A 115,343-nucleotide genomic window follows, 5' to 3' on the forward strand; every position below is an offset into this window, starting at 1 on the left:
CAATGTACCGGAATGTCCGGAGCTGTTCAAGATGGGTGATCGGTATTACTTATTAGCAAGCTGGGGAACCAAGAGAGTCGGGCAGGTCCGCTATCGGTATTCGGACAGTCCCGCGGGACCGTGGAGGAGATTTCCCGTAGACACCCTAACCTCGACGGAAGAAATGGCCCCCAATTCGGCACAAGGCGATGGAAGAAGAATTATGATCGGCTGGATTCCGACCTACGTCAACAGTACGGATGGAAATCCCTATCAATGGGGCGGTCATATGGCCTTTCCCAAGGAACTATATCAAACGAAGGATGGACAGCTGAGAACACGGCTTGCAGTCACGGACAACCTGTTAAGGAAGGAGCTTCTTTATACTTTTCCGGCAACGAATTCCACAGCAGCGAATTCCATTGAGGGAGAAGCGGATTATGTCCGGGGAGATGGCTTTACAGCGGAAGGCCGGACATTACGGTACTCAAAAAATCACGATTATGGAGAGCTTTGGTTCCAGGGAGAGTATATCAATTTTGATCTGGAGATGGACATCTCTCTTGGGAAAGACAGTGCAGGCTTTGGAGTGGTGTTGAAAACCGGTAACGAGAAATTTAACGGATACGAGGTCTTCCTCGATCCGAATACAAATCAATTAATCCTCCGGGAACATTTTGAACGGATGGACAAAATCGCCAGCATACCCATTGAGATGAAGTACAACAATGCTATGAAGCTGAGAATCATCACCGACGGCAATATCATAGAGGTTTATCTGGATGATAAATTTGCTCTGTCCGGCAGGATACACAAGTTTACCTCCGTTAATAAGCTGGGGGTGTTTACGGAGTACGGAAGCTTTGAGGCTAAAAACATCAACATATATTCTTTAAACAGGGAGTAGGTGAAAATAATAAAAGGAGAGAGAAGCAGGCATATTACATTAATTATGGTGCTATTCCTCTTTCTTTCGCTTCTGAGCGGCTGTAAAAAAGGAGTGCCTCATGCGGAAGAGGGAGGGAAGGAGGAGACGGGAAAAGAGATGGAGGACATGATGAATCAAGAAGATCAGAGCAAAAAGGCGGAGGATACCATACTGCATTATATCCTGCCCGAAGAATTTGAAAATCGTTATATTGGGGATGTGCATCCCTTTTATGATGAAAAGACATCCACATGGTACATGTTCTATCTGGCAACCGGAGGCCAGTTCCATTCAAAATTACTGACATCCCAGGACGGAATCAGCTGGAAGCCCACGGAGCTGTCCATTAAAAGCTTTATGGAGAACTATGCGGTACTTGGAATTACGGAGAAGGACAATCGGTATTACTCTTACTATGGGGACTATCACACCAGCGTGAGTGAGGATCTGATCACCTGGGAATATGCAGGAAGCAGCTATCAGGCCTACCAGGACAAGGAACAGTTCCCCGGCGGCAGCCGTGATCCCTTTGTTGCCTATGATGAAGACACTGGCCGTTTCTATTCCATTGCCATCAATTATCCGAAACGGGTGCCCAGTGAGGGAATCTTCATCTCCAATCTGGCAATCGGCAGAACGAATTCCGGAAGCCTGGAGGATTGGAGCAAGGAGGCAAAGCCGGTATTTGCCGAAAACAGGGATAATCATGATCCGGAATGCCCGCAGCTGATTAAGATCGGGAAGAGATGGTATGTGTTCACCAGTTTTTACGGCTATTCTAACCATGGAGTCGGAAGAATGGCATATCTCATCGGGGATGAGAATGTGGATCCCTACACAATGGACTGGACCCGGAAAGAGATTAACTATCTGACCAGTGAGGATATCTGTGCCGCGCAAATCGCTCAGAAAGGAGATCAGTTTTATCTGTTCGGATGGCTGCCGAAGGCTTACGACGGCAATTTCTGGGGAGGGCATATTAATCTGCCGACAGAGATTTATCAGCTGGAGGACGGTAAGCTGGGAGCCAGGATGGCACAGGATACCACAGAGCTTATCCGGGGAGAGCGGTATTTTACTTTGGAGGAAGGGGTTGATCTTACCGCAGAAAACAGCTTTGAATTCACGGCAGAAAAAAGATCTGATTTACAGATTGATTTTCGCATGGAGGAGTCCTTTTCTATTGAATTTACAGATAAGAAGGTAGCAGTGAATATCACGCAAAAAGAGGGGAAGAAAATTGCAGCCGTTACCTTTAACCATTTAATCCTCAGCGAAATTGAAATCGATGCTCAGGATTTATTGGAGGAAAACACCATCAGAATTCTTACGGAAGCAGACATGCTGGAAATCTACATCAATGATAAATACTATTTACCGGCCAGAATCGGGGTAATGATGGGGAAGGAAAGGGTTATTGTAAGGAGTAACAAGGCAGGAGTTACTAAGGCAGATGCTTTTTATTTAAAAACAAGGTCGGAACTGCAAAAATAGGAGGATATTTATGAAGAAAAAGCTTGTAAGTGTATGTTTCATTATTTTTCTCATGGTAAATATGATTGGCTGCGCAAAAAAAGCGGATACCAAGGATGTAGACACAACCTTCCGCATCGCAAAGACCTGGGATAAGACGGGGATACGAAATCATTATCATGGCGGGTCCAACATAGGCGCATTAGAGTGGCTGGCAGTAGAGCCCCTGATCCAATATGTAAGATCCACCGACGAGCTGCATTATCTTTTGGCGGAGAGTGTGGAGCATAAGGAGGATTCCACCTCCGTCATCCATCTTCGTAAAAATGCGAAATGGCAGAACGGGGATGATTTTGTTGCCGAGGACGTAATGGCGTTTTATCACATCAACTTTGTGGAGCTGACAAACTATCTGGCTAAGCCCATAGAAAAAATCGACGATAAAACCGTTCGATTAACCTGGAAGAGCTGGATGGAGCCCAATGATAAGGTGAAAACCCTATTAATAGCGGTTCAAAAGGCCGGCTCCGTTAAATATTCGGAATTTAAGGAATATGTGGACAAATGCCAGGAAATCTTACTGAGCCAGCCGGATGCAGAGGAAGGCTACAAGGGCTGGGCGCCCTTTGGAAAAGCAATCCAGCCGGATGCGGATGAAGCCTTCATGGCGAATTACAATGGCTTTAAGGCTTATAATCCCACCTGGTTTGTAGCTACAGGCCCTTATAAGCTGGAAAAAGAAACACAGAACCAGATGATTTTAACAAAAAATGAAAATTACTATTTTGCGGACAATATTAAGTTCGATAATATCATCTGTTACAACGTGGCTGACATTAATTCTATTTATAACATGCTTTCCAACGGAGAGATCTATTATCAGGACGGCCTGGCTCCCGAGGCAACCTTGAATGCAATTCTTGACAGCAACAAGAATATGGCCCATTTAAAGATGTTTGATCCCGGTGCAATCGGCCTGGTATTTAACCTGGAAAAAGAAGTATGGACTCCTGAAGTGCGCCAGGCCTTCCAGTATATCTTCAATCGGGAGGAAATGAAAAATGCCGGTAATAAATATGCCATTACCAGTGAATTTCCCCTCATCGGAATGGCCCCCAGCGAAGCGAAGTCCTGGTTAAAGCCGGAGGATTATGACGCCTTGCCCCGATACACCCAGGATTTGAACAAGGCGGCGGAGCTTCTTGAGACAGCAGGCTGGGTAAAGCAGGGGGATAAATGGACGGTAAACGGACAGACGGTTAAATTGTCTCTGGGCTATGACGGAAGCCATCCCGGTATGAGCGGGGTTGCGGAAGCGGTGGAAAGCGCTCTCAGCCAGTTCGGTATTGAGATTTCCTTAAAGAGGGCCAATGATTTCGGTTCCTGGTTCGATACGGCAAAAGCTGGGGACAGCGTATATGATTTTGTTGTCAACTGGACGGATCTGAATATGAGCTTTTCCTATCCCACAGGCTCCTTCCTCTATGTATACCGTGATATCAACGGACCGATCTTAAAGTTCCCCACCTTTACCGAGGAAGACTTTAACGCAGGCAAAATCGAGAAGAAGGATATCGGGAATATCGCTCTTGAATTTGAAAAGAGGGATGGAAGCGGTACCTTCTATGTAAAGGATGTCATGGGCAATCTGTATTATTATTCGGATGAGGAATTAAAGGAAGTATTGGCCGACATGATATTTGGCGCAGCTGATGAGAATTACGGCATTCAGTTTTATCAGAACGTGACGGGCTCCTTTGTAGACTTTACTAAGATTGACGGACTCCCTCTGGAGGATAAGATAAAGGAAAGCAGAAATGTGGCCTATGTTCCGGAGGTAGGGACGAAGGAATTCTTTGAGGTAGCAAGGACAAACCTGTATTTCTCACAGGGCATAAACTTCTCACTTGAGTTTTACAAACCGAAGAAGTAGGGGAGGATTTAGTTGAAAGCGAAGAGGAAGGAAGAGAACAAAGTGATAACCTTATTCATGAAGCTTATGAATAAAACCAGATTCTTCTGGAGGCGTTTATTCATTGCCGTATTAACCCTGGTATTAGTCGCGGTCTTTGGTTTCTTATTAATAAAAATGATGCCCGGCAATCCGGTTGATACTTACGCCCAGAGCCTGATGATGGAACGGAAGATATCCTTTGAAGAAGCCAGGAGCTTAGCGAAATCCCTGCTGAACTACAATCCGGATGAGAGTGTATTTGTACAATTAGGCAGTTATGTCAAAGGCTTGCTGCATGGAAATCTTGGGATTTCCATGCGCAGGCCGGACATCACGGTGAATGGGCTGATCAAGGATTTTTTACCATGGACCTTATTTATATCAAGCATTTCCCTGCTCCTCAGCTTTGCCGTCGGAATCTTCATGGGCTCCCATATGGCGTGGAAAAGAAAAGGAATGAGAGAAGGGGCGGCACTGTCCTATATCGTTGTATCCGGTTCCATACCGGATTATCTGTGGGGTATGATATTAGTCTTTCTTTTGGGGGTTAAATTTAAGATTTTCCCGGTGCAGGGGAACTATGATATTATGCTGGAGCTGGAAGGCTGGCCATGGTTTTTGAACGTGCTGTACCATGCGGCGCTGCCCATATTGGCCTTCTCCATCGTTCAGATCGGTTCCTGGGCTTTGTCCATGAGAGCCAGCTCCATCGGCGTCCTTGGGGACGATTACATCTATGCAGCCAGAGCCAGGGGCATTCCGGAGAAAATCATCGTCAAAAGATATTTACGAAAGAATGCCATGCTTCCGCTGGTCACCTCCCTGGCGCTGTCCTTTGCGGCTTTGTTCGGCGGGTCGCCCTTGATGGAGACGATATTCAACTATCCCGGCCTGGGTCAGCAATTCGGCGGTTTTATGGGAGCAAGGGATTATTTCATTGTACAGGGGCTGATGCTGTTTATGTCCTTCATGATTGTGCTGGCAAATTTAATTGTTGATTCTTTATATACCCTAATAGATCCTCGGATAAGGAGGAGTACCTGATGGCAAAGAAATATATGAAATCCGCGGCACAGGGATTAAAGAAAATGGTTCGGATTGTGTTTTCCAATAAAAAATCCACGGCAGGTGTGATAATCATGCTATTCTTTGTCCTCATGGCTGCGGTCGGTCCGGTGCTGTTTAAGTATAATCCCGTCACCGATGAAGTAAATAAATATTTGGCGCCTTCGGCAAAGCATTGGCTCGGAACGGACAACCTGGGAAGGGATGTATTCCGGCAATTGGTTTATGGCTCCCGTGATGTTCTTGTGATAGCGCTCCTTACCTCCTTTATTACAGTCATTCTGGGAACGGTAATGGGAATGGTATCCGGACTTGCGGGAGGTGCCACCGATAAGATAATCGGCGTGATAACGAATCTGTTCCTATCCATTCCCAGCTTTCCGATCTTATTGATTTTTGCCTCATTTTTTACCATCGAGGACCCCTTCAGCTTCGCGCTGGTACTTTCCATGTGGGGCTGGGCCGGGTTAAGCAGGGCGATCCGGGCGCAGATCAATTCGCTGAGAGAGCGTGACTTTATCCAGATATGCAAGGTTATGGGGCTGAGCAAAGCACATATTATCTTCCAGGAACTAATGCCCAACATAGCTTCTTATATTTTGATCAACTTCATCTTAATTATGCGAAATGCAATTACGGGAAGCGTAGGCATCATGCTGCTGGGGCTGGCCTCCTTCCAGCCGTCCAACTGGGGAGCGATGCTGCTGCGGGCAAAGGATTCGGGAGCGTTATTAATTCCTGAAGCAGTTTATTTCTTGTTCGCGCCCATTGTAGCTATCATGCTGTTCCAGATGGGTTCCATTCTTTTGGCACACGGGCTTGATGAAGCGTTAAATCCCAGATTATCAGGGCAATAGGAGAACGTATGGATAAGGAAATACTATTAAAAAAAGGAAAAAGTAATTCAGTCACAATCGAAAAGCTTACGGTGGAATATAAGCTTAAGAAGTACTCCATCCGGGCAGCCAGCCATATTGACCTGGACATAAAGAGGGGGAAGATGACGGCCTTGGTAGGGGAGAGCGGAAGCGGTAAGACCACCGTTGCCTCGGCATTATTAAACTGTATCTCAAGACCGGGAGAAATCGTATCCGGGGAAATATATTTCCATGAGAAGGACGGAACCATTACAGAAGTCAGTAAGCTGAAGGAAAAAGAAATCAATGCCTTTCGCTGGAGCAAGATCTCTATGGTCTTCCAGGGGGCTCAGAGTTCCTTGAATCCGGTTATGACCATCCTGGAGCATATTTATGAAACCATGAAGGTGCATGATAACAAAACCACAAGGGCGGATGCGGTCAGGAGAGCACAGGAGGTATTGACGATTGTAAACCTGAGCGCGGAGAGGATCATGAAGATGTATCCCCATGAGCTGTCCGGCGGAATGAAGCAGCGTGTCATGATTGCCATGAGCTTATTGCTGAATCCGGATCTGATTATTCTGGATGAGCCGACAACGGCCCTGGATGTCATTACACAGGATTATATCTTTACGATTTTAAAGAAGATCAACAGGGAAATGGGCGTTTCCATGCTGTTATTAACCCATGATATTTCCATCGTTGCCAAATTTACAGATTACATGGCGGTTATGTATGCCGGAAGACTGGTTGAATACGGCTCCACAAGAGATGTGTTCAGCCGGAAGGCCCATCCCTACACAAGGGGGCTGATTATGGCGACCCCGTCCCTGTATGGAGATATAACCCGGATGGAACCCATCAAAGGCGTCCCGCCTAATCTGATGGAGCTGCCGGTGGGGTGTGTCTTCCATCCCAGATGTCCGTATGCAGAGGAAATGTGCAGACAGACGGTACCGGAATTAAAAACAATAGGAAATGAGCATTTGTCACGATGCCTGAAAGAGGTGTTCTAATGTCTGATCACGAAATACTGATGCAATTAAAGGATGTAAATATGGTGTTTGAAAAGGGCGGCGGTATATTTTCGTCAGACAGGTATTTTCACGTACTTAAAAATATCAATCTGGATATTAAAAAGGGCGAGATCCTTGCCCTGGTGGGAGAGAGCGGCTGCGGCAAGACCACCCTGGGAAGAATTATCACGGGACTGATCAAGCCCACCAAAGGGGAGATCCGCTTTGAAGGGGAGAACATCTACCGTCTGATGGGTATGAACTCCAACTATAAGCAGAAGGTCCAGTTTATTCAGCAGGATTCCTATGCGGCCCTCAATCCGGTTAAAACAATCAAGGATTCCATGATGGCACCCATACGGGTACATCATAAAGAATTAACCTATTCCCAGGGGGAAAAACTGGCGGAGGAATTGCTGGAACGGGTAGGCTTAATTCCCGCAGAGCAGTTCCTGTCAAAGTATCCTCACCAGATGAGCGGAGGACAAAGACAGCGTGTCCTTATGGCAAGGGCTTTGACCATGGAACCCCAGCTGATTGTCGCGGATGAGCCGGTTTCCATGATCGATGTATCCATGAGATTGTCCATCTTGAATCTGATGACAGAATTAAACCGGGAGCTGGGAATCGCATTTGTATACATCACTCATGATTTATCAACAGCGCGTTATATTGCTAATTCGGGCCGGATTTGTGTCATGTATCTGGGGGAGATTATGGAGCTTTCCTCCATGAAGCAATTAATTGAAAGTCCGAAGCATCCTTATACCCAGGCCCTTTTTTCCGCGGTTCCGATTCCTGATCCGGACAGCGCAAGGCATGATAAACCGCTGCCCTTAAAAAGTATGGATCTGATGAACCTGGAAGCACGGAAGGACGGCTGTCCGTTTTATGACCGGTGCATCTACGGTAAGGATAAATGTCTTCAAAAGACAATCGGCTATCAGGAGATAGAGGGCGCGTTGGTAAAGTGTATTTATGAAGGGATTCCAAAATGGGAAATATAAGTTTTTTTCTGAAGTTTGCATTTGTATTATTCCTTTTATCTGTTTTTACGTTATTTATCGTTGATAAAGGAACGCTGGAATTCAAGGTTACAATGGTTAGTGCAATCATATCCTTTTTCATCCTGGCAGTTGGTACCCGGCTGGTGATGAAAAAGGATAGGGATTGAAGCTAATAAACTAATTAATAATGGAGGATGAAGTATGAAAAGGAAAAGATCTATGTTAATGTTAGCCGCGGTTCTGGTTATCAGTCTCGGACTGGCCGCATGTGAGAAGAAAGAGAATCCCAAGGGGACACCGACCCCGACCGAGGCGCCGACAGCGGCACCCCAGGGGACAGAGGAGCCGGGGACCGATGCAAACGAGCCGGAGGGTGAGGAACCGGTACAGGAGGAAGAAACAGCAGGCAATAAGGTATATGTGGATTTTACCTTTGATGATGTGGAAGACGGGGCCGACGTACCCGATGTGGCATCCGAGGGAGCCGGTTTTATGGTAGTCAAGGATGAGAAGGGCAACGGCTGGGCAGTATCCAAAAATCCCGAGGACTGGGCGGCAATTTACTTCGGCACTCCTGATGAAACCGGAACGGAAGTATATCTAAAGGACTTCTGCATTGAAACAAAGGTATTCTTACCGACGGAGAACAAAGGCTTGAGTAATGACGGCGGTGTTCCTATGTTCGTATCTGCGGAGGGCAGGTATGATGCGGCCCTTGCCTGGGGAGCCGAGGTCTCTACCGTGAATCTGTGGAAGGCCGGCAATACGGACGGCGGTCCCATTGCTTCCAATAATAAGAATGAATTTCCGGATCGTGGGTGGGTCGCTGATTTTTCTCTTGAATCTGGAAAAGAATATGTATATACTATTATTGGACGTTATCGGGAGGATGAAGATGCGAATCAATATGTAACCTTATCCATGTTCATCGATGATAAGCTTGTACTGGAGCATGAGGTGCCTTATTGGGGCGGCGGTTTCGGGCTGAGAGGCTGGCAGTCTGATATTCGTTACGATTATATCAAGGTATCTGATGTACCTGCCGTTTCTCCGGATGGAATCGCCAGATAGAGTACAAATGTAAAAAGATTTTCCTTTGATTTAATGAATAGGAGATTGTAAATAATGGTAACTTTAAGGGATGTAGCGCGCGAAGTGGGCACCTCGGTGTCCACCGTGTCAAGAGTGGTAAGAAACAGCGGACATGTCAATGATGAATTGCAGGAGCGGATTCATCAGGCATGTGACAGACTGGGGTATATTCCGAACTCCAACGCCAAGAATCTGAGAAATGGAAAAAGTAATACCATCGGTATCATCGTTTCCGATATCAACAACTACTTTTACAATATTACCTTGGGTCATTTGGTCAATAGGCTGCGGGAGCATAAGTATCAGGTTCTGATCGGATATTCTTACGAGAACGTACAGATTGAAATGGAAGTACTGGAAATGCTTTTGGCAAACCGGGTGGATGCTATTATTATGACTCCGGTATCGGATCAGAATAAGCGGTTGATCGATACCATTAAAAAAAGGAATATACCTATCGTTCAATTATACCGAAAAGCATATAAGGGGATTGACTCCATCTGTGTGGATGACAGCTATGGCGCTTATTTGGCCGCAAATCATCTGATCGGCAAGGGATACAGGCGGATTGGCTTATTATCCATTAATATTAAGTTCACACCTCACCGGTCCGAGGGCTATAGACAGGCTTATAAAGAGCATGACCTGCCCTTGGAGGAGGATTTGATCTTAAAACTGCCTCCCAATGTTTCTACGGAGGAGGAGATCAAACGCTTTATTATAAAAAATAATCCGGATGCCATCATAGCCGGTACGAACCTTCTGGGCATTGATACCTTAAAAGCCATTAAATCCTTGAAGATTAAGGATTTTAAGGAATCCCACCTGGTGGTATTTGATGATATGCCCTGGATGGAATTACTGGATGTTGCCGCGGTCTCCCAGCCCATCGAGCTGCTGGCCCAGAAATGTGTGGACATCGTGTTAGATGCTTTGGCGGGCAAGGCTGCTTCTAAAGTCATTGAGGATAAAGTGACTCCGTGTCTGGTGGTTCGGAAGAAATGAGGATATTGCGTTTATAAATCGGTCCGTATAAAAGAACGGAAGTATCTCAATAATCGGCGGTATAGCATAATAAATGCTATACCGCTTTAAAATAGGGTTCTTATCATGCTTGGAACACCACCCATAGGCAATGGTGCCCCGAAAAATCATTAAGTTGTATGATTTTCATATTTCTGCGATAGTGTATTATATATTTCTCGAATATAGTTAATATAATCTTTATCTGGCTTATAATTATGCCTGTTAATGCGAACATCCTTTGATAAAACACATACTTCAATTATTTCCCCATTATATAACTTTATGTCAATAAGAAATGCAAATCCATCTTTATGAGTATTAATCTTTCTGCTAAGATGCATCGATTGTAAAAACTCAAAAATCAATTGAACATCTTTTTGCTCTTCAATGGTGTAGTAACCTACTGGATCATGAAAAGTAATTTCTTCTATATCTCCTAAAACGATATCTTTTAACTCGTTCATATTGATACTCCGAAACCATACATTTATTAAAATTGCAATCAATATTACTGTGATAAATATTAAAAACTTTTTTCTCATTTTTCACCATCCAATTATGATACTAAAAATAAATCGAAATTATTTTTTTGATATCGCCTAGGCGCATTAGCAGTGGTCCTCTGCATCACTCAACAGATGTATGCTTCCCGTCCATACAAAAACCGGCTGCAAAAATTGTAAGGAAGTCCATAAACACCAAAGATATAGTCCATACATGCTACGAAATCCATATCATCTTTTAAAAGAATGCACCAGTAGTCGTTTTGATGAAATTGAAGCCGGTTTTATAGAGCCCATCCAATGGCATTATTACCAACAGGAGTGTTAATTCGGACATCGATATAAGCTTAACAATTTATAATGATGGCCATAGAGACATCCGCTTGCACGGGCGGATTGTTCATGGATAAATATTTTCCTATATGTCTCATTAAGGTCGTTTAGGATTTGGAGTCTGTTCCATATCGTTTTTTAATTCATCATCCGGTAAAGATATATTTTTGGGTCTTGCCATAGTTATTCGTTATTGTTTATTTTAGTATATTACAAAAGGGTATAAATAGCGACAATTATTTGACTGAATATCATCAATATATAAAACTAGATAATCCTAAAAAATCATCTAGTTTCTAATTCTCTTTTATATGTGAGTAGAAGTAGTTATTTATTTTAACATCATATTATTGATTCAAGTGTCAAAAGATCCTGTGCACCCTTTCATATATAGCATATCATATTGATGTTAAATATGTTTGCAATAGCAATATATTGTATGCAGAAAGCACTAGGGGTACTTTTGACACTTGAATCATTATTATATAATTAATATGTAAAACATTTATACTAACCTAGATATATCCAACATAATGACTTTATCCACGTCCATGTCTTGTTGTTGTACGGAATTGTAGTGCCAGTTGAATAGTAATAAACTATCTGAACACCACCACTTCCACCGTTAAGCCCGGAGTTCCAAATAACAATAAATTGATTGATATTTATCTGTCTATATCCATAGACTGTTACGGCATGTCCATTATAATAATTATCCGCAAGACTAGCGTAAGATGGATATGCATTGTCTATGTTATACTTGATACTTGACCATGATAATGGAGCGAAAATTTCATTGTTTAAATATACACCATAATGAGAAAGTGCAGATTGAGAGTCATATGTGTCGCCGCCCTCGTCATATCCTATACCCATAAAATCACAAACTTGTGTTGGGGTTATATTAGTTCCATTTCTATAATTTGCAATTGTTGCTACAGCTGCAGCCCAACAATTTCCGTATGAACCTTGTCCTTTATTATTATATAATGCACATACTTTAGATGTACTTGTTGATTCACTATATGAAGGGGTATATTTATCCTTAATATTTTTATTTTTTTTGGCAGATGGGTCAGTTTTTACAAAATTTTTTACAGCCTTTGAAATAATTTTTTCTTTTTCATTAAAATCATAAGCTTGAAACGTACGACATTTCTCGCTTTCAATGCCTGACAGATTTATTACTTCGGTTGAGCTTTCAGCAAATATATTATCATTTGATTCATAAAAAATATAGTTTTCAGCGGTATAATCTATTTTATTTAGTTCTTTCACCATCTCTTCAGAGAGGGAAAGCCCCCACCCATTTGTTGTTCCTGCTATACTTAAATTTAGAATTACTTGACCTTTACTGTTGAATACAGGTTAATGATATATTTCATCTTGGCTTGTCTGATCTAAATCATAAATAACATATGGTTCCCCTATTGTAATATTATTTAAATCATCAGACTTAATATTAAAATAACTATTATAGCTTTTATCAACCTCAATTATATCCTTATGTTTTTCATTAATAAATTGAGTTGCACTTTTAGGTATTCCTGAAGAGATCTTTTCTTCTGATGCTAAAGCCTTATTTGGTACAAATTGAATTAATACAAATGCTAAAATTATAATTAAATATTTGTATCCTTTTCTTTGTGAATTACTTCTAATCATTATTTTTATCCTCCTTCATAAATTATTATTGGAATATGTCCAAATAAACATTACCATAAAAGGAATATAATTACAAGAAAGTTTTCCTAATTTTTAGAAAAATATGTTCCGCATGCAAATTTGCAAGTACTAATAAAATGATCAAGAGGAAAATGAGAAGGAATAGAAGAGAGAAAAAGTCAGCGGACTTTAAAATACTCTTCTATAAACTGGATAAATTTTAACAGCTGTCGGTTCTGAATATTGTATTTCCGGTAGATTAAATAGTAGCTGCGGTAAACGCCTCCTTCTGCCAGAGGAAAGGCTAAGACACGGTTATCCCGTTCCAGATCCTTAGTGACTTTTTTGGAAAGGATGGAGATACCGAAGCCATAAATAATGGACTGCTTGATGGATTCTAAATCATTCATCCGTGCGGCCACTTTTAAGGAAGCGCTGTCCAGTTTTAAGGATTCTAAAACAGAATCCGCTTCCTTTTTTGTCCCGGAGCCGTATTCTCTCATTAGAAAAGGTTCCTGTAACAGGCGGGTTAAAGATGCGCCTTCTTTTTTTAGTTTCTGATAGTAGGGCGTTGCAGGGGTGGCAAGCACCACCTCGTCCTGGTAAATAGCCTCGCAGCAGAAATTTTCATCCTTCAGGGTACTCCCTGTAATTCCCATATCTAAGGTGCCGGTCTGTATCCGGTCGATAATCTGGGCGCTGTCCCCCTGAATCACATCAAAGGTTAAAGAAGAGTCCTGCTTTTGGTAAGCGGATAAAATTTCAGGCAGAAGGTAAGCGGAGGGAATAGAGGAAACGCCGAATTGTATCACATTCTGATTTGTCTTATTAAATTCTTTTAGAGTCTTCTCTCTCAGCCAAAGAAGATTTTTGGCATGTTCGTAGAACTGTTTTCCGTCCTCGGTAAGAGCCATGGTCTTGGTGGTGCGGTCGATTAAACGAGTATTTAAGCTTTCTTCTAAAGTACGAAGATGGCTGCTGATGGTGGGTTGGGTGAGATAAAGCTGTCTTGCGGCTTCGGAAAAGCTTCCCCACTCCGCGATGGCACAAAAAGCTTCTAATTGTCTGAAATCCATAATATTATCCTTTCTTGTGAGATGGTACTGTGATGCTCGATTAAGGTATCAAAGAGCGATTGTAACGTATTCGATTATGATTTACAAAGCTGCTTTAATGCGGCAGCTGCGGTTAAAACATCCTCCCTGGTATTATAGTGTCCAAAAGAAAAACGTATGGTTCCCGCCGGATAGGTATTTAATGTTTTATGGGCATAGGGGGCGCAGTGAAGACCAACCCGGGTCATAATTCCGAATTCACGTTCCAGATGAAAGGCGGCCTGGGCATTGTCCAGACCTGTCATTTGAATAGAAACCACAGGGGCGCGTCCTGTGATGTCTTTTTTCCCAATGAGGCGGAGTTGGTTAAGAGACCGCAATTCATTTAAAAAGAGAGAGGTGAGCTTCAGCTCTTTTTTTCTGATGTTCTCAATGCCGGTGGTTTCCAGATAAGCAAGGGCAGCGTGAAGTCCTGCAATGCCGGGAAGGTTTAATGTCCCAGGCTCAAAGCGGTCAGGAAGAAAGTCGGGAACCTCCTCCAGGTGGGAAATGCTGCCGGTTCCTCCGCTGATCAGGGGTTCGATCTGTGCTGCCAGCTCGTCCCTCAGGATAAAACCGCCGATTCCCTGGGGGCCCAACAAGCCCTTGTGTCCGGTAAAACAAAGGGCATCAATTTTCATGGCTTCCATATCAATGGGAAAAACTCCGGCAGTCTGGGCAGCGTCTACAATAAAGATAAGATGGTGTTTTTCACAAAAGTCTCCCAATTCCTCCAAGGGCATTAAGGTTCCGCAGATATTGGAAGCATGGGTAATAACAAGGGCACGGGTATCCGGCTTTACCATATCCTCCATCGCGGAAAGCACCAATTCTCCCTGGAGGGTACAGGGAATTCGATCAAAGGAAATCTCCTGTGCTTTCAGCTGGACCAGAGGGCGCATCACGGCGTTGTGCTCCATGGAGGAGGTCAGAACATGATCCCCCGGCTTCAGCAGTCCTTTTAATATAATATTTAAGCTGTAGGTCACATTGGGGGTGAAGACAACATTTTTACAGTCGGGAAAATGAAACAGCCTGCAAAGCTGTTCCCTGGTGTCAAATGTGGTTTCCTCCGCATCATAGGCAACGGAGTAGGTTCCCCGGTTAATATTGACACCATAATTTTCTATAAAGCTGCAAACAGCCTTTGAAACACATTTCGGCTTCGGAAATGTGGTGCTGGCATTGTCAAGATAGATTCGCTTCATCAAAATACCTCCAGAGCCTGTGGGTTCTTATTATAATTAGTTCATAATCCCAGTATACTGTTTTTTTCATGAATAAGCAATTTTCTATGTAGAATTTTATTGTATTTATAGAAAAAATTTATAGGTATGATAAAAATTTCAAATAAAACAATTATACAAAATCAGGTAGTTGAGATAGAATTTTATATAGGAAATACCCTATCAATTTAAGGATATAAGGAGGAACTATTTTATGAAATTAGCGGGGGAAAAGCGAACGATTATCGTTGCAGGTCTTATCATTGGGGTCATTGCAGGGTTTCTGGTGTTTTTGGGAAATCCGGCTAATATGGGCTTTTGTGTAGCCTGCTTCATCCGTGACACCGTAGGAGGTCTGGGACTCCACCGGGCGGCACCGGTACAGTACATAAGACCTGAAATTATTGGTCTGATTCTGGGAGCCTGTATTCTGGCTCTTATAAAGAAGGAGTATGTGCCGAGAGGCGGCTCTGCTCCCATGACAAGATTTGTGTTGGGATTTTTCGTTATGATCGGCTGTTTGATGTTTTTAGGATGCCCCTTCCGTATGATTCTGCGTCTGGCAGGCGGGGACTGGAATGCCATCTTCGGACTGATCGGATTTACCCTTGGAATTCTTGCAGGCGTATTTTTCTTAAATAAGGGATACACCTTAAAAAGAACCTATACCTTGACAAAATTAGAAGGCGGAGTAATGCCCGTCGTTCAGATTATCTTATTGATCCTGCTGATCGTCGCTCCTGCATTTATTTTCTTCACAGAAGCAGGGGGCGGTCCGGGTGCGAAGCACGCTGCCATTGCGATCTCTTTGGGAGCGGGACTGATTGTAGGCGCCCTTGCCCAGAGAACCAGACTCTGTATGGTTGGCGGTATCCGCGATGTAGTGTTATTTAAAGAATGGAAGCTGATGGCAGGCTTTGTTGCAATTCTTGCGGCGGCGTTAATCGTAAATGTGGCTACAAAAGGCTTCCACCCGGGATTTACAGGACAGCCCATCGCTCATACCGACGGATTATGGAATCTGTTAGGCATGCTTTTAGTGGGATTTGCCTGTGTTTTATTAGGAGGCTGCCCGCTACGCCAGCTGGTGCTGACAGGAGAAGGAAATACGGATTCCGCTGTTACTGTACTTGGATTGGCAGCAGGAGCCGCATTTGCCCATAACTTTGCAATGGCCTCTTCCGCGGAAGGCCCGACCTTCAACGGTAAAATCGGTGTTATTGTGGGAATTGCAGTGGTTCTTATTATTGCAGTTTCCAATATAAAAAAAGCAAACAATTAAGAGCACCTTTGACACTTTAAATCATATTGAGGAAAGAGAGGAAAATTGGTATGATAGATGCAAGAGGACGTTCCTGCCCGGAACCGGTGATTATGATAAAAAAAGCGATGGCTTCCAACGAGAAGGAATATGAGATGTTAGTGGACAATAGGACTGCGCTGGAGAATGTCACCCGCTTTGCACAGCATCAGGGCTATGAAATACAAAGCAAGGATGAAAACGGGGAATATCGTCTTAGAATTTACAAATAACAGGAGACACTATGTATTATATTGCGACCTTTTATTCTCATTTTGGTGCCATTCGGTTTAAAAAGGAATGTCAGAAGGAGAGTATGGCTCCCCAGCTCATGCCGGTTCCCCGGAATCTCAGCTCCTCCTGCGGGACCTGTGTCCGGTTTGAGGGGCCGGAGGATTACCTCTTCCAGGAAGATCCCCATGGGGAGATAGAACAGGTAGTGAGGGAAGAGGGCCAGGGCTATGTGATTCTGTTTAAAGCCCAAGACAGTTAACACAAGATTGGAGGGACGCCTCTATGCCGACAGGCAAGGAAGGTGAAACAATACAACTGACAAAGCTTGCATCCTGTGCGGGATGCGGGGCAAAGGTGGGAGCCGGTATGCTGTCACAGCTGCTGGAAGGACTCCCTTCCCTATATGATGAAAGGCTCATCGTGGGTTATGACAAAAGTGATGATGCTTCCGTATACGTGATTAATGATGAGCTGGCCCTGGTGCAGACCATTGATTTTTTCCCGCCGATTGTGGACGATCCCTTTTTGTTTGGGCAGATTGCGGCTGCCAATGCCCTGAGCGATGTCTATGCCATGGGCGGAGAACCCAAGCTGGCCCTGAACGTGATGTGTGTCACAAATAAGATGGGCAGGGATGCCGTTCATGATATCTTAAGAGGCGGCTATGAAAAGGCATATGAGGCAGGAACTATTATTACCGGAGGACATACCATAGAGGATTCGGAGCCGAAATACGGCCTTTCCGTAACAGGATTTGTTCACCCTAAGAAGGTGTTGACCAACTCCACTGCAAAAAAGGGGGATGTGCTGATTTTAACCAAGCCCCTGGGGATTGGAATTCTGACCACGGCTGCAAAAGCGGAGATGGTGGAAGAGCCCTTGCTTGACAGAATATATGCTCAGATGGCGCAATTAAACAGGATAGCCAGGGATATTATGGTTCAGTATGAAGTACATGGATGCACGGATGTAACCGGATTTGCCCTTATGGGACACTCCTGTGAGATGGCAAGAGGAAGCGAGCTCACCATTCATCTGGATACCAGTAAGCTTCCTTATCATAAGGAAGCCTATGGTCTGGCAGAGATGGGATTTGTCCCGGCGGGAGCTTACAGAAACCGTGATTTTGCTCAGAAATATGTTTCCGTAAAGGGAAATGTCAGCCGGGCCATGGAAGATATTTTGTATGATCCCCAGACTTCGGGAGGGTTGATGATGGCGGTATCGGAAAAAGATGCATCACGTCTTCTGGCACAGTTAAAAGACAGTATTCCATGTGCCGAAATCATTGGTTATATAACAAAAAAAGAGGATTCTTATATTATAGTGAACTAATAATGAAATGCGTCGGCAGGCAGGTGCTTGCCGACGCATTTCATTATACTCCCTCGTTAATGACCTCCCATTCACCGTCCTTTGATTTGGTAAGAACAATCTGTCGTACGGCATGATCGGACATTGTGACATGGAAGGCGGTTACCTGGTCTTTTACCCTGTGGGGAATGATAGACGACTGATACTCTGCAGCATCTGAGAGCCATGCGATATCGGTCACCTGGCCCTTGAAAACAGTGGTTTCATAATAGGAGAGCACGGCATCCTTCGCAAAAGCAAGTTCCGTTTCTGTTATAAGGTAAGTCTGTTCCTCGCTGAGCTTGCGGTTTGAAATGGCATAATCACTGTATATGCTCAGGCGGGTTTCAAGGTTGTCGCTGTCGGAATAGAGCTTCGGAACACTATCCAGCCAGGAATACCGCTCAAGGAAGTCTTCGGAGGAAGACGGGCCGAAGGTATACTGACCGCCCTCCGTACTCATGAGCAAAGTACTGCTGTCCAGCAGCTCATTCACTTCCTCTGCAAAGGCGATCATCCGCGAAACGTCCAGTTCCTTTGTTCCGTTGATGTCAAACTCCAGCTGGTTGGATTGGATGATATTCTCCTGACCGCCCTCCAGTGTGAAGAGGGTATAGTAATAATAACAGGAGCCTTGATACATACTGGGGTTATAGCGCAGGAAATAATATTCGCCTTCCAGTTCGCAGAGGAAGAGTGACTGCCAGCCCGCATGGGGAAGATCGGCGTCTTCGCTCCAGATTTCATTATTGTTTTTATCAAAAACACGAAGTGTGATATAGCCTTCCCCCATCCCGGACCGGTCAAGGCAGAGGACTTCCCTTTGACCATCCCTGTCTAAATCGGTCACTTCAGCGATCAGCTCCAGAGCGGGTTCAGCCGGCATCTCCGAGGGAGCTTCGGCGGAGTGACCGGAGGTATCCTGCGGATTCCCGGGGCCAGAAGGAGAGGTATCTGCTGGCTTCCTATCGGGAGCAGAAGATGCGGCATCCTCCGGGTTCCTGTCGGAGGTAGAGGGCGAGGTATCGGTTTGCGGTTGAGTCAGTAAGATATAAGATACCAGGGCTTCGCTATCGTAGTAAATGGTAATCTGTGAGCCGTTTTCCAGAAGATAGATATCTCCGAAAAAGCCGAAAAGCATACCGACAGGTTCGCCCATGATTTCCTGTACATCCTCCCGCGGCATACCGATGCGGACATCCTGCCAGCCGGTATGATCGGGAAGGGCTATGGTGAATTCCGCCCAGACGGTCCGTTTTTCCCTGGTCACAGAGGTGTCCGGGATCAGTTCGGAAGGGGGATACCAGACATCAGTAGCGAGCCGGTAATTCCCGGCATCCAGCTTGACGGAAAGCAGATCAGGGGTTAGACGGTATGTCTGGCTGCTTCCGAGGGGAAGAGGGAGGGATTCTTCTGTAAAGGCCAGATCTTCTCTAAATGGTACAATCCTCCAGTCATCCCCCACCTGCTTCGTCAGGACAAAGCCAAGTCCGCAGTTGATACTGCTCTCCATTTGCTCATTGGTCAGTACGGCTTGGATGGCTTCAAAGGAAGGTGGATACACATTAGCTTCTGTACGGAGCGTGACCCGGTCATACAAATGAGCAGGGAACCGGTAGGGCTTCCAACCAGAGGAAGGGTCGGACTTAACCTGGTTAGCGGCCAATCCGATGCTCAGAGCTGCGACGAGCAGAATCGAAGCAATGCTGATCCACACAGCAGGTTTTTTAAAGCGCATGGCATTGCGGATTCTTTCCTTGATGTTCCCTTCCCCAAAGGCGAGAGGGCTGCCGTTAATCCAATGCCGTCCGGTTGCCAGGGAGAGCAGGGAGGCGGAATAAGCCTGCCTTATCTCTTCTCCCATTTTCCTTAGGACATATTCGTCACAGGATACCTCCATATCCTTTGCAAAGGCTGTAAAGGCTACCCATACAAGAGGATTGAACCAATGAACCGTCAGCGCCAGGAAGGCGGCTACCTTAAAGATATGGTCAAGCCGGCGGATGTGGGTCTGTTCATGCAGGAGGATATAGCTCTGTTCCCGCTCCTCCAGGGTTGACGGGAGGAATATTTTCGGTCGGAGCACACCCAGCACAAAGGGGGTAGGGATGTGGTCGGCAAGATAGATATTATCCCGCAAATGCACCGCACCGATCAGCTTCCGGCGTAGAAGCAGCAGGGAAATACCGCTGTACAGCAGCATCGCCGCCATGCCGGAGAGCCAGACTATGGTTGCGGCGGCCATCCGCCATTCCAGCGGGTCGGCTACAGTCTGCTCCTGCCCCCGGGGCAGCCTGCGGTTGATGGCCTCACTGATCCCCGGAAGGGGCAGCTCCACCTGGGGGGAAGAGCTATGAACGATGTCGGAGGGAATATAGGTGATGCTGTTGTTTGTCGGGGCAGGAGTGTGAAAGATCCCCAGAAGGGATAATTCCGAGGAAAAGGACACGGGGCATACAAGCCGGAACAATACCACGGCCCAAAGTGCATAGGAGAAGCTCCGCGGGGCTTTTCTCAGCGGGATGCGGGCAATCAGCACACTGAGGATAACAATTCCCGCAGTAAGGCTCATATTAAGGATTTTTGGAAGCAGGGTATACAGCCACATCAGGAATCACCCCGTTTCTCATCAATCAGCCTCTGCAGCTGGTCAATCTCCTTCTCGGACAGCTTTTTCCGCAGGGTAAAGGCTGCAAGGAACTGAGGGAGTGACCCGGCAAAGGTTTCATTTACAAAATTCTCACTTTGCAAAGCATGAAACTCCTGCTTGCTCATGAGAGCTGAGACAACCCCCTCGATATTCTGAAAAATACCGCGTTCGCAAAGCCGGCGCAGCATGGTGTAGGTAGTGGATTTCTTCCAGGTTAATTCCTTTTGGCACAGCTTCACCAGCTCACCGGAGGAAATAGGGGCATTATCCCATATCAGCTCCGCAAATTTTGTTTCCATTGCTCCCAGCTTATATTCTGCCATTATAATCATCTCCTTGTGGGTTTAACGATATTAGACCTATATGATATAGTTTAATGCCATTAAACCAAAATGTCAATCATAAAAAATTTTAATCAAATGAGATTAAATAAGTTTTTTGATCAGATGATGAAAAGTTTTGCCAGAGTGATAGAAATCAATTATTATTTGGTATATAATAGTTGATACAGCAATGGACACAAGGTGAAATTGCTGGTGATGCATATTGGGACAAGATACGGTGTATCCTGTGAGCCAGAGATAGTTTAACAGGATATGTCTGAATTAAAAGGTGATTCTTTTAAAGAAAGGAGTAAAACAATGAAAACAATGAAATTAGGACAATCAAATTTGCAGGTGCCGGTAATTGCGGTGGGCTGTATGCGTATTAACGGATTAGGCAAGCCGGAGGCGGAGCGCTTTGTTCAGACGGCGCTGGAGGGAGGCGCTAATTTCTTCGATCACGCGGACATCTATGGAGGAGGTACCTGTGAGGAAATCTTTGCGGAGGCGATCCGCATGAGTCCTTCCGTGCGGGAAAAGGTAATACTCCAGTCCAAATGCGGCATCCGAAAGGGGATGTTTGACTTCTCCAAGGAGCATATTCTGGAATCGGTGGACGGCAGCCTGAAGAGGCTGAAGACGGATTACCTGGACATTCTGCTGCTGCACCGCCCGGATGCGCTGGTGGAGCCGGAGGAGGTGGCCGAGGCCTTCGATCAGCTCCAGAGCAGCGGAAAGGTTCGCCATTTTGGCGTATCTAATCAGAATCCCATGCAGATACAGCTTCTTCAGAAATACGTGAAGCAGCCGATTGTAGCGAACCAGCTCCAGCTGAGCATTACCAATGCCACCATGATTTCAGCAGGCATCCATGTCAATATGCTGGACGAGTCGGCTGTCAGCCGTGACGGCAGTGTTCTGGATTTCTGCCGCCTGAGGGATATTACGATACAGCCCTGGTCGCCCTTCCAGTACGGCTTCTTCGAGGGTGTTTTCCTGGATAATGAGAAATTCCCCGAACTGAATGCCAAAATTAATGAGATAGCCTCTAAATACGGGGTTACCAATACCGCCATTGCCATTGCATGGCTTCTTCGCCATCCGGCGCATATGCAGCCGGTGACCGGGACGATGAATGTGGAGCGCTTGAAGGATTGCATCAAGGCAGCAGATATTTATCTGACCCGTGAGGAGTGGTATGGAATCTACCGTGCGGCTGGCAATACCCTGCCGTAACACCTATACCTGGAAAGCCATGAAAGGATCTGAATTGTGATCTTTTCATGGCTTTTCTTAATCCGGCAGCTGAGTTGGGGAAGGCTGCGGAGGAAAATGGAAAAAACAATAATAGATATTGCCTGGATAGGAGGAAGATGTTAAGATAAATACAAATATGCTTCATGATCTATGAGGATGTAAATTATGAAGCGGATACATCGGGGGAAGAACCATGAAAATAAAGAAAGGCTTTCAAGCCAGGCTGCTGATAGCCGCATTGGCTCTGGGAATGCTGGGTTGCTCCGGAGTAAAAAAGGAGACGGAAATCGATAAGAAAAACAAAGCACCGGATTCAAATACCGAAAAAGCCCTTGAAATAACACCGCTGACGGATCCGCTGATATCAGAAATTGTTAAAAAACCAAAGAGGATAGAAGAAGGACCCAGGAGCATTGCTTATTTTACTTCTTGGTCAGCCTATGACAGAGCCATCACGGTTAAGGATATTGACCCGGAGCTTCTTACCCATATCAATTTTGCCTTTGCTAATCTGAGTCAGGATGGCGAGGTGATGGTGGGAGATGAATATACCGATTTAACCATGGATTTTGGGACGGAGCTGGGCGGAAGCGCCGAGGACGCCTGCGGACATTTTGGGCAGCTCAGACAGCTGAAAGCGAAATATCCAAAGCTGAAGGTGTTGATCTCCATCGGCGGATGGGGCTGGTCGGCTAATTTTTCCGACGTGGCCGCCGATCCGGTGAAGCGTGACCGATTTGCCGTTTCAGCAGCGGATTTTGTTGCCCGGTATGGATTGGACGGCGTTGATATTGACTGGGAATATCCTGTGGAGGGCGGGGATAATATTCCTCACCGTGCCGGGGATGACGTGAATTATACCATGCTGATAAAGGCGACCAGAAAGGCATTGAATGAACGGAAAAAGCCGGACGGGGACACCTATCTGCTGACCATAGCTGCCCGTGCCGCGGAGCGCTTCATAGCGGATTCCAATTTATTGGAGACGATGCAGTATGTTGATTTTATTAACCTTATGACCTATGATTTCCACGGTGCCTGGGAAAATGTGACCGGTTTTAATTCCCCGCTGTATGATGCCAGCGGCCAGGCTTGTATTGATACGGCGGTAACGGCCTTTTTAGGAGCAGGAATTCCCGGAAGGGATATCAATCTGGGGCTCGCGTTTTATGGACGAGGCTGGACCAATGTCGCAAGTACAGAGAATCAAGGATTGAACCAGAGGGCTCAGGTGCCCGTCGGCATCGGATATGGACTGGGAACTTGGGAAGCAGGGGCATTCGACGCATGGGATCTAATGGAGAATTATGCGGATAAGAACGGCTTTGTACGCTATTATGATGAGACGGCACAATGTCCTTATGTATTCGACGGCACCACCTGGATCGGCTACGACGATGTGCAGTCAATCCAGGCCAAGACGGAATATGCAGTAGAAAAAGGGCTCGGAGGTGTGATGTTCTGGGAATTTTCCGGGGATCGGAAGCTGGTTTTACAAAAAACAATTACAAAGGTGCTTGAGATAGGAAAGGAAAAATAGAAGGAGTCAACGGGGGATTGAATACGAAAATGAGGAAGAGATTAGCAAGGGGAATAGGAATTATTCTACTGCCGGCAGTATGTTTTACGGCCGGCAGTAGTCCGGCCTATGCAGACACGGATGGGCAAAGTGCAGAGACTGGGGAGGTTCTGCTGTTTGCGGGGGCTGCGGAAAAAAGCGGTAAGGATCAGGAGCTGGCTTATTTTTTTACCGCCCATGTGGGTGGGAAGTTTGACGGAGCGGCTATCAATGAGGGAAGTTATTTCTGCGCAGAGGTTGAGATCGAGCCTGCCGGGGGAGAGGCCTCCGAGGAAGAGAATTTCGTCTATCTGGCCTTTTCCAGTGCTTCCGGCGGTCCTCAGTGGGTAGCGGTCTATCCCGATGAAGTGATTCGGGAGGAGGAAGCAGATAAAGCCGCTTCCCATGGGAGGCAGAAACTGATCTTCCGGTATGAGAATTTTGCCCGGGCCTTTGGCACGGGTTTTGCAAGACTGGATATCATCCGTGTATACACCGGCACCTCCCGGACGGTGAAGCTGAAGCAGCTTTCCTATATTCCCGGAACCGGGGAACCGACGGATACGGGGGACGGGGCCTGGGACAGACCTCTGACAGGGATTGCGTTTATCGGGGACAGCATTGTGCAGAACCCTCTTTTTCAATATGGGGACTGGAATGCGGTATTGGGCCGTGAGGACTGTGTGAACTATGGAATCGGGGCCCAGACCACCACGGAGGTGGCGGCGCGATGGGATGATCTCCTCAGAGGCAACTATGAGAAGATCGTAATATTATGCGGTATCAATGACCTGGGATGGGGCAGACAGCTATTTTCTACCATTAAGAATTACAGGGAGATGTTTGAGAGCACCCATGAGGCATATCCGGAAACCCGAATTTTTGTTATCAGTGTCCTGCCTACGACAGACGCTTTTTTTAAGGATCAGCAGAACGGCATTGTTTATATGAATGCGGCCTTGAAAAATATGATCAAGGAATATGATTACGTAAGCTTTGTCGATTGCTATTCCGCCTTTGTGGGCGAGGATGGGTATTGTAACCCCGATTATGTATCCGATGGTCTTCATCCGAATAAAAAAGGGTATGAAGTAATAGCCGGAGTGCTGACCCCGTACCTGGATGGGACGTTGGAGGACGGTAACGGCAAGCAAAACAGTAACGGTGATGAGGACACCGCAGGAATAGCTGCCGGCGGCGGAGGCAGCGACATGGATAGAGCATCCTCCGCTGGGAAGAGCGGCATTGATGCGAAGCAGGACAGCGATGCAGAAAGCGTCGTGAAAGAAACCGCTGCAGAAGGAAGGAATACAGGACAAGAGACGGGCATGGCCGTGATCATTGCGGCAGTCTTGATTATCTTATTGATTATATTAGGAGGGTATCTCCTGAGAAGGAGATCTCACCATTCCAGCTCCCGATAACGGGAAAGGTTATCATACTTCGGAGTGTTGCAGGATGAAATCATTGATTGAACTGGTTAAAAAATATTGGCTCGGAATAGTACTGTGCCTCCTTACCATGATGGTTCTGGACTATTTATTCGGATCGGTATGCTTCAGCGTTATACTGGTTGGCATCCCCTGCCCTGCCTGCGGCATGACCAGGGCGGCAAAGCTCATGCTGACGGGACATTTCCGGGAGTCCTTCCAGATGCATCCGCTATTGTTGTTTGTTGCTTTTAGCATGCTTGCCTGTCTAATTATAAAAAAAAGATTAAAAAACTATATCCTAATTATAAACACATATGTTATAATAAGTATAATTATTTTTATTGGTTTGTACATTTACCGTATGAAGATGTATTATCCCAGTATAGAACCCATGGTTTATAATGAGAATAATTACCTTCATAAAATAGCAATGTTCATGCATAAGATGAAACTGATAAAATAATTTACTAATTTATAATCAGGAGGAACTGAATATGGATAATTACGGAATGCAGAATGACCTTCAGCCGGAGATTCCCATGACTATGGGACAGTGGCTCATCACGATTATCGTACAAGCTATTCCGTGTGTCGGAATTATCATGCTGTTTGTATGGGCCTTTGGACAGGGGAATGTGAGCAGAAGGAATTATTGCCGTGCCATGCTGATTATATCGGCAGTCGGTCTTGTATTGGGAATTATCATATATGTTGCTTTTGCCGCTGTTTTGCTTAATGCAATAAATTCATATTCGTATTTATATTAATTCTATTCTTTTACATGATGAAAAAGCCATAAGGGGCGGATTGATGGATCTGCTTCTTATGGCTTTTATCAAGGGGATGGCTTTATTGATATCCCGGACGCTTGATCCTCCAGGAGGAGCGGAGGAAAGTCTATAATACAAACATAAGAAGCAAAACAAGATAGGTTTTTTTAATGTCACGGTTTACAAGCAGATAAGCGGTCCCCAGCATAAAGCCCAGGATAAGACCCTCCAGGCCGATCCATATGCTTCCCTTTGTTATAATATGAGCCAGCCCCCAGGTAAGTCCGCAGATAATACCTCCGAAGGGGAGCTTCTGATTCCTGGTCCAGGTTTCAAGGGCCTTCTGGCCGAACACAATGATCAGCATAAACAATACCGTTTCAAAGGCATAATAGATATATTGGAATAAAAAGAGCAGCGGCCCCTTTTTCTGGAACTCCATCCATACCTTGAAGCCATCCCAGCTCATATAACTCATAAGAAGAGATAATACAACCATGCCTGTCACGGATATCCATTGCCAGACCTTCATCGGCGGTGTCTGCCGGAAGAGGGGGAAGCCGTATTTCTTGCTTGAGGTCCGGATCAGATAGAAGGCTGCCAGCCCCCAGGTGAGGCAGGTGATAATCCAATGGGATATCATCTGGGAGCGGGTCCAGTCCTGCATTGGCCCTCCGTATAAAGCCGGCTCGATCAAATAGGCATAGAGCGCTTCAAGGCCCAGCCCTCCGAATGCATAAAGACTTAATGATAAGAAATCCAAACCGGTAACCTTCTTATTCATGTTCTTTATCCTCCTTTTTGATATTAGCCAGCAGCTGGTTTATCTTTTTGACTTCCTTCCATAATTGGACATAGTACAGGATGGCGCCTATGAGATAGGGAATGGTAAAGGATAGAAATATGTCCAGGTATCCGCCGGGACTGATTTCTGAGTAAAAGCTGATAATCCGGCTGATAAGCATCACACATCCCGCCAATAAGGCATACTGTCCGATAATCACCAGCGGAAGGGGGATATGGCTCAGGCGGTAATGCTGGGACAGCACCAGTGTTCCGAGAAAGGATAAAAATAATATCATGACCAGGTTCTGCTGATAGTTCCCGAACACCTTCTGAAAGATTGCTTCTAATATAATCTTCGTAGCGGATATGGCCGTATATACCACGCATACCGTCGGCCAAAAATTCTTCTTGTCAATCAGCTTCATGATTTCCTGCCTCCATATTCTTTAGAAATGAGATAAACCGCGCTTTGTAAGCTCTGTTTAAGACTAAAGTTTCTCCGTTTTCCATCTGAAGCTGCATCTTCATGTTAAAATCTGTTTTCATGTGAGTTACCTTATAAACATTTACCAGCAGGGATTTTCCGATCTGTATGAAGCCGTTATTATAAAAGCGCTCCTGAAAATCCCTGAGGCTGTAATCCACCTGGTAAACCTCCTGCTCCAGATAGGCATAGCAGCGCCGGTCCACCACTTCCAGATAAAATATATCACCCGGAAAAATCTTCTTCCGTAACGAATCCCTTTTCCCTATAATGGCCCTGTGGGCCTCAAGATAGTTCATAACACCGGCGATCTCGGAATCCAGCTCGCCGTAATATACCTCTATTCGGTTTTCTTTTAGGGTATCATCCTGATAATAGTTGATTTTCAAGCTCTTCTCCTCCTCATTCCAATTATAGCAGATCATAGAACAGCTGCAATATCTCATTGTCTATACTTCGATTTCTGTGTGCTATGCTGCATCCGTCATATCTCTTCCGTATAACTATAACATGTTTTTATTAGTTCCATTAAATTCTTAGCAAAAATACTTGAAAAATAATATAAAAAGTTTATAATAAAACATATAAAATATTTACTTAAACATATAAAATATTAAAAGGAGAAGTTCGGATGAAAAAGGTTAAGATTGGTTTTGCACCCACCAGAAGAAGTATTTTCAGTGCTCCGGATGCAGTGAAATACGCGAATTTAACAAGAGAGAAGCTGACGGAATTAGGAGTGGAATTTGTCGACATAACAGATATCAACGAAGAAGGGCTTTTTTATGATGAACTGGACCGTGAAAAAATAGCTGAAAAGTTTAGAAGAGAGAAGATTGACGGTTTATTCTTTCCCCACTGTAATTTCGGCACGGAGTATGTTGTGGCAAGGCTGGCGAAGGAACTGAATGTTCCGGTGCTTCTATGGGGACCCAGGGATGAGAGGCCGGATGAGAACGGAATCCGTCTGCGGGACAGCCAGTGCGGCCTGTTTGCAACGGGCAAGGTGCTTCGCAGATTCCAGGTACCCTTTACCTACATGACCAACTGCCGCTTAAGTGACCCCGAATTCACCAGAGGCATCTTTGATTTCCTTGCGGTGTGCAATGTGGTGAAGACCTTCCGAAGCATCAGAATACTTCAGATCGCACCCAGACCCTTTGATTTCTGGTCCACCATGTGCAATGAAGGAGAGCTTCTGGAGCGTTTTAATATCCAGCTCTCCCCGATTCCCATGCCGGAGCTTACCGCAGAGGTGAAGAAGGCGAAGGAAGACGAGAAGGACGTTCTTGCCGTAATGGATTATTGCAAAACGAATATGAACATAAAGATTAACGAGGAGCAGCTGGAGAATGTGGCAGCCTTAAAGGTAGCGATGAAGCGTCTGGCCGATCAATACGGCTGTAAGGCAATTGCCATCCAGTGCTGGAATGCCCTGCAGGGAGAGTTGGGCATCATGCCCTGCGCGGCCAATTCCTTATTAAATGAAGAAGGAATTCCGGTAGTCTGTGAGACGGACATCCATGGAGCAATCACCTCCCTGCTGGTAGAAGCCGCAGCTTTGGATGACACCAGGAGCTTTTTCGCGGACTGGACCGTGCGTCATCCCGATGATGAGAACGGGGAGCTGCTGCAGCATTGCGGTCCCTGGCCCATCTCCGTGGCAAAGGAGAAGCCTACCATCGGCTATCCTCTCGCCTTTCAGCATCCCGGTGCTGTGGAAGCGGAAGCAAAGCACGGCAGGATGACTCTGTGCCGCTTTGACGGGGATAACGGAGAATATTCCATGCTTCTGGGCAATGCCGAAGGTGTGGAAGGACCCTATACAAAGGGAACCTATGTGTGGATAAAGGTGGCGAATCTGAAACGGCTGGAGGATAAGCTGGTATGCGGACCGTATATCCATCACTGTGTGGGCATTCATAAGGATGTGGTTCCCGTATTATATGAAGCTTGTAAATACATCGGGGTAACGCCTGATCTGTATGATCCCATTGAGGAAGAGGTTAAGGCTTATATCCGGGGCGAATAAGGAATGGAGCAAATGGAGGTAAGGATGAATAATTTACAGGCGAAGTCTTTTGAATTAAGAAAAGATGTGCTTAATATGATATACCATGCAAAGACGGGACATATCGGCGGGGATTTCTCCGTGATGGATATCCTGGTCACTCTGTACTACAGTGAAATGAACATATCTCCGGAGCTGGCCCAGTCTCCGGAGAGGGATTATTTTATCTTAAGCAAGGGGCATTCCGTGGAAGCGCTTTACGCAGTCCTTGCGGACCGGGGCTTCTTTCCGAAGGAGGATCTGCTGACCTATTCCTCCTTTCAGAGCACTTACATCGGTCATCCCAATAATAAGGTGGCGGGAATTGAGATGAATTCCGGTTCCCTCGGACACGGGCTGTCCGTTTGCATCGGAATGGCCCTTGGGTCCCGGATGAGCGGCACGGGCAGCCGGGTCTACACGGTAATGGGTGACGGAGAACTGGCGGAGGGCTCCGTATGGGAGGGCGCCATGGCTGCCGGACATTATAAGCTGGACAATCTCTGCGCGGTTGTGGACCGCAACCGGCTCCAGATATCCGGCTCCACCGAGGACGTGATGTCCCAGGACAGCCAGGACGAACGCTGGGCCGCCTTCGGATGGCATGTAATCCATGCGGCGGGCAATGATACCGCTTCCCTGAGCAGAGCCTTTGGAGAGGCAAAAGCCTATAAGGGCAAGCCCACCGTTATTATTGCGGATACGGTGAAGGGCTTCGGGGTATCCTTTATGGAGAACAATGCCGCCTGGCATCACCGGGTGCCGACTGCAGAGGAGTATAACCAGGCAATGGAAGAACTGGAGCAAAGGAGGGCCTCGGCCAATGAATAATAAGATACCCAACCGCCAGGCGATCTGTAATGTGTTGATTGAGAAGGCTGACGCCGATAAAGATATTGTTGTATTATGCAGTGATTCCAGAGGCTCGGCTTCCTTAACGGAATTTGCCAAAGCCCATAAGGAACAGTTTATAGAGGTGGGAATTGCGGAGCAGAATCTGGTGAGCATCTCCGCAGGACTGGCCAGGACAGGGAAGAAAGTGTTTGCCGCTTCCCCCGCCTGCTTCCTGTCTACCAGAAGCATGGAACAGGCCAAGGTGGATGTGGCCTATTCTAATACCAATGTGAAGCTCATCGGCATCAGCGGAGGAATCAGCTATGGTTCCCTGGGCATGACCCATCATTCCAACCAGGATATTGCCACCATGGCTTCCATACCGAATATGAGAGTCTATCTGCCCAGTGACCGGCATCAGACCAAATGCCTGATCGAGGCATTGCTGGAGGATCAGAAGCCGGCCTACATCAGGGTCGGACGTAATCCGGTGGAGGATATCTATCCGCTGCTGTCATTGGATACACCGGGGCAGCTTCCCTTTACCCTGGATCAGGCGACCGTACTGCGGGAGGGGGATGATCTGGCGATCATCGCCTGCGGCGAGATGGTGAGACCGGCATTGCTGGCGGCGCAGGAGCTGGAGAAGAAGGGGATACACGCTTCGGTACTGGATATGTACTGTGTGAAGCCCATGGACAAAGCGGCGGTTCTTAAGGCGGCAGGAAGAGCAAAGGCTGTGATCACGGTAGAGGAGCATTCCGTCATCGGGGGCATGGGCGCTATGGTCTGCCAGATCATTGCGGCAAATTGCCCGAAGCCGGTCCGCAATCTGGCTTTGCCGGATACCCCGGCGGTGGCAGGAAAATCCCAGGAGGTATTCGATTATTACGGTCTCAGTGCCGAAGGAATTGCAGCAACCGCATGGGAGATGTTGAGCGATGGAGAATAGAGGACAATATATTCTTGGAATTGATCAGAGCACGCAGGGAACCAAGGCACTTATTTTTGACAGTCAGGGAAAGATTCTGGGGCGGAGCGATCTGCCCCATGATCAGATTGTCAATGAGCTGGGATGGGTGGAGCATGACCCGGAGCAGATCTATTCCAATACCCTGGCAGTTGCCAGGGCCGTCATAGAGAAGACGGGAATTGATAAGGCGGAGATTGCCGCCGTTGGATTAACCAATCAGAGAGAGACTGCCGTCGTATGGGACCGGGCGAGCGGACGGCCCGTGTATAATGCAATTGTATGGCAGTGCGCCAGAGGGGCGTCCATATGTAAAAGTCTTGAGAAGCATTCAGACCTGATACAAAGCCGTACAGGGCTGAATTTGTCGCCTTATTTTACCGCGGCTAAGATAGCCTGGGTTTTGGAAGAGGTGGAGGGCACCGCCAGGAAAGCAGGAAGAGGTGAGCTGGCCTATGGTACCATGGACAGCTGGCTGATCTATCGTCTCACAGGCAATCAGAGCTATAAGACGGATTACTCCAACGCGTCCAGAACACAGCTGTTCAATATCCGCACCCTGGAATGGGACAAGGAAATCTGCGGACTGTTTGGAATTAATCCGGAAGGTCTGGCACTGGTATGTGCTTCCAATTCCAATTTTGGAGGGACGGATTTGGGCGGATACCTGGAACACCCGATTCCGATTCACAGCGCCATGGGGGATTCCCACGGGGCGTTGTTTGGACAGAACTGCCGGAAGGAAGGGATGGTGAAGGCCACCTACGGAACCGGTTCCTCGATTATGATGAATATCGGCACAAAGCCTATTTTCAGTACCAGAGGGATCGTAACCTCCCTTGCCTGGGGAATGGGCGGCAAGGTCGAGTACGTCCTGGAAGGGAATATTAATTATACCGGTGCGGTAATCAGCTGGCTGAAGGATGATCTGGGGCTGATCCGGAGCGCCGCGGAGACAGAGGCGATTGCCAAAGGGGCCAATGCGGCGGACCGGACTTATCTGGTACCTGCTTTCTCCGGCCTGGGAGCGCCGTATTGGAAGAGCGAGGCCGCGGCGATCCTCTGCGGGATGACGAGAAAGACAGGCAAGGCGGAGATTGTGAAAGCGGCCCTGGAATCCATTGCATACCAGATTACGGATATTGTGAAGGTGATGGGCCGGGAAGCGGAGCTTGAGATAAAGGAACTGCGAGTGGATGGCGGTCCGACGAGAAACGAATATCTCATGCAGTTCCAGAGTGACATCCAGGGTATCCGTGTCCGGGTGCCGGAATCCGAGGAGCTGTCTGTCATCGGAGCTGCTTATATGGCCGGAATCGGCATGGGGCTATACCGGGCGGAGGAGCTGTTCCAGGATAATGAGGCGAAGCTGTATCAGCCGAAGATGGAGCCGCAGGAATGCCAAAGACGTTATGAGGGTTGGAAATCCGCGATTGCGATGGTGTTAAGTCAGAAGCACGGGGATTAGATTGTAAGAAAGGCATGGGAAAGAAATATGATGATAAAAGACTTTAAGAATCCTCCGAATCAGTTTCGGCCGATTCCCTTCTGGTCCTGGAATGACCAGCTGGAGCCGGAGGAGATCCGATATCAGATTGAGGAAATGAAGAAAGCCGGAATAGGCGGGTATTTTATGCATGCCAGATCCGGCTTAAAGACACCGTATCTCAGTGAAGAGTGGTTTGACTGTATTGAAACCGGAATAAGAGCCGGGGAAGAATTCGGAATGAACGGCTGGATTTACGATGAGGAAGGCTGGCCCAGCGGCTTTGCCGGAGGCAGGGTGCCGGAGCGGTCACCGGATTACCATGCGAAGTTTATGACCATGGAGGAGCATACGGATGGAAGCGGCATCGATTTTGAAGCGATGCTGGCATTCTATGCCTATCATAAGGGGACCGGGGAATACCGCCGGATTAGCCGGGAGGAATGCGGACAGACAAAAGAGGGAGAGGTTATCCTTGCAATCCGCCGTCATACCAATCCGTTCTACGTGGATACCCTGAACAAACGTGCCATAGATGCCTTTCTTGAGGTGACCCATGAGGAGTATTACAAGCGCTTTGGAGAAGATTTCGGCAAGCATATGCACGGATTTTTCACGGATGAGCCCAGGCTGGCCTGCAATAATTTTGGAGAGCTGGCCTGGTCCGATGATCTGCCCCGGGCTTTTTCGGAGCGCTGTTCCTATGATATCCTGAATCATCTTCCCGCTCTGTATCTGAATACAAAGGGCTGTGAGAAATACCGCTATGATTTCTGGACAACGGTAAACGAGATGTTTGCCCTCAACTATATGAAGAACATCTATGACTGGTGTGAGGAGCATAACTGCAAGTCCACCGGGCACATTATGATGGAGGAGAGCATTTTCAGCCAGATGACCAGTACGGCCGGTGTTATGCCCTTCTATGAATACATGCATGTGCCGGGAATTGACTGGCTGCGGCGGATGATCTACTCGCCGGTAATTGGAAAGCAGGTGGGAAGCGTTGCCTGCCAGCTGGGCAAGAAGCAGGTCATTACCGAATCCTTTGCATTATGCGGATGGGATGTCTCCTTCGAGGAGTTGAAGTGGATAGCGGAGTGGCAGTTTGTCAACGGCGTAAACCAGATCTGCCAGCATCTACAGGCCTATACCATCAAGGGCTGCCGGAAGAGGGATTATCCCCCGTCACTGTTCACCCAGCAGACCTGGTGGAAGGAATACCGCAGATTCAATGACTATCTGGGCCGGCTCTGTGTCGCCCTGTCGGAAGGGGATCAGACGGCGGATGTTTTGCTGCTTCATCCCATGCGAAGCGGCTACGTCAGCTATGACGGAACCAGAACGGATGAGATTCGTGCGCTGGATCAGCATTTCGAGGAATTATCCAGCTTGTTATCCGGCCTGCATATCAGCTACCATTTCGGAGATGAAACCATCATTGAAAAGCATGGAAGCGTCAGGAACGGGGAATTTATCGTCGGCAGAATTGCCTATAAAACGGTGATTCTACCCCATATGTATTCCATGGATAAGACTACCCTGGAGCTTTTGCTGGAGTTCAAAGCCCAGGGAGGAACTGTACTGAGTATGGGACAGCTTCCTTACTATACCAATGGAGATCCGGAGCAGCTGAAGCGATTATGCAGTCAGACGGAAGGATTGACAGAGGAAGAACTGCGCCCCTATCTGCTGTCGAAAAAGCTGGTCACCCTGAGCGTCCGGGAGCAGGGGCAGGAGATCAGAGAGATATCCTATCAGCAGAGGGAGGCAGCTGCATCCACAATTTATTTCCTGGTAAATCACAGTCAGGAGAAATCCTTCCATGCCGAGGTTTCGATTCTGGGCAGAAAGGGAAGGGTCATGGTACTGAAGGCAGAGGATGGAACCGAGGAGGAGAGAGAAGTTGCCTTCCATCAGGATAATACCGCTCTGTACCTGGATTTTGAACCGATGCAGTCCTATTTGCTGCAATTCGTCGAGGAAAACGGAGAGAGGCGGGAGGGAGCCGGGGCAGATGCGGCGGCAGGCGGCAGGCCTGAGAAGTCCGATGTGGTTACCGTAAGCCTGGACCAGGAGTGGAAGATAGAGGAGATGGATCTGAATTCCTTGACAATGGACTATTGCAGGTACCGGATTGACGGAGGAGAATGGCGGGGCCCTGTTCCGGTAATCCGGCTTCAGAATATTCTGTTGGAACTAAGGCGCCCCTGTGAGGTGGAGCTGGAGTTTTCCTTCCATGTCTCCGCTGATTTATCAAAGAACAAAGAGTTCTACGTGATCATAGAGGATGCGCAGCTCTATACCATATGGGTAAATGGTACGAAGCTGGCCTACGAAGAGGCGGGCTGGTGGAAGGATAAGAAGTTCAAGAAAGTATCCATTAAGCCCCATGTTCTGCCGGGCAGCAATGTAATCCTGCTGAAAACAGAGTTTCGCCAGCCTCAGAAGGTGTATGACGTGCTTTTCGGGGAGGATGTATATGAGACGGAGAAGAACAAGATCACCTATGATATAGAAATGGAGAGCATTTATCTTCTGGGAGACTTTGGCGTGGTGTCGGAGAAGCCCTTCCGGAGAGTGGAACGGAATGCCATGGTGACCCAGGGCGGCTTTGAGATCGTGGATGCGCCGAAGGTACTTCCCTCCAATGATTTTGCCACCAACGGACTGCTCTTTTTTGCCGGCTGTCTTACTGTGAGCCAGAGCATTGTCCTTGAGAAGCGTCCGGGGCAGCGGATTGTTATTGACTGGAAGAAGCAAAACAGTCCTATGGTACAGATAACTGTGAATGGCGTGCTGGTCAAGACTTCTCTATGGGCGCCTTACCGTGCAGATATTACGGAAGCGGCAAGGGACGGAGAGAATCAGATTGTATTGAAGTTCTATGCTTCCAACCGTAATCTTTTGGGGCCTCATCATCACATTGACGGGGAATGCTACAATGTGGGTCCGGACAGCTTTACCGGCAAATGGAGCTGGGTGGAGCGCAAATCAGAGGCGGATGCGACGGAGATTTTAGACCGTACCAAAAATTATTGGACAGATACCTATTGTTTTGTTGAATTTGGTCTGGGAGAAGCCAGGTAGGAGGAGGCAGGAATGCATTTATCATATTGGGAAACAGACGAAAGATATCAATGTCACGGGTATGAAGAGGACGGGAAGAGGCTGCTGGCGGAGGAAATAGCAGGCAGCAGCTATAAGCTTGTGGTTCTCGATGACGACCCCACCGGTGTGCAGACCGTACATGGGGTGTCTGTGTATACCCATTGGGATTATGCCAGCATTCTTCAGGGATTTCAGGAAGAGAACCGGTTGTTCTTTGTTCTGACCAATTCCAGGGCAATGACGGAGGAGCAGACAACACAGGTTCATACTGAAATTGCCCGGAATGTGCTGGCGGCAGCCAGGGAGACGGGAAAGCCTTTTCTTATGATCAGCAGGGGGGATTCCACCCTGCGGGGGCATTACCCTCTGGAAATGGAGGTACTGAAGGAAGAGCTGGAGCGCGGGCTGGGCAGGCCGGTGGACGGAGAGTTTGTCATTCCCTTTTTCCAGGCGGGAGGAAGGTATACCATCGACAATGTTCACTATGTAAAATACGGTGACGAATTCATTCCCGCTGCCGAGACGGAGTTTGCCCGGGACCGTACCTTTGGCTATTCCCATTCCGACCTCCGGGAATATATCGAGGAGAAGACCCAGGGAAGGATTAAGGCACAGGATGTTAAGACCGTGGGTCTTGGGGAGCTTAGAACGGCACAATTTGAGAATGTGGAGGCGATTCTGGCTTCCATGGAGGGCTTTGACCGGGGCATTGTCAATGCCCTTGGCCCGAAGGATTTGGAGACCTTTTGTGTTGCCCTATACCGGCAGTTGAAGAAGGGGAAATATTATCTATTCCGTACTGCTGCGGATTTTGTTAAAGTAATCGGTGGGATAAGCGACAAGCCTCTGCTGAAAAAGGCGGATATGCTTACGGCCTCCTCTTTACAGGAAACGGACCCGGCACAGGAGACGATTCCGGCAGGCGGGGAGCACGGAGGTATTGTAGTGATTGGCTCCCATACGGCCAAAACCACGGCCCAGCTGGAGGAATTAAGAAAGCTGGAGGAGCTGGTATTCCTGGAGTTTAATTCGGATCTGGTACTGGAAGACCGTCTGGAGGAGGAAGTAATCCGTGTTACCGGATTAAGCGGCAGCTATATCCGGGAGGGAAAGACGGTGGTTATTTACACCAGGCGGAAGCTTCTGGTAGTGGAGAAGGATACGAAGGAGGAAGCCCTGCTCCGGTCAGTGAAGATATCGGAAGCCGTACAGCAGTTGGTTCAAAGGCTGCAGGTGGTTCCTGCTTTTGTAATAGCCAAAGGAGGAATTACCTCCAGCGATATCGGGGTAAAGGCTTTAGGCGTGACCAGAGCGGAAGTCCTGGGTCAGGCGGCACCCGGAATTCCGGTGTGGAGAACCGATGAGGGCAGCTTATTTCCGGGTATCCCTTACATCATCTTTCCCGGCAATGTGGGAGAAGACGGGACTTTGAGACAGGTAGTAACCGAACTAATCCGGTAGGAAGCTTCATCCTGCGGATGATATCTATCGTTTTATTGTGAATGCAGACATCAGAAACAAACCGGACTGATTCATAAGCGGATTGTTTTTCAATGAATTGTTTTAGGAGCGAGGAGAATAAAAGATGAAGAAGAAAGTGATTATTTCAGTAGCGCCGGTAGCAGGGCCGGAGCCCATGAATCCGGAGCAGCTGGCGGAGGACGTTGCACTGTGTATTGACCGGGGGGCAGGGATGTGCCACCTGCACTCGAAGACCAGAGAAGGGTGCCTGACACCGGATCGAACCGTGATCAGCGAAGCCTTTGACCGGATTCTGGACAAGCGGGATGTGGTGGTGCAGGTTTCCACCGGAGGAATCTCGAAGATGAATATCCAGGAACGCTGCAATCCCCTGGATTATCCCAGAGCGGAGAGCGCTTCTCTGAACGGTGGGTCAACGAATCTGGGAGAGGCGATTTACTGCAATTCCTTTGAGGATATCCGGTACTGTGCCGGACGCTGCTATGAGAGAGGGGTATTGCCGGAGATCGAGGTATTTGATATCGGCATGATCAATAATATCCAGCTGATCCGGGAGGAACAGCCCTTCCGGGATCCGGTGCTCTTTAATCTGGTGTTCGGCCACAAGGGGGGCATACAGCCGTCCATAGAAGCCCTCATGGCTTTTCGTTCCTTCGTGCCCGAGGGCTGTCTCTGGGGAGTGACCCATTATGGAAGAGATAATTGGAGCTTCCTGGCGGCGGCAATTGCCATGGGAGCCGTTGTAGTCCGCATCGGCTTCGAGGACAGCAGATATCTGGAGGAGGGCGTACAGGCCCAGTATAATTACCAGCTGGTAGAGAAGCTGGCGAACCTGGTCCGCGCCATGGATATGGAGCCGGCAGCACCGGAAGAGGCAAGAAAGCTGCTGCAATTAAACCGGTAACAGGAAATTGGATGAGGTTACAGGATGCCGAATCGCTTTAGAAAAGGCAGATGGTCGGAGAACATCAGCCTGCGCAAGCAAATTGCAATCACAATGATATTTTTGATTCTGCTCACTGCCGTTTTCATAGGAGCGGCCATCTTTCGCATATCCAAGAAAACCATTGAGAAGAACTACCAGAATGCCCATGTCCACAATCTGGAGGTCTCCAGTAAGATGATGGATATCTACCTTCAGGAGATCATTGAGGAAGGGAGAACTCTGCTGGAGAACGCTTCCTTTATCAAGGTCATGGAGAATGAGACCAACCGGAGCGGGTATTTCTCCGCCAGGAATCAGCTGGCCCTTGACAATATCTTCGGCAATATTACCGCCCACAATTCCCTGATTAACGGAATGCTGGTAGTGAATGAGAGCGGAAACTGGAGATATTATGCGAAGAGTACGGCCTACAGCGGAGCTCTGAGCCATTATTACACCACGGACCGCCTGCTGGAGGAGGCCTGGGTGGAGGCGGCGGGGCAGGCAAAGGGAAAGGAAGTCTTCTATCCCCATGATGTGCTGCTGCAGGATAAGGCCAAGGATTGCTTCTGTTATGTGAAGAATCTCATTAATCCGGGTACCCAGAAGTCCTTTGGGTATCTGGTGGTCAGTATTGATAAGAAGATCTGGAAGCAGTCCTTCGGCAAGGATACAGAGGGCTATGTAACCAACCGGTACATGGTCACTCTCCCCCAGGAACAGAAGGGAGAGGAAGAGGTGGTCTATTTCACCGGACAGGAAGAAGAGAAGCAAAGGATTGTAGATGCCTATTACGGCGCGGATAATTCGGTGTACCTCTTCAGTTCCTACCCCAATGCCACAACGGGCTGGTCCATTATCAATGTAATCACGAAGGAAGAACTGGAAAGCGACAGTGACTATATTAAGAATATTCTGTTTCTGACCATCTTCATTATGATCTTCATCAGCATTGCCGCGGCTGCAGTCATTGCCGGCAGAATCACCAGGCCGCTGGACGCCCTGGCTGAGACCATGTCGAAGGTGGAGGTAGGCAACCTGAAGGTGGATGCTGATTTTGACAACAGCGAGGTAGGGCAGATCGGCAACCGCTTTAAAAGCCTGGTAAATAATAATCTGGAATTGAGGGAGCGGCTGCTTAATCTGGAGATCAAGGAGAAGGAAGCGCAGCTTCTCCTTCTGCAATCCCAGATTAATCCCCACTTTTTATATAATACCCTGGATGCCCTCTACTTCATGGCTCTGATCGAGCAGGCGGACGATATTGCGGATTTGGTGCAGGCCTTGTCCAATATGTTTAAACGAAGCCTGAACCGAGGGGACAAGCTGATCCTGCTCCGGGAGGAGCTGGAGCATATGAAGGATTATATGAAAATCCAGAATTTCCGCTTTCAGGACCGCTTCACCTTACATATCGAGGCGGAGGAGGAGATTCTGGACAGCAAGCTGCTGACCTTCCTTCTCCAGCCCATTCTGGAAAATGCGGTATACCACGGGCTGGAATCCAAAATCGGCCCCGGCAATATCTACTTTTCGGCAAGAAGAGAGGGCGAGGTGCTGAAGCTTGTATTTACCGATGACGGTGTGGGTATGGAGGATGTCGCTCTGGTGGAACGGGGCTACGGCATCCGCAACATCAAAGAGAGAATTAAGCTATTCTATGGGGAAGAATACCATGTAACGATAACCAGTGAGCCGGAGAAGGGAACCCGGGTTCAGATTATAATTCCGTACCGCACCGATTAAGGACTGCGGTACGGAATAACTATTGTAAGGGGAGGTAACTATGTACAGGGTAGTAGTCGTTGATGATGAGCATATTGTGGTTCGGGGGATTGAAACCATTATTAAGAGAGAAAAGCTGGACTGTGAGGTGGTGGGAGCCGCTTATAACGGAATAGAAGCCCTGCAGCTTCTGGAGGAAACGAAGCCGGATATTGTCATCACCGACATCCGTATCCCCAAGCTGGACGGGCTGTCCCTGATCGAGGAGGCCAGGGAATTCCTGCCGGATGCCTATTTTATCGTAATCAGCGGCTATAAAGAGTTTGAATATGCCAGGCGGGCGCTCTCCATGGGGGTGCAGAGGTATATCGAGAAGCCGGTCACCATTGACAAGGTGAAGGAGGCTTTTTCCTGGATTGAACAGGAGGAGCTGAAGAAAAAGGCGGCAGCCGCAGGAGAGGATAAGGAGCAGCTTCACAGGGAGCTGGGGGAATATACGGACCGGATGCTGGAAAGCATTCTGGAAAATGACACCGAGCTGCTGAGAAAGCAATTCCAGCAGTATATGATGGCCATCAAGGCGTATTTTCCGGAAAACACCCAGTTCCGCAGGGAAAGCCTCCAGCTTCTGTGCATCCTGTCGGAATTCTACTCGGAGAAGGAGAAGGGCAGCAATTGGAGCTCCGGCCTCTCCTTTGAAGAAATGCGCTCCAAAAAGACCGTTCGGGAGATAGAGGAGTACGCGGGGACGATTCTTGCCAAAATCATCGGTAATATGGAGACCCGGAACAGCAGCGCCAACCACAGGGATATCCGGCTGCTTCTGGAATACATCGGAAGCCACTACAACCAGGATATCGGGCTGAACGAGCTGGCCGCCATTGTGAATCTGAATCCGGCCTACTTAAGCATTCTCTTTAAAGAGGAGGTAGGGATGAGCTATATCAAATATCTCACCAATCTGAGAATTAAGAAGGCGAAAGAATACCTCCTGGAGGATTACAAGGTGACCCAGGTGAGCGAGATGGTGGGATATAATAATTACCGCCATTTTTGTGATATTTTTAAGAAATATGTGGGCCGGTCCCCCAATGAATATAAGGGCTGTATCCGATCAAAGGAAAGGGCGGTCTGAGGTTGTACATTTTTTATAGCGATTTCGGCGGCAATATAAAAAATGTGTACAAAATATAGAAAATGCTCAGCTAGTTGTTATATAGAACCTGTGATATCTTATATTTGTAGCAAATACCTGTCACAGGGTATTGTACATAATGAAAGATTAGAGGAGGCTATTTATGAAACGCAGATTATTATCCATGTTACTTGCAGCAGTTATGGTTACCGTAATGCTGGCCGGATGCAGCAAAAAAGGGAAAGAAGCGGAGCAGCCGAAGAATGACCCCGCGGCAACCAGTGCCCCGTCAGAGACAGGGGATTCTGACAAACCGGCAGACGGAACCGATCCCAAGCTTGAGAAATCCATTAAAATCCTCTCCATCTGGGCGGAGGATAATGACAACGGAGTATTGATCAACAGCATCGCCAAGAGATACCAGGCAGAGGTTAATCCCAACTTCTCCTTTGAATATGAGCTGGTATCCGCAAACGATCTTAAGATGAAGATTTCCACCTTGGCAGCATCCAACGATCTTCCGGATATCTTTGTATATGAGTCCGGTAAACCCCTGAAGGAATTAGTCGAAGCAGACAAGGTTCTGGATGTGGGCACAGAGCTGGAACGCCTTGGGGTAATGGGCCATATGAACGAATCGGCAGTATCTCTGTTAAAGGGATTATCTGAAACCGAGGCTCTGTATGACCTTCCTCTCGGCTTGAATGTAGAGGGCTTCTGGTATAACAAAGAATTATTTGCCAAGGCAGGGGTAGAAGCTCCGAAGACCTGGGACGAATTTGAGAATGTATTAGCAAAATTACACGAAGCAGGTGTCCAGCCTCTTTCCTGCGGAGCAGGGGACAAATGGGGCGCAACCCGTCTGGTTAATGCCTACACCGTAAGATTGATGGGGGAAGATGCCATGACCAAAGCAGCCAATGGCGTGACAAAATACACGGATGCAGCTTATGTACAGGCGGCAGCCAAGATTCAGGAATGGGCTGGGAAGGGTTACTTCGGCCAGGGCGTGACTACCGTTGACATGAATACAGCCGGAACCATGCTTTGCACCGGTCAGGCAGCGATCTTCTATAACGGAAGCTGGTTCACTTCCAACTTAAATGACCCCAGCTATAACCTGGCAGGAGAAGACGGAATTGGCTTCTTCAATGTTCCTGTAGTGGATGCTTCCATCAGCGATGAGAACAGCTACTCCATGAACTGCGGTAATATTCTTGCTCTGAGCAAGGATAAATATGACGAGGGAACCAGCTGGTTCTTAAAATACTTCGTAGAGCAGATCGGCAATGAGGCCATGAGCACCCAGGGCTCCGTAAAAGGCTATAACTACACGGTTCCGGAAGGAGATATGAGCGCCTACACCAAGCTGGTACTGGACAAAATCAACAGCGCTACTTCCGCCTTCGCATGGTATGAAGCAAAGATGAACTCCGAGGTGTCCACCGTGGCTCAGGAGAATGTTCAGACCTTAATTAACGGAGATATCACTCCGGAGGATTATATGCAGACCATCCAGGATGCATACGATCTCAGCAAATAAGAGGTAAGATGGGAGGTGTTGGATTTGTCCTGACAAGACGTCCGGCACCTCTTTTTAATTATAATAGGCAAGTCCGCAAGCGGATTCTTGATACAATATACAATATCGTAAGGAAGTCCTGCTCTGCCGGAAAGCGGGCAAAAAAGTAACAATGGAAAAGGCCGAAAGGCGGAATGGAGATAACATGAACAAGGTATTAGGGAATAAAAAAGCAATTGCATTATTCGTACTTCCTCCTTTCATTTTATATTCGGTGCTCGTGATATTACCGGTACTGTGGTCCTTTTATTATTCTTTTTATAGTGGAACACCGGGTTTAAAATGGGAATTTTCAGGATTTAAAAATTATGTGAATTTAGTGAAGGACAGAAATTTCGTTGCGGCATTATGGGTCAACATCAGATATATCGCCATTGTTATGCTGGGACAGGTGGGGCTTGGACTTGCGCTCGCCCTTATGTTTAACTTCTGGCTGAAGCGTTTTAAGAGCGTCATCCGCACCCTGGTATTCTTTCCGGTGGTGCTGCCTACGGTTGCAGTGGGACAGCTGTTCACCAAAATCTATGAGATCCAGCCCAATTACGGCCTGTTGAACAGCGTGCTTGCCAATCTGGGCCTGGAGAAATATGTGCAGCCCTGGATCGGTCAGGCTTCCACCGCCCTCTATTGCCTCAGTGCAATGGATATCTGGGTAGCCATGGGCTTCTACTCTGTCATCTACTACGGGGCGCTTCTGGATATCTCTGGGGAAGTGATTGAGGCTGCGAAGATCGACGGCTGCAACGGCTGGAATTTGTTCCGCCGGATTCTCTTTCCGCTTCTTCGTCCCATCACCATCACTTGCCTGATCTTCAGTTTTACCGGTACGGTGAAGATGTTTGAGTCGGCTCTGGCCCTCACCGGAGGAGGCCCCGGCAACGCCACCAAATCCCTGTCCATGTACATGTATAATGTGGCCTTCACCTACAATAAGATGGGTTACGGCAGTGTAATTGCAATCTTTATCTTTGCATTATGCTTCTTAGGCTCCAGGTTGATCCGCCGGTTTGACAAAGAAATATAGAAAGGAGTGCGGCAAATATGAAAACGATAAAATCAGTTTTAATCAAGCTTTTGATTCTTGGCCTGTGTATCATTGAAATTTACCCGATTTTCTGGCTGATCACCGCCTCCTTCAAGCAGCAGTACGAGTGGACCGCAAAACCGGCCTACGCTTTGAATGACGGTTTCTTCTGGCAGAACTATGTGGATGCCTGGACCAGGGGGCATATGTCCACCTATTTTAAGAACAGCTTGATCAATACTCTGGTGGCTCTGGTGTTCATCGTGTATTTCTCCGTTACCGTAGGCTTTGCCTTAACGAAGATGAACTGGAAATGGAGGGAAAGGGTCAACGCATATTTTGGAGTGGGCATTATGGTGCCGGTAGCAACCGCATTAATTCCCCTGTTCCAGATCTATAACAAGATGAATCTTCTGAATTCCAGAACCGGACTGATCCTGGTATACATCGCCTTCGGCCTGTCCCTTTCCTTCTACCTGGTTGGGGGCTATATGCGTTCCCTGCCCATGGAGATTATGGAGGCTTCGGTTATCGATGGCTGCGGCATCTACAAGATGATGTGGCATATCGTGGTTCCCCTGATGAAAAATGCCATTGTTACGGTGCTGGTACTCCAATTCTTCTTTAAATGGAATGACCTGATTTTCTCCATGACCTTTATCAGTTCCTCCGCTTTAAAGACGGTTCAGACCGGTCTGCTGTATTTTGAAACGGAATTCGGCGCCAAGAACTGGGGAGCCATCTTTGCTTCCGTATCCATGAGCGTGGTGCCGTTACTGATCCTGTATATCGCTTTAAATAAAAAGGTAATCGAGGGTATGACCTCGGGAGCAGTTAAGGGCTAGTTATGATAAGCAAGAAGACCGAAAGACAAACGATGGAGATAAAAGATAGAGATAAAAGATAAATGGCAGGGATAAAAGACAGAGATATAAGTATAGAGGCAGAAGAGAAAGGCAGGGTTAGCAGCATGGAATTGAAAAGCACACGTCTGTATCAATATATGGAGCAGCATGCGGAGCAGGTTTTTAAGGAGCCCAGGAGCTTCATCCGCCATCCTTTCATTGATCCGGGCTCGGTATATGACGGAAATGTATGGGATTGGGACACCTATTGGTCGGTGTACGGCCTGATCTGCTACGCAAAGCATAAGAAGGATGAGGCGTTTACGGAGAGACTGATCCGTCATGCGAAGGGAAATATCTATAATTTTATGGATCATCAGCTGGAGGACGGCTATATCCCTATGATGATCGAGGTGGCCAATTGGCCGAGACCCTATCTGAATATGAAGCATGAGGAAGGGATTCTGATGAATATGCATAAGCCCTTCCTATGCCAGCAAATTGCGCTGATCTCTGATTTTGCAGGGGATTATCAATGGATTCGCCCCCACCTGGCAGGAATTAGAAAGTATTTCGAGTGCTATAAGAAGAATTATTATTTTGAAAGCTGCGGCCTGTATGTGTGGTGTGATGATATCATGATCGGAATGGATAATGATCCTGCCACCTTCGGAAGGCCGAAGTTCTCCACGGCCAATATCTATCTTAACAGCTTCATGGTAATGGAGCTTACGGCTATGGCGAAGATATTATCGGTGCTGGAAGAATCAGAGGAGGAAGAGAGGTACTACCTAAGTGAAAAGGAGCTTCTGGTTCAGGCGGTTATGCAGGAATGCTGGGACCCCAGGGATGCCTTCTTCTACTCTGCGGATGTGGATATAAAAACCCGTTCCTTCGATTGGTTCCACCAGGGACTGGGTGTGTTTTGGAAGACACTTCCCATCAAGATCCGGGTCTGGTCCGGTTTCCTCCCCATGCTGGCCGGTTTTGCAACGAAGGAACAGGCAGCCAGTCTGATGGGGCACAGCAGGGATGAGAAGACCTTCCACAGTCCTTATGGCATCACCACCCTGGCAAAGGATGAGAAGATGTTTGATCTGTCCGCCACCAATAATCCCTCCAACTGGCTGGGGCCCATCTGGCTGGTGGCCAATTATGCGGTATTTAAAGGTATGCTGAATTACGGCTATTATGAAGAAGCCAGGGATCTGTGTCAGCGGACCTGGAGGCTGTTGGAAGGAGATTTGGAGAAGACCGGAAGCATGCATGAATATTACGATCCCTATACCGGTGAGCCGGTGATGAACGGAGGCTTCCTGAACTGGAATATCCTTGCGCTGAATATGGCGGATGAATTAAAGCAGCTGGAACTGTCAAAAGGATAAGATATCCTCCTGCGGGTTAAGTTATGACCAGCTTTTTCCGATATAGGAATCAGGTTATATTATAAAGGCGGAAAGAGAAGCGGAATAGGTTAATTCAAGGAGGAAACGACGATGATAGTGAAGGCGGCGGGAACGGATATGTCCGGTGAAGCGATGAATGGTGCGGAATCTGCGCCGGCGGCCCGGCAGGCGGCAAAGAATAATACGGCGGCAGCACCAGGTCGGCAGACAGAGAAGAAGGGAACGGGCACCATATTTGCCGGCGGCCTTAATCTCCCGGGGAGCGATGTGGAGAATACCCGCCTGGGAGCGCAAAGGAAGGCAATGAAGGTGATTCTCGACCAGCATAAGAATGAGCTGGAGATAGATCAGGCGGTATCCGACCGGAAGGAGCATCAGCAGAAGCTGAAATCGATTCTGGATGAGGCTGCCGGAGAGATAAGGAAGCTTCAGGAAAGACGGCAGATGCTGAGAGAAGGCTATGGAGTAGAAGCCGATAGTGAGGAAGAGAAGGATGTCAACGCATTGATCAAATGCTTCTACGATGGGGAGTCTTTAACGGACGAAGAGAGAAAACGGGTTATCGATATGGGTCCGCTGACGGAGTATCAGCAGGAAGCCTTGAAGAATGCAGGGATGGAGAGTACCTGGAGGCTGAGGGCAGAGGCCGCCGCCAAGGGAATCATTACAGATGAAAAGACAATAACCGCCATCGAGCAGGAGCGCCTGAAGAGTCATGCCATGGTTGACGCACAGAAGGAAACAGGAGATATTCTTGAGGCTTCGGTAAAGGAAATCGTTGATCTATTGCTGAAAGAAGGCAAGGAGCGGATCGACGAGGAGCAGGAGGAAAAGGCGGAAGAGGCTGCGCAGCAGGCAGAAAAGCAGGATGAGAAGGAAAAGCTGGAGGAAGAGAAGAGAAAGCTGGAAGAGAAACTGAAGGAGATTCTGAAGTGGCTTCGGGCATCCGATTCGGGAGTCATGCCCCGGCGTCTGGCCGCCCTCTATATGGACTATGCCGGAGGCGGCGCGGGCCGCGGCAATATTCAGCCGGAGGCGATGACGGAGCTGATGGAGTACGCTGTAAAACAGAATGTATATAAGGAAGATTTAAAGGGGCTTCAGATAGACGAGCTTCTTTGAGAATTGCAGAAAAAGTATCCTCTAAGTGACTATGACGGATACTTTTTTTGTGTTATCATAAAATATCAGATATCCGGGAATATCCGACGGAAAGGAGGCGGGGCAATGAATGAAAAAATTCTGGTCATAGAGGATGAAAAAAAGATAGCGGATGCAATTACCTACGCATTGAAAAGGGAGGGCTATACCGTGGAAGCTGTTTATCGCGGAGATGAAGCCATGAATACCTTTGTCCGGTTTCAGCCGGACGCCATTATTTTAGATGTCATGCTGCCGGGGCTGGATGGATACGATATCCTTAAGAAGCTCCAGGATAAAGGGCGGATCGGGATTATCATGGTAACAGCCAAGGAGGATATTGTGAACAAAATACTGGGACTTGAGCTGGGGGCGGATGACTATATCACCAAGCCCTTTGATATGCGGGAGCTGCTTGCCCGTTTGAAATCCCTGCTGCGCAGAATGCAGAAGGCGGAGCAGAAGCAGGAGTCTGACCAGGTCAGTCTGGGCAAAGTCGTGCTTCACAGGGAAAAACGAACCGCGTTTGCAGGAGACAGACCGCTGGAGCTGACACCGAAGGAGTATGATATGCTGGCCCTTTTATTGTCCAATCCCGGCAGGGTCTATACGAGGGAGCAGCTTCTTGAGCTGATCTGGGATATGGATTACGCGGGAGGCACACGCACCGTGGATATTCACGTCCAGCGGCTTAGAAAGAAGCTGGGCGAAGAGTATGAGGAGATGATACAGACGGTTTATGGCATAGGCTATAAGGCCTTGGGAGGAAGCGGTGAAAATTAGTATAAAAGTAAAGTTCAGCCTGTTCCTCGCTGCTTTGCTGCTGGTGGTGGTTGTCCTCCTAAGCTGGCTGGCGCTGCGGGGAATCAAAACCAACCAGCAAAGCCAGTATGAACAGTACCTGGCCCAACAGGCAAAGCTTGCAAATACGTATTTTATGCAAAGACTCTTATCGGAGGAAAACAAGGTGCCGCAGACCTTCCTGACAGCCAGGGGCCAGGAGTTCGCGGAGCAATTGGAACTGATCAGCGGGTTATCCCTGGTTCTGTACAATAGTCAGGGAGAGCGGGTAAGTAAAAAGGTGACGGATACGGAGTCTGACAATATAAAGAAAACGCTGGGCTATGCCCTTGATAATAAAACCGCATATCTGACGGAAGGAGATGCACTGTATTACCTGACTCCTTTAAAAACAGGAGAGGAACAGGTAGGTGTCGTACAGCTTTACTATTCCCTGGCGGAGCATCATCGTTTTTATGAGAATATCCGGCAGCTGTTTGTCTATGTGGGGGCCGGTTTGTTTATTCTGAGCTTCTTCCTCGGCTATCTGTATTATAATTCCTTTGCCGTCGGCATAATAAAGCTGGATAAGATGGTGGACTGGGTACGGGAAGGCCATTATGAAACCGCTGTGTTAAAGCGCAGGGATGAGATCGGTAAATTAAGCCGGGGAATTCATGCCATGAGCGGGCAGATCAGAAAAACCATACAGGGGATGGAGGAGGAGCAGAATAAACTGAAGCTTGCCGTCCATAAGCTGTCCCTGCTGGATCAGCAGCAGAAGCAATTCATCGGAAATGTAACCCATGAATTTAAAACACCCTTAACCTCAATCAAAGCATATCTTGATTTGCTGGAAATGTATCCGGATGATAAAAACCTCCTGCAGACCGCCATCCCCAATATCCAAAGTGAAACAGGGCGTTTGTATGAAATGGTGGATAAGGTTCTGCAATTATCGGCTCTGGAAAAATATGATTTTGAACGGAAGCTTGAGAGGCTGGAGGTGAAACAGGCGGTGGAGAAAGCGCTGAACAGCTTAAAGGGCAGGATGGATAAGTTCGGCATCGGCTTGCATACCGAACTGAAGGAAGCTTATATGGAAGGGGATAAGGACAGCCTGACCATCGTATTGATAAATCTTCTGGATAATGCCATTAAATACAATAAGGCCAATGGCTCCATTTTTGTAAAAACCTATCTGGCGTCCCAGCAGGTGCATATTGAAATAGAGGACACCGGTATTGGAATCCCCGAGGATCTGATTCATAAGGTATTTGAACCCTTTTATACCGTTGATAAAAACAGGGCGAGAGAGAACGGAGGGGCCGGACTGGGATTGGCCCTTGTCAGGAAGCATGCGGAATTAATGGGCGGAAGCATTGCTTTAATCAATACCGGGAGCGAAGGCTCAAGCTTCAGAGTTTCCTTTCCGGCTTCCCTTCCGGCAGTTACCCAGCCGTGAAGTGACCGGTTTTGCGATTTGTATCAGGAGATGGACCCGTGAGGCTGTGACCAGGCTTGCTGAAATCATGTTTACATTTTAGATACAATTGTTTACAGGATATCTATCATTGTATATTGTATGGATACAAAGTTCTGATAATCTTAAGCTATAGAAAAAAGGAGGTGCTCTATGATGAAAAGAACACAAATTGCCAAAACATTATGTGCAATGTTTTTGATTATCACTGCCGCAGGCTGCGGTACCGAAAGCAGAGATGGAAGGGTAACCGTAAAAGAGCCCGGAAGCTCCATCACAATCATTGACAATAAGGAGGAGGACAGTGACAGGAAGGAAGCCGGCGAGCCGGTTATCTCCGTCGTCGGGATTGACACCTATGAGAAGCTGGAAATCTCAGATTGGCTGGATGAGGATACCGTGATTGTTTCAAAGGAAAATGAAGCCTTAGAGAAAATGAAGCTGGAGGAATTATCAGATTTTTACCCGAGGAGCTTGTATTTATATAATCTTACTACCAAGGAATACAAGCTGCTAACAGAGCAGAAGGAGCTTAATCTGGGCGGGGCGAAGCTTTCCCCGGACAAGAAAAATCTGTTGTACTACGGCAACAGCCTGGGCGATTCAACCTATTACGTGCTCAATCTTGAGAGCCGGAAGGATTTTCGCGTTACCGTTGAAGCGTTTGGAAATGTCGGCAGCGCCTATTGGGCCGATAAGGATACGGTGATGGGGGCAGGCTATATGAACGGAGCCTATTATGCCGGTATCGGCGGAAAAATAACTGCTTTGAAGGAGCTGGACCAAAAGGCGGTGTATATTATCAGGAAAATAAAGGATACGGTCTATTTCAATACCACCGGCGATCTCACCCTGATGGCTCTTAATGTGTCGGACGGGGAAATATCGAACCTGGGGTTGACCGATGTATTTGGAGTGTTTCCTGCTCCGGATGAAAACCAGATGCTGGTCTTGCAATATAGCGGTTCCAAGCAGCTTCTGCAGCTTTGTGACACGGATGGAGGCAACGCAAAAACCATTGCCGAAGGGGTCGAGCTGGGCGGAGTATCCTGGTCGCCTGACCAGCGCATGATCGCCTATAACCTGAAGGAGGATGGAAACAGTACTGCGGTGGGAGGGCTATACATTTATGACATGTTAACCGGCAAATCCACCCGGATTGCGGTAGATGTAAGCAACGCATCCACCTGCTGGAGCCCGTCCGGCGAAAAGCTGGTTTACACCCAATGGAACGGAACACAGGATAACAGTAATATTGTTTCTCTGGAATATTCCCTGAAGAAGTAGCGGCGGAATTTGAAATCATTTTTAGAAAAACACCCATGGCACAGGCAGAGCATTGCTGCCTGTATCATAGGTGTTTTTATTTTTGAATTTATTTAACGAATACCATACGGCCGATGTAAGCAGTTTTGGTCTTGGCCCACAGCCATGCGTTGGTAGAGCTGTCATCGAAGTAGAAGAGCGCTCCCTTGCTGGGATCGCTGCCATATAGTGCAGCTTTGGCAGCCTTAACCGAGTCTGCGGAAGCGGATTTTTTAATCATTCCGTTCTTTACAGGGGTGAACTGATAATAACCTCCGGCAACATGGTTGATCACTTTTTTGACGGTGTTCGGCCAGTCAGGGCTTTGAACCCGGTTGACAACGACGCCTCCAACGGCGACCTTTGCCTGGTAGCTTTCGCCGCCGGCTTCCGCTTCGATGAGCCTGGCCAGCAGGTCGAGCTCACTGCTGGTATAGGAGATAACCGCATCAGAGCTGCCGGAGGCCGGTACGCCGGGAATAAGCAGCTTCTGGCCGGGGCGTATCTGGCTGTCCCATTTGTTGTTGGCCTTCCGAAGTGAATCAAGGGGTATCCCGTACTGCTTAGCGATGGTGTACAGGCTGTCACCGCTTTTTACTGTATGCAGCTTAGCGGATACCGATAATATCTGACCCGGATAGATGGTGTCGGAAGACAGGCCGTTCTCCTGCTTGAGGGTACTGACCGGCGTCTGAAAGAGCTGGCCTATCTTATAAAGGGAATCATTGGCTGCCACAGTATAGCTGGCGGCAAGGACGGTTGACGGCGGCAGGAAGGATAGAATGCATAGTGCGATCATCAGTATCTTAGTTAGTCGTTTCATAATCGACTCCTTTCCATGGTGATTGTTCCTGTGTGAATTGTGCAATACATCACACTTCGCTGCTACGAAGACTATTGTAACTCATCATTATGCACTGTTCCTATGGCAGATTGCTGGAAGGGGAGGAAAATACGGGGATACCGGTCCGGGTTCGGGGAGGGGGAAGACCTTGGCTGAACCAATGTCATTTAGTTAAGGCCCGGGCGCTGTACCAAGTCCCTTTTACGCTGACCGTCTGAGCGTATCTTGTGAAGCGGAGCGTCCTGAACACGCGAAGGTAAGGCAAGTAAAAGGGACTTGGTACAGCGCCCGGGCCTTAACTAAATGGCATTGCTGGCTAAACTGTAATGAATAATTCCCGGAATGGGGACATATGTATTTGACAGGGCTTTTTTGCGTTTGTTATAATGAGGTAAAGATAACCGGTAAAATGATAGGAGGAGGGATACAATGAAGAATATGATAAAAAGTATAATGAGGAATACATCAAAGGACACGATGGAAAATACCATAAAGAAAGGGCTTGTGATGATCTGTATCATGGCTCTGCTGATCCATGTGACAGTGCCTGCCTATGCCGCTGCAGAGAAGGATACGAAGGCACCGACGGTTACGAAGACCAGTCCGGCGGATAAAACAGCCGATATTATGCGGGAGAGCAGGATAGTAATACGCTTTAGTGAGAAAATCAAGAAAGGGAAGGCCATTAATGAAATCAGCATTAAGACGGCTACAGCCAAGGCTGTTGCTTATACCTGTGAGATTGAGGACAATTTATTAATCCTTACCCCGAAGAAGGAGCTTGCCTATCTTATGGATTATACGGTCAGTATTCCTGCCGCCGCGGTGAAGGATAGTGCAGGCAATGCCCTGAAGAAGGCATATACCTTTCATTTTATGACGGAAGAGGACCCGGCGAAGAAGAAGGAAGCTTCGGAGGAAGATAATAAATATTCCATCGGGCTGGAGGCCGCGCTTCCGGGAGAGTTCGCCCCATCCATGCAGATCTATTTGATCCAATACCTGAAGATGTTTGGAATTGATGCGAAGATTACAGAAGTTAAGAAAATGGACTGACATTGCTGAACACATTGGAAGACCCGGAGTATAGAACCTCCGGGTCTTTTTGCAGTATATTATGTAACATTTTTAAGCCTGAGATGAAAGGCGAAAATGTTCCATCAGGTAAGCCATATTCTCCCGGCTGAATTCCGAGAGGGAATAGTCGCCGCTGTAAAGGCACCAATCATAAATCAGGGAACGTTCGCACATGCTGTAATAGTGGACAATCTCCCGGACGGATTTGTCGGCTTTGATCTGTCCCCTTCTCTGACCTTCCTCCACCAGCTCGCTTAAGACCTTGTAATAATAACGGTTTTGATCCAGCAGGCTGCAATTCCCCCGGGTCACCAGCTGGGTGGAGTAAAGAGAGGTAAGAAGTTCAACATCAACATTCTTCTCCGTGTAGAGAGCCGTTTCATAATTCAACAGCAGCAGCTTGTCATAGCTGTTCATTTCCGGATCGATTTCTTTAATCAGATCGATATATTTATTGTCAAACCGAACCGCCAGGGTATCAAGAAGCTCATCCTTGCTGGCAAAATAATAATAAAAGGAGCCCTTGGAAGTATCGGAACGGCTGATGATATCATCTACCGTAGTGCTGCTGTAACCCTTGTCATGAAACAACTCCCATGCAGCATCTATAATGCGGTTCTTTACCGGTTTCTTATCTCCCATATTAAACATCCTTCCTGTTATTTTACTCTCCGGCACAGGAAGCCCTGCCGGAGAGATTATATTTAGGTGTTACGATTTTTTTACACCGCATCTGTTAAATTATGACATATTGTGAGGCAAATGTCAATAGCGCCCTTACTGGAAGCTCTGTTCCGTACGTTCTATGATCTCGTCCTGCAATGCTTTGCTCAAATTACGGAAGTGATCGCTGTAACCGGCGACCCGTACGATGAGATCCCAATTCTCCTCGGGATTCTGCTGGGCATGGATCAGTGTCTGGCGGTCAATCACGTTGAACTGGATATGGTGCCCGTCCATGGTGAAGTAGGCCCGGATTAAATTCGCCATCTGGGTGAGGCCCGTCTCTCCGGCCACGACACTGGGGGTAAACTTCATATTTAACAAGGTTCCTCCGGTCTGCAGATGATCCATTTTGGCGGCGGATTTCACCACGGCGGTAGGGCCGTTCCGATCCGCCCCCTTCTCCGGGGAGATCCCCTCCGATACCGGCTTGTGGGCAAGGCGGCCGTTGGGGCTGGCCATCATAACCTCACCGAAATAGACATGGCAGGTGGTGGGAAGCATGTTCACCCGGTAGGTGCCGCCTCGCATATTGGGCCTTCCGGTCACTGTCTTCTGGTAGTATTCAAAGATTTCCTTCATGATAGCGTCGGCATAGGCATCATCGTTACCGTACCTGGGGCTTTTGTTCAGAAGGAGGCTGCGGATTCTCTCATGACCTTCAAAATTATCCTCCAAAGCCTGCATCAGCTCCTCCATGGTAAAGCTCTTCTCATCGTAAATATGGTATTTTACCGCAGCAACGGAATCCGTTATAGTCCCGATTCCCACGCCCTGGATATAGTTGGTATTATACCGGGCGCCGCCTGCATTATAGTCTTTTCCTTTTTGGATGCAGTCATTGGTGATGACGGAGAGGAAGGGCACCGGCATCTCCCTGGCGTAAATGAGATCAATAACATTGCTTCCCCTCACCTTGATATCCACGAAATAGGCAATCTGCTTCTTATATGCATCAAACAGCTCCTCAAAGGTCTTGAAATCCGCCGCATGTCCCAGGGGCAGGCCCAGCTGCCTTCCGGCGACCTTGTCAAAGCCGTTGTTTAAGGTCAGCTCAAATATCTTCGGCAGGTTAAAATAGCCGGTCAGGATGTAGGCTTCATTGCCGAAGGCTCCGGTCTCCACACATCCGCTGGCACCGCCCAGACGGGCATCTGCCAGAGATTTACCGGCATTCAGCAGCTCCTGTACGATGGCATCGGTATTGTAGAAGGCAGGCTGTCCCCAGCCCTTCCTGGAGATTTCACAGGCCCGTTTTAGGAACTTCATGGGCGTCTTCTTGCTGATCTGGACATTGGAGCTGGGCTGCAGAAGCTGCATCTCATCCATACAGTCCAGAATGAGATAGCTGACGGGATTGACCCCGTCCTCTCCGTCGGGACGGATTCCGCCGGTATTTAAGTTGACAAAATCCGTATAGGTGCTGCTTTCCTTGATGGTAATGCCGAATTTCGGAGGCGCGGGCTGGTTGTTGAACTTCACCCAGAGACATTCCAGCAGCTCCAGGGCGTGATCCTGATCCAGCAGGCCCTCCTGTGTATCCTTCTGGTAGAAGGGATACAGGTGCTGATCCAGGCGTCCGGGAGAGAAAGCATCCCAAGGGTTGACTTCGCTGGTCACACTCAGATGTACAAACCAGTACATTTGGATTGCCTGCCAGAAGGTCCGGGGCTTGTGGGCGGGGACAACCCGGCAGTTTTCAGAGATCTGCAGCAGCTCCTTTTTCCGTTGGGGATCTGCTTCCTTTTCCGCCAGCTCCTTTGCATAGTCCGCATACCGCTGTCCGAGAACCATGATGGCATCGCAGGCGATTCGCATGGCTTTCAGCTCCTGGCTTTTGGCAAGAGCGTCCGCATCCTGCATAAAGTCCAATTCCTCCAGAGCCTGGTCAATTTCCTTCTGAAAGTCAAGAAAGCCCTTCTCATAAATAACAGAAGAGCCGACGGTATGTCCCGGACCCCGCTGTTCCATAAATTCTGTGAAAATACCGCATTCGTAAGCGGCCTTCCATTCCGGAGTCATATGTTCGAAAATCTTGCTGCGGATGGAGCGGCTCTCCCAATAAGGAATAATCACTTCCTTCTGGAGCCGGAAATCCTCATCCTGCACCTTAAAGTTAATGAGGGACCGGTCATTGATAACCTGAAGGTCCTTCATGGTATGACAGCAGAGCTCAGGAAAGGTGGGCGCAGCCTGGGGAGCATTCCCCTTTTCGCCTACGATCAGCTCTCCGTCGCCGATATAAAGAGTTTTTGCGGCAAAGTATTCTTTTAAAACCAAAGCGCGCAGCTCGGGAGTCGAGACCTTCCCATGATATTTCTCATAGGTCCGGGTTTCACTTTTGGCCCGCTCCATATCAATGCGGGGCTGTGTTTCTGTGCTAAGCTTTCTCAACGCCTTAATCCGGGCACTTTTTATTTCTCTTTCCATTGAATTCTCCTTTCTATCCTCCGATTTTAACGCTGGTGAAGCCTGCCTGCAGGAACTGATGGGCAAAAGCTTGCATCTCCTCCCCGGAGGGGGCGGCAAAATCCGTTCCTTCATAGTCCACGCCAAGCTTTTTATACTTGCCCGAACCGGTATTGTGGTAGGGCAGCAGATTCACCGGATACCCCTGCATCCCCTGAAGCTTAAGCCAGCGCAGAATATCCTCCATATCCTCTGATGATGCATTTACCCCGGTGATTACGGGAATTCGGATATTGATCCGGGCCCCGGCATCCTTCAGTCCGATTAAATTCTCAAGGATCAGCGTATTATCCGCACCGGTGAAGCGCAGATGTTTTGCCGGGTCCATCACCTTGATATCGTACAGGAAGGTATCCGTAAGCTTAAGAATACGCATAAAGTCTTGAAAGGGTGCATAACCGCAGGTGTCGATATTTACGGGAATTTCCTCGTCATGCAATTGCAGCATCAAGGCTTCCAGATAATCCATATCAATGCTCATGACCTCTCCCCCGGACAGAGTTACTCCTCCGCCGGACTGCTCGTAGAACAGGAGGTCCTGGCGCAGAAGCTTCATTAACTGCTCCGCTGTATAGGCTTTTCCCGTAATCTGGCGCAGAGCCGGGGGGCATTCATCCACGCAGAAGCCGCACCGGGTACATAGTCCGGAGTCTGTTATCACCTTGCCGTCCTTATAACGGATGGCAAGGCCGGGACAGGCCGCTTCGCATCGTCGGCACCCCAGACAGCGCTCCCTGTCATACAGCAGCTGAGAGTCATAGCTCTGGGTCTCGGGGTTATGGCACCAGATGCACCGGAGGGGACAGCCTTTAAAAAATACCGTTGTCCGGATGCCCGCTCCGTCGTGCAGGGAATATCTTTGTATATTTGTGATTAAGGAAACCATTAAGAATCAAACCTCTTCTCAAAATTACCGATGGTATGCCGGTTTTCGTCTAAAACAATAAATGCCGTAGGATCCATGGCCTTCACCAGCTGCTCCAGATAATTAATCTCATGCTTGGAGATCATGGTCATATAGATATAGGACTCCTGCATATGATAACCCCCGTAGCCGCGCCACAGGGTGACTCCCCGCTTCATATTCTCAATAATAGGACGCTCGATTCCCGTCACCTTGGATATGATGATGGCACAGGTGACAATATTCTGAAAATGCAGCTTATCTGTAATCACGGCGGCAACCAGAGCGAAGATCAGAGAATATACGGCGGTCTGGAGATTATCTCTTAAGGCGCTGTAGGAATAGACAAAAATATTTACAATAATGGTGATCTTCCCCACGCTGTAGGTGGGGTATTTCTTTGACAAGTATAGTCCCAGGATATCGAGACCGCCGCCGCAGCTTCCGCTGCGGAGCATAATCCCCACCCCGACTCCGGACAGCACGCCTCCCACGATACAGGAGGCCAGGGCGTCGGTGAGCAGAGGGGCGCCGGGCGCCGGTATCAAGGCCATTGTAACAGACATGAATAAAACCGTGAAGATGCTTTTCACAAAAAACTGTCTGTTTACAATCTTACTGGCAAGAAAAAACATGGGCAGGTTGGAAATCCATAAAATGATACCCGCCAGATCGAAATTCACCCGGATGTGAAGCAGCTCAGAGGCCAGATTGCTGAGAATCTGGGCAATTCCGGGGTAGCCGCCTATGTACAGATACAGCGGCACAATAAAAAGCTTGTAGGAAAGGACATAGAGCAGGGCGCCGCCCAGGGCTCCGGTCCAGGATTTTAAAGTAGCCTTACGGCTTATATTACCCAAGGTAAAAGTCCTCCCAGACCGTCAGATTAACGTTTTCCCATAAATGCTTCAATATCCTCAATACTTCTGGGGGTAAGAGCCGATAGATTCTCACAGCCGTGTTCCGTAATGAGGCAGTTATCCTCCAGACGGAAGCCGATTCCCCAGTCTTCATTGTAAATACCCACATCCACGCAGAAGACCATTCCGGGTGCCAGATCCAGAGTGTTGTCTACCACATCATGGACATCGTAACCCACATGGTGGGCTCCGCCGTGCCACATGTATTTTCCTACCTCGTCATAGGATTTGCATAAGCCGATATCCTTCAGACGCTCATAATTGTATTTGCGGATGGTCTCATCCACGAACTTCATGGGCAGTCCGGGTTTTAAAATGCTGAACATGTAATTGGAGGTCTCATACGCACATTCGTAGAGCAGCCGCTGTCTTTCCGTAAATTTGCCGTTGCAGGGCCATCCTCTGGATACATCATTGCATTCATTGTCCCAGATAGCGCCCACATCATTTAAGATCATATCCCCGTCCTGGGCCTGGCCGCGGTAGGAATAATAATGGATATAGAAGTTATTCCTTCCGGCGGATACGATGGAGGGGAAGGCCGGGGCGAGAACGCCGTGCTGTGCCAGGGTATAATCCCATTCTGCTTTATACTGGTATTCGTACAATCCGGGCCGGGAAGCCTTCATCATGGCTTCGATTCCGGCCTTTGTGATGATCTGGGCCTTCTTCATGGCCTCGATTTCACATGGTTTCTTAAAAGTACGGAGCTTTTTCATAATATGATGGCTGTCCCTGATCGAAAGGAAGGGATAGCGGGCCCGGATATAGGCCGCCAGCCGGAAGGCGTCATTATCCGGCTCATCGGGACGGAATTTATCAAAATCAAGATAAACCTCCTTGATACAACCGGAGTTTAGACTGCGGTCTAATTTCTGTAAAAAAGAAGGCTCCGGATCAATCTCCGTAATGCCGGACAGATCCTGGGCTTCCTGACCCCTGAGATTGCGGCCGCTCATACGCTCTGCAACAGGGTCGAGGGGCAGAAGGAATAAGGTCTCTTTGGCTTCACCGCCATGAACCTCGGCGAGAAGAACGGTCTTCTTCTGATCGATGCCGGTCAGATAAAAGAAATTGCGGTTGGTGAAAAAGGGATAGTCTTCATCGGCTGATTTGCGAACCGGCTGACCGCTGAAGAAAATCGCAAGAGAATGGTCGTTCATATTGCTGTACAGAGCCTTGCGATTCTCAGAATGAAACATAGCATCCATAAATATACCTCCTGGTTAATAGATTGAAATGCAATCGATATCATTATAACGATATTCGCTGCGTTTTTCTTTTTCGTTTCTTATAAATTCATACTAAGCTTTGAAAAGTAAATTGTCAATAGAAATCGTAAACGGGAAGAAGAATTTGATGGAATTGTCTTGGAGGGTACACAATATGCACAAAGAAAAACAAAAGAAATGTATTTTTTTCAAAAAAATATAAAAAAGATATTGACAGCAGAAAAGATATTGTGTAATAATAAACACATGATTTCGATTGCATAAAATATCTTAAGAAAGAGCAGCTGGATTAAAACAACATGAAAACGATATATGATATAGCCGCCGAATTGAATATAAGTGCAAGTACCGTATCCCGTGTATTCAGCAAGCCGGAACTGGTGAGTGAGAATACCAGGATGATGGTATTGGATAAGGCCAAGGAGCTGGGGTATCAGACGAATCTCATCGCCAGCCAGCTGAGGAGACGCAATTCCGACATCATAGCCCTGGTTTCTTTGGAGAAGCGATGGTCTATGTATACCAGCGCGTTATCCAATGGGGTACAGAAGGGCGCCGAAGACCGCGGGTATAATATTGTAGTAGTTCCTATCGGTATGGAGCCGAAGAAGACCATCCGTATGTGCGAATCCATGAGGTTTGCCGGAATGATCATCGCTGGAACGCAACTTGGAGACGAGCTGTACTGCACCAACAATATCATTCCCCTGGTATATGTGAACCGGAATAATCTGGACAAGAATGTTATTCTGCCGGATGACCGCTATGGAATCCGGCTGGGGATGGACTATCTGTTTAAGATGGGTCATAGAGAGATCGGATATATCAACGGTCCCGCCACCTCCTTTCACTCGGCCATCCGTTATAAAGCCTATGAGGAGTGGATGGGAGAGCATGGCTGCCGAATTCGTGAAGAGTGGATTTTCGACGGAGATTGGGCCATGGAGAGCGGATATCGGGCGGCGGTAAGGATTTTCAGCAACCGGGAACTGCCCACGGCAATCGTGGTTGCCAATGATGAGATGTGCAAGGGAGTGTATCAGGCGGCTGAGAAGTTCGGCCTGACCGTTGGAAAGGATATCTCTGTGATTGGTTACAATAACGAGGATGACAGCAGCTGTGTTACACCGAAGCTTACCACCGTATCCTTTCCCCTTTATGAGATGGGGCTTAACGCGACACAGATGCTCTTTGATGTGATTGAGAACGGATCGAAGGAAGAAGCAATTATTGTGAGAGGTGAGCTGATTGTCCGTGACTCCGTAGGCAAGCTTTAAAAAATTTTAGGCATAATGCAATCGATTGCTAGAGAGACTATGAAGGATAGTTCTTTTTTAACATAGAATTAGACTACAGTATAAACCTGGTACCAATTGGCAGCAATTAATTTAAAATACATTAAAAGGAGCAAAAGGTATGAAAAAGATTAATGAACAAACACTGAGAAAGGTACTTAGTGTAGTGCTGGTTCTTGCCATGGTGTTCAGTCTGGCAGGCTGCGGCAAGGGAGAAGGCTCGAAAACGGGTGATAAGGGCGGCAAGGATGTGGATGTGGCCGATCTTCCGGACGAGACAGGAACTCCCAATGAATGGGGCTGGATTGTGCCTGAGGAAACTCTGGAGTTCACAGTTTATGCCGGTGAGGGCGACCAGGAAGAGTTTCTGGCTGATGAAAAAGGCGGCAAGAAGATCATGGATGAATGGCTGCTGAAGAACATGAACGTAAAAATCAATCTGGAGTACTACAGCAATGACATGACGGAGAAACTGAATCTGATGCTGGCTAACGGCGACTATCCGGAAGTAATCACCTGGATGAGCGATGATATGGCCAATAAGTTCATTGCCCAGGGTAAGGCAGTGGATGTCACTCCTTATATTGAGAAATACGGAAGCAATATCACCAGACGTATGGGCAATTATCTGAACATGCTGAAGGATGAGAACGGAAGACTGAAGAAGCTGCCTCAGTACTGGGGAGAGAATCCCAATGTGGCGGGCCGTGACTTTGGTATCCGCTATGATATGTGGAAGGAACTGGGCGAGACAGAGATTTATAAGACACCCGAAGAGTATTATGAGGTGATGAAAAAGGTTCTTGCCAACCATCCCACCAATGACAACGGACAGAAGACCTATGGCTTTACCAGTGATGACAAGGGTATGAACTTCCTCAATGCAATGCTGGCGGCATACGGCTTCATTAACAATTTCCAGGTTGACGGGGACGGCACCTTTACCCACTGGCTGAACAGCGATAAGGGTCTGGAGATTGCCAAATTTGTGAATAAATTATATCTGGAGAATATGATTGATCCCGATTATATGAGCAATCAGTATGAGCAGGCTACGACAAAGATGAACAGCGGACAGGTGCTGGGCAACTTCGGTACCTGGTGGTATGCCTGGACGGGCGGTCATGAGTACTGGCAGGCCCAGGACGGCGACAGCTACAATGTGGACAAGCGTTTTATGAACGTATCCGTAGCAGGCCCCGGATTAACTCTGGAAGACACCACCTTACTTACAAGCAACTACACCGGAAGCTACCGTGCTATTATTACGGATAAGTGTAAAAATGTAGAAGGCGTAATTAAGTTTCTGAACTGGCAGAACAGCGAGATCGGCAACTTCATCTCCTCCTGGGGTGCCCCCAGCGAAGCCAATGTATGGAAGATTGATGAAAACGGAAAATGGATCTTTGACGAAGAGATCTTAAATCCCGACAAATATCCGAAGAATGACTTCTTCCATACGGTAAGAGATTCCAACAGCTGTATCGCATATGCGATTGCAACGAATATGAACTGGCTGAAGACAGACGGACGCAGCAATTTTGATATGATTGATCCCAGAGCTACCAGAGTATCGGCATATGACTTCTGGCCGGTTGATGAAAACGGCGATTTTGCCAGCGAGGGTATCAAATTATGCTGGCAGTATTATAAGGCTCCGGCGAAGGACACTACTTTATTTGCCGTAAGCTATGATGCGGAAGCAGATATTACCATAACAAAGCAGACCATCGAGGATACCATCAAAACCGAATGGAACAAGATGATCACCGCAAAGTCACCGGAAGAATGTGAAAAGATATTCTTTGCAGCCAGGGAGACCTGTAATGTTCTTGGTCTGGAAGAGCTGACAAAGTATAACCAGGATGCTTATAAGACAAATCTGGGGAAATTTGAAGGCAAATAAGAATTACTTATAACCGCCAAAGAGGGGGCATTGTCTAACTGCCCCTTCTTACTATATAAGTATACATGAGGTGCATGAATGAAAACTACAACAAAAAGCAAGAGTCAGCCCGGCTCATGGGCTAGATCCTTTAAACGCCACAAGGAATTATGGATTATTACTGTTCTGGCTCTGGTCTGGGCGACGATATTCTGCTATATACCGCTGGCCGGCAATGTCATATCGTTTTTTGACTATACGCCTGGAAAAAGCCTTACAGACAGTACCTTCGTAGGCTTCAAATATTTTATTCAATTTTTTAAGCTCCCTGATATGGGGAAAATATTCCGGAACACCCTGGTAATATCCGGTCTCGGTATGACCGTTGGATTTGCCGCACCGATTATTTTTGCACTGCTTTTAAATGAAGTAAAAAATGTATTGTTTAAGCGTACGATTCAGACCATATCCTATATGCCGTATTTTATTTCCTGGGTTGTTATGGCAAGTATTATGTACATGCTGCTGGGAAGCGAAGGAACGATTAACAGCTTATTGCTGAGTCTGGGCTTCACGGACAGGCCGGTTGCATTTTTTAACGAGGCGGATTATTTCTGGACTTTGCTGACGGCGGCTAATATATGGAAAGGAATTGGCTGGAGCGCCATCGTCTATATGTCCGCTATCGCAGGTGTTGACCAGGAGCTGTATGAGGCGGCCTCCGTGGATGGAATTAACCGGTTCGGAAAGGTATGGCACATAACCATTCCTTCCATCCGCCCCACCATCGTGCTGCTGTTCATTCTCGGACTGGGAGGCATCCTCAATGCCGGTTATGAAGCACAGCTGCTCATTGGTACCCCGCTGACCAAGGATGTATATGAGACCATTGATACCTATGTATACCGGTATGGTCTTCAATTAGGAAGATACTCCTTCTCCACAGCAGTCGGTTTATTTAAGTCAATTATCGGATTTATTTTAGTGATTGCCAGCAATAAGGTTTCGGAAAAAGTCATGGAAACCAAGCTGTTTTAATTAGGGAGGTTATGTAAGCATGAAAAAATCATTTTTAAAACAAAGCATGGGATCACGGATATTTGATATTATTAATACCTTGGGAATGCTGCTGTTTGCCTTTGTTATGATCTATCCCTTCTGGAATCAGTTGATCGTATCCTTTAATGAAGGATCGGATACCATCCGGGGCGGCCTGTACTTCTGGCCCAGAAAATTTACTTTGGCTAATTATCTCTATGCCTTTCGGAGAAGCAATCTCCTGTCGGGAACCATGATGTCCGTTCTCCGGGTTGCGGTGGGTACGTCAACCAGCCTGATCTGTTCCGCGCTGATCGCCTATGTCATTACCATTAAGGATTTTAAGGGCAGCAAGCTGCTGAGCTATGGCTTTTTGGTTACCATGTATTTTTCCGGCGGTATGATACCGGTTTATCTGTTGTACAGCAGCATCGGCCTTACGGAGTCCTTTACGGTATACTGGCTTCCGGGTCTGGTGAATGCCTTTAACATGCTGCTGATCTCATCCTATATCAGAGGGCTTCCTGAAGCGTTGCCGGAATCTGCCCGGCTGGACGGAGCCTCGGAGCTGAAAGTTTATTTTCGAATTATTCTGCCCATCTGTAAGCCGGTGCTTGCGGCAGTGGGCATCATGGTGGCGGTTGGTCACTGGAACTCCTGGTTTGATGTAATGATTTACAATTCCAGCGGCAGGTATGACACGCTGCAGCTCACCTTAAGAAAGATCCTGTTAGAGGCGGATAAGGTGGCCAAGCTCATCGATGACCAGAAGCGGCTGCAGGAGCTCAAGAATATGACTCCCACCTCCATGAGAGCGGCGGTAACCATGATCGTAACCATACCGATGCTGGTGATCTATCCGTTTTTCCAGAAGTATTTTGTGAGCGGTATTACAATCGGAGCAGTAAAGGCTTGATTTAGGAGGGCTATGATGTACTACTTGACAAATCGGTATTTTGATATAAAGGTATCCAAGGGAGAGCTGTTTGCCCTGAGCAGCCCCCGTGACACCAAAGGAACCCAGTTCATCGGGAAGGATATGGCCTTTGCAAAGGCTCTGATCTCCTATGAGACCGCCGAAGGGGAGAGGAAGGAATTCTTTCCCTCGGAACAGGAGAAATACAGGGAAACGGAGCCCCAGGTCATTGCAAAAAGAAAGCTGTTCTACCAGGGACAGGCCCAGGATGGCTGCCTGGAGGTTGAATCGGAGTATTCTTTAAGGGATGAGGAGCTGCATCACAGGCTGAGAGTGAAAAACATAGCGGATACGAAGCTGGTATTATGCAATGTCAGCCTTGACATGCCCTGCAATTCGGAGGTTTCCTGGGATGAGTCCGCCACCGCCAAGGTCATCGGACATCATTATATCGGAGGCCATGGCAGTCACAGCACCTTTATCCGTTGTGACGGAAAGGGACCCTTCCTGGTGCTGATGCCGGAGAACAGAACGGCCGTTTCCCGGTTTGACACCCGGATTTTGAAGGGGGAAAAGGACAAGGAATGCCTGAATATCCTTGTGTACCCGAGAGATACCCGGATCAGTCTGGAGCCGGGAGAGGAAAAACTCTATGAGTTTGTCTATACCTGGGCGGAGGATTATGAGGACGCCAGAGAGGTGTTCGTCCGGTTTAATCAGGTGGATGTGGACGTGGTTCCCGGATTGACCGTACCCAGGAGGGAAAGGGTGCTGCTGAGCCTGCGGTGCAGGCATGAGCTGGCGCTCAGCTCCCAATACAGCGGGCAGACAAAGATGAAGCTGGTGGCCAAAAACGGAGACCGCAGTATCTATGAAGTGATCCTGGAGCGTCTTGGAGAGAATAGAGTTACGGTGAATTATCTGGACGGCCGCACCATGTACGTGGATTTCTTCGTGACGGAGGCGTTGGAAAGCCTGATTAAGAAGCGCGGCGCTTTTATTGCGGATAAACAGCACAAAAATCCCCAGGTCTGGTACAACGGACTTCTGGCAGAATGGAATAATAAGACCGGTGTAATGCTGGGACCTGATCATTATGATGATATCAAGGGCTGGCGTATCTATGAAGTAACCTGTGATGATCCGGGATTATCGAAGCCGGCATTCCTGTCCGGCAAGCTGAGGGAGTATCCTGTACAGGCGGAGGTGGATGCACTGGAATACTATGTGGAGAACTTTGTATGGGGAGGTCTTCAGCAGACAGAGGAAGAGCCCTATCCTTATGGCATCTACGGGATACCGGACTGGTATACCAACCGGAATTCCAAGGACGAGGGGCTGAGAGGAAAGCTCCACCTGTGGCGTATCTATGATTATCCCCATATTGCACTGATGTACTATAATTTGTACCGGGTTGCCAGGGACTATAAGGATATTACAACAAAGCTCTCCGCTGAGACTTATTTATACAGGGCTTATCGTACGGCGCTGGCGATGTTCTTGATTCCCAGTGAGTTGGAGGAGTGGTCTGCTTATAAGACCGGCCTTTACAATGAGTGTGTTATTCCCGAAATCGTATCTGCTCTGGAGCAGGAGGATAGGAAGGCGGAGGCACGCAGACTGTCCATGCACTGGAACCGGAAGGTAAAATATTTTGTTCTGGAGCGTTCGGATGTCTTCCAGTCCGAGTATCCCTTTGATACCACCGGATTTGAATCCACCAATTTCTTTGCAAAGGATGCCTACTCCTTTGCCGAGAGGAAGGAAAGGGAGGACCGGTGGGATAAGCCGGTGCCTTATCGGTCCGTTGTCCAATTCCATGAAAGCCAGATGGACTGCAATATTGCCTGCAGGGGTTGGCTGGAGCCTGCCTACTATTGGTACGGCAGCGATTACCGGGGGCGTAATAATGCATACCTGTTAAGCTATATGTCCCAGATGGGAGGCATGGCGATTCTGGATTATGCACTGTATTATTCGGAGGAGCCTTATTCCCTTCTCCGCCTTGCATACGGTTCTTTGTTAAGCTCCTGGGCGCTGTTAAACAGCGGTGACGAGGAGAGCAATTACGGCTACTGGTTCCCCGGAAAGCAGCATGACGGCGCGGCAGGGGGAGGCTTTGAACCCATGGACCATGGAATCACCTGGCTGGGACAGGAGCATGGCTTCGGCTCCTGGTATTATTCCTGTGAGATTGATCTGGGCTTTTGCGGGGCGCTGCGGGGCAATGCGATGATTCTTGCCAAGGATCCTGTCTTTGGGACGGTTCTTTACGGAGGCTCTCTGGAAGAAAAGGAAGATGAGTACATCATGACCTGTTGGGATGGAATCGGGCGAAGATTCCACTATGTGGGTCCGGAGGGACGAATTCATATTGAAGCGGACAAGGGACATTTCTCGGCGGAGACACCGATGATTATGAAAAAGGATCTGTCCGGCCTCTCCATAACCCTGGATGAAACGGGATTGAATCCCGGCAGCACAGATTGTAAACAATGCGTTCAGTTGAAGATTATGACAGAAGGTCTGGGCGACCGTGAGCTTTGCATCGGACAGGATATCCGAGTGTTAAAGGAGAATGAGGAGGTCGTAATAGACCTTCCGATAACAGGAGCGAAGGAATTGCTTACCATAATGAAATAAAATCGCTGCTGATAATAAAATAAATGAAGGAGGCTGCAATGAACAAGCAGGATCTGGAAATCATACAAAATGACATAAAAGCGCTATATCTCGGCAATTTGAATACGGTAGAATTTGATTTGAAGCTTCCGGCGAAGGGACCCTCAGGGTCTGCGATCACCTGGGAGACCAGCAATGACAAGATCATAACGGAGGAAGGCAAGGTAATAAGGCCCGCCTTTGGAATTGGCAACCGTGAGGTTGAGCTGCGTGCAACCTTCCGCCATGGAGAGGCGGAGGAGACCAGGGTATATACGGTAACGGTATTAGAGCAGGAAAATAAGGTACAGGTGACCAGACAGTATCCCATGGAGCTGGAGACCGGCACCGGAGTAGAAATCTATCTTCCGGAGGTCACTGTCATTGATACGGCCGACGGACGTACCATAACCCATGCGGTAACCTGGGAGAATGGCGGACGCAGGGTATATGAACAGGAAGGAAGCTATGAGGAAAGCGGTGTGCTCAACGGCACGAAGATAGCCGTAACCGCTAAGGTGAAGGCAACTGCCCGCCGGGCGAAGCCCCAGGGGAATAACACCCATGCAATTCACGGCTTTGATGCCGGGGAGGTCAGATTGTACGGCGACAGTCCTTTCAAAGCCGCCCAGGACCGCAGCCATGAGTTCCTGCTGTCCGTAGACGATGACCAGATGCTGTATAATTTCAGAAGAGCGGCAGGGCTTGACACCCTGGGCGCACCGGAGATGATCGGATGGGATTCACCGGACGGATTGCTGCGGGGACATACCACCGGCCATTATCTCTCGGCTCTGGCATTGTGCTACCGTGCGGTAAGGGATGAAGCCATCCGGAAAAAGGCTGTTTATATGGTGGAGGTGCTGGGGGAATGCCAGGTAGCCTTCCAGAAGATGGAGGGGTATCATCCTGGATTCTTAAGCGCTTATTCCGAGGAACAGTTTGACCTGCTGGAGGTGTATACCAGGTATCCTAAGATATGGGCTCCCTATTATACCCTGCATAAGATCATGTCGGGACTTCTGGACTGCTATCAGCTGGCCGGAATCGGGAAAGCCCTTGAGATTGTCACCAAGGTGGGAGACTGGGTACATGCCCGGCTGTCCAGGCTGACCCATGAGCAGAGGAGCCGGATGTGGAGCATGTATATCGCCGGAGAGTTCGGCGGAATGAATGAAACCATGGCGGAGCTGTACCGGATCACCGGCAAGACGGAATACATGGAGGCGGCGAGGCTGTTTGACAACGACAAGCTGTTCTATCCCATGAGCATTAAAGCGGATGCTCTGGATGAAATGCATGCCAACCAGCACATTCCCCAGATTGTGGGAGCTATAAAAATGTTTGGTGCCTCCGGAGAGAAATATTATTATGATATCGCTGAATTCTTCTGGGAGGCGGTAACAGGGGCGCATTGCTATGCAATCGGCGGCACCGGAGAGGGCGAGATGTTCCATGCCCCCAATAAGATTGCAGGACAATTGACAAAGAATACCGCGGAATCCTGCGCCTCCTATAATATGCTGAAGCTGACCAGGGAGCTGTATGCTTTCCGGCCGGAGAAGAAATACATGGATTATTATGAAAGAACCATGACCAACCACATTCTTTCCACCTGCGACCATGAACCCAACGGGGGAACGATATACTTCCTTCCCCTGGCACCGGGACATTCCAAGGGCTTTGATGTGGAGAACTCCTGTTGTCATGGAACCGGTCTGGAGAATCATTTTAAATATGTGGAAAGCATCTATTTCCACCGGGAGAATGAGCTGTATATCAATCAATTCCTTCCTTCCGTATTGGAATGGAAGGAAAAGAACCTCACGGTAACGCTGTCAGCCGATGAAATAAGACCGGGAGATATCCGGCTGACGATGAGCGGAGCTGGTGCCGCGGGGCTTACCTTGAAGATCAGAATACCGGATTGGAGCGATGGCGATTATAGTCTCAGTGTCAACGGGGAGACCGTATCCCAGCCGAAGGAAGAAGGCGGATATCTTCTCATTAACGGGAGCTTCCGGGAGGGGGATTTTGTTGAGGTGTCCTTCCCCTGTGCCCTGCGCCTTGAAGCGGCCCCGGATGACAAAGAGATTGCGGCAGTTTTCTATGGCCCCTATTGTCTGGCAGCGATTACCGAGGAGAAGGAGTTTATTACCCTGAAGCAGGCAGACCGGAGATTAGAGGAGCTATTGGTTCAGAAGGAAAACACTCTGGAATTCCTCTATACGGAGAGAGGCATTGTATTCAAACCGCTCTACCAAGTACATCATGAGAGTTTTCAGGCGTATATACGGTGTCTGGAAATGGTGTCAGACACCACGATGGACGAAGGATGTCATGCAGCGAACGGTAAAGGTGTTAGATGACGTGATGGAATGATGCATAGAAAGGGTGTCAGGCACCGGGGGACGGTGCCTGACACCATGATGAGAATGGAGACGATAAGAGATGATACCGGAGATTAAGAGAGCGAGACTCATTGACTTGAGGCGCCTGGAATTATATTGGAATCAGGAAATACAAAATGGAAGATGCAATGATAATTATTCTGTCACCGTAGGCGGTGAACGGCTGAAGCTGGAAGAGCCCGGCGAGGATTGGGGAGCAGGGACAGTATATCAGTGCGATGAGAAGCGGACTACTCTGACCTTTGAAAAGGATGTGGATCTGTCACGTCTGGAGGATATGAGAGTTGCCGTAAGTAAGGAAATCTGCGCCGTCAATGGAGAGTGCGCGGATGATACCAAAGAATATACCGTGGATTACGATCCCTTTTATAAGGTATTTACAACAACAAAGGACGGGATTGTCATTAAATCCAGTGAAGATGTGGATGTCCATGTTCATGGTAAGGCCATGGAGATTATCGATATCATGCTGTCCAAGGTGCCTGAGGTTGCCGAGGTTCTGCGCAAATACAAAGCGGAGGTGGCAATCTACGGCATTCATGAAACGGCTTACAGCGTACCGGAACACAGGGGCGGTTACCATGTGATGGACCGCCATGTGGAGGGCTTTGGAGGGACCGTGGAAGGCCCTGTGTCCTCCATATCCGAAGTAAATGTAATGCGTTTTGTCAGAGGGGAGCGGGCAACCACTTATAAAAATGAGATGATTTTAGTTCATGAATTTGCCCATGGCCTCCACCTGATCGGGATCGATTATCTGGAGGATAAGCAGCTGAGCAATCAGGTGAAGCAGACCCATTTGGCAGCAAAGAATGCGGGAAAATGGCCCAACACCTATGCCATCAGCAATCATGAGGAATATTTTGCAACCCTCTCCGCCATATGGTTCGATGTCATGGAGGAGGGGAAGAACGGTGCATGGGACGGCACCAGAGGGCCGGTCAATACAAGAGAAGAATTATATAGGTATGACAGAGAAGGCTATGAACTCATGGCCCGGATCTACCCGGATACCAAGCTGCCGGCGCCCTGGGACAACACGCCGAATCGGTATGATATAGAAGGAAACAAAATAGGGTAAAAGCTGAAAAGGAAATAAAAGTATAATGAAACACAAGGAAAGCAAACGGAGGAATCATGAACAAAGCAAAGGAATGTAAAGTAAATCAGGTGAAAATTTCAGACGGCTTCTGGTCGAAGCGTCAGGAGCTGGTTACCGATGTTGTAATACCGTACCAGGAGAAGATATTAAACAACCAGGTTCCCGACGCGGAGAAAAGCAATGCCATAGCGAACTTTAAAATAGCGGCAGGCATGGAGCAGGGCGAATTCTACGGAATGGTATTCCAGGACAGCGACCTGGCTAAATGGCTGGAGGCAGCAGCGTATTCCCTGGTCTTAAAACCGGATCAGGAGCTGGAGCAGAGAGCGGATGAAATCATTGGGATTATCGAAGCGGCACAGCAGGAGGACGGATACCTCAATACCTATTTCACAATCAAGGAACCGGAGCATCGCTGGCAGAATCTTTTGGAATGCCATGAGCTGTATTGTGCCGGGCATATGATGGAGGCGGCAGCCGCTTATTATGAGGCTACCGGGAAGGACAGGCTGCTGAAGGTCATGGAACGGATGGCGGATCACATCATTGACCGGATCGGCCCCGACAAGGAAAAGGGAGTTCCCGGTCACCAGGAGATTGAAATCGGTCTGTTATGCCTTTACCGGGTTACGGGTAAGGAGAAGTATCTCCGTGAAGCGGAATATTTTATCAATGAACGGGGACAAAACCCGGATTACTTTAAGGAAGAAGCGAAGAAAAGGGACTGGAATCATTTTGGAATGGACCCCGCCGATACCTACTATAACCAAAGCTTTGCACCGGTGCGGGAGCAGAAGACGGCGGAAGGACATGCCGTCAGGGCGGTCTATATGTATACCGCCATGGCGGAGCTGGCGGCAAAGACCGGGGACGAGAGCCTGATTAAGGCATGTGAGACTCTCTGGGAGAACATCACCCGGAAGAGAATGTATATTACCGGAGGAGTTGGCTCCACCAGCCATGGGGAGGCATTTTCCGCTGATTATGACCTGCCCAATGATACGGTCTATGCAGAAACCTGCGCTTCGGTGGCAATGGTCTTCTTCGCCCATAAGATGCTGGAGATTTCCCCTTCTTCCAAATACTCCGATATTATGGAAAAGGAGCTTTACAATGGCATTATCAGCAGTATGCAGCTGGACGGCCAGAGATTCTTCTATGTAAATCCGCTGGAGGTGGATCCTTCGGTGTCGGGGAAGGTCTCCATTTACCGGCATGTCAGGCCGGAACGGCCCAGATGGTATGCCTGTGCCTGCTGTCCTCCCAATGTAGCCAGACTGCTGACCTCCCTGGGCAAGTATATCTGGCATGAGAAAGAGGATTGCATCTATTCCCATCTCTTCATCGGCTCGAAGCTGGAAGCCGGGGCAGCGGATATCACCCTGGAAGCAAAGCTTCCCTGGGAAGGCAAGGCGGTCTATACGGTAGACCCGAAGAGCGCATCGAAATTCACTCTTGCCATAAGGGTTCCGGCTTATGCGAAGAATACGGTATTTACGGTCAATGGCAAGGAAATGAATGATCATGAGCTGCGAAAGGATGGCTATGTGTATATCGAAAGAAACTGGGAAAAGGGCGACCAGATCCAGGTAAGCTTCGATATGCCGGTTACCAGAATGTATGCCAACACAGAGGTAAGGGCCAATGCCGGAGCAGTTGCGCTGATGCGCGGCCCCATCGTATATTGTCTGGAGGGCGTGGATAACGGAGAGAGACTGCAGGAGCTGAGAATTCCCAGAGAGGCAGTAATCGAGGCCGGAGAATATGAGGAAAATCTTCTGTCCGGAATCATTCCTCTGACACTGGAGGGGATAAGGGTAAAGACCAACACCCAGGAGCTTTATACGGAAGAGGCTCCGGTCAGGGAAACGGTGAAAATAAAAGCAATTCCATACTATGCCTGGGGGAACCGGGGACTGAACCAGATGAGAGTATGGGTTCTGGAGGCGTAAAAATAATAGGGGTATCGCTCCATCACTTTATTTTGGTGATTTTGCGATACCCCTTGCCTGTTATCTGCCTTTTTCTTAAGCAACGGTGTAGATCTTAACATCAGGATCGGCAGCCCACAGGGGTTTTAAGCCGACAAAGACATCATTCTTGAACATCTCGCTGTCAAGATACGCTTTTGCATTCTCCACGCTGTCAAAGCCGTGCAGGACCTGCACATCCTCATCGCGGATCAGTAACTCCTTGGATACGGCACCCTTGATTTGAGAAAGGAAGGGACCGCGGTAATCGGTGTACACCTTGGCTGCTGCCGGGCGATTTTCTGCATGAATTACCATTGTGATTTCAAGATAAGCTTTTGCGCTCATATTTCATACCTCCATATCAATACTTTGTTCTTTCCCTTTATGGTGTTTCAACTATAACAAAGACACTAAGAAGAGTAAAGATATTAGGAAATTTATGAGTAACTAATAAATTTCATAGTAAGGATCAACTCTGAACTTCTAAAATATCATTTTTCCGATCCAGAAGCTCTCTGCTGTACAGTGCGGCTTCCACATAATCCATACCAAGACGTTCGATGGTATCGGAGAACCGTTCACCGGTTACGCCCTCTTTTTTAAACAGGAGGATGGTTTTTTCAATCAGGTCCAACGCCTCTGTCTCAGGGACGAGCCTGGAGAGAGGGGAGCCCTGACGGACTTTCTTGCCCCATCTTCCTCCGACATAGACCCGGTACTGTATTTCAAGACCTTCCAAGGCGGAAAAATAACATTTCCCCGCACATTTTCCGCAGCTGTTGCAAAGCGAAGTATTAATGCGTATTTTTCCGTCCTCCACCGAGGCGGCCCCCATGGGACAGGCGTTTACGACGCCGCACTTCGCGCATCCTCTGCATTTGTCAAGAATCAATTCAGGGGACCGGACAGCGACAATACCAACGTCGTTGAGATCCGGCTTGATGCAGTTGTTAGGGCATCCGCCCACGGCGATCTTAAATTTATGGGGGAGGATAACCTGCCGGTAGCCTTCATAAAAGCGCCGATGAATGATTGCCCCCAGAGTGGAGGTATCGCATAAGCCATTGCTGCAGGTGGTTCCCTTGCAGGCGACAATGGGGCGCACCTTGGAGCCGGTACCGCCGCATTGCATCCCGTGGGCTTTCATAAAATGAACCATTTCCGGAATCTTTTCGAAGGAAATTCCCTGAATTTCCAGCGTCAGACGCACGGTCAGGGCGATGCTGCCATTGCCGAAGCGTCTTGCCGCCTCTGTGACAGCCGCCATTTGCCAGTCGGTCAAAATACCGTTTTCGGTAATGACACGACCAGAAAAATTACGGGTGCCCTTGTTATAGAGAAAGCCCTGCCCCTTCACGCTTTTGATTTGCTCCGGGGTGAGAGGAGAAGCAGGGGTATGCAGGTGGGCTGCGGTTGATGCGTCTACGACGGTTTCGCCGACAATTTCTGTTTTCATACTTAATAACCTCTTGTGTTTTTTATTCTATTATAAGCTTGAATATATATAGTGTAAAATATATAATATGAATAAGAACAATAGGAATATTACTATAGGAGGTGATACAATGACGATACGAACTATGGAGATCTTTCAGGCGGTAGCGCGCCACATGAATATGAGCAGGGCGGCAAAGGAGCTGCATATCGCCCAGCCCACCATCAGCCAGGCAATTCAGGAGATTGAGAGCGAATACCGGATTCTGCTGTTTAACCGGATTGGGAAGAAGCTGTATATGACTGCGGAAGGCCTGCGCCTTCTGGAGTATACCAGACAGATTCTAAGCTTAACCGGTGCCATGGATAAGGAGATGAACGGACTTGCGCTGTCCCCGCATTTTACGGTAGGTGCTACTATTACAATTGGTCAGAGCGTTCTGCCGCCTGTCCTGCGCCGTTTTGAAGCGGGCAATCCCAATGTGTTCGTCTCGGTGCTGGTGGACAACACAGCGGTGATCGAGGAGAATATATTAACCGGCAAATTGGATTTTGCCTTTGTGGAGGGGCAGACAAAGCATAAGGATATTCTATTGCAGCCGTTGCTGGAGGATCAGCTGGTGCTGGTCTGCCATAAAAGCCATCCGCTGTCGGGCCGGCAAGCTGTCCGGCTTCAAGAGATCCTGGAATGCCCGTTTTTGGTTCGGGAGGACGGAAGCGGCACGCGGGAGCTCTTTCAGAGAGAATTGGAAAAGCATAAGGCGGCAATCCATGTGAAATGGACCTCCCACAGCTTTGATTCCATTCTTTCCGCATTGTTGCAAAACCTCGGGATATCTGTGCTGTCACGGCGTGTTGCAAGCCCCTACGTACAGCAAGGGGAACTGCATGAAATCAATATATCAGACATGTCATTGACACGAAGCTTTTCACTGGTACACCATAAAAACAAGTATTTAACGGAACATATGAAAGCGTTGATTCATGAATTTACCGGAGCTCACAACGGTTAAGCAGGCCTGAGGCTGACAGGCAGCTTTTCCATGATGCTTTCAAAAGCATAGAGAAGCCGGAGAATAACAATGATCTCCCCGGCTCTTGTTTTGTATATTTTAAGTTGTTGTATCGATTTTAATATTAGCAGAATCAAATACATTTTCATTCGCGGCCATGGGGTTGACCGTGGCTGTCGCAATCATTCCATCCTAGATTCCAACCTAGTAATGGTGTCCGCTATGATGACTGCAAGCCACATCGGGGTTGTAGTTCAGGCTGCCGGACAGTAGATCGGCCACAGCCTGATCCGCATCACCGCTTACTCCGCCGTACAGTTCAATGCCTGTTTCGGCCAGGGCACGTTTTGCACCGTCACCAATCCCGCCGCAGATCAGCGTGTTTACGTTGCTATTTTTCAGAAAGCCAGCCAATGCGCCATGGCCGCTGCCGTTTGTGTTCGCGACAGCAGTACCCTGAACCTTGCCGGCCTTTATGTCATAGAGTTTAAACACTTCCGTGTGCCCAAAATGCTGAAACACCTTTCCGCCTTCATATGCTACTGCAATTCTCATTTCTTTGCCTCCATTTCCTCAAACAGCTTGGTCAAAACCATTCAATTCCCTGCATCCGTATGATTTTCCCTGCTGCATCCCGAGCAGCTATCTTTGCCATGTTTACTCGCTTCCGGTTCCGTTTCTTCATTTTTAGAATTTCTCCGCTTACAGCAGCCTTGGCCGCAGGATGCGTTGTGATGCTCACAAAAAAGCACATCACCGCCGCCAATTTGCAAAGGGCGCCCTTCCACGATGCATTGTGCCAGTATTTTTCTGGCGTTGGTATAAATGGCTTGCACCGTAGTACGGGCAACCTCCATTTGTTCCGCGCATTGTTCCTGTGTCAGCCCTTCCAGGTCAATCAGGCGGATGACCTCGTATTCGTCAAGGGTCATTGTGATTCCCTGTTCGCTCCCACCGCATGGCTTGAAACTGGTACATCGCGGGTGCGAGCATACACGCCGGTGTTTCCGGGGTCTTGGCATCGCCTCACCTCGCTTCGTTTACTTTTATTATTGACGTATGTCAATAATAAAAAGAAAAGCCAATCAATAATAACTCATAGTTCAAGCTGTGTACAGGTTTTGCAGGGCGGCAGCTTTTTCTCCAATTCATCCCTTGTCTGCTGACGTGACCAATGGCAAATGCTTTGCAGGATAGGTAACACCGAGATCCCCTTTTCAGTCAGGGAGTATTCCACCTTCGGCGGGATTTCATTGTACTGCTTGCGGCTGATTAACTCATCTGCAATCAGTTCTTTCAGCATGGCCGCAAGCACCGCATCGGTGATATTGCCCAGTTCCTTTCGAATCTCATTATACCGCATCACCTCCGCAGAGGATAAAACGCAGATAATTCTTGATTTCCATTTGCCTCCGAATATATCAAGTCCATACTCGATTGGACACATGATTTCTTTTTCTGATTTTGGTTCATACTTCATGGCAGACTCCTTTGAAATTTGCTTTATTGCTCTAAGGGAACTAATGCGTATAATCAAGAAATTGGACCTGATCCCCCAAATCATTGGCGATAATGTCCTTCATTTTTTTAGCGAAGGGACAGGGGTAGCCGATGGGTGTCCCCTTTTGAATGCAGGAGGCGAAGGCGATGGTATCAGCACCTCTCCTGACCAATTCCCGGGCACGAAGCACCGCCTTTTTAGCGGGACATCCGCCGCAGTTGACAAATCCAATTAATTCGATATCCTCCGTGGCACCCTCGAAGGCCCCTTTCTTTTCCCGTATCATACGGAAATCGGTTGTTCCAGGGCAGTAGTCCTCCGTTTGCATACATCTGATAATTCCAACCTTCATAATTAACCTCCCGATAATCCATACCAATGGTTAGTTTCGATAGTAACAAGAACTGCGGCAGGTGTCAATGATATAGGTTAATATAATACATGGGAATATGGAACAAGGCGAGCAGCAATACAAAATTTATACCACAAGTTTAATGACAGCCAGAGATTTCTGTGGTAAAGTATGAGATAGAAGGAAGTAAACCGGGCAAAAGTCCAGAAGGGAAAAGACAATGAACATGGCAATTAATTTTACTTATTACCTCAATAGTGAACGTTACGAGACGCTGGATAAAATACAGAGTCTTAAATTGATGCGTCCATATAAGATAAGTAAAAGTCGATTGAAATGTGCAGATATCAGTGCCGAAGCACAGTGAAGTGTGCATCCCGCCGCAGAGCGGGATATCATGGCCGCATGAGGACAAAAAGACCGCTTATCTTCTATAGGATGAGCGGTTTTTTTATACTCCGTTAGCTCAGTTCTCAGCTGGGGGAGCACTCGGTTTTTAATCGGGATCTCGTGAGTCCAAGTTTATATGGGGTATGCTCAGGGTAATTATTAAAAGGAAGGAGGAATTCAATGTTGGAGATTAAAGGAAAGGTAAATACGGCAGTCTGCTATGCCAAAATAGTAGAGGAGGAAGCAATCGAGCAGATTCGCAGAATGTGTGACTATGAGTTTACAAAGGGCAGTAAAATTCGCATTATGCCGGATGTCCATGCCGGAAAGGGGTGTACCATTGGCACCACGATGACGGTAGTAGATAAGGCGGTTCCTAATATCGTAGGTGTTGATATCGGCTGTGGTATGTATACGGTTAATCTCGGCAAGGGAGAGATTGATTTTGAAAAGCTGGATGAAGCAGCACATTTCATCCCTTCCGGGATGAATGTATGGGAGGGAAGACAGGAGAGGTTTGATTTAACAAGCCTACGCTGCTACAGAAGTCTTCGTGACACGAAACGGCTGGAGAGAAGTCTGGGTACCCTTGGAGGCGGCAATCACTTTATTGAGGTAGATCAGGCGCAGGACGGCACAAAATATCTTGTGATTCATTCCGGAAGCAGAAATCTGGGAAAACAGGCGGCAGAAATATATCAGCAGCTTGCAATCGATTTAAACAAGGGAAAAGAGGACTATTTTCAACAGAGGGATGAGATCATCAGGACCTACAAAGCGGCAGGAAAACGGCAGGAAATCCAGGCAGCGTTAGAGGGAATATCATGGAACAAGCGGGAAACAACCATGCCGGAGGACTTATGCTTTCTATATGGAACCTACTTTGAGGACTACCTGCATGATGTTAAGCTTGTTCAGCATTTTGCAAAAAGAAACCGTGAAAAGATGGCGGAAGTTATTTTGGAAAGAACCAAGATGACAGGCTCAGAGGCTTTTCATACCGTTCATAATTATATTGACACAGAGGAAATGATATTACGAAAGGGTGCAATTGCAGCCCATAAAGATGAAAGGGTGCTGATTCCAATTAATATGAGGGATGGGAGCGTGCTGGCAGCAGGAAAAGGCAATGCGGAATGGAATTATTCCGCACCCCACGGAGCAGGCCGTCTTATGTCACGGAGAAAAGCAAAGGAAAGTCTTTCTATGGACGAATATAAAAGGATGATGGAGGGGGTTTACACCACTTCTGTCAATGAAGCTACGCTTGATGAAGCGCCCATGGCGTATAAGTCCCTGGAGGATATTATCGATGTGATTAGAGAAACGGTAGACGTAATCGATGTAATGAAACCAATCTATAATTTTAAGGCATCTGACTAGAACATACCTGTTCCGGCCGGTGCCGGAGCAGGAGGAAAATGAAATGTTTACAATCCCAACCATTGATATGGTTAAGACGGGACAGAATATTATGAATCTGAGGGCGGGTGCCGGTTTGACGGTAAAGGATTTGCAGGAGGTATTCGGCTTCTCCACACCGCAGGCGCTATACAAGTGGCAGCATGGAACAGCACTGCCAACCATGGACAATATGGTGGTTCTGGCAGCGGTCTTCGGAGTAAAGATTGATGATATTCTTGTGATATCAGACGAGGCAATGGGAATAAGCGCGTGAAAGGAAAACAAACAGCGGACTCTGTGACAGAGTCTGCAATATGGCTCCGTGGTCTAAAGGTGAGGACATCGCCCTTTCAAGGCGGGAATGCCGGGTTCGAATCCCGCCGGAGCTATTATGGATGGGTATGCCTAGCGGCGAGGGCAGCAGACTGTAAATCTGTCACAAGGAAACATCGTAGGTTCGAGTCCTACCCCATCCACTCTGTTTGCGTGTCCGAGAGGTTTATGGTGCCGCTCTGCTAAGGTGGTGTGCGGCAACGCACCGATGGTTCAAATCCATCCGCAAACGTTCTGATCTGGTGCGTGAATTTTCCAGTGAAAAGGTTTGACAACGTCAGTCCCCTGTTTGGATCATCCCTATATTATGCCCATACGTCTAATTTTCTGTACTTAAAATAATATATGCAACGACATCCGCCGGAATATCACCGGTTACAACACTTCCGCAGTCTCATGCGGATTTCAAAGTGCAAGTTATTTTACGTATGTCTTTCGTAAAGAGATAGAAATTTCCCCTCAGAGGTATCGACAGGAGAACGGGATAGTAACAAAGTATGGAATCTCTGATTTCCCCATGTAAATCCCTTGACAATTTGCTTTCTAATATATTAAGATTAATTGGTTTACTTAGAAATTTAGAAGATTCTGATGCAGATGCATCGGACGGATCAGTTTGGAGGCTTTACATTGGGTAATTATACCGAAGAAATAAAGAAAAGAAGGACCTTTGCAATTATATCCCACCCGGACGCAGGCAAGACGACGCTGACAGAGAAGCTGCTGCTGTACGGAGGAGCGATTAACCTTGCCGGCTCCGTTAAGGGCAAGAAGACGGACAAACACGCGGTGTCCGACTGGATGGAGATCGAGAAGCAGCGTGGTATCTCGGTTACTTCATCCGTAATGCAATTTAATTATGACGGTTATTGTATCAATATATTAGATACGCCGGGGCACCAGGATTTCTCGGAGGATACCTACCGCACCCTGATGGCGGCGGATTCGGCGGTCATGGTAATCGACGCCTCTAAGGGCGTGGAGGCTCAGACGAAGAAGCTTTTTAAGGTATGTGTCATGAGGGGAATTCCCATCTTTACCTTTATTAATAAGCTGGACCGGGAGGCCAGGAACACCTTTGAATTGCTGGATGAGATCGAGAGCGTTCTCGGAATCCGCACCTGTCCCATCAACTGGCCCATCGGCTCCGGCAAGAATTTTAAAGGAGTCTATGACCGGGAGAAGAAGCATATCTCCCGCTTTTATGCCGCCCATAACGGCATGAAGGAGGTTGAAACGGTGGAGGCGGAGCTGGGTGATCCGGGGCTGGATGAACTGATCGGCAGAGAGAATCACAATATCCTGTCGGAGGAAATCGAGCTGATCGACGGCGCCAGCAGCGAATTCGATATTGACCAGGTGCTGAGCGGCAAGCTGACACCGGTATTCTTCGGTTCGGCTTTGACCAATTTCGGAGTGGAGTTCTTTCTGAAGAAATATCTGTCCATGACTACCTCGCCCTTGCCGAGACAATCCACCGAGGGGGCCATTGACCCTCTGGGGAACGAGTTTTCCGCTTTCGTATTCAAGATACAGGCCAATATGAACAAGGCACACCGGGACCGGATTGCCTTCATGAGAATCTGCTCCGGCAAATTCAGCGCGGGAATGGAAGTAAACCATGTCCAGGGAAATAAAAAGCTGCGTCTGTCCCAGCCCCAGCAGATGATGGCCAGTGAGAGAACCATCATTGAGGAGGCTTATGCGGGAGATATCATCGGAGTCTTTGACCCTGGGATCTTCTCCATCGGAGATACCCTGTGCACACCGGATTGTAAATTTGCCTATGAGGGAATTCCCACCTTCTCACCGGAGCATTTTGCCAAGGTGCGGCAGGTGGATACCATGAAGAGAAAGCAGTTTCTCAAGGGAATATCCCAGATCGCCCAGGAGGGAGCGATCCAGATCTTTCAGGAGTATAATACCGGCATGGAGGAAATCATCGTGGGGGTGGTAGGCACCCTGCAATTTGATGTATTGAAATTCCGTCTGGAATCCGAATACGGGGTGGAGATCCGAATGGAGCCCCTGCCCTATGAATTCATCCGCTGGGTGGAGAATAAGGATATTGATGTCAGCAAACTCAGTGTGTCCTCGGATACAAAGAAGGTGAAGGACCTGAAAGGGAATCCGCTGCTTCTCTTTGTTCATAACTGGAGCATTCAGACCGCCCTTGACCGTAACAAAGGGCTGCAGCTGTCCGAATTCGGAAGATGATACCAACCAACAGATTCATATGATAAGGTGATAAGGCGGTGAAGGCATGCAGCAAACCAATGACTATTACAAGATCCTCCAGGTTCATTACCAGGCGGAGCCGGAGATTATCGAAAGCGCTTATAAGCGGCTGGCGCGCAAATATCATCCCGATGTAAGGCCGGGCAATGATAATGATGACAGAATGCAGCTGATCAACGAGGCTTATTCTATTCTCAGCGATCCGGAGAAGCGCAAGGAATATACCCGGCTCTGGGAGAACCGGAATCTCCGTCCGGCACCCCAGGCCGGTGCCCAGACAGCCTCTGCCGGTGCGAAGTCTCCCTCTTCCAATGCAAAAGCTTCCCAGTTCGCTGCCGGTGCTGCATCCGGCGACCGTCAGGCAAAGGGCGATATGAGATTTCTGTCTGCCAAAGCGCTGCTGGAGCAGTACTTCCGACATATCATGAAAAATGAATATTCCAAATGCTATGACATGATATCCGACACGGATAAGCGCAATATTACCAGGGATGATTTCATCCATTGGCAGACAGCGGTATCCAAGGTCTACACCATGAAGGAATTCAAATGTGATCTTTACGGCGTATATAAGAACAAAATGCTGCAGGGAAAGAGCTTCAGCGATGTCCTGGAATTCAGCGTAAATACCGTGGAATATAATATTGTCATGGATATGCCCCAGAAGGACAGCCTTACCAAGCTGATCATATTGGAAAAGGAACAGTGGAGAGTCTATCTCGGCTATGAGAAGCTGGAGCCCATGATTAATAAATTCAATGACCTGAGAGGACTTCTCAATGCGAAAACGGCTCTGGATGAGCTGATGGAGAATCATATCAGAATAGACAGCACCACCGGACTGACGAATCAGAGAGGGCTGTTGGAGAACATCGAACGGGAGATAGCGCGCCATAACCGATATGGCAATCCCTTCTCCCTGCTCCTGTGCGAAATCACCCTGGTTAAGCTGGTGAATCCCCAGGAGGAGCAGGAGGTGGTCAACCGGGTGGCCAAATCCATGGGGGAGCTGCTGATCAGCCATCTGCGCAAGCTGGATCTGGTAGGCCGTTGGGATGCCCAGCATCTTCTGGTCGTACTGCCTGAGACCGGGCTGGTGCCTGCCATCAAGGTAACCCATAAGCTTCAGAAGTATCTCAAGGACAATATGGAGCTGATTACGGACAAGTCCTGCAAGATCATGCTGGATTTCGGAACGACAGAATATCATGCTTCACTTGAGGAAACCCTGGACCGGATCTATAATCAATTGATGTAAGCTGTATCATTTATTATAGAACCTCTTTTTAGAAGGAAAGGCGCTTAAAGCAGCGCCTTTTTTGATTCAAACAGAAAAACACTGTTTGCAGTAAGGAGGAATAAGGGGTATAATTGTGGTAATTATAGTAAAAGTCCTTATGGAAATCTAATTTTTGTATATAGTAATCATAATCCATAACCGGAAAGGGAAGTAAAAGAAATAAGGAGATAAGGAGAATACATAAAATGGAGAAAATCAGCAGAAAGAACTGGGCTTTGATATGGATCCTGGGGATGGCGGGGCAGCTGTGCTGGAATGTGGAAAATGCATGGTTTAACTCCTTTGTCTATGCCAAAATAGCGCCTAATCCGGATATCATCTCCTGGATGGTGGGTGTCAGTGCCGCGGTCACCACCTTTGCCACTTTTTTAATCGGAACAATGGGCGATCGGAGGGGAAAGCGCAAGCCGTTTATTGCAATAGGATATATCCTGTGGGGAATCTTCACGATTGCGTTCGGGGTATCTGAATTTCTGCCGATTCATTCGGTATTTGCCGCAGGCTGCTTTGTAGTCGGTATGGATGCAATTATGAGCTTTTTTGGCTCCGTCGGATACGACAGCGGTTTTTGTGCCTGGACAACGGATATCTCCAATGAGACGAACCGGGGACAGGTTGGAGGAGCCTTTGCAACGATGCCGGTTCTCGCGACGATCTTTGGCTCCGTGGTATCGGGTATTATTATAGACCGGTTGGATTTCTTTGCTTTCTTCATCATGATCGGCGGACTGGTAACCGCCATTGGAGTGTTCACCTTATTTACACTGAAGGATGCGCCGGCACTCCGGGCGAAGAAGGATCCCGGGGGCTTCTGGCGGCAGTTTTTCAGCGTGTTCCGCTACCGTACCGTAAGAGAGAACCGGGAGCTGTTCTGGGTGTTCGTAGTCATGATGGTATATTTTATCGGCTTTAATGTGTATTTTCCCTATGTTAACATTTATTTTGTGAATTATCTGGGAATGGATTATACCATGACGGGTCTCATTCAGGGGGTAAGCCTGCTGGCGGCAGTCGGGCTGACCATACCTGCTGCCCGCCTGATTGACAGAGGAGATAATATCAGGGTTATCGCATTTGCGCTGCTGGTGAATACCCTTGGGCTGGTTACCATAAGCATGAGCGGGCATATGATTATGCTGGCGGCGGGCATGCTGCTCACCGGTGCGGGATATGTGGTCATCCTGCAGACGCTGACTGCCTGGTATAAGAACCTGTATCCCGAGGAGCAGCGGGGACAATTTGAGGGAATTAAGCAATTGTTCTTTGTCTGTATCCCAATGATCATCGGGCCGATGATTTCGAATTATATTATTACCTATCATGGTACAAGTGCGGTGGTAGACGGAGTGGAGGGAAGTATTCCGAATGAAATCCTGTTTGCGGTATCTTCCGTGTTAACACTGGCTACTTTTCTGCCCATGCTGCCTGCAGGAAAGCTGCTGCGTAAGCGGAAAGCAGCGAATCGGAAGGGAGGAGAGGAGAGTTTATGACACAGATAAAATTTGAGAAGCCCGGGCCGGTCCTTGATAAGAAGGGCTCGCCTTATCCCGGTTATTCTACAGAAAGCATTCTGACATACCGGAGAAAAGCGATTAAAGCATCCTGTTTTCGGATTAAGGAATGGGATTTTTATCAGATAACTGACCGGAGGATGTGCCTGCAATTTACCATTGGCCATGCCGCTTATGCGGGTCAGGCCGGTATCATGTTCTTTGATTTTGAAAGGGGAGAGCGCCTTGCGGAAAAAGGCACCTTTTTGGTCCTTCCCTTTGGGTCGCTGCATCTGCCGGAGGATGCGGAGAAGGATCATGTGGTCAGATATGAGAAAAAGGGCGGTGAGATATTCTTTGAGGTCAAGGGCGATGTGCGCCGTCTTTATTGTAAATGGGAGGATTTTGAAGCAGATGTAACTCTGACCAGACAAAACCGGAATTCTCTGGTAATCAATATACCCTTTGATGAATCCCCGACGGCTTTCTATTATAACCACAAGATTAACTGCATGCCGGCTGAGGGCGTTGTAAGGTATGGTGAGAAGCAATACTGCTTCTCTTCCGCAGATTCCTATGGATTGCTTGACTGGGGCAGGGGAGTATGGCCATTCCATAATGAATGGTACTGGAGCAACGGAACAGGGCTGGTGAACAATCGGATATTCGGCTTTAACCTGGGCTGCGGCTTTGGAAATACCAGTCATGCCACTGAAAATATTCTATTTTACGGAGATGATATCTGTAAGCTGGGAGAGGTGAGCTTTGAGCTGGGTTCGGACTATATGTGCCCCTGGCATATCCATGATACGGATGGAAAGCTTGATTTAGTCCTGACGCCCAGATATGACAGAACAACCAAAACCAAGCTGTTATGGGTGGATAACTGCTGTCATCAGATGTTCGGAGAATTCACAGGCCGGGCAGTTCTGGAGGACGGTACGGAATTAAAAATAGAAAAACTGGTCTCCTTCGCGGAGTATGCCGTGAACAATTGGTAAGCCGGACGCTATAGGGAACATTGGATGAAATAGAAAAAGAAGCAGCAGAAACAAAAGAAAGAATTCATAAGAAACAGAAAAAGAAAAAAGAACTAGAAAAAGAACCAGGAAGGGGCTTGAAAATTTATGAAGGTATTGGTGATCGGAGGAACAAGATTCTTTGGTATTCATATGGTAGAGGCCCTTTTAAGGAATGGGCATCAGGTCACGATCGCAACACGGGGAAATGCCAGGGATGGATTTGGAGACCGTGTTCAGCGGGTTATCGTTGACAGAACGGAAGCAGAGGCACTAAAGAGCGCCTTTCATAACCAGTCCTATGATGTAATATGTGATAATATTGCCTATAGCTCTCTGGATGTAAAATACCTTCTGGAGGCGGTAAAATGTAAGAGATATATTCTCACTTCCAGTGCATCGGTCTATCCGGCGCTTGGTATTGGAACCGTGGAAGAGGACTTTTGTCCGCTGTCCCATCCTCTTCGTTGGTGCACAAGGCAGGATGATACCTATGATGAGATTAAACGGCAGGCAGAATGTGCGCTGTTCCAAGTCTATCCGGAGCTTTCCTCTGCGGCAGTCCGTTTTCTCTATGTGACGGGAACGGATGATTATACCAAACGTCTGTATTTTTACGCAGAGCATATCGTCAGGGAGAAACCGATGAAGATAGACGATCCGAGGGAAGAGATCGCATTTATTCAATCCTCCCAGGCAGGAGATTTTCTGGCTTGGATTGCGGAAACGGCAGTGGTGGGGCCGGTTAATGCAGGCAGCACCGGAAGCATTGCGATACAGGAAATCCTTGACCATGTGGAAGCCGGAGCAGGTAAAAAACCGATTCTTAGTCAGGACGGAGAGGAAGCCCCTTACAATGGAGGAGAATTTTCCTTGATTGTAGAGAAAGCAAAAGAAGCCGGCTACCATTTTTCCAGCCTGAGGAGCTGGATCTTTGAGCTGCTGGATCAGTATATTGCGGAGGCCGGCAGATGATTTCCTGCGGTTAAATGTACGCAGGAGCTTTTGAGCCGGAATAACCGGCTGCTGTTAGCCGCAGGCAAAAAGTTTGCACACAGTGAGAAAGGCATACATTGCTGATAATGTATGGTTATCTATATGGATCATATCATATTTTTCGGTCAGATTGGCGGAGTCTCGATAGAGCGAATGGAGCGGGATTCCGACTTCAACATGGCATCAAAGCATTTTCATAACGAATATGAGATTTATTACCTGGTAAATGGCAACCGCTGCTATTTTATCGAGAACCAGGCTTACGATATCCGGAAGGGCAGCCTGGTAATGATTGACCGCAATCAGATTCACAAGACTGTCATGGGCGGCACTGCTTATCATGAACGGATTCTGACGCTGATTAAGGAGGAGGCGTTAGAGGACATCTTCCGCTTATATGATAATATTGACATCCGCAGCTTCTTTTCCAGGGACTTTGGCGTGGTTGAATTAAATGACCAGGGTCAAAGGTACGTGGAGGGAATCTTTTCCGATCTGGTTTCCGAGCTTACGAAGAAGCATACCGGATATGAATTCACGGTGAAGGCCAGGCTGGCAGAGCTGATCCTCTTTGCCTACCGCTGCAGGAGCGGCGAGAACCCCGCCATGCAGGCGGAGGGGGTATCCTCCGAGAAATACCGGAAAATTAATGAAATTGCAGAATACATCACCCATAATTTCCAACAGGATATTTCCCTGGCGGATATTGCGCAAAGCTTCTATTTGAGCAAGAGCTATTTAAGCCGCAGCTTCAAGGAGGTCACCGGATTTACCGTCAATGAATACATCAATGCGGTCCGCATCAAAGAAGCCCGGCAGATGCTGGAGAATACCGATTTCAGTATCACGCAGATTGCCGGGCTTGTGGGCTATGACAGTATTACTTATTTTGAGAAGGTATTCAAAAAGTACCTGGAGCTGTCCCCCTTAAAGTATCGTAAGAGATTTCTTACTTAAACCATTGGCCCGGAAGGTATTTCCGGGTGTTTTCCAGCATTTCGTTGAACAAGGGCAGAGCCTCTTTCTCTGTCAGAGTGACCAGGGGATCCTTGCAGAAGGCCTCAAGAGCCAGCTTGCGGTCACAGGTCAGAGCCGCCGTCAGGATGCGGTCATGATTCTGTGAATGAGGGAGAACCAGCTCCAGTACGGGCGCGGGAATCTCTCCGGCAAATACAGGGCTGATATGATCTCTTTCAAAGAGAGCATTGGTTTCCACGATGGCGCCCAGAGGAAGGTTGGCAATCTGTCCTGAGTTGGGAATATTTACATTGCTGACTGTGCGGTACAGCCCCAGCAGGGATTTCATCAGAAGAATTCCTTCTTCCCCGGAGGGCTTGGTATTCAGCTTTAATTCTTTCTTCAAATACCGGTCGGATTTCTCCATGCGCTTGTGCAGGTCTTCGATACGGTAATCCACACTGGTCAGTGAAAAGCCCCAGGATGCAACCACTTCCGGATTCTTAAGATAAACGGGAGGCATGAATTCTGCCAGGTGACGGTCACCGGCGGCAGCAATCAGCCCGTAGTTGCGGAAGAGGTCGAATTTGACCCGCTGGTTGCAGGCAAAGGGTGAATTCATCCAGTTCTCATCCTTCTTGGAATATCCGTCATTATAATATTGATCTACGAATTTGCGGTAGAGGGGGAACAGGTCATAGCCCTTGTAGGAAGCACGGTCAAACCAGGTAAAATGATTAATTCCCAGCACATTAACATGAATCTCACTGCGTTCAATATTCTCTTCCCCCAGCAGCTCGGTGCACATGTCGGATAACAGCTTCTGGGTTCCGAACACCTCATGGCAGCAGCCGAAGGCCTTGATACCGGGGAATACATGGTACAGCGTCTTCACACAGAGAGACATGGGGTTGGTATAATTAATAACCCAGGCATCGGGAGAGAATTCCTTGATTGCCTCGGCAATTTCCACAAACATAGGTATGGTACGCAGAGCACGGAGCAAGCCGCCGGGGCCTGTAGTATCTCCAACGGACTGGTAAATTCCGTATTTCTCAGGGGCATGCACATCGGAACGCATCTCCTCAAAGGTTCCGGGCAGAATGGAAATGACGACAAAATCAGCCCCGGTTAAGGCTTCCTTTAAAGAGGGAGAGGTGACATAGTGCCATTTTCCTGTACGATCGGGATCCTCCAGCAGGCTGTTTCCGATGAGCTCATTCCTGCGGGCTGCTTCCTGGTCAATATCATAGAGCCGGATAGTGCCGCTGATCTGATCATCGATGGACAGATCCGTCATAAAGCTCCAGGCCCATCCCTTGGAGCCGCCGCCGATGTAGGCGATATTCAGTTCTGAGACCTTGTTGTTCTCATAAAACATATCCTTACCTCACTTTCAATGTTCTTCTTAATTATGCCGCGCCTTTTGCGTTACAGCTCAGTCTGCGGCAGTTTCCGGCAGCCTTCTTCCTGCTGCCCTGATACAATCATTATATATCAATATAAGTCTTAAAACTACGCATATATTCGACTGTTTCCTCAAAAAATCAAATTATATTGCCCTGTCATCTCATGAATGCTTCGTATTATTTCCTTATTGAAATATGTATAGATTACGGGCTTTTAATCAGGCTATCATTTATATAGTATTACGAAAGTAAGAGATCGAAATCTGTAAGGTAATAAAAAACATACAATAAAATTTAAAATAATCCATGAAAATTATAAATAGTAAATAATTTTGAGGGTTCTGAGAGGAAAATTGTATGTTATTGTTAAAAGGTATTTGTTATAATTCCAAGTGTAATAAAATTACATTATCGGGAGCGAAAAAGCAGCTTCCGACCACTTACATTACGGCATATGCCGTATAGAATCGAAGCGAGGGCTTCAAAAAGGAGGATATTTATATGAAGAAATTTATGGTGCTTGTACTTAGTGTTGTGATGCTGGCAGCCTTATTATCAGGCTGCGGCTCCAAGCCGGAAGGAAAATCCCCTGCCGCGACAACCGGGCCAGAGGCAACGAAAGCTCCTGATGCAGCAAAAACAGTTAAGGTAGGTATTACGATCTACAAATTTGACGATAACTTCATGACTCTTTACCGGCAGGAGCTGGAGAGATATTTCAAAGAGGAATTAAGCAATGATAAGGTTACCTATGAGGTAACTGTAGTTGACGGCAAGAACGATCAGGCAGAGCAGACCAACCAGATTCAGACCTTCATCGCGGATAAATACGATGTTATCGTGGCAAATCTGGTTCAGTCCTCCGCGGCCTCCACTGTAATTAATATGTGCAAGGATGCCAATATTCCCTGTGTTTTCATCAACCGTGAGCCCACCGCCGAAGACCTGGATCTCTGGGACAGAATCGCATATGTAGGTGCGGACGCAAGACAGTCCGGTACAATGCAGGGTGAGATTATTGTTGATTTAGAGAATAAGGGTGATATCAACGGCGACGGCAAGGTAAGCTATGTCATGGTAATCGGTGATCCGGAGAACGTAGATGCACAGTACAGAACAGAGTATTCCATTAAAGCACTTAAGGACGCAGGAATTGCGGTGGAAGAATTAGTTGCCCAGCGCGGTGACTGGGACCAGGCAAAGGGACAGGAAATCGTAGCGGCAGCCCTGACACAGTACGGTGATACCATCGAGGTTGTATTCTGTAACAATGATGCTATGGCTCTCGGCGCACGCCAGGCGATCCAGTCCGCCGGAAGGACCGTTGGCAAGGACATCTATCTGGTGGGTGTGGATGCACTTGACGAAGTAGTTTCTTATGTTAAAAGCGGTGAAATCACAGGTACCGTTTTGAATGACCATATCGGCCAGGCCCATACCGCAGCGGATGTTGCAGTAAAGGCAGTTGCGGGCGAAGCATTAGATAAGAATTATACGGTTGATTATGTAAAGGTTACAAAATAGTTCCAGAATTCCGGAAGGCTGCTGCAGAGCCAGTCATACGCTTTGCAGCAGCCCTCATGGGGTTATAAACGTTGTTCACAACGGATACATTGATAGGAGGTTTAACCAATGTCGGACTTTTTGTTAGAGATGAATGACATATGCAAAAGCTTTCCCGGCGTAAAGGCCCTGGATCATGCGCAGTTAAAAGTCAGACCGGGTACGGTTCATGCCCTTGTGGGCGAGAATGGTGCCGGTAAATCTACCTTGATGAAATGCCTCTTTGGTATTTATTCCAAGGATGAAGGTGAGATTTTATTAAACGGTGAACCGACGCATATTGTCAATCCTTATGATGCATTGAAAAAGGGTGTTGCCATGGTGCACCAGGAGCTGCAGCCCATCCCGGAAAGAAGCGTGGCTGAGAATATCTATTGCGGTAATTTTCCCCGAAAATTCGGTTTTATTGTTGACCACAAAAAAATGTACCGGGATACGGAAGCATTGCTGAAGGAAGTGAAAATGAATTTCGACCCCAAGGTCAAGCTGTCTGCCTTATCCGTATCTCAGATGCAGGCAATCGAAATTGCCAAAGCGGTTTCTGCTAATGCCAAAATTATAATTATGGATGAACCGACCTCCTCTCTGACCCAGAATGAGGTGGATAATCTATTCGAAATCATTAATTCTTTAAGAAAAAAAGGAATTTCCATTATATATATCTCCCACAAGATGGATGAAATCCTCAGCATCTCCGATGATGTTACCATTATGCGCGACGGTCAGTACATCGGAACCTGGGGTGCAAAGGAACTGACCATTGATATGATTGTTACCAGAATGGTAGGACGTGAACTAAAGAATTTATATCCTCCCAAATCCAATGTACCGGGCGAGGTGGTGCTTGAGGTGAAGGATCTGACCTCAATCACTGAAAAATCCTTTAAAAATATCAGCTTCCAACTGCGCCAGGGTGAGATACTCGGTATCGGCGGATTGGTGGGGGCCCAGCGTTCCGAGCTTTTTGAAGCAATCTTCGGTATCCGCGGCATCCGGGAGGGTACCATCACCTATAAGGGAAAGAGAGTGAGAATCAAGCATCCCCAGGATGCGATCAACCAGGGAATTGCCCTGCTGACGGAGGACAGACGTGCCACCGGTATCTTCGGAGTGCTGTCCATTGCAGAGAATGTTTCCATTGCCTCCCTGAACAAATACTTGAGAATGGGATTGTTTCTAAATCACCGCAAAATCGAGAATCTGGTGCAGGAGAATGTGAAGAAGCTCAGCATCAAGACACCCAGCAGCAGAACCAAGATACAGTCCCTGTCCGGCGGAAATCAGCAGAAGGTTATCATATCCCGCTGGCTGGCCAATGATCCTGATATCTTTATCCTGGATGAACCGACCCGCGGCATCGATGTGGGGGCGAAATATGAGATTTATTCCATCATTGCCGAGCTGGCAAAGCAGGGAAAAAGTATTATCATGATTTCTTCGGAGCTGCCGGAGCTGATCGGTATGTCGGACAGAATTCTGGTTATGTGTGACGGCAGGGTGAGCGGTGAGGTAGGGAAAGAAGAAGCAACCCAGGAGAATATTATGAGTTTGGCGACCAAATTTGCATAGACAAAAAATAGAATTAATAAACGAAGGGGGGACCGGGTCCATGCCAGCACTTTCATGGTAATTTGTGCGGTAAATACATGGACAAAAATATGAATAAAGCAGCGATTAACACAAAATCTGTAAGGCGTTTTCTGGAGAATAACGCGATTATACTAATTATTGCCCTGATCGTAGTATTTGTAGGCATCAGTGAGCCGAACTTTATCTCAGTCAGCAATTTCAAGAATCTCTCCGTGAATACTGCGGGACGTTTTATTATTGCCCTTGGTGTCAGCGGAGCATTGATTACGAAGGGAACCGATCTTTCTGCCGGCCGTATTGTGGGGCTTGGCTCCTGTATCGCCGCAGTGCTGCTGCAGAGGTCTGATTTTAGTACAAAGCTGTTCCCGCAGCTGCCGGAGATCAATCTCTATCTTGTGTTCCTGTTCACGATTATCATCTGCGGAGTCTTTGGCTTCATTAACGGATCGGTAATTTCCTTCCTGAAGGTTCCGCCCTTTATTGCGACCCTGGGAATGCAGACCCTGGTATACGGGATCTGTCTGGTATTTACCGGAGCAAAGCCCATCGGCGGTCTGAGAAAGGACTATTCCCATATCGCCAGCGGTTCCTTCCTGGGAATTCCCTATCTGTTATTTATTGCAGTGGTATTCGGGGCCTTCATGTGGGTGCTTTTTAATATGACAAGACATGGAAAATATATGTATGCCATCGGCGGAAATGAAAGTGCTGCCGAGGTTGCGGGTGTCAACACCAGCAAAACCAAAATCATCATCTATACCCTGGCAGCAATGCTGTATGCGGTGGGAGGCATCCTGCTGGCAGCAAAATCCGGCGGAACCTCCGTTAATATGGGTGCCGGTTACGAATTGGAAGCGATTGCAGCCTGTACCATCGGCGGTGTATCCACCAACGGCGGCGTCGGTAAGGTATCCGGAATCCTCATCGGTGTGCTGGTGTTTGAACTGCTTAAGATATCCCTCCAATTCCTGGGTGTGGAATCCTCCTATACCTATATTGTCCAAGGCCTTGTGATTATTATTGCAGTTGCGCTTGACTTAAGAAAATACTTAGCGAAGAGATAATATCAGGAATAAAGCAACAGGGATGTATAATTACAGAAGTGGTTATATATCCTTTTGCATTAGATGGGACAAGTTCGGTTGTTACTCCCGGATTGCAATGAAATCCGGAGGATTGGGGTACAATAAATATGACGGTGCCGGATCAAAGCAGCGGCGGTTAGGATTGGAGAACAGGATGGACGAAGAGAAGAAGGACAGGCAGGAGGACGCCGGAATCAAGAATGAGGAGCAGGATACACGCAATGCAAAGGAGAAGCTTTATGATAAGATACCGGTTTCCCTGAAGACCCTGGATATCCTTATCGGGAGCCTGATTGCGATTCTCGTGATTATGATGCTTTATTTTATCGTCCGGAAATATGGCTGATGGGCCTCGGGCACTTATGAGGAGAAAAAAATGAGAAGGGATAAGGTTAGAGAAAAATCAAATGACATGAATTCACTTCATAAGGAAAGGCAGAATAAATTAGGACGGATGCTCGGAATACGGGCAAGACTCATGGCGGCATTTTTTATTCCGATTTTATTGATCGGAGTATTGGGGACAATTACCTATTCCACGGCGTCCAGGGGAATTATCCGCAACTATGAGGCTGCCAGCAGGACAAGCTTGTCCATGATGGGTAAGTTCTTTTCCCTGGAGCTGCAGAATATAGCCTCAAGGGTCGCCGGGCTGGCATCTGGCAATGAGATAAAGCAATATTATTCCGGGGCTCTGAAGGAGAGGCCGGCGGATGAGATGACCTTTCTGGAAGCAGTAGGAACCCAGGTGCGCAATATGAGGAATGCAGACCAGTATCTGGAGGAGATCTATATTATTGCGGCCTACGGTAAAGGGGTAACCCGCTCCGGGACCTTCCAGGTGGAGGATTATGCGGCCTTCAAGGTCTCCCCCGAACTTCAAAAACTGGCGGCGTCGGGCAATACCTCCGCCTGGGTGGGCTCCCATCCCTGGCTGGATGAGCGGATCAGTAAAAACGGCGCTGCCAATACCGGCAGCTACAGCTTATCCTATATAAGCTCCTTTATCGATGCCCGTAACCAGCGCTCCGGCTATATCATCGCGGATTTAAAGAAGAGCTTTATTGCGGAGGCTCTGGAGGAGGCGGATTTTGGGGAGGGAAGCCATACGGCTTTTCTGTCCGGTGACGGCAGGGAAATTATCAGCGGAGGGGGGACCTCCCCCCTTTCCTTTTTAAATCAGGATTTTTATCACAGCGCGGTACAGAGCGGGGAGGTGAGCGGAGCGGAATATGTGGAACTGGAAGGCTCCTCCTATCTTTTCCTCTATAACAGGCTGAAAGAGGGCGGTGCGATGCTCTGCAGCCTAATTCCCGAAAGCCTTATTTTATCCCAGGTAGCTGCTATCCGCAGTGTTACAGCCGCAATTGTCGTTATAGCGATTCTGATAGCGGTTCTGGTGGCAACCTTTATCTCCGCCGGAATCTCCGGGGCTCTGCATCAGACCAATGTTACCCTGGGCAGAGTGGCGGAAGGCGATTTAACCGGTCTGCTGAATATCCGGCGAAGGGATGAATTCGGCATTTTGGGCAGCAGCATCAACCACATGATCGGGGGAATACAGGAATTGATTGTTAAGATGACCGGAACCGGTGCCGCGGTGTCGCTGTCCTCTTCCCAGGTAACAGAAACCGCCGGACAGTTATTACAGGCTGCCAGGGATATCTCCCGGTCGGTAAATAATATTGAGCAGGGAATCGCACAGCAGGCAGAGGATACGCAGAACAGTCTGCTGCAGATGTCTAATCTGGCAGGGCAGATTAACATAGTGCATGAGAATACAAAAGAGATGGAGCAGATTGCCGCCGAAACCAGGAATACGCTGGAGCAGGGTATGGAGACAGTGCATGATCTGAGCAGAAAGGCGAAAGGAACCGCGGAGGTTACACAGAGCGTTATTCGGGACATCTCCGACTTGGAGCAGAGGTCCGAAGCAATCAGCGGTATCATGGCAACCATTAATGACATTGCGGAGCAGACAAAACTTCTGTCCCTGAATGCCTCCATCGAAGCGGCCAGGGCGGGAGAAGCGGGAAAGGGCTTTGCCGTGGTGGCCCTGGAGATCAGAAAGCTTGCCGGAGAATCTGCCCAGGCGGCAAGCAGGGTGGGTGCTATCATCAGCCGCATCCAGGAGCAGACCCGGCGGACCGTGGATACCGCGCGGCAGGCAGAAGATATTGTGGCTTCCCAAGAGGTGGCATTATCTGGTACAATAAAGGTATTCGGTGAAGTGAACGAGCAGGTGGAAAACCTGAATGATAACATGAGAAGGATTGTGGAAGGCATTGCAGGTATGGAGCGGGCCAAAAGCGATACCCTGACGGCAAATGAAAGCATCTCTGCCGCGGCGGAGGAATCGGCGGCAGCGGCCAATGAGCTGGGGGTTACGGTTCATGGGCAGCTGCTGGCAGTTGAGAAGCTGAAGGAAGCCGCCGGGAAGCTGGGACTGGAATCAAGGGAGCTGGAGGCTGCGGCAGCGTTCTTCAAGCTGGAGGCATCCCATGCGGAATGGGCAGAGACAGGACGGATATCAATCGTGTAAAAGGAGACCAGGAATGAAACGATATACCGTGATACTTGTAGACGATGAAGAGGAGGTACGCCAGGCGATCATTAAAAAGCTGGATTGGGAGAGCATCGGCTTTGAGGTAATCGGTTATGCGGATAACGGGGAGGATGCGCTGGAGCTTGCGGAGCATCTTCGCCCGGATGTTGTCATGACAGATATCAAGATGCCCTTTATGGACGGGTTGACCCTATCCAGAAAATTAAAGCAAATCACCAAGGATTTTAAGATTATCGTATTTTCCGGTTTTGATGAATTTGAATACGCCAAGGAGGCCATCAAGCTGGAGGTGGAGGAGTACATTCTCAAGCCCATCAACGCCATTGAGCTGAAAGGGGTATTTGAACGGATCAAGGAGAAGCTGGATGCGGAGATCAACAGCAAACGCGATATTGAGCGGCTGCGCAATTATTATATGGAAAGCCTTCCCCTGCTGAAGGAACAGCTGCTGATGGGCATCCTGGAGGGAAGGCTTCAGAGAAAACGGGTCGGGGAGCTAATGAAAGTCTACGGAATGAAGCTGGACGCGCCCTGTTATATGGCCGGAATTGTTCATATGGATACAGCGGGAGGCAGGACAAGGCCGGAGGAGGAGTATATGGGCGGGAGCAGCCTGATCACCCTGTCCCTGAAGCAGATTGTGGATGAGAACCTGTCCTCCTGTCTGGATTTTATCAGCTTCTTCAATTTGGAGACAGTGGTTGTAATTGCTTTATTGAAAGACCCGAAGCAGAGCAAGGAGTTTATCCACACCATGGATCAGATCTGCAAAAGTGCCTTCCGTATTCTGGAGCACGGTACCTGCGCGGGAATCGGCAGCCTGTGCGAGGATCTGATGGAGCTTGGCCATTCCTACCAGGGAGCGAAGAACGCCCTGGATTACCGCATTCTGTTCGATGCCAACCAGGCAATTTATATCCGGGATGTGGAAACCCAGAACAATGTGCCAAACATCTGGGAAAGCAGATATACGGAGAACATTCTCCGGGAAATCAAGCTGGGAGAAGTGGAGAATCTGGTTAAGGCAATTCAGGAGCTGGTGAATTATATCAGGAATTCCAACATCTCCATTCAACTGTACCAGGTATCCCTGATGGAAATGGTGACGGAGATTTTTAAGCTGGGCTGGACCTATCAGATTGACATGGATAAGGTGTTCGGTCCGGATTTCAATATTAACAGTAAGATATACCAGTTTCATTCCCTGGAGGCCTTGAAGGAATGGCTGCTGGAGGTATGTGTCAAGGTAAGAAGCAGCATACGCCGGGAGCGTACCGATACGGCGAAGCTTTTGATCAACAAGGCGGTGGATTATCTGGGAGAGCATTACTGCGACAGTGAATTATCCGTGGATACCCTGTGCGGCTACCTCAATGTGAGCGCCACTTATTTCTCGGTTTTATTCAAGCGGGAAACAGGCTTGAGCTTTATCAATTACCTGACCAAGGTACGGATGGAAAAGGCGCTTTGGCTGCTGAATACGACAGATGAAAAAACCTATAATATATCGGCCATGGTGGGATATACGGAGCCGAATTATTTCAGCTATGTGTTTAAAAAGCAATACGGGGTGTCACCCTCTAATTACCGCAAGAGCAAATAGTATTGTAGAACTGGAAAGGCATACCATTCATGAAGACCAGGATGAAAGAGCTGCTCTTAAAAATTATTAAATATTCCCGGCGAAGAACCATACAGTTTACCCTGTCCATCTCCTTTTCCCTGGTGGCATTATTTGGGATGGGCTTCAGCGGCTATATGGTTTATTCCCGTTACGCCGCCTCCACAAAGGCGTTGACCATTGAGAGCAAGGAGCAGCTCATCGACCAGGTCAATATGAACCTGAACACTTATCTTCGCAGTATGATGCGTATCTCCAACTCCATGTATTATACCGTAATTAAGAAGAAGGATCTGGCGAAGGAGACCCTGGAGGAAGAGATGAGCCTGCTCTATGAGGCCAATAAGGACAGTCTGGTGAGCATCGTCTGCTTCCAGGGGGACGGCACGCTGGTAGCCGCCACGCCCATCAGCAATCTGAAGAACGGGCTGAATGCCACCACCCAGGGCTGGTTTGTCAATGCGAATCAAGAGATAGAGAATTTACATTTTTCCACACCTCATGTCCAAAATCTCTTTCATGACAGCAGCTTCAATTATCATTGGGTGATCTCCCTGAGCAGGGTGGTGGAGCTGACGAGAAACGGCAACATCAGCCGGGGAATTCTTCTGGTTGATATGAATTACAGCGGGATTGAACAGATTTTTACCAAAATGAACCGGAATAACAGCGGCTATGTATACCTGATCGATGGAAACGGGGAGATTATCTATCATCCCAAGCAAATTCTTATTAATTCCAGTCTGCTCCATGAAAATAATAAGGCCGCCGCTGATTATGAAGAAGGTACCCATGAGGAAACCTATGAGGGGGAGGTGAGGATGGTTACCGTAAGAACCGTGGGTTATACCGGATGGAAGATCATCCATGTGACGCCCGCCGAGGAATTCTATATGAGCTATCATCAAATGCAGTTTTTTACAGGGATTATACTGCTGCTGACGATCATGCTGATCTTCTTTGCAAACCAGTTTGTCTCCTATCTGATTGGCAATCCCATCAAGAAGCTGGATGATTCTGTGAAGGATCTGGAGTACGGCAAGCTGGATTTGAATATTTATATCGGAGGCTCCTATGAAATCCGGCATCTGGGAAGAACCATCACCTCCATGGTGCGCCGGCTTCATGAGCTGATGGATGAGGTGGTAACCCAGCAGGAGAAGAAGCGCAAGAGCGAGTTTGATGCGCTCCAGGCCCAGATTAACCCGCATTTTCTCTATAATACCTTGGATTCTATTGTATGGATGGTGGAAAGCGAACGTTACCAGGAGGCAATCTTTATGGTAACGGCCCTTGCCAATCTGTTCCGCATCAGCCTAAGCAAGGGAAAGAATATTATAAGCATCAGGGAAGAGATCGAGCATGCCCAGAACTATCTCTATATCCAGAAGATACGCTATAAGAACCGTTTTCAGGTGGATATCGGGATCGACCCGGAGATCAATGAATGCAGCACCATTAAGCTGATTGTGCAGCCCCTCCTGGAGAATGCCATCTACCACGGCGTGGAATATATGGATGGGGAGGGGGAGATTAAGGTAAGGGGATATCTTAAGGATGGCGAGGTTTATCTCGATGTTACGGATAACGGGCTGGGCATACCGGAGGAGGCCCTGGATTATGTCCTGACGGATGAAAAACGGGAGCATAAAAAAGGCTCCGGCATCGGATTGAGCAATGTTCATCAGAGAATTCAGCTATATTTTGGCAAAGAATACGGATTGGAGATTGAGAGCATCCTGGATGAGGGCACCACGGTTCACATTCATCTCCCCAAGATACCCTACGAAAAAACGGAAGCATAGAGGGACCCTTTGGAAGGAGGCGAAGCGGTGAAAAAAAGCTTGAAAATCACTCTGGTCATAGCGCTGCTGCTGGGGCTTACCGGTATTCTGGTTATCAGCAGCTATCGGTACATCAATGATACAAGCAAACAGAATAATACCGCGAGAATCTCCGTCATCGTATACGGATCAGGGGCCGGTGACCGCTGGGCGACGATGAGGCAGGGCCTGGAGCAGGGGGCATTGGATTTTCACGCGGAAATTAATTTTATCACCACCACCGGCGAGAAGGATGCCGGGGAGCAGAGCAGTCTCATAGAACGTGAGATTGCCAACGGTTCCCAGGGGATTATTCTTGCCGCTGCCGACAGCAGGGAGCTGTCCGGCATTGTCCGGGAGTATGCGGCATCCGTACCGGTTGTGCTGGTAGAGACCAGCATTAAGGATGCGGAGGGCCTGACTTATATTTCGGCGGATAATTACAGTATGGGGCTGAATATAGGAAGATCCGTGTATCTCAGCGGCGACGAGAACAAAACAGTGGCGGTGTTTATAGACAATCTGCAGCGTAACAGCGTGTCGGAGCGGTACGAAGGGTTTCTTGACAGTCTAAAGTACACAAAATGTACCGTAAGGCCCTGGGAACCGGGGGAGGATGCGGATGCTGCCGCATTTTTGCAGGAAAAGCTGAAGGAGGAGCCGGCGGATGTCATTGTCGCGCTGGATGACAGAAGCCTGGAGGCAGTGATCGATGCGGTGCAGGAGGCCGAAAGCGGCATCGATGTGTATGGCATAGGCAGCACCAACAAAATTGTACATTATCTTGATTACGGACTGATCAAATCCATTGTATTCCAGAATGAATTTAACATTGGGTACCTGAGTGTCCGGGAGACAGTCTGCAGAATCGGACAGGGGGAGAAAAAGCCCGGCGTTGATATTGAATTCCGTACCGTGAATAAGGTCACCATGTATTTGCCTAAGAATCAGAGGCTAGTATTTCCGATTGTACAATAAGGAGGGGAGGCCGGAGAATCGGACCGGCATACAGTATGAATATAAAGAGGATTGCATTGCCTGCGGCTATCGCCTTTATCATTCTTTGTATCTTTGCGGTGAACTATATCAGCGGAGAGCACCGGGGCAGGGTTACTGAGGATGGGGAGCGGACCGGCATGAAGGTGGGGGTCAGCATCTATAATCAGTATGATACCTTTATTTCCAGCCTCGTGGAATATCTGAAGGAAGAGGTAAAGCGGATGGAGCAGGAGAAGGATATTACCATAACCCTGGACATCGTCAACGCGGGAGGCAGCCAGGTGTCCCAGAACTACCAGGTGGAGGAGTTCATAAAGAAAGAATATGACATACTATGCATTAACCTGGTGGACCGTACGGATGCTTCCACAGCCATTGATATGGCAATGAATGCGGATATTCCGGTGATCTTCTTCAACCGGGAGCTGGTGGAGAAGGACCTGGAACGCTGGGAGAAGCTCTTTTATGTGGGGGCGGTTGCGCTGGAATCAGGAATTATGCAGGGGAAGATTGTAGTGGATGCCTGTGAGAAGGATTTTACCGGGATCGATAAGAACGGGGACCAGGTCTTGCAGTATGTCATTCTGGAAGGAGAACCGGGGCATCAGGATGCATCCATCCGTACGGAGTATGTGATTAAGACAATCACGGAAGCAGGCATCCAGGTGGAGAAGCTGGGGGATGAGATCGCCAACTGGAACCGGGCGCAGGGGGAGACCCGGATGTCACAGTGGCTGAAGACCGACAGGGATGAGATTGAAATTGTCATTGCGAATAATGACGATATGGCTCTCGGAGCAATTGACGCCATGAAGAAGGAGAATATGGAGGAGCCTCCGGTAGTGGTTGGAATCGACGGGACCCAGGTGGGTCTTGAAGCAGTGAAGAACGGAGATATGATTGGGACGGTTCTCAATGACAGCTTCGGCCAGGCCGAAGGCATCATCGAGCTGGCCTATTCGGTGGTGTTTCATCAGGAGCTGCCGGCCTCCATTGAATTGATCAATGGGAAATATATACGCAAGCCCCATATTATTGTTACCCCGGATAATATTGAGGAAATTATGAATAGAAAAAACAGATAGCCGAAGCTTTATGCTGTATCTTTATTTCGGAGATCATTTGTGGTAAAATAGATAAGAATTTTGAAAGAAGTGCAGGGAGCGGAACGGAGAGCAATGGATTATAAGGTATTATTTAACACAGCAATGCTGGCGGGTGAGATTATGGCCCAGAGCGGAGCAGAGACCTACCGGGTGGAGGATACGATGGTGCGCATCTTAAGGACCGCGGGCCTTGCTTCGGTGGAGGTGTATGCCACTTCCACGGGCATTATTGCAACCTTGTCGGACCCTTCCATAGAAACCATCACCGGCGTGAAGCGGATTGCCAACCGATCCAATAATCTGAGCCGGATCAACGAGGTGAACCAGATATCCCGGAATATCTGTGACGAAATCATTACGGCGGCCCAGGCGCTGGAGAAGCTGGAGCAGATCCGGTCCAGCAGGCCGTATTCCAGCCTGATCATCACTCTGGCGACGGTTGTCTCCATGGGCGGCTTTGTCGGTTTGTTCGGCGGGGGATGGCTGGATTGTATTCTGGCCGGTGTCAACGGAATTCTCCTTGTGCTCATCGGGAAGGCGGCTGACCGCCGGATTGGGAGCCCTTTCATTATTGATATGGCGAAAAGCCTTGTTATTGCTTTTATAACCCTGGTATATGCCAGGTATCTCCCGGGTATTGACCGCGGCCTCATTACCATCGGCTCCATTATGCCCATGGTTCCGGGCCTTCCCATTACCAATGCCATCCGGGACACCCTCCAGGGGGATTACAGCTCAGGAACGGCACGGGCCATGGAAGCCTTTGTCATATCCCTGGGAATTGCAGTGGGAGTGGGTCTTGGTATGGGACTTTTTAATTTTATTTTTTGATTATTTTATTTCCTTGTTATTATAGAAAGAATCATAGAAAGGATATGCCCTATGCTGATACAGGGAATTAGTGCTTTTTTTGCGACGGCGGCCTTCTCCGTCCTGTTTTATCTGCCGAAGCGGTATATTATTCATGCGGGCATGACCGGTGCCCTGGGGTGGTTCATCTATCTGCTGAGCCTGGAATATATGAAGGATAAGGTGCTGGCAACCTTAACGGCTACCCTGCTGGCGGCATTGGCTTCCCACATTCTGGCCAGAATCTATAAAACCCCGGTAACCATGTTTTTGATACCGGGAGTAATTCCCTTCGTTCCCGGTGCCGGAATGTATCAGATTGTACTCAGCATCGTGGAGGGGAATGTGGGCTATACTTCCTATTATTTCTTTGAGACCCTGCAGATTGCAGGCTCCATTGCTTTGGGTATCTTCATTGTAGACACGTTCTTTCGGAGGAAGGGCAGGGGGCAGAAGCAAAGCAGTGCCATTGGGAAAGCAGGAAATCCAGGAAAGTAGAGAGCCGCAGCCGGAGATTCTGTTATTCCTTATACAATGCCATTCTTGTATACAATGTTATTGTTATAGGTTCATCCGGGTGATTTGCCGGGCAGGCTGCCCGGATGGAAATCATGGTTCATCAGCCTGTATTCCGTGGGTGTCATTCCCGCATACTGCTTAAACTGGCGCATGAAATGCTCTTCATTTTCATAACCGCACCGGGCGGCTATATCGCGGACCGTATCGCTGGTTGCCGTTAAGGAGGTCTTGGCATATTGGAGCTTGCAGGAGATGACATCGGCAATGCAGGTGGTCCCAAAGGTCTTCCGGTATAACCGCTGAAAATGGGAGGGACTGAGACTTACCTGATGGGCGAGGCGGGCTACCGTCCATTTTTCTTCGGGATGGCGGTAAATCATGGAGCGAAGGCCCAGCAGGGAATCATAATAGCCATAGGCGGCTGTATCCTCGGGCTGATAGGTTGTCAGCTCATGGAGCTTTACGAATAGCAGTCTCAGCAGCAGATCCATGGACTCCGCCCGTTTTGCATTCGTGGAGATATATTCCAGGTATAAATCCTTTAATATTCTGCCAATCTGTTTGGTAGAAGGGAGCTGCATCAAAACATCCAGAGGAAGGTTGTGAAGGTCCGGCTCCGCTTTTGCGTCGAAATGGATAAAATCATTGGTATAGTAGGAGCCGTCGGCACGGTAGATCTGAGGTGTACCCCGGTTGAATAAAATGGCGGAATTCTTCTCCGCCCGGTATTCCTTCCCCTCCAGGCAAAGGATGGCAGGGGTTCTGAAACAGAGAAAAAGATAATCTCCGGAGCCGTTTGGCCGTTGGATGGAGAAGTGGCTGCTGTGAGTATAATTTAAGCCGATGGCATGAACAATCATAGTAGGGCTCCATTCTGTGGAAAGTCGGATTCATCAGTATGAAAACATCATACATCATTGAAGATTCCGATGTCAATATGCTATAACTGATAATGAAAAGAAGATTAATTATCATGGTTACAGTTCAGAGGGTTTTAATCACTTAAAAATCAAGGAAAGGAAGAAGCGTAAATTGAAGGCAAAATTAATACTGAATAAGGATTTTAAAATCGGCAATGTGGATGAGAGAATTTATGGCTCTTTTATTGAGCATCTGGGCAGAGCGGTATATGAGGGCATCTATGAGCCGACCCACTCCACGGCGGATGATATGGGCTTCCGCAAGGATGTAATGGAGCTGGTAAGGCAATTGAAAGTGCCCATCGTGCGTTATCCCGGCGGCAACTTTGTATCCGGATACCGTTGGGAGGATGGAATCGGTGACCGGAGCAAGCGTCCCAGAAGGACCGAGCTGGCCTGGCAGACCATTGAGACCAACGAGGTGGGAATTGATGAGTTCCAGGAATGGGCGAAACGTGTGGGAACCCAGGTAATGCAGGCTGTAAATCTCGGTACCAGGGGGCCGGAGGAAGCCAAGGATTTACTGGAGTACTGTAACTTCCCGGGCGGAACCTATTACAGCGACCTGCGCCGTGCCAACGGCTTTGAGGAGCCCTTTGGCATCAAGGTATGGTGCCTGGGCAATGAGATGGACGGGCCCTGGCAGATCTGCGCCAAGACGGCGGAGGAGTATGGACGGATTGCCTGCCAGACCGCCAAGGTGATGAAGGATCTGGACCCCACCATTGAACTGGTGGCCTGCGGAAGCTCCAGCCTCAACATGCCCACCTTCGGCAAATGGGAGGCTACGGTTTTGGAGCATACCTATGACTATGTGGATTATTTATCCTTGCATAATTATTACGGCAATCAGGAGAATGACACCCCTTCCTTCCTGGCCTGCTCTCTGGATATGGATCAGTTCATCAAATCCGTTGCGGCGATCTGTGACTATGTGAAGGCAGTGAAGCATTCCGATAAGACGATCTATCTTTCCTTTGACGAATGGAATGTATGGTTCCACAGCAATGAAGCGGATCGGAAGCTGGAGAAATGGCAGATTGCACCTCCTCAGCTGGAGGATATCTATAACTTTGAGGATGCTCTGGTAGTGGGATGCCTTCTGATTACTTTACTGAAGAATTGTGACCGGGTGAAGATGGCCTGCCTGGCCCAGCTGGTGAACGTAATTGCCCCGATTATGACGGAGAAGGGCGGAGCAGCCTGGGTTCAGCCCATTTTCTATCCCTTCCTCCACGCTTCCAACTTTGGAAAGGGCGTGGCTTTGTCGCCGGTGGTAAGCTGTGACAGCTACAGCACCAAGAAGAAAAAGGAAGTTCCCTATGTAGAGACCATTGCTACCTTCGAGGAAGAAACGGGTGAGCTGACCGTATTTGCAGTAAACCGTTCCCTGGAGGAGAGCGTGGAGCTGGAGATTGCCCTTCGGGAGTTTGGAGCCATGGAGCTGGTGGAGCATATCGTACTGGAGCATGAGGATCTGAAAGCAGTCAACAGCGCCGCGACCCCGGATCATGTGAAGCCCCACAATAACGGAGTGACCAGGGTGAATGCCGCCAATGCCAATGCCACTCTGAATAAGCAGTCCTGGAATGTAATTCGTTTTAAAATAAAATAAAAAGCGCAGTAAGCAGTGCGAATATGGCTCTGCAGCAAACGGTTTTTGTGTTCTGCATACCGGAATTCCCCTAGGGGGAAACCGGTATGCAGGAGGCACGAAAGCCGTTTTTTGTCGTATAGGAAAGTTAGTCCTATACGACAAAATGCTCCGCAGGATGCGTATGCCGCACAAAATGCACAATCTGTGCGCATGGGTAGATGTTGCCTGAAGGCAACCACGCGGCAGCGCAGGAGTTCGTAAGCGGCATCTTTATTCAAATGTAAAAAAATATACGTATAAGATATAAAAAAGGAATGGTTTTTTTCTGGCAGATATTCGTATAAACTGTGAATGTAAGGTATCTACAGCACTTGACGCTTCGCATCGAAAACGATTAAGTGCATAAAAAACAGGAGGGTATATTTATGAAAAGGAAAATGAAAAAGTTATTCGTCTCTTTTCTTGCATTCGCAATGATGCTTTCTGCCCTGTCATTGAAGGCAGCGGCGGAAGAAAGCGAATACCTGATGTTCCTCGCATACGGCGGAGAATCTCAGGCAGATGCCTGGAACTTAAGCTGGGCTAACGAAGCAGACAATGCCAGCGGCATCGAAGGCATAACTGCAATGGCGAAAGTGGGGGACACAGTTACTATTGGTGTAAAACTGCCTGAGGCAGCCACCCGTACATGGTATATGGCGCCAGTCATCGTTGCAGAGGGTGTGGGCGAGCTGTCCTATACCATTGATAAGGTTACCATTGACGGCAAGGATGTCACGGATACCCTTGATCTGACTCTTGGGGAAAAGGAATACTGGTACGAGGGTACCGGTACTTATACAGAAACACAGGCCATCCGTCTCAAGGGCGGTTACAATGAGTGGGCTGACAAGTATCTGCCGGAAGCTCCCTCCGGTTGTACAGAAATCATGTACACCATAACTCTGAAGAGCCTGACGCAGGGAGAGGCAGCCGCCCCCGCTGAGACGGCAGCTGCTCCGGCCGTTCTCAGTGATGCCAGTTATCCTGCCTTTATCGCCTTCGGCGGTGACGTTGCGGAAAGCAATGCATGGGATGCGCAGTACTATGGTGACGGCAGCGGTTCCAATAAAGGTGAAGTGACGGCTGTGAACGGAGAATTGAAGAACGGCGTAACCACCACCCTGTCTCTGGAATTTCCCCAGGAAATACTTTATACCTGGTTCGTGGCACCCTGCTTCGTAGCAGAGGACTCAACTCTGATCTCTCCCGACAGCACCTTTGATGTAAAAGTGTACCTGGATGGCAAGGAGGTCGCATCAGATCTTTCGGCAGGTAAGTCCATTTGGGCTGAGGGCACGGGAGATTATACCGAGGCACAGTGCCTGCGTATCGGCGGCGGCTATAATGAATGGGGTGACAAGTATCTCGCAGAGGCGCCTAAGGCCTTCAAGAAAATCACCTTTGAGATTACACCTTCCATCTATGTCAGCGCGGCAGCGGACCAAGGACCTGTAAATGAATTTGATCCCAACGGCACTTATCACGCATATCTGGGTGTTCAGACCCCTACCTGGATCTTCCGTAATAGCTTTGACGATGCAAGCTACGGCCTGGAATCCGGCTATTATGATCAGTTGGGCTTTATTCAGGACAGCGAATGGGTCGGCCAGGGCGGTACCTTTACTGATGTGGAAATGAAAGGAAACGGCACTTATACCGTATCTCTGACCGGATATGATTTCTCCGGAAAGTTCAACGATGCCGCCATTCTTGGAGAAGAAGGACTGTTTAACTTATTGTTTATATCCACTGATCTGCCGGTGAATGAGGCGGTAGTGGTTTCTGATGTTGTGCTTAAGATGGACGGCAAGGTTATTGTTGAACAGGCCAGTCCCTATCTGGATCCGGAATCGAAACAGTTCCAGAAAATTCTTTTCGCAAATATCTGGAATAAGGCAGTTGAGGCGCTGCCCTACTATGCACCTCCTACCCAGAGCATCGAGATCAGCTTTAAGGTAAGCGGATTTGCCACGGATGCAGTGCCGGAGACCACACCGGAAGCAACACCGGAGGCCACCCCCGTAGCTACGCCGGAGGTAACACCGGAAGTGACACCGGAGGCGGTAGAGACGCTGGCTCCTGCGGAATCAGGGCCTAATACCGCGGTAATCATCATTATCATCGTAGTGGTGGTGGCTGCAGCTGCAGCGGCAGGCATTGTTGTTGCGAAAAAGAAGAAAAAATAAGAGCTCACAAAGGGTGAACTGGCCCCTGTCAAGTAGACAGGGGTCAGTTCAGAGAGAGGAGCAGAGTTCTTACTCTGTTCCTTTTCCGTAGAGAACAGCGGGCGTCTTACAGAAATAAACGAAATGCGGTTACCCGTGGATTTTTGGGAGGTAGAGAATGAATGGAAGTAATTCAGCAAGGGAAAGAATAGCAGGATATCTTTATTATGCGGTGCGAATCGGTGCGCTGCTTTCCGTAGTAATGATGTTCTTTCCAGGTATTAATCCGGCAAAAATATGTGAGTATGTCAACAGGAACATGTCTTTGTTTACCTCAGGCATATCCTATTCCGGACTGACCAGTCAGACGATTCGTGCATTTAATCAGGGATGGCTTCAGGAGAGCTCCTTTGTACTGCTTTTCCTGTCGTCCGCAGTAACATGCCTGGGAATTGCGATAGTGGCAGCCATGGCCTGCATGTCCATCGGAAGTCTGAAATTAAAGAGGCTGGGCAGCTGGTTCGGTATCGGGGGGACTGTGGTGCAGATGGCAGGACTGTTCGGTATCTATCTGGCATATACTCAGGTGGCAGCTACCAGCAGGCCGGAGAAGGTAATTCCTTCCCTTCCCTTGAAAAATTGGCTCTTTTTCTTTGTAATAGCAGTTTTGATCCTTATTGTATCCCTGGTTGTTCAGGTTCTTCTGCCGAAGCCGGCGGCGGAGGCAAAATACGAAATAGAATCCAAGTATAAGCTGTTTTTAATGTTTCTGCCCTTTGCGGCACTGGCTTTTGTATTTGGCTACCTGCCCCTTTATGGATGGCGGTATGCCTTTTATGATTATGTTTCCGGTGGTACCTTGTCGGCAGATAATTTTGTAGGCTTTCGATGGTTTACCATGCTGTTCGAGAATGAAGCCACCCGCAATGATGTCATAAGGGTACTTCGCAATACCCTGGCCATGAGCGGTCTGGGGATTGCCACCAGCTGGTGTGCCATGGCATTTGCCATCTTTCTGTCGGAGATTAAGAACAATGCGGTCCGAAGATTTGTACAGACCTTTACGACGATTCCCAACTTCATAAGCTGGGTTCTGGTCTATGCCATTGCCCTTGCTATCTTTGCATCCGACGGATTTATCAGCAGCATTTTCATGAATGCGGGAGTATGGACGGAAGGAAGGAACATGCTGATGGGCTCCGGCCATATCTGGCTGAAGATGCTGGCCTGGGGAATGTGGAAGGGCATCGGCTGGAGTGCGATTATCTATATCGCCGGCATCTCCGGAATTGACCAGCAGCTTTATGAGGCGGCTATTGTGGACGGTGCGGGCCGTTTTCAGAAGATGTGGCATATTACCGTGCCCGGACTGATTCCTACCTATATGGTATTGCTCCTGATGTCGGTGGCAGGTATTTTGAGCAACGGCATGGATCAGTATCTGGTGTTTGAGAATGCTACCAATACCGATATGATCACGGTTCTGGATTTGTATGTTTATAAATCAGGTATCAAGGACGGAGCCATATCCCTGTCCACTATGGTAGGTATGGTGAAATCATTGGTCAGTGTGGCGCTCTTATTCAGCGCTAACGGAATATCCAAGCTGGTCCGCGGCGAAAGTATTATGTAGGAGGTATCGGAATGGCAAAATCAGCACGGGAAAGAAACAATGAGAAGGAAGAAAAGCGGTATGAAAAGAAGCGGAGGCGGATGTATAAGCTGAAGCCGGGGGATGTGGTATTCCATATAATAAACCACTCCTTCTTTATCATATTTACCATAAGCTGTATCTTTCCTTTCTATTATTTATTTATCAATACGATTTCCTCCAATGATCTGGTAGGAAAGGGAATGATCAACTTCATACCGAGAGGGCTGAATGTGGATAACTATGTAAATCTGCTGAAAGCAAGCGAGGTGGGCCGGGCTTTTTTCGTCTCCATTTCCAGAACCCTGATCGGTACGGTTCTTATGGTGGTGGCCTCCGCCTTTGTGGGATATCTGGTCACCAAACAGCAGATGTGGAAGAGGAAATTCTGGTATCGGTTTTTGGTAATCACCATGTATTTCAATGCGGGAATGATTCCCTGGTATCTGAATATGTCCATGCTGGGACTGACCAATAATTTTATGGCATATATCATTCCCGGCATTGTGGCTCCTTATAATATTATTCTGGTGAAGACCTATATCGAATCCATTCCGGCAGAGCTGGAAGAGAGCGCATTCATGGATGGGGCGGGCTATATCACCATTTTCAAGAGTATCATATGGCCGCTGTGTAAACCCATCTTGGCCACTATCGCCATCTTTGGTGCGGTGGGGCACTGGAACTCCTTTACGGATTCCCTGATTCTGATGCAGAATTCACCGCATTTATATACTCTGCAGCACCGGCTTTACCTGTATCTGACCACCAGCTCCAATATAGGAGCCTTGCTGAACGGTGCAGGATCGGCGATTACAGAAGGCATTGTACAGAGCGCCCTGAATTCCAAGGTAATTAAATATACCATTTCCATGGTATCCATCATCCCCATACTGATGATCTATCCGTTTATGCAGAGGTATTTTGAAAAGGGGATTATGCTGGGCGCTGTTAAGGGCTGATTATGGTATCAATATGAACTCATGAAATAAAGGAGGATATGGAATAATATGAAAAAAAGAATAAGATTATTGGCATTGGTTCTGGCAGTAATGATGGCCGTTACCAGTCTGACTGCCTGCGGGACAACCAAAAAGCCCGATGAAAAGCCCGGTGATAACCCAAAAGGAACCGAAGCTCCCGAAAAGCAGAGGGAGGAGATCACCCTCACGGTCTATAGTCAACTGGCGAACTTCTCCGGTGAGATGCAGGGCTGGTTTGGCAAAATATTAAAAGACAAATTCAATGTAAAGATTAATCTCGTTCCCGACAGCGATGGAGTATATGAGACCCGGATGGAAGCACAAGATCTAGGTGACATCATCGTGTGGGGAGCAGATGGCAAGAAGTATATGCAGGCTGTGGAAGCAGGACTTCTGTATGACTGGGAGGAAGATAACCTGGTGCAGGAATACGGCCCCTACATCTGGGAGCATATGCAGGATGCCCTGGAAAAGAATAAATTCGTGTCCGCGCCGAAGAATGAAGCAGGCGAGCTGATCGGCGAGGCGGATACGATCTATGGCTTTGGACACAATGTGGCCTCCAGCAGTGAGAACCATGATGCCTTCTTCTATACCTGGGATATCCGCTGGGATCTGTACCAGCAGCTGGGCAAGCCCAAGGTGGATAACCTGGAGGATTTGATGAAGGTATTGGAGCAGATGAAAGCCATCTGTCCTGTTGATGATAACGGAAAGCCTACCTATGCCATGTCTCTGTGGCCGGACTGGGACGGCAATTATGTCATGTATGTAAAGGCTCTGGCTACGGCATATTACGGCTATGATGAAATGGGCTTCGGCCACTACAATGTAACCAACGGTGAATATTATGAGGCTCTGGCTCCCGGCAGCCCCTATCTGGAAATGCTGGAGTGGTTCAACAAGCTGTACCAAAAGGGTCTGCTGGATCCGGACTCCATGACACAGACCTATGATGAAATGATTGCAAAGGTGCAGAACGGAGGCATCTTCTTCTCCATCTTCAACTATGCGGGTTCCATGGCATACAATAAGGAAGAGCATTACGGCCAGAATAAAATGATGCTGAGCCTGAAGCCCGCCCAGGCTACCCCCATCGTAGCAGGCTTAAGCACCCTGGGCGGTAACCGGGTGTGGTCCATCTGCTCCAAGACCCAGTACCCCGAGCTCTGCATGGAGATCATTAACTGGCTGTGCACACCGGAGGGAAGACTGACGGTGGATTACGGTCCCAAGGGGCTTTGCTGGGATTACAATGAAGAGGGAAAGACCTATTTCACGGACTTCGGTCTGAAATGCAAGGAAGACAGAACCGTGCTGATGCCGGAGGAATGGGGCGGACTTTCCTTTAATGACGGAGCGTTCCAGATCAATAACACCACCTGGACGACCTCGGATATCAATCCGGAATCGGGCGAACGGTATAACAGCGATTTCTGGGCAAGCACCCAGGTGCCGGAAGGCCGCTGTGATACGGAGAGGGACTGGAGACAGACCACAGGCAGCAAGACGGTGGATGAGTATATGAGCAAGGGAAGCTATGTGGTGGATATCCCCACCAGCTATTCGGAAAGCGCAAGGGATGCAGCCTTTGAAGCTACCTGGCAGCAGGTTGCCACCTGTCTGAAGGATTACTCCTGGAGGGCCATTTACGCGAAGGATGATGCGGAATTCAATGCGGCTGTCAACGAGATGCGCGGAAAAGCAAAATCCTATGGCTATGATAAATGTATCAAGTGGTGTGAGAATGAGGCGGCGCTTAGGAACGCTCTGCAGGCTCCTTTAAGAAAATAATACGGAAAGGCAGGTTAGCCCTATGAAGATGTTCGGCACAGACAGTACCCTTTACAAATTTTTATCCAGGCTGTGGGATATGATAAAGCTTAATTTCCTGTGGCTGTTATTCTCTCTGCCCGTGATCACCATAGGGGCGGCCACGGTAGCGGCCTATACGGTGACGCTGAAGATGGTGGATGATACGGAAGGATATGTGGGAAGGGAGTTCATCCGGGCTTTTCGGAAAAACTGGAAACAGGGGATTCCCTTGGGGCTGGCCTGCCTGTTTTGTTCCTATATCGTATATCTGGATTTTGAGTTATTTAATAAGATAGAAAATAATCCGATTCTATTGCTTATCTTTGGCATGATAGCGGCTTTTGTGTTTGGGATCGCATTTCTCTATGCCTTTCCTTTAAGCGCAAGATATGAGAATACCTTTTTCAGAACCTTGAAAAATTCCGTGGACATTTCCGTGAGGTATTTCGTGAGGACTATTTTCCTGGTGATTTTATTGGCGCTGGAAGGCATGTTATTCCTGTTTAACTCCACGACGATCTTTTTGGGAATTCTAATAGGGCCTGCCTGTTTCATGCTGACGGTGAGCGGCTTTGCCCTGTATTTCTTCCAGGAGATTGAAAAAGAACCCGGAGCCGTGAAGAAGGAGACAAAAGGGGGACCCGAAGTTGAAAAATAAGAACATTGGAATAAAGCTATTGGCCTGCATCATGGTTCTGGTGCTGGCAATATCGTCTTTCGAGGGGAACGTATCGGCCAGGCGGGCGCTGGCGGCAGAAAACACCCAGACAGTGAGTGCCCGGATGCCTTTTAGGGAACTGAGCGCCAGGGAGATTGTCGCGGAGATGGGAACCGGCTGGAACCTGGGGAACACCATGGACGGACATACGGGCTTTACTCCCGGTGAAACCGTATGGCAGAATGTGGAGACCTCCCAGGGCTTGCTGAAGGCTCTTCACGATATGGGTTTCAATACCATAAGGGTACCTGTGACCTGGGGAACGATGATTGACGATACCAATGCGTATGCCATTGATGAAAAATGGATGAGCCGGGTACAGGATATCGTGGATTATGCGGTGAATCTCAACATGTATGTGATAATAAACATCCATCATGACGGAGCGGAGCAGATGGGCTGGCTCAGGGTCAGCGCCGAGAATCTGGGGCCTGTAAAAGAAAAATTTGCAGGAGTATGGAAAAGAATTGCGGAACGCTTTAAAGACTACGATGAGCATGTGATTTTTGAATCCATGAATGAGGTGACGGGAGAAGGCAGCAATGTTGCCAGGGACACGGCGGTTATTAATGAGCTCAACCGGATTTTCGTGGATACGGTCCGCAAAACCGGCTCTAACAATGCTCTCCGGTGGCTGTCCGTACCCGGGAGATACACCAATATCGCCAATACCACCAACCCGGAGATGGGGTTTGTACTGCCGGAGGATACGGTGAAGGACCGGCTGTTTGTCTCCGTGCATTACTATGACTGGCATTTCGGACTGCTGGAAACCACCCAGCAGACTAACTTCAGCTATGATGCAGCCAAGGCTCTGCAGGCGGAGTTTCAGAAATTAGAGACCGTCTTTACCTCTAAGGGGATTCCGGTCATTCTGGGGGAATACGGTGCCATTAATAAGCAAAATACTCAGAGCCGGGCCTATCATATGGAAATTGTCAACCGGGTCTGCCAGCAGATCGGCATCGTTCCCTGTTATTGGGATCAGGGCTGGTATGATCTGACGATGAATCCGGATTTCAGCTTTACTTTGGTGGACCGGAAGACTTATGAACCGATTTATCCGGAGATTATTAATGCCATTATGCGGGGAATGTTTCTGCCGGGGAAGGAGGATCTGTCGGATATCGTTTTGGATACCCGGGTTACTCCCATTACGGAGCTGGGGACTCAGGAAGGAACCTGCCGGTTAAGGATTGGGGAGGCTGCTGACCTATCCCTTGGGCAAACGGTGGATAAAGCGGCGGGCAATGATGTGATCCTGTGGAAAAGTGCAGATGAAACCGTAGCTTGTGTGGAACCGGACGGAGGGAATTTAAAGGAATGGAAAGCAAGGGTACATGGGACGGGAATCGGCAATACGGTGATTACCGCATATGCCCAGAGCGGAAAAGCGGTTCTGGACATACCGGTGGAAGTAAGAGCAGCGAAAGCAGAAAACCCCTGTACCGGGATTCATGCGGAAAAGGAAAGCTATAGCCTGAACAGCGAACAGTCTGTTTATCTGAATGCTGCTATGACCCCTGCGGGTACCGATGCATTTCTTACCTATCGTTCTTCGGATACGGAAGTGCTGACGGTGTCTAAAATCGGGAAGATAGTGGCTAAGAACCCCGGAAGAGCTTATGTGATTATAACTTCCTCCGATGGATTCACGAAGGCCGTTCCCGTTACAGTGGAAGAGGCGGAAGCCAAGGCGGAGATAGCGCTGTCCCTGAACGTGTATTTTAATGACAGCGAGCATAATTACTTCAGCAATGAGACCGGTGAAGCGATTACGGTCAGCGGGGAAGGGCAGTATACTCTTGCTTTTGACACAGGGAAGGATTTATCTAAGGCGGCGCAGGATGCGGGAGTGACAGGGCTGTCCAATCTGACTGCTATTTATATTAAGGATGACAGTGTGATCAAGGGTGCGGCCAAAAAATCTCCGTTGGTCTCCTGTGATATCCGGTATGACCGCATTACGGTGGACGGAATGGAACAGAAGCTTCTTATGACACAGCCCAAATCCGCTTTGAAGGCATCCGGGATTTTTGATACCAACGACCCCATTAACTCCTGGGACGGATCTGTAATTGAGGGAGTGACGGTAGACAATCATGTGCTGAATTTTATTGGAATGGATGATCCCCGGCATGTGGAGGTAACCTTTACCTTGGGCAATATGGTGTTTGAGGAAGGGGTACAAGGAATTCAAGAGCCGGAAGCAAAGTCCATAGAAGCGGTGGGAGAACAGATGGTTACTGCTGAAAATAAGGCTCCCGCACAGCTGACGGTAAAGGTAGATCCGTTAGGGAGCGGTAAGGTCGTATTTGTATCTTCCGATGCATCGGTGGTTTCTGTAGATAACAGGGGAATTGCAATCGGAGGGGACCAGACTGCTTCCGTTACCGTATATGCCCATGCAGACGGAGAAGCGGAAGTGATCGCATATACGGACAATGGTCTGAAGGCTGTCTTTACCGTAAAGGCAGAGGTCCCCCAGGAAGCGGCTGATGAGCCCCGGGGAACAGTGGATCGTTCCCTGGAGGCAGGAGATGCGTCCCAGCCGGCGGTGGATGAGAGCTCACAGAAGGAAGCTGTGGAAGCAAGCACAGCTGACAAGGAACCGGCAGGAGAGAAGAAGACACTTAATCCTGTGCTTCTGATTGTTGGGATTGCTGCATTGGCGGCATTGGTATTTGCAATAACATGGAAGATTGCGGGCGGTGTACAGCCCCCAAATGAAAAGGAATAAACAAAGGCTGAGATATAAGAAGGAAAAGAAGTATTTGTGCGGAAGTCTGTGATGCATGAGGCTTCTTTTCTTTTTTATATGCGCCGGCCGCAATGTTGTGTCCCTCTAACATTACAGTTGACAGCGATAGGATTGTAAGTATAATTAAATCATAATTGCTTGGATGAAACTGGATTTTCCGGAAGGATGTGAGATTTAAGATGAATTTTCAATTTTTTATGCCAACCAAAGTAATCATGTCAGAAAGGGGAATAATAAATAACTCGGCGCTGCTGAAGGAATTCGGAACAAAAGCGTTGATTATTACCGGGTCTGCTTCGGCAAAGCTGTGCGGAGCCCTGCCGGAAGCAGGGCAGGCGCTGGAGGCGCAGGGAATTGCTTATGATGTTTATGACCGGATTAAGACCAATCCCACTGTGGCCAGCGTATATGAAGGCGCTTCCTATGCAAGGGAGTCAGGAGCGCAATTTCTGATCGCCATCGGTGGCGGCTCCGTAATGGATGCGGCAAAGGCGATTGCCCTTCTGGCGGAACAGGAGCTCGGGGAGGAGGAGCTGTTCTCCGGGACCTACGGCCGGAAGGCCCTGCCGACGGTGATGCTTCCTACTACAGCCGGAACAGGGGCAGAGGTCACACCCTATGCCATCCTGACCAACGATAAGCGGCAGACCAAAACCAGTATCTCTTCTCCCATATTATTTCCCAGGATTGCTTTTCTGGATGCCAGATATACAAGAAGCCTGCCCATGGATATTACAATTAATACGGCCCTGGATGCCCTGTCCCATGCCATAGAGGGAATGCTTACCGTAAGGGCGACATTTGTCAGCAATTCTATTGCTGTAGAAAGTATCGCAAGAATTTCTCCATGCCTTCGCAGCCTGTCACCGGGCAGGGCGCTGAGTGAGACAGGCCATCTTTCCATGGATATACGGGAGAAGTTTCTCTTTGGCTCCATGCTGGCGGGAGTGGTCATAACCCATACGGGTACCACAGCGGTTCATTCCATGGGCTACGGTTTGACTTATTTTAAAAATGTGGATCACGGCAGGG

98 protein-coding genes and 3 tRNA genes (2 of these 101 cut by a window edge) are annotated in these 115,343 nt (G+C 48.2%); 77 read left to right on the top strand and 24 right to left on the bottom strand.

Annotated elements, in window-relative coordinates:
* The 10 genes in view from HNQ56_RS16190 to HNQ56_RS16235 are tightly spaced (at most 54 nt apart) and all read left to right on the top strand, a layout consistent with a single transcriptional unit that may run on beyond the window.
* Positions 1-886: the 3' portion of a family 43 glycosylhydrolase gene (locus tag HNQ56_RS16190; RefSeq protein ID WP_429148436.1), read on the top strand. 743 nt of this gene lie to the left of the window's left edge; the window shows 886 of its 1,629 coding nt (coding positions 744-1,629); its start codon lies beyond the left edge, outside the window; its stop codon occupies positions 884-886.
* The gene (locus tag HNQ56_RS16195) at positions 887-2,401 is read left to right on the top strand and encodes a glycoside hydrolase family protein (protein WP_429148438.1); all 1,515 of its coding nucleotides are present in this window, start codon (positions 887-889) and stop codon (positions 2,399-2,401) included.
* A gap of 10 nt (positions 2,402-2,411) precedes the next feature.
* The gene (locus HNQ56_RS16200) at positions 2,412-4,313 is read left to right on the top strand and encodes an ABC transporter substrate-binding protein (protein ID WP_429148440.1); all 1,902 of its coding nucleotides are present in this window, start codon (positions 2,412-2,414) and stop codon (positions 4,311-4,313) included.
* Between the two features lie 12 nt (positions 4,314-4,325).
* Positions 4,326-5,378 carry an ABC transporter permease gene (locus HNQ56_RS16205; RefSeq protein WP_429148442.1) on the top strand — a complete coding sequence of 351 codons (1,053 nt, stop codon included), beginning with the start codon at positions 4,326-4,328 and terminating at the stop codon, positions 5,376-5,378.
* A complete protein-coding gene (locus HNQ56_RS16210; RefSeq protein WP_429148444.1) occupies positions 5,378-6,256 on the top strand; it encodes an ABC transporter permease in 879 nt (292 codons plus the stop codon). Before HNQ56_RS16205 ends, HNQ56_RS16210 begins: the two co-directional genes overlap by 1 nt.
* An 8-nt stretch (positions 6,257-6,264) precedes the next feature.
* On the top strand, positions 6,265-7,275 hold the full coding sequence (locus HNQ56_RS16215) for an ABC transporter ATP-binding protein (protein ID WP_429148446.1): 1,011 nt from the start codon (positions 6,265-6,267) through the stop codon (positions 7,273-7,275).
* Positions 7,275-8,282 carry an ABC transporter ATP-binding protein gene (locus tag HNQ56_RS16220; RefSeq protein ID WP_429148447.1) on the top strand — a complete coding sequence of 336 codons (1,008 nt, stop codon included), beginning with the start codon at positions 7,275-7,277 and terminating at the stop codon, positions 8,280-8,282. Before HNQ56_RS16215 ends, HNQ56_RS16220 begins: the two co-directional genes overlap by 1 nt.
* Positions 8,270-8,449, top strand: coding sequence for a hypothetical protein (locus HNQ56_RS16225; protein ID WP_429148449.1), 180 nt, complete (start codon positions 8,270-8,272; stop codon positions 8,447-8,449). Before HNQ56_RS16220 ends, HNQ56_RS16225 begins: the two co-directional genes overlap by 13 nt.
* Before the next feature lie 34 nt (positions 8,450-8,483).
* Positions 8,484-9,353 carry a hypothetical protein gene (locus HNQ56_RS16230; protein ID WP_429148450.1) on the top strand — a complete coding sequence of 290 codons (870 nt, stop codon included), beginning with the start codon at positions 8,484-8,486 and terminating at the stop codon, positions 9,351-9,353.
* A 54-nt stretch (positions 9,354-9,407) separates the two neighbouring features.
* Positions 9,408-10,379, top strand: coding sequence for a LacI family DNA-binding transcriptional regulator (locus HNQ56_RS16235; RefSeq protein ID WP_429148451.1), 972 nt, complete (start codon positions 9,408-9,410; stop codon positions 10,377-10,379).
* A 149-nt stretch (positions 10,380-10,528) separates the two neighbouring features.
* Here the strand turns inward: HNQ56_RS16235 and HNQ56_RS16240 are convergent, their stop codons facing one another.
* From HNQ56_RS16240 to HNQ56_RS16260, 5 genes are all read right to left on the bottom strand, one after another.
* On the bottom strand, positions 10,529-10,864 hold the full coding sequence (locus HNQ56_RS16240; protein ID WP_429148452.1) for a hypothetical protein: 336 nt from the start codon (positions 10,862-10,864) through the stop codon (positions 10,529-10,531).
* A gap of 882 nt (positions 10,865-11,746) precedes the next feature.
* On the bottom strand, positions 11,747-12,517 hold the full coding sequence (locus HNQ56_RS16245; RefSeq protein ID WP_429148454.1) for a hypothetical protein: 771 nt from the start codon (positions 12,515-12,517) through the stop codon (positions 11,747-11,749).
* 87 nt (positions 12,518-12,604) lie between these two features.
* Positions 12,605-12,901 carry a hypothetical protein gene (locus tag HNQ56_RS16250; protein WP_429148456.1) on the bottom strand — a complete coding sequence of 99 codons (297 nt, stop codon included), beginning with the start codon at positions 12,899-12,901 and terminating at the stop codon, positions 12,605-12,607.
* A 179-nt stretch (positions 12,902-13,080) separates the two neighbouring features.
* Complete coding sequence (locus HNQ56_RS16255) at positions 13,081-13,977, bottom strand: selenium metabolism-associated LysR family transcriptional regulator (RefSeq protein WP_429148458.1); 897 nt, start codon at positions 13,975-13,977, stop codon at positions 13,081-13,083.
* 74 nt (positions 13,978-14,051) lie between these two features.
* The gene (locus tag HNQ56_RS16260) at positions 14,052-15,203 is read right to left on the bottom strand and encodes an aminotransferase class V-fold PLP-dependent enzyme (protein WP_429148460.1); all 1,152 of its coding nucleotides are present in this window, start codon (positions 15,201-15,203) and stop codon (positions 14,052-14,054) included.
* Positions 15,204-15,435: 232 nt separating this feature from the next.
* Here HNQ56_RS16260 and yedE point away from each other — a divergent pair, with 232 nt between their 5' ends.
* From yedE to selD, 4 genes are read left to right on the top strand one after another with little or no spacing between them, the layout of a single operon-like run.
* Positions 15,436-16,503: a YedE family putative selenium transporter gene (yedE, locus tag HNQ56_RS16265; protein WP_429148461.1), complete on the top strand. Its 1,068-nt coding sequence runs from the start codon at positions 15,436-15,438 to the stop codon at positions 16,501-16,503.
* A 50-nt stretch (positions 16,504-16,553) separates the two neighbouring features.
* Positions 16,554-16,754, top strand: coding sequence for a sulfurtransferase TusA family protein (locus HNQ56_RS16270; RefSeq protein ID WP_429148463.1), 201 nt, complete (start codon positions 16,554-16,556; stop codon positions 16,752-16,754).
* Positions 16,755-16,765: 11 nt separating this feature from the next.
* On the top strand, positions 16,766-17,014 hold the full coding sequence (locus HNQ56_RS16275) for a putative Se/S carrier protein (protein WP_429148464.1): 249 nt from the start codon (positions 16,766-16,768) through the stop codon (positions 17,012-17,014).
* Positions 17,015-17,037: 23 nt separating this feature from the next.
* A complete protein-coding gene (gene selD / locus HNQ56_RS16280; protein ID WP_429148466.1) occupies positions 17,038-18,090 on the top strand; it encodes a selenide, water dikinase SelD in 1,053 nt (350 codons plus the stop codon).
* Positions 18,091-18,133: 43 nt separating this feature from the next.
* Here the strand turns inward: selD and HNQ56_RS16285 are convergent, their stop codons facing one another.
* Together HNQ56_RS16285 and HNQ56_RS16290 are read right to left on the bottom strand one after the other, a co-directional pair.
* On the bottom strand, positions 18,134-20,716 hold the full coding sequence (locus HNQ56_RS16285; protein ID WP_429148468.1) for a M56 family metallopeptidase: 2,583 nt from the start codon (positions 20,714-20,716) through the stop codon (positions 18,134-18,136).
* Complete coding sequence (locus HNQ56_RS16290) at positions 20,716-21,081, bottom strand: BlaI/MecI/CopY family transcriptional regulator (protein WP_429148470.1); 366 nt, start codon at positions 21,079-21,081, stop codon at positions 20,716-20,718. Before HNQ56_RS16290 ends, HNQ56_RS16285 begins: the two co-directional genes overlap by 1 nt.
* Positions 21,082-21,399: 318 nt before the next feature.
* On the opposite strand from HNQ56_RS16290, the gene HNQ56_RS16295 reads away from it, so the two are divergent.
* The 5 genes from HNQ56_RS16295 to HNQ56_RS16315 all read left to right on the top strand — a co-directional run bounded on the left by HNQ56_RS16295 (position 21,400) and on the right by HNQ56_RS16315 (position 26,096).
* Positions 21,400-22,317, top strand: a complete 918-nt coding sequence (locus HNQ56_RS16295) for an aldo/keto reductase (protein WP_429148471.1) — start codon at positions 21,400-21,402, stop codon at positions 22,315-22,317.
* Positions 22,318-22,531: 214 nt separating this feature from the next.
* Entirely contained in the window at positions 22,532-23,878 is a 1,347-nt protein-coding gene (locus tag HNQ56_RS16300; protein WP_429148473.1) for a glycoside hydrolase family 18 protein, read from the top strand.
* A 29-nt stretch (positions 23,879-23,907) separates the two neighbouring features.
* Positions 23,908-25,320: a GDSL-type esterase/lipase family protein gene (locus HNQ56_RS16305; RefSeq protein ID WP_429148474.1), complete on the top strand. Its 1,413-nt coding sequence runs from the start codon at positions 23,908-23,910 to the stop codon at positions 25,318-25,320.
* A 175-nt stretch (positions 25,321-25,495) separates the two neighbouring features.
* A complete protein-coding gene (locus HNQ56_RS16310; RefSeq protein WP_429148719.1) occupies positions 25,496-25,792 on the top strand; it encodes a DUF2752 domain-containing protein in 297 nt (98 codons plus the stop codon).
* Between the two features lie 31 nt (positions 25,793-25,823).
* A complete protein-coding gene (locus HNQ56_RS16315) occupies positions 25,824-26,096 on the top strand; it encodes a hypothetical protein (RefSeq protein WP_429148476.1) in 273 nt (90 codons plus the stop codon).
* Between the two features lie 130 nt (positions 26,097-26,226).
* On the opposite strand, the gene HNQ56_RS16320 is transcribed toward HNQ56_RS16315, so the two are convergent.
* The 3 genes from HNQ56_RS16320 to HNQ56_RS16330 are packed head-to-tail and all read right to left on the bottom strand — an operon-like array spanning position 26,227 to position 27,815.
* Positions 26,227-26,883 (bottom strand): hypothetical protein, encoded by a 657-nt coding sequence (locus tag HNQ56_RS16320; RefSeq protein ID WP_429148478.1) that lies wholly within the window; start codon positions 26,881-26,883, stop codon positions 26,227-26,229.
* Entirely contained in the window at positions 26,876-27,310 is a 435-nt protein-coding gene (locus tag HNQ56_RS16325) for a DUF6608 family protein (RefSeq protein ID WP_429148480.1), read from the bottom strand. The genes HNQ56_RS16320 and HNQ56_RS16325 overlap by 8 nt, the downstream gene beginning before the upstream one ends.
* Positions 27,297-27,815, bottom strand: coding sequence for a LytTR family DNA-binding domain-containing protein (locus HNQ56_RS16330; RefSeq protein ID WP_429148482.1), 519 nt, complete (start codon positions 27,813-27,815; stop codon positions 27,297-27,299). The genes HNQ56_RS16325 and HNQ56_RS16330 overlap by 14 nt, the downstream gene beginning before the upstream one ends.
* A gap of 185 nt (positions 27,816-28,000) precedes the next feature.
* Here HNQ56_RS16330 and HNQ56_RS16335 point away from each other — a divergent pair, with 185 nt between their 5' ends.
* The 17 genes from HNQ56_RS16335 to HNQ56_RS16415 all read left to right on the top strand — a co-directional run bounded on the left by HNQ56_RS16335 (position 28,001) and on the right by HNQ56_RS16415 (position 50,634).
* On the top strand, positions 28,001-29,401 hold the full coding sequence (locus HNQ56_RS16335; RefSeq protein ID WP_429148484.1) for an L-fucose/L-arabinose isomerase family protein: 1,401 nt from the start codon (positions 28,001-28,003) through the stop codon (positions 29,399-29,401).
* Between the two features lie 24 nt (positions 29,402-29,425).
* Positions 29,426-30,250, top strand: coding sequence for a transketolase (locus HNQ56_RS16340; RefSeq protein ID WP_429148485.1), 825 nt, complete (start codon positions 29,426-29,428; stop codon positions 30,248-30,250).
* Positions 30,243-31,205 (top strand): transketolase family protein, encoded by a 963-nt coding sequence (locus HNQ56_RS16345; RefSeq protein WP_429148487.1) that lies wholly within the window; start codon positions 30,243-30,245, stop codon positions 31,203-31,205. Before HNQ56_RS16340 ends, HNQ56_RS16345 begins: the two co-directional genes overlap by 8 nt.
* On the top strand, positions 31,195-32,691 hold the full coding sequence (locus HNQ56_RS16350) for an FGGY-family carbohydrate kinase (RefSeq protein WP_429148489.1): 1,497 nt from the start codon (positions 31,195-31,197) through the stop codon (positions 32,689-32,691). Before HNQ56_RS16345 ends, HNQ56_RS16350 begins: the two co-directional genes overlap by 11 nt.
* Positions 32,692-32,718: 27 nt before the next feature.
* The gene (locus HNQ56_RS16355) at positions 32,719-35,799 is read left to right on the top strand and encodes a glycosyl hydrolase (protein ID WP_429148491.1); all 3,081 of its coding nucleotides are present in this window, start codon (positions 32,719-32,721) and stop codon (positions 35,797-35,799) included.
* A gap of 12 nt (positions 35,800-35,811) precedes the next feature.
* On the top strand, positions 35,812-37,281 hold the full coding sequence (locus tag HNQ56_RS16360; protein ID WP_429148493.1) for a four-carbon acid sugar kinase family protein: 1,470 nt from the start codon (positions 35,812-35,814) through the stop codon (positions 37,279-37,281).
* A gap of 124 nt (positions 37,282-37,405) precedes the next feature.
* Entirely contained in the window at positions 37,406-38,206 is an 801-nt protein-coding gene (locus HNQ56_RS16365; protein ID WP_429148495.1) for a beta-keto acid cleavage family enzyme, read from the top strand.
* 24 nt (positions 38,207-38,230) lie between these two features.
* The gene (locus HNQ56_RS16370; RefSeq protein WP_429148497.1) at positions 38,231-39,973 is read left to right on the top strand and encodes a sensor histidine kinase; all 1,743 of its coding nucleotides are present in this window, start codon (positions 38,231-38,233) and stop codon (positions 39,971-39,973) included.
* Positions 39,974-40,013: 40 nt separating this feature from the next.
* Positions 40,014-41,087 carry a response regulator transcription factor gene (locus HNQ56_RS16375; protein ID WP_429148499.1) on the top strand — a complete coding sequence of 358 codons (1,074 nt, stop codon included), beginning with the start codon at positions 40,014-40,016 and terminating at the stop codon, positions 41,085-41,087.
* A 163-nt stretch (positions 41,088-41,250) separates the two neighbouring features.
* The gene (locus HNQ56_RS16380) at positions 41,251-42,630 is read left to right on the top strand and encodes an ABC transporter substrate-binding protein (protein ID WP_429148501.1); all 1,380 of its coding nucleotides are present in this window, start codon (positions 41,251-41,253) and stop codon (positions 42,628-42,630) included.
* A 349-nt stretch (positions 42,631-42,979) separates the two neighbouring features.
* Positions 42,980-43,693 (top strand): carbohydrate ABC transporter permease, encoded by a 714-nt coding sequence (locus HNQ56_RS16385; protein WP_429148503.1) that lies wholly within the window; start codon positions 42,980-42,982, stop codon positions 43,691-43,693.
* 17 nt (positions 43,694-43,710) lie between these two features.
* Positions 43,711-44,538, top strand: coding sequence for a carbohydrate ABC transporter permease (locus HNQ56_RS16390; protein ID WP_429148504.1), 828 nt, complete (start codon positions 43,711-43,713; stop codon positions 44,536-44,538).
* 125 nt (positions 44,539-44,663) lie between these two features.
* Entirely contained in the window at positions 44,664-45,923 is a 1,260-nt protein-coding gene (locus HNQ56_RS16395; RefSeq protein WP_429148506.1) for an MGH1-like glycoside hydrolase domain-containing protein, read from the top strand.
* A gap of 111 nt (positions 45,924-46,034) precedes the next feature.
* Positions 46,035-47,066 carry a hypothetical protein gene (locus HNQ56_RS16400; protein WP_429148508.1) on the top strand — a complete coding sequence of 344 codons (1,032 nt, stop codon included), beginning with the start codon at positions 46,035-46,037 and terminating at the stop codon, positions 47,064-47,066.
* A 105-nt stretch (positions 47,067-47,171) separates the two neighbouring features.
* A complete protein-coding gene (locus HNQ56_RS16405) occupies positions 47,172-47,867 on the top strand; it encodes a response regulator transcription factor (protein ID WP_429148510.1) in 696 nt (231 codons plus the stop codon).
* Positions 47,857-49,329 (top strand): sensor histidine kinase, encoded by a 1,473-nt coding sequence (locus HNQ56_RS16410; RefSeq protein WP_429148512.1) that lies wholly within the window; start codon positions 47,857-47,859, stop codon positions 49,327-49,329. Before HNQ56_RS16405 ends, HNQ56_RS16410 begins: the two co-directional genes overlap by 11 nt.
* 174 nt (positions 49,330-49,503) lie before the next feature.
* Positions 49,504-50,634: a TolB family protein gene (locus HNQ56_RS16415; RefSeq protein ID WP_429148513.1), complete on the top strand. Its 1,131-nt coding sequence runs from the start codon at positions 49,504-49,506 to the stop codon at positions 50,632-50,634.
* Positions 50,635-50,722: 88 nt separating this feature from the next.
* On the opposite strand, the gene HNQ56_RS16420 is transcribed toward HNQ56_RS16415, so the two are convergent.
* Positions 50,723-51,475, bottom strand: coding sequence for a LysM peptidoglycan-binding domain-containing protein (locus HNQ56_RS16420; protein ID WP_429148516.1), 753 nt, complete (start codon positions 51,473-51,475; stop codon positions 50,723-50,725).
* 450 nt (positions 51,476-51,925) lie between these two features.
* On the opposite strand from HNQ56_RS16420, the gene HNQ56_RS16425 reads away from it, so the two are divergent.
* Entirely contained in the window at positions 51,926-52,552 is a 627-nt protein-coding gene (locus HNQ56_RS16425; protein ID WP_429148517.1) for an Ig-like domain-containing domain, read from the top strand.
* A 72-nt stretch (positions 52,553-52,624) separates the two neighbouring features.
* Here the strand turns inward: HNQ56_RS16425 and HNQ56_RS16430 are convergent, their stop codons facing one another.
* The 5 genes from HNQ56_RS16430 to HNQ56_RS16450 form a co-directional block, all read right to left on the bottom strand.
* On the bottom strand, positions 52,625-53,215 hold the full coding sequence (locus HNQ56_RS16430) for a TetR/AcrR family transcriptional regulator (protein ID WP_429148519.1): 591 nt from the start codon (positions 53,213-53,215) through the stop codon (positions 52,625-52,627).
* A 135-nt stretch (positions 53,216-53,350) separates the two neighbouring features.
* A complete protein-coding gene (gene hypD, locus HNQ56_RS16435; protein WP_429148521.1) occupies positions 53,351-55,726 on the bottom strand; it encodes a trans-4-hydroxy-L-proline dehydratase in 2,376 nt (791 codons plus the stop codon).
* A 13-nt stretch (positions 55,727-55,739) separates the two neighbouring features.
* Positions 55,740-56,651, bottom strand: coding sequence for a glycyl-radical enzyme activating protein (locus HNQ56_RS16440; protein ID WP_429148523.1), 912 nt, complete (start codon positions 56,649-56,651; stop codon positions 55,740-55,742).
* Positions 56,651-57,529, bottom strand: a complete 879-nt coding sequence (locus tag HNQ56_RS16445) for a YitT family protein (RefSeq protein WP_429148525.1) — start codon at positions 57,527-57,529, stop codon at positions 56,651-56,653. Before HNQ56_RS16445 ends, HNQ56_RS16440 begins: the two co-directional genes overlap by 1 nt.
* A 26-nt stretch (positions 57,530-57,555) precedes the next feature.
* Complete coding sequence (locus tag HNQ56_RS16450; RefSeq protein WP_429148527.1) at positions 57,556-58,800, bottom strand: aminopeptidase P N-terminal domain-containing protein; 1,245 nt, start codon at positions 58,798-58,800, stop codon at positions 57,556-57,558.
* A gap of 320 nt (positions 58,801-59,120) precedes the next feature.
* Here HNQ56_RS16450 and HNQ56_RS16455 point away from each other — a divergent pair, with 320 nt between their 5' ends.
* The 8 genes from HNQ56_RS16455 (at position 59,121) to HNQ56_RS16490 (ending at position 72,081) form a co-directional block, all read left to right on the top strand.
* Positions 59,121-60,098: a LacI family DNA-binding transcriptional regulator gene (locus tag HNQ56_RS16455; RefSeq protein WP_429148529.1), complete on the top strand. Its 978-nt coding sequence runs from the start codon at positions 59,121-59,123 to the stop codon at positions 60,096-60,098.
* A 139-nt stretch (positions 60,099-60,237) separates the two neighbouring features.
* The gene (locus HNQ56_RS16460) at positions 60,238-62,022 is read left to right on the top strand and encodes an extracellular solute-binding protein (RefSeq protein ID WP_429148531.1); all 1,785 of its coding nucleotides are present in this window, start codon (positions 60,238-60,240) and stop codon (positions 62,020-62,022) included.
* A 78-nt stretch (positions 62,023-62,100) separates the two neighbouring features.
* The gene (locus HNQ56_RS16465; RefSeq protein WP_429148533.1) at positions 62,101-63,039 is read left to right on the top strand and encodes an ABC transporter permease; all 939 of its coding nucleotides are present in this window, start codon (positions 62,101-62,103) and stop codon (positions 63,037-63,039) included.
* 19 nt (positions 63,040-63,058) lie between these two features.
* The gene (locus HNQ56_RS16470; protein WP_429148535.1) at positions 63,059-63,955 is read left to right on the top strand and encodes a carbohydrate ABC transporter permease; all 897 of its coding nucleotides are present in this window, start codon (positions 63,059-63,061) and stop codon (positions 63,953-63,955) included.
* Positions 63,956-63,970: 15 nt separating this feature from the next.
* Positions 63,971-66,598: a DUF5695 domain-containing protein gene (locus HNQ56_RS16475; RefSeq protein ID WP_429148536.1), complete on the top strand. Its 2,628-nt coding sequence runs from the start codon at positions 63,971-63,973 to the stop codon at positions 66,596-66,598.
* Between the two features lie 38 nt (positions 66,599-66,636).
* The gene (locus tag HNQ56_RS16480; RefSeq protein WP_429148538.1) at positions 66,637-68,985 is read left to right on the top strand and encodes a beta-L-arabinofuranosidase domain-containing protein; all 2,349 of its coding nucleotides are present in this window, start codon (positions 66,637-66,639) and stop codon (positions 68,983-68,985) included.
* A gap of 82 nt (positions 68,986-69,067) precedes the next feature.
* Positions 69,068-70,108 (top strand): hypothetical protein, encoded by a 1,041-nt coding sequence (locus HNQ56_RS16485; protein ID WP_429148540.1) that lies wholly within the window; start codon positions 69,068-69,070, stop codon positions 70,106-70,108.
* Between the two features lie 56 nt (positions 70,109-70,164).
* On the top strand, positions 70,165-72,081 hold the full coding sequence (locus tag HNQ56_RS16490) for a glycoside hydrolase family 127 protein (protein WP_429148542.1): 1,917 nt from the start codon (positions 70,165-70,167) through the stop codon (positions 72,079-72,081).
* A 75-nt stretch (positions 72,082-72,156) separates the two neighbouring features.
* Here HNQ56_RS16490 and HNQ56_RS16495 read toward each other — a convergent pair whose 3' ends face one another.
* Positions 72,157-72,447: a hypothetical protein gene (locus HNQ56_RS16495; protein ID WP_429148544.1), complete on the bottom strand. Its 291-nt coding sequence runs from the start codon at positions 72,445-72,447 to the stop codon at positions 72,157-72,159.
* Positions 72,448-72,571: 124 nt separating this feature from the next.
* Entirely contained in the window at positions 72,572-73,558 is a 987-nt protein-coding gene (locus HNQ56_RS16500) for a (4Fe-4S)-binding protein (RefSeq protein ID WP_429148546.1), read from the bottom strand.
* Positions 73,559-73,667: 109 nt separating this feature from the next.
* Between HNQ56_RS16500 and HNQ56_RS16505 the strand changes: the two genes are divergently transcribed.
* The gene (locus HNQ56_RS16505; protein WP_429148548.1) at positions 73,668-74,549 is read left to right on the top strand and encodes a LysR substrate-binding domain-containing protein; all 882 of its coding nucleotides are present in this window, start codon (positions 73,668-73,670) and stop codon (positions 74,547-74,549) included.
* Between the two features lie 204 nt (positions 74,550-74,753).
* Here HNQ56_RS16505 and HNQ56_RS16510 read toward each other — a convergent pair whose 3' ends face one another.
* The 4 genes from HNQ56_RS16510 to HNQ56_RS16525 form a co-directional block, all read right to left on the bottom strand.
* Complete coding sequence (locus HNQ56_RS16510) at positions 74,754-75,104, bottom strand: NifB/NifX family molybdenum-iron cluster-binding protein (RefSeq protein WP_429148549.1); 351 nt, start codon at positions 75,102-75,104, stop codon at positions 74,754-74,756.
* Between the two features lie 41 nt (positions 75,105-75,145).
* Positions 75,146-75,571: a DUF134 domain-containing protein gene (locus HNQ56_RS16515; protein ID WP_429148551.1), complete on the bottom strand. Its 426-nt coding sequence runs from the start codon at positions 75,569-75,571 to the stop codon at positions 75,146-75,148.
* Positions 75,572-75,645: 74 nt separating this feature from the next.
* Complete coding sequence (locus tag HNQ56_RS16520) at positions 75,646-76,029, bottom strand: winged helix-turn-helix transcriptional regulator (protein WP_429148553.1); 384 nt, start codon at positions 76,027-76,029, stop codon at positions 75,646-75,648.
* A 40-nt stretch (positions 76,030-76,069) separates the two neighbouring features.
* The gene (locus tag HNQ56_RS16525; RefSeq protein ID WP_429148555.1) at positions 76,070-76,402 is read right to left on the bottom strand and encodes a CGGC domain-containing protein; all 333 of its coding nucleotides are present in this window, start codon (positions 76,400-76,402) and stop codon (positions 76,070-76,072) included.
* Between the two features lie 570 nt (positions 76,403-76,972).
* On the opposite strand from HNQ56_RS16525, the gene HNQ56_RS16530 reads away from it, so the two are divergent.
* From HNQ56_RS16530 to HNQ56_RS16585, 12 genes are all read left to right on the top strand, one after another.
* Positions 76,973-78,175, top strand: coding sequence for an RtcB family protein (locus HNQ56_RS16530; protein ID WP_429148557.1), 1,203 nt, complete (start codon positions 76,973-76,975; stop codon positions 78,173-78,175).
* A 43-nt stretch (positions 78,176-78,218) separates the two neighbouring features.
* Positions 78,219-78,470, top strand: coding sequence for a helix-turn-helix transcriptional regulator (locus HNQ56_RS16535; protein ID WP_429148559.1), 252 nt, complete (start codon positions 78,219-78,221; stop codon positions 78,468-78,470).
* A gap of 42 nt (positions 78,471-78,512) precedes the next feature.
* A tRNA-Glu gene (locus HNQ56_RS16540) sits at positions 78,513-78,585 on the top strand.
* Between the two features lie 4 nt (positions 78,586-78,589).
* Positions 78,590-78,672, top strand: a tRNA-Tyr gene (locus HNQ56_RS16545).
* A 4-nt stretch (positions 78,673-78,676) separates the two neighbouring features.
* Positions 78,677-78,761, top strand: a tRNA-Ser gene (locus HNQ56_RS16550).
* 135 nt (positions 78,762-78,896) lie between these two features.
* Complete coding sequence (locus HNQ56_RS16555; protein WP_429148721.1) at positions 78,897-79,052, top strand: AraC family transcriptional regulator; 156 nt, start codon at positions 78,897-78,899, stop codon at positions 79,050-79,052.
* A gap of 107 nt (positions 79,053-79,159) precedes the next feature.
* On the top strand, positions 79,160-80,746 hold the full coding sequence (locus HNQ56_RS16560; RefSeq protein ID WP_429148561.1) for a peptide chain release factor 3: 1,587 nt from the start codon (positions 79,160-79,162) through the stop codon (positions 80,744-80,746).
* 46 nt (positions 80,747-80,792) lie between these two features.
* A complete protein-coding gene (locus HNQ56_RS16565; protein ID WP_429148563.1) occupies positions 80,793-82,025 on the top strand; it encodes a DnaJ domain-containing protein in 1,233 nt (410 codons plus the stop codon).
* A 227-nt stretch (positions 82,026-82,252) separates the two neighbouring features.
* Positions 82,253-83,557: an MFS transporter gene (locus HNQ56_RS16570; RefSeq protein ID WP_429148565.1), complete on the top strand. Its 1,305-nt coding sequence runs from the start codon at positions 82,253-82,255 to the stop codon at positions 83,555-83,557.
* The gene (locus HNQ56_RS16575; protein ID WP_429148567.1) at positions 83,554-84,558 is read left to right on the top strand and encodes a DUF2804 domain-containing protein; all 1,005 of its coding nucleotides are present in this window, start codon (positions 83,554-83,556) and stop codon (positions 84,556-84,558) included. Before HNQ56_RS16570 ends, HNQ56_RS16575 begins: the two co-directional genes overlap by 4 nt.
* A 126-nt stretch (positions 84,559-84,684) precedes the next feature.
* Positions 84,685-85,551 (top strand): NAD-dependent epimerase/dehydratase family protein, encoded by an 867-nt coding sequence (locus tag HNQ56_RS16580; protein WP_429148568.1) that lies wholly within the window; start codon positions 84,685-84,687, stop codon positions 85,549-85,551.
* A 123-nt stretch (positions 85,552-85,674) separates the two neighbouring features.
* Positions 85,675-86,529 carry an AraC family transcriptional regulator gene (locus HNQ56_RS16585; RefSeq protein ID WP_429148570.1) on the top strand — a complete coding sequence of 285 codons (855 nt, stop codon included), beginning with the start codon at positions 85,675-85,677 and terminating at the stop codon, positions 86,527-86,529.
* On the opposite strand, the gene HNQ56_RS16590 is transcribed toward HNQ56_RS16585, so the two are convergent.
* Complete coding sequence (locus HNQ56_RS16590; RefSeq protein ID WP_429148572.1) at positions 86,522-87,910, bottom strand: family 4 glycosyl hydrolase; 1,389 nt, start codon at positions 87,908-87,910, stop codon at positions 86,522-86,524. The two genes, HNQ56_RS16585 and HNQ56_RS16590, sit on opposite strands and share 8 nt — an antisense overlap.
* A gap of 529 nt (positions 87,911-88,439) precedes the next feature.
* On the opposite strand from HNQ56_RS16590, the gene HNQ56_RS16595 reads away from it, so the two are divergent.
* The 11 genes from HNQ56_RS16595 (at position 88,440) to HNQ56_RS16645 (ending at position 101,638) form a co-directional block, all read left to right on the top strand.
* Positions 88,440-89,462, top strand: a complete 1,023-nt coding sequence (locus HNQ56_RS16595; RefSeq protein WP_429148574.1) for a galactose ABC transporter substrate-binding protein — start codon at positions 88,440-88,442, stop codon at positions 89,460-89,462.
* A 108-nt stretch (positions 89,463-89,570) separates the two neighbouring features.
* Positions 89,571-91,070, top strand: a complete 1,500-nt coding sequence (locus HNQ56_RS16600; protein ID WP_429148575.1) for a sugar ABC transporter ATP-binding protein — start codon at positions 89,571-89,573, stop codon at positions 91,068-91,070.
* A gap of 77 nt (positions 91,071-91,147) precedes the next feature.
* Positions 91,148-92,155, top strand: a complete 1,008-nt coding sequence (locus HNQ56_RS16605; RefSeq protein ID WP_429148577.1) for an ABC transporter permease subunit — start codon at positions 91,148-91,150, stop codon at positions 92,153-92,155.
* A 112-nt stretch (positions 92,156-92,267) separates the two neighbouring features.
* Entirely contained in the window at positions 92,268-92,522 is a 255-nt protein-coding gene (locus HNQ56_RS16610) for a hypothetical protein (protein WP_429148578.1), read from the top strand.
* A gap of 30 nt (positions 92,523-92,552) precedes the next feature.
* Positions 92,553-94,718, top strand: a complete 2,166-nt coding sequence (locus HNQ56_RS16615) for a methyl-accepting chemotaxis protein (protein WP_429148580.1) — start codon at positions 92,553-92,555, stop codon at positions 94,716-94,718.
* Positions 94,719-94,731: 13 nt separating this feature from the next.
* A complete protein-coding gene (locus tag HNQ56_RS16620) occupies positions 94,732-96,345 on the top strand; it encodes a response regulator (protein WP_429148582.1) in 1,614 nt (537 codons plus the stop codon).
* Between the two features lie 29 nt (positions 96,346-96,374).
* Complete coding sequence (locus HNQ56_RS16625; protein ID WP_429148584.1) at positions 96,375-98,168, top strand: sensor histidine kinase; 1,794 nt, start codon at positions 96,375-96,377, stop codon at positions 98,166-98,168.
* 27 nt (positions 98,169-98,195) lie between these two features.
* On the top strand, positions 98,196-99,164 hold the full coding sequence (locus HNQ56_RS16630) for a substrate-binding domain-containing protein (RefSeq protein ID WP_429148586.1): 969 nt from the start codon (positions 98,196-98,198) through the stop codon (positions 99,162-99,164).
* 35 nt (positions 99,165-99,199) lie between these two features.
* Positions 99,200-100,270, top strand: coding sequence for a galactose ABC transporter substrate-binding protein (locus HNQ56_RS16635; protein ID WP_429148588.1), 1,071 nt, complete (start codon positions 99,200-99,202; stop codon positions 100,268-100,270).
* A gap of 93 nt (positions 100,271-100,363) precedes the next feature.
* A complete protein-coding gene (locus HNQ56_RS16640) occupies positions 100,364-101,122 on the top strand; it encodes a threonine/serine exporter family protein (protein WP_429148590.1) in 759 nt (252 codons plus the stop codon).
* A gap of 51 nt (positions 101,123-101,173) precedes the next feature.
* Entirely contained in the window at positions 101,174-101,638 is a 465-nt protein-coding gene (locus tag HNQ56_RS16645; RefSeq protein ID WP_429148592.1) for a threonine/serine exporter family protein, read from the top strand.
* Between the two features lie 71 nt (positions 101,639-101,709).
* On the opposite strand, the gene HNQ56_RS16650 is transcribed toward HNQ56_RS16645, so the two are convergent.
* Positions 101,710-102,519 (bottom strand): helix-turn-helix transcriptional regulator, encoded by an 810-nt coding sequence (locus HNQ56_RS16650; protein ID WP_429148594.1) that lies wholly within the window; start codon positions 102,517-102,519, stop codon positions 101,710-101,712.
* A 172-nt stretch (positions 102,520-102,691) separates the two neighbouring features.
* Between HNQ56_RS16650 and arfA the strand changes: the two genes are divergently transcribed.
* The 8 genes from arfA to HNQ56_RS16690 all read left to right on the top strand — a co-directional run.
* The gene (gene arfA / locus HNQ56_RS16655; protein ID WP_429148596.1) at positions 102,692-104,194 is read left to right on the top strand and encodes an arabinosylfuranosidase ArfA; all 1,503 of its coding nucleotides are present in this window, start codon (positions 102,692-102,694) and stop codon (positions 104,192-104,194) included.
* A gap of 407 nt (positions 104,195-104,601) precedes the next feature.
* Complete coding sequence (locus HNQ56_RS16660; protein ID WP_429148598.1) at positions 104,602-106,404, top strand: hypothetical protein; 1,803 nt, start codon at positions 104,602-104,604, stop codon at positions 106,402-106,404.
* Positions 106,405-106,561: 157 nt separating this feature from the next.
* The gene (locus tag HNQ56_RS16665; protein ID WP_429148600.1) at positions 106,562-108,016 is read left to right on the top strand and encodes an ABC transporter permease subunit; all 1,455 of its coding nucleotides are present in this window, start codon (positions 106,562-106,564) and stop codon (positions 108,014-108,016) included.
* A gap of 11 nt (positions 108,017-108,027) precedes the next feature.
* Positions 108,028-108,996 (top strand): carbohydrate ABC transporter permease, encoded by a 969-nt coding sequence (locus HNQ56_RS16670; protein WP_429148602.1) that lies wholly within the window; start codon positions 108,028-108,030, stop codon positions 108,994-108,996.
* A 48-nt stretch (positions 108,997-109,044) separates the two neighbouring features.
* On the top strand, positions 109,045-110,811 hold the full coding sequence (locus tag HNQ56_RS16675) for a type 2 periplasmic-binding domain-containing protein (protein WP_429148604.1): 1,767 nt from the start codon (positions 109,045-109,047) through the stop codon (positions 110,809-110,811).
* A 22-nt stretch (positions 110,812-110,833) separates the two neighbouring features.
* Positions 110,834-111,490, top strand: a complete 657-nt coding sequence (locus HNQ56_RS16680; protein WP_429148606.1) for a YesL family protein — start codon at positions 110,834-110,836, stop codon at positions 111,488-111,490.
* A complete protein-coding gene (locus HNQ56_RS16685; protein WP_429148608.1) occupies positions 111,480-114,290 on the top strand; it encodes a cellulase family glycosylhydrolase in 2,811 nt (936 codons plus the stop codon). The genes HNQ56_RS16680 and HNQ56_RS16685 overlap by 11 nt, the downstream gene beginning before the upstream one ends.
* Before the next feature lie 218 nt (positions 114,291-114,508).
* Positions 114,509-115,343, top strand: partial view of an iron-containing alcohol dehydrogenase family protein gene (locus HNQ56_RS16690; protein WP_429148610.1) — the 5' portion only. 275 nt of this gene lie beyond the right edge of the window; the window shows 835 of its 1,110 coding nt (coding positions 1-835); its start codon is at positions 114,509-114,511; its stop codon lies off the right edge, out of view.

Origin of the sequence: Anaerotaenia torta, assembly GCF_050433395.1 — a bacterium.
GTDB classification, from domain to species: domain Bacteria; phylum Bacillota; class Clostridia; order Lachnospirales; family Lachnospiraceae; genus Mobilitalea; species Mobilitalea torta.

Excerpts from the sequence above, each read along its gene's own strand:
- HNQ56_RS16350 (WP_429148489.1), top strand. The coding sequence starts at position 31,195 with ATGGAGAATAGAGGACAATATATTCTTGGAATTGATCAGAGCACGCAG.
- HNQ56_RS16305 (WP_429148474.1), top strand. The coding sequence starts at position 23,908 with ATGAGGAAGAGATTAGCAAGGGGAATAGGAATTATTCTACTGCCGGCA.
- HNQ56_RS16565 (WP_429148563.1), top strand. The coding sequence starts at position 80,793 with ATGCAGCAAACCAATGACTATTACAAGATCCTCCAGGTTCATTACCAG.
- HNQ56_RS16635 (WP_429148588.1), top strand. The coding sequence starts at position 99,200 with ATGAATATAAAGAGGATTGCATTGCCTGCGGCTATCGCCTTTATCATT.
- HNQ56_RS16320 (WP_429148478.1), bottom strand. The coding sequence starts at position 26,883 with ATGAATAAGAAGGTTACCGGTTTGGATTTCTTATCATTAAGTCTTTAT.
- HNQ56_RS16470 (WP_429148535.1), top strand. The coding sequence starts at position 63,059 with ATGAAAAAATCATTTTTAAAACAAAGCATGGGATCACGGATATTTGAT.
- HNQ56_RS16345 (WP_429148487.1), top strand. The coding sequence starts at position 30,243 with ATGAATAATAAGATACCCAACCGCCAGGCGATCTGTAATGTGTTGATT.
- HNQ56_RS16510 (WP_429148549.1), bottom strand. The coding sequence starts at position 75,104 with ATGAGAATTGCAGTAGCATATGAAGGCGGAAAGGTGTTTCAGCATTTT.
- HNQ56_RS16375 (WP_429148499.1), top strand. The coding sequence starts at position 40,014 with ATGTACAGGGTAGTAGTCGTTGATGATGAGCATATTGTGGTTCGGGGG.
- HNQ56_RS16450 (WP_429148527.1), bottom strand. The coding sequence starts at position 58,800 with ATGGATGCTATGTTTCATTCTGAGAATCGCAAGGCTCTGTACAGCAAT.
- HNQ56_RS16370 (WP_429148497.1), top strand. The coding sequence starts at position 38,231 with ATGCCGAATCGCTTTAGAAAAGGCAGATGGTCGGAGAACATCAGCCTG.
- HNQ56_RS16645 (WP_429148592.1), top strand. The coding sequence starts at position 101,174 with ATGCTGATACAGGGAATTAGTGCTTTTTTTGCGACGGCGGCCTTCTCC.
- HNQ56_RS16495 (WP_429148544.1), bottom strand. The coding sequence starts at position 72,447 with ATGAGCGCAAAAGCTTATCTTGAAATCACAATGGTAATTCATGCAGAA.
- HNQ56_RS16475 (WP_429148536.1), top strand. The coding sequence starts at position 63,971 with ATGTACTACTTGACAAATCGGTATTTTGATATAAAGGTATCCAAGGGA.
- HNQ56_RS16400 (WP_429148508.1), top strand. The coding sequence starts at position 46,035 with ATGATAGTGAAGGCGGCGGGAACGGATATGTCCGGTGAAGCGATGAAT.
- HNQ56_RS16680 (WP_429148606.1), top strand. The coding sequence starts at position 110,834 with ATGAAGATGTTCGGCACAGACAGTACCCTTTACAAATTTTTATCCAGG.
- HNQ56_RS16340 (WP_429148485.1), top strand. The coding sequence starts at position 29,426 with ATGAATAATTTACAGGCGAAGTCTTTTGAATTAAGAAAAGATGTGCTT.
- HNQ56_RS16605 (WP_429148577.1), top strand. The coding sequence starts at position 91,148 with ATGGACAAAAATATGAATAAAGCAGCGATTAACACAAAATCTGTAAGG.
- HNQ56_RS16330 (WP_429148482.1), bottom strand. The coding sequence starts at position 27,815 with ATGAGATATTGCAGCTGTTCTATGATCTGCTATAATTGGAATGAGGAG.
- HNQ56_RS16260 (WP_429148460.1), bottom strand. The coding sequence starts at position 15,203 with ATGAAGCGAATCTATCTTGACAATGCCAGCACCACATTTCCGAAGCCG.
- HNQ56_RS16415 (WP_429148513.1), top strand. The coding sequence starts at position 49,504 with ATGAAAAGAACACAAATTGCCAAAACATTATGTGCAATGTTTTTGATT.
- HNQ56_RS16665 (WP_429148600.1), top strand. The coding sequence starts at position 106,562 with ATGAATGGAAGTAATTCAGCAAGGGAAAGAATAGCAGGATATCTTTAT.
- HNQ56_RS16625 (WP_429148584.1), top strand. The coding sequence starts at position 96,375 with ATGAAGACCAGGATGAAAGAGCTGCTCTTAAAAATTATTAAATATTCC.
- HNQ56_RS16365 (WP_429148495.1), top strand. The coding sequence starts at position 37,406 with ATGAAGAAGAAAGTGATTATTTCAGTAGCGCCGGTAGCAGGGCCGGAG.
- HNQ56_RS16595 (WP_429148574.1), top strand. The coding sequence starts at position 88,440 with ATGAAGAAATTTATGGTGCTTGTACTTAGTGTTGTGATGCTGGCAGCC.
- HNQ56_RS16535 (WP_429148559.1), top strand. The coding sequence starts at position 78,219 with ATGTTTACAATCCCAACCATTGATATGGTTAAGACGGGACAGAATATT.
- HNQ56_RS16480 (WP_429148538.1), top strand. The coding sequence starts at position 66,637 with ATGAACAAGCAGGATCTGGAAATCATACAAAATGACATAAAAGCGCTA.
- HNQ56_RS16460 (WP_429148531.1), top strand. The coding sequence starts at position 60,238 with ATGAAAAAGATTAATGAACAAACACTGAGAAAGGTACTTAGTGTAGTG.
- HNQ56_RS16650 (WP_429148594.1), bottom strand. The coding sequence starts at position 102,519 with ATGATTGTTCATGCCATCGGCTTAAATTATACTCACAGCAGCCACTTC.
- HNQ56_RS16515 (WP_429148551.1), bottom strand. The coding sequence starts at position 75,571 with ATGCCAAGACCCCGGAAACACCGGCGTGTATGCTCGCACCCGCGATGT.
- HNQ56_RS16425 (WP_429148517.1), top strand. The coding sequence starts at position 51,926 with ATGAAGAATATGATAAAAAGTATAATGAGGAATACATCAAAGGACACG.
- HNQ56_RS16285 (WP_429148468.1), bottom strand. The coding sequence starts at position 20,716 with ATGTGGCTGTATACCCTGCTTCCAAAAATCCTTAATATGAGCCTTACT.
- HNQ56_RS16620 (WP_429148582.1), top strand. The coding sequence starts at position 94,732 with ATGAAACGATATACCGTGATACTTGTAGACGATGAAGAGGAGGTACGC.
- HNQ56_RS16355 (WP_429148491.1), top strand. The coding sequence starts at position 32,719 with ATGATGATAAAAGACTTTAAGAATCCTCCGAATCAGTTTCGGCCGATT.
- HNQ56_RS16250 (WP_429148456.1), bottom strand. The coding sequence starts at position 12,901 with ATGATTAGAAGTAATTCACAAAGAAAAGGATACAAATATTTAATTATA.
- HNQ56_RS16615 (WP_429148580.1), top strand. The coding sequence starts at position 92,553 with ATGAGAAGGGATAAGGTTAGAGAAAAATCAAATGACATGAATTCACTT.
- HNQ56_RS16200 (WP_429148440.1), top strand. The coding sequence starts at position 2,412 with ATGAAGAAAAAGCTTGTAAGTGTATGTTTCATTATTTTTCTCATGGTA.
- HNQ56_RS16300 (WP_429148473.1), top strand. The coding sequence starts at position 22,532 with ATGAAAATAAAGAAAGGCTTTCAAGCCAGGCTGCTGATAGCCGCATTG.
- HNQ56_RS16590 (WP_429148572.1), bottom strand. The coding sequence starts at position 87,910 with ATGTTTTATGAGAACAACAAGGTCTCAGAACTGAATATCGCCTACATC.
- HNQ56_RS16315 (WP_429148476.1), top strand. The coding sequence starts at position 25,824 with ATGGATAATTACGGAATGCAGAATGACCTTCAGCCGGAGATTCCCATG.
- HNQ56_RS16580 (WP_429148568.1), top strand. The coding sequence starts at position 84,685 with ATGAAGGTATTGGTGATCGGAGGAACAAGATTCTTTGGTATTCATATG.
- HNQ56_RS16600 (WP_429148575.1), top strand. The coding sequence starts at position 89,571 with ATGTCGGACTTTTTGTTAGAGATGAATGACATATGCAAAAGCTTTCCC.
- HNQ56_RS16485 (WP_429148540.1), top strand. The coding sequence starts at position 69,068 with ATGATACCGGAGATTAAGAGAGCGAGACTCATTGACTTGAGGCGCCTG.
- hypD (WP_429148521.1), bottom strand. The coding sequence starts at position 55,726 with ATGGAAAGAGAAATAAAAAGTGCCCGGATTAAGGCGTTGAGAAAGCTT.
- HNQ56_RS16210 (WP_429148444.1), top strand. The coding sequence starts at position 5,378 with ATGGCAAAGAAATATATGAAATCCGCGGCACAGGGATTAAAGAAAATG.
- HNQ56_RS16520 (WP_429148553.1), bottom strand. The coding sequence starts at position 76,029 with ATGAAGTATGAACCAAAATCAGAAAAAGAAATCATGTGTCCAATCGAG.
- HNQ56_RS16395 (WP_429148506.1), top strand. The coding sequence starts at position 44,664 with ATGGAATTGAAAAGCACACGTCTGTATCAATATATGGAGCAGCATGCG.
- HNQ56_RS16390 (WP_429148504.1), top strand. The coding sequence starts at position 43,711 with ATGAAAACGATAAAATCAGTTTTAATCAAGCTTTTGATTCTTGGCCTG.
- HNQ56_RS16660 (WP_429148598.1), top strand. The coding sequence starts at position 104,602 with ATGAAAAGGAAAATGAAAAAGTTATTCGTCTCTTTTCTTGCATTCGCA.
- HNQ56_RS16335 (WP_429148484.1), top strand. The coding sequence starts at position 28,001 with ATGAAAAAGGTTAAGATTGGTTTTGCACCCACCAGAAGAAGTATTTTC.
- HNQ56_RS16490 (WP_429148542.1), top strand. The coding sequence starts at position 70,165 with ATGAACAAAGCAAAGGAATGTAAAGTAAATCAGGTGAAAATTTCAGAC.
- HNQ56_RS16290 (WP_429148470.1), bottom strand. The coding sequence starts at position 21,081 with ATGGCAGAATATAAGCTGGGAGCAATGGAAACAAAATTTGCGGAGCTG.
- HNQ56_RS16525 (WP_429148555.1), bottom strand. The coding sequence starts at position 76,402 with ATGAAGGTTGGAATTATCAGATGTATGCAAACGGAGGACTACTGCCCT.
- HNQ56_RS16255 (WP_429148458.1), bottom strand. The coding sequence starts at position 13,977 with ATGGATTTCAGACAATTAGAAGCTTTTTGTGCCATCGCGGAGTGGGGA.
- HNQ56_RS16380 (WP_429148501.1), top strand. The coding sequence starts at position 41,251 with ATGAAACGCAGATTATTATCCATGTTACTTGCAGCAGTTATGGTTACC.
- HNQ56_RS16420 (WP_429148516.1), bottom strand. The coding sequence starts at position 51,475 with ATGAAACGACTAACTAAGATACTGATGATCGCACTATGCATTCTATCC.
- HNQ56_RS16325 (WP_429148480.1), bottom strand. The coding sequence starts at position 27,310 with ATGAAGCTGATTGACAAGAAGAATTTTTGGCCGACGGTATGCGTGGTA.
- HNQ56_RS16405 (WP_429148510.1), top strand. The coding sequence starts at position 47,172 with ATGAATGAAAAAATTCTGGTCATAGAGGATGAAAAAAAGATAGCGGAT.
- HNQ56_RS16275 (WP_429148464.1), top strand. The coding sequence starts at position 16,766 with ATGTATTATATTGCGACCTTTTATTCTCATTTTGGTGCCATTCGGTTT.
- yedE (WP_429148461.1), top strand. The coding sequence starts at position 15,436 with ATGAAATTAGCGGGGGAAAAGCGAACGATTATCGTTGCAGGTCTTATC.
- HNQ56_RS16675 (WP_429148604.1), top strand. The coding sequence starts at position 109,045 with ATGAAAAAAAGAATAAGATTATTGGCATTGGTTCTGGCAGTAATGATG.
- HNQ56_RS16670 (WP_429148602.1), top strand. The coding sequence starts at position 108,028 with ATGGCAAAATCAGCACGGGAAAGAAACAATGAGAAGGAAGAAAAGCGG.
- HNQ56_RS16245 (WP_429148454.1), bottom strand. The coding sequence starts at position 12,517 with ATGGTGAAAGAACTAAATAAAATAGATTATACCGCTGAAAACTATATT.
- HNQ56_RS16500 (WP_429148546.1), bottom strand. The coding sequence starts at position 73,558 with ATGAAAACAGAAATTGTCGGCGAAACCGTCGTAGACGCATCAACCGCA.
- selD (WP_429148466.1), top strand. The coding sequence starts at position 17,038 with ATGCCGACAGGCAAGGAAGGTGAAACAATACAACTGACAAAGCTTGCA.
- HNQ56_RS16220 (WP_429148447.1), top strand. The coding sequence starts at position 7,275 with ATGTCTGATCACGAAATACTGATGCAATTAAAGGATGTAAATATGGTG.
- HNQ56_RS16455 (WP_429148529.1), top strand. The coding sequence starts at position 59,121 with ATGAAAACGATATATGATATAGCCGCCGAATTGAATATAAGTGCAAGT.
- HNQ56_RS16240 (WP_429148452.1), bottom strand. The coding sequence starts at position 10,864 with ATGAACGAGTTAAAAGATATCGTTTTAGGAGATATAGAAGAAATTACT.
- HNQ56_RS16505 (WP_429148548.1), top strand. The coding sequence starts at position 73,668 with ATGACGATACGAACTATGGAGATCTTTCAGGCGGTAGCGCGCCACATG.
- HNQ56_RS16230 (WP_429148450.1), top strand. The coding sequence starts at position 8,484 with ATGAAAAGGAAAAGATCTATGTTAATGTTAGCCGCGGTTCTGGTTATC.
- HNQ56_RS16270 (WP_429148463.1), top strand. The coding sequence starts at position 16,554 with ATGATAGATGCAAGAGGACGTTCCTGCCCGGAACCGGTGATTATGATA.
- HNQ56_RS16430 (WP_429148519.1), bottom strand. The coding sequence starts at position 53,215 with ATGGGAGATAAGAAACCGGTAAAGAACCGCATTATAGATGCTGCATGG.
- HNQ56_RS16530 (WP_429148557.1), top strand. The coding sequence starts at position 76,973 with ATGTTGGAGATTAAAGGAAAGGTAAATACGGCAGTCTGCTATGCCAAA.
- HNQ56_RS16440 (WP_429148523.1), bottom strand. The coding sequence starts at position 56,651 with ATGGTTTCCTTAATCACAAATATACAAAGATATTCCCTGCACGACGGA.
- HNQ56_RS16575 (WP_429148567.1), top strand. The coding sequence starts at position 83,554 with ATGACACAGATAAAATTTGAGAAGCCCGGGCCGGTCCTTGATAAGAAG.
- HNQ56_RS16585 (WP_429148570.1), top strand. The coding sequence starts at position 85,675 with ATGGATCATATCATATTTTTCGGTCAGATTGGCGGAGTCTCGATAGAG.
- HNQ56_RS16310 (WP_429148719.1), top strand. The coding sequence starts at position 25,496 with ATGACCAGGGCGGCAAAGCTCATGCTGACGGGACATTTCCGGGAGTCC.
- HNQ56_RS16465 (WP_429148533.1), top strand. The coding sequence starts at position 62,101 with ATGAAAACTACAACAAAAAGCAAGAGTCAGCCCGGCTCATGGGCTAGA.
- HNQ56_RS16360 (WP_429148493.1), top strand. The coding sequence starts at position 35,812 with ATGCATTTATCATATTGGGAAACAGACGAAAGATATCAATGTCACGGG.
- HNQ56_RS16570 (WP_429148565.1), top strand. The coding sequence starts at position 82,253 with ATGGAGAAAATCAGCAGAAAGAACTGGGCTTTGATATGGATCCTGGGG.
- HNQ56_RS16235 (WP_429148451.1), top strand. The coding sequence starts at position 9,408 with ATGGTAACTTTAAGGGATGTAGCGCGCGAAGTGGGCACCTCGGTGTCC.
- HNQ56_RS16215 (WP_429148446.1), top strand. The coding sequence starts at position 6,265 with ATGGATAAGGAAATACTATTAAAAAAAGGAAAAAGTAATTCAGTCACA.
- HNQ56_RS16295 (WP_429148471.1), top strand. The coding sequence starts at position 21,400 with ATGAAAACAATGAAATTAGGACAATCAAATTTGCAGGTGCCGGTAATT.
- HNQ56_RS16225 (WP_429148449.1), top strand. The coding sequence starts at position 8,270 with ATGGGAAATATAAGTTTTTTTCTGAAGTTTGCATTTGTATTATTCCTT.
- HNQ56_RS16640 (WP_429148590.1), top strand. The coding sequence starts at position 100,364 with ATGGATTATAAGGTATTATTTAACACAGCAATGCTGGCGGGTGAGATT.